Origin of the sequence: Erwinia endophytica, from assembly GCF_009295515.1 — a bacterium.
GTDB classification, from domain to species: Bacteria; Pseudomonadota; Gammaproteobacteria; order Enterobacterales; family Enterobacteriaceae; genus Erwinia; species Erwinia endophytica.
In genome coordinates this window covers 230687-318363 of sequence record NZ_RQVV01000057.1, presented here as the reverse complement: position 1 = coordinate 318363, position 87677 = coordinate 230687, and the positions used below count along the sequence as shown (strand labels likewise).

The window sequence follows — 87677 nt, the reverse complement described above, 5'->3', positions numbered from 1 at the left end:
CCTATCTTTTATTTTAAGATACATCTACTGTCTGGTGTTTCTCGGGGCCGCCCCAGGGAATCTCTATTACAACGGCAAAAAAACATCGTTTATGTATGGCGCAGGTGTACAGATTAACCCAACAGAAAACTGGGCTGTTGATGTAGGCTATGAAGGGTCGAGTTTTGATGATAATGAAAAAAGGCGTTCCCTCAATGGCTTCAACATCGGTGTAGGTTACCGTTTCTGACCGCAATATTCGCCGGAGATGTCATTTTCTCTGGCAATGCCAGTGGCACGTAAAACTGAACAGGGCCGGAGAACCGGCCCTTTTTAATGTTGTTCACATCGGGATGTGTTAACCCGGTTAGGCATTGCCCCGCAGGACACCGGTTATTGAACTCTCACTTGCTTACGCACCCATGCCCAACTGGCAACCAGCACCAGCAACCAGCCGACACCAACATACAGCGATATGCGGGTATCCGGGAAGTAGCCAATCAAGCCGATAATAAAGCACAGGAACAGAATACCGACCAGAGCGGTAAAGGTGCCGCCAGGCATAGCAAACGTCAACGCCTTCGCCTGTTCTTTCGTCAAGGTGCGACGAAAGCCAATCTGAGCGAACAGGATCATAATCCACACCCAGACAGTGGCAAACGTCGCCAGTGAGGCTATCACCAGGAACACTTTCTCCGGCATCAGGTAATTCAGATAAACGGCTATCAGCATCGCGATCATCATCACTACCGTAGTAACCCACGGAATGCCACGGCGCGAAACCCGGGAGAAAACCGCGGGAGCATGCCCCTGCTCAGCCATACCGTGCAGCATACGACCAACACCAAACACATCGCTGTTAATCGCCGACAGTGAAGCGGTGATCACCACAAAATTGAGGATTGCTGCCGCAGCGGCAATCCCCATATGCTGGAAAGTCAAAACAAACGGACTACCGTGAGTACCAATCTGGTTCCATGGATAAATCGACATAATGACGAACAGCGTCCCGACATAAAACACCAGGATACGTAACGGCACGGTGTTAATCGCCCGAGGAATTGAGGTCTCCGGATTTTTCGCTTCACCGGCGGTAATACCGATAATTTCAATACCGCCATAAGCAAACATCACAATCTGCAATGACAGCACCATACCAATAATACCATGGGCAAAGAAACCGCCATGAGTCCACAGGTTGCTGATGCCGGTCGGTTGCCCTCCATTGCCTATACCCCAGAAGATAATGCCCAAACCGGCGACGATCATGATGATAATGGTGGCAACTTTAAACAGCGACAACCAGAACTCCACTTCGCCAAACACCTTGACCGTTGCCATGTTGATAGCGCCAATGATTAACACCACACTGAGCACCCATATCCAGTGCGGCACATCCGGGAACCAAACCCCCATATAGATGCCAAATGCGGTGACATCAGCAATAGCGACAATCAAAATTTCAAAGCAATAAGTCCAGCCAGTGATATATCCGGCCAGCGGGCCGAGATAGTCCTGGGCATAGCGTGAGAAAGAACTGGCCTGCGGGTTATTCACCGACATTTCGCCCAGCGCGCGCATAATAATATAAGCGATAGCCCCGCCAATCATATAGGCGAGGATCACGCTCGGTCCGGCCATTTTCATTGCATCTGCCGAGCCATAGAACAGACCGGTACCAATAGCCGACCCTAGCGCCATGAAACGAATATGACGGGTACTCAGTCCCTTTTTGAGCGTATTTTGGGTCATTTTCTTCCTGTCTTTATTCTCTTTACTGCGCCTGCTGGTAACAGCAGGCATCACTTTATTTACTGCTGATGGCGCTAACTTGTTGGCGACCCTGCATTCGGTCATAAATGACGCTCAACACCAGCATCGCCAGCGACGGTGGCAGCCAGGCCAGTCCCTGCTCAGCCAGCGGCAAATGAGCGACAAAGGCAGGCAGCGCCTCTTTCAATTCAGTCGTTTTAATCGCATCAACGATACCGAACAACAGGCTGACCACCATGGTTGGCGCGATGATACGACAGCTTTTCTTCCACCAGTTCAGGGTAAAACTCAGCAAAACCAGCACAATACACGGAGGATAAATCGCCGTCAGCACCGGGATCGAGAAGTGAATCAGTTGACTCAGTCCCAGATTAGATACCAGCATCGAGAACAGCCCGAGGATAAACACTAACTGGCGATAGCTCAGCGGCAGATATTGCGCAAAAAACTCTGCACAGGCGCAGGTCAGGCCCACCGCGGTCACCATACAGGCAACGAAGATCAACGCTGCGAGGAAGAAACTCCCCATACCACCAAACGTCTGTTGTACGTAGGCATGCAGGATCGCCGCGCCATTGGCATTCTGAGCAACTATGGTCGCGCTGCCGGATCCCAGTTTGAACAGCGCCAGATACACCAGGGTCAGGCCAAGACCGGCTATCAGGCCTGCAATAATGGTGTAACGGGTTAACAACGAGGCCTCACTGACCCCCCGCGAGCGGGCGGCATTGACAATCACAATACCAAACACCAGTGCCCCCAGGGTATCCATGGTCAGATAGCCGTTCACGAAACCACTGGAGAAAGCAGCATGTTGATATGCTTCGGTTGCCGGTGCCATGCTGCCTGCAGGCCAGAGCATTGCCGCGATACCTAACGCCGCCAGCGCGACAATTTTCAACGGCGCCAGAACATGGCCTACGGTATCCAGTAACTTGCCCGGATACAGTGAAATAGCGATAACCAGCATGAAGTACACCAGGCTGTAGATAAGCAGTGGTCTCTCGCCCTCACCGGTCAGTGGGGCAATCCCCACTTCGAAGGAAACCGTCGCCGTACGTGGCGTCGCAAACAGCGGCCCCACGGCCAGATAGCAAACCACCGCGAGGACCAGCCCTGCCGCTTTACCAATCGGTGAGCTGAGGGCATCAATGCCGCCGCCAACGCGCGCCAGCGCAATAACTGTCGTGACCGGCAGACCAACAGCGGTGAGCAGGAAGCCAAGTGCAGCTACCCAGACATGTTCACCAGACTGAATACCCACCATTGGTGGGAAAATAATGTTGCCAGCCCCCACGAACAGGGCGAACGTCATAAAGCCCAACGCGAGGATGTCTTTGGAAGTTAAACGATTAGTCATAAGCAGAGGAGTGACCCGTTACTGGTGTTAATACAACCGTGATATCAGCTTTATCTCCCTGATGGCTCTAAAAACACCCTGTTTCCATATCGATACAGGAAAATGTCCTGAATCGATATCATTTCATGGCGAATTTGCGCTGATTATGATCTTTTTTACAGGGGGATAACGTAAAAAACGGCGCTAAGTAAACCGTTTATAGCGAAGAAAGGCAATACGAGATCGATAAAGCAGAGTGATATAGCGCAAAAAATAAAAATTCCAGTTCATCACTCCATGTTGTTGACTGAGATCCCTACATGATAGGTCTCTTTTTACTCGCTGTAGGGTTATTTTCTACCAAAAACAGTCTCAAAATAGACCAAAGGCGCGATTTCTCGCGCCTTTTACACCATCCGACACCGGCTTACCAGACGTCGTTAGCAATATCAACCACCAGACGCAACTTCGCCCACTGCTGCGCTTCAGTCAGGTTATTCCCCTCTTCCGTCGAGGCGAAACCACACTGTGGGCTGAGGCAAATCTGATCGAGGCTGACAAATTTCGCCGCTTCCGCGATGCGTTTTTTCACCGTTTCCGGGTTTTCCAGCTCACCCGTTTTAGTGGTGATCAGGCCCAGTACGACTTGCTGTTTGCCTGGTTTAATAAAGCGTAACGGCTCGAAGCCGCCAGAACGTTCATTATCGTATTCCAGGAAGAAGGCATCAATATTGACGGTGCCAAACAGAATTTCGGCCACCGGCTCATAACCACCTTCGGAAATCCAGGTTGAGCGGAAATTCCCACGGCAAACATGCAGACCAATCGTCAGATCGTCTGGCTTACCTTCAATGGCTTTATTTAGCACCTGTGCATAAGTGCGCGCCAGCTCTTCTGGATCTTCACCACGCTCGCGAATTTGCCTTTTCTGATCTTCAGAACACAGATAGGCCCATACGGTATCGTCCAGTTGCAGATAACGACAACCTGCATCGTAGAAGGCTTTGATCGCCTTACGATAGGTCAGCGCCAAATCGTCAAAATAGGTGTTCATATCAGGATAGACCGTGGCATCAATGGCCTTACGTCCACCACGGAAGTGCAACACACTCGGGCTTGGAATGGTCATTTTAGCTATCGCATCGCCACTAATACTTTGCAGATAACGGAAATCTTCCAGCATCGGATGGTTGCCAAAACCGAGCTTACCGATAATCCGGACAGCATGTGCTTTGGTCTGCACGCCGTTGAACTGAATACCCTGATCAGCTTCATAGCGCTCCACGCCCTCCAGCCCCTCAAAGAAATCGAAGTGCCACCAGGCACGGCGAAACTCACCGTCGGTGACCACTTTCAGACCACAGGAACGCTGATGTGCGACCACATCACGGATCGCTTCGTCTTCAATACGACGCAACGCAGCCGCGTCGATTTCACCGGCCTGAAACTGTTCACGAGCCTGTTTGATGACGGCCGGACGAAGGAAGCTGCCGACCACTTCGGCACGATACTGGGCTGAATCTCTTTGCATGTCTGGTCACTCCTGGACTGCGCGCATTGCGCATAATTTACCTGTGAAATAGTTTCGCTGAGTTACCCTTAGACTTCTGGATGTCTATATGGCTGATATGCAGAATGTCATGAGAAACTTTCAGCGGCAAACGAGGAAATTTCATCATACATGAAAAAAATTCAAGTTTTACTCACCCATCAGTTGTCACGACAACTTGACTGGCTGATCTGACAGCGGCCAATATTCTGCCGCAACGGCGAGGTTGAGAGAAAATCGCATTCAGTTGCGGCGCGTTCAATCCTGGAACAGGATTATCCTGAGGTACGAAATAACAACACCACCGTGAGAAATAACGTTTTCACCCACTTCCCCGTTTCAGTCAACGAACGGCACTCTGTGGCTATCCAGCGTTGACGACCAACCTGGACGGTAATAAGAAGCTAAAACAGGTCTCTGTGCCTGGCTGGCTGGTAATATCCAGTCGCGCATTATGATGACTCAACGCATGCTTAACGATAGCCAGCCCCAACCCGCTCCCACCGGTCTGCCGCGAACGGGCTTTGTCCACGCGATAAAAACGTTCCGTCAGACGCGGAATATGCTCTGCCGCAATACCGGGGCCATTATCCCTTACCCTGAACAGCGCCCCCTGCGGCGTTTTCAGCCAACTGATCTCAATGCGCGTTCCCGCTGGCGTATGATTAATTGCGTTATAGACCAGGTTCGAAATGGCACTGCGCAGTTGCTCATCATTGCCATACACCCGCAAGTTTGGATCGGTGTTAAACTGAATCTCATGACGGCCCTGACTCAGTGTTTCCGCCTCACGCTGTAACAGCTGCAGCATCATCGGCACATCAACCGTCTCCTGTAGATCCAGTGTGGATGCAGCTTCAATACGCGACAACGTGAGTAGCTGCTGTACCAGTCCATCCATCCGGCGGATCTGCTCCTGCATGGTATGCAGCGCTTTGTCGCGCTGTGCACCTTGCATTTCTGCCTCTTCCATCATTTCCAGATAACCTTGCAGCACCGTTAATGGGGTGCGCAGTTCGTGGCTGACGTTGGCAAAAAAGTTACGGCGGGCGCCTTCCAACTGGTGCATTTGTGTCACATCACGCGCCACCAGCAGCCACTGCCCTTCGGAATAAGGCATCACCCGGAATTCCAGATGACGGTGGTTATTCAGCACCAGGGTCAGGGGGCCGCTGAAATCACGCTGGCGAAGATAACGGGTAAACTCAGGATAGCGCAGTAGATTCAGGATGTTCTGACCATTGTCTTCCGGCCAACGCAGCCCCAACAGCTGTTGCGCCAGGCCATTACACCAGAAAATGATCCCTTCCTCGGTGGTCAGCACCACCGCATCCGGCAGTGATTCCGCACCACTGCGAAAGCGTTTAATCAGGCTCCCCAGTTCACGGCGACGCCGACGATTTCTCGCCTGCATCTGATAAAGACCATAAAAGAGGGGTTCCCAACTGCCACGCCCGGCAGGGGGAGTAATGCTACGGTCAATCCACAACCAGCGAGATAAACGCAATAAATTGACAAAATGCCAGACCAACACCGCCAGTACCGAACACAACAGCAGCCAGGGCAGGTAACCTGTCAGAAGCCCTAAAATTAACGCGGGCAGGCAGGCAAGCGCCAGTTCAAACAACAATAGCTTCCAGGAGAGGCGTTCCAACACGGTTAATGCTCCTGTGCGAACGGTCAGTAGCGTGCAGAGAAGCGGTAACCTGTTCCGCGAACCGTCTGCACCATACGATGGTACCCTGTCGTTTCCAGCGCTTTACGCAAACGACGGATATGTACGTCAACAGTACGATCTTCGACATACACGTTAGTGCCCCATACATGATTAAGCAACTGCTCGCGGCTGTAAACACGTTCCGGATGCGTCATAAAAAAGTGCAGCAGTTTATATTCCGTCGGCCCCATTTCCAGCGGCTGATTTTCAGACATCACTCGATGCGAAGAGGGATCGAGGCTCAGCCCCTGTATTTCGATAACCTCTTCAACCGCCATTGGCGAAATACGGCGTATTACCGCTTTAATCCGCGCCAGCAGCTCTTTCGGAGAGAACGGTTTGCTGATGTAGTCATCAGCCCCTACTTCCAGCCCACGCACACGATCTTCTTCTTCACCCCGCGCGGTTAACATCATTACCGGAATATCGCGGGTCATCGCTTCACGTTTCAGGTGTTTTATAAACTGAATGCCTGATCCTCCGGGCAGCATCCAGTCCAACAGTATCAAATCAGGCCAGGGTTCAATCAGCAAATTGACAGCACTGTCATAATCTTCGGCTTCAATCGGCTGATAGTCATTTTGCTCCAGAACGAAACATAACATCTCACGGATTGGGGCTTCATCTTCGACCACCAGAATGCGCTTAGCCATTATTGCTCCTGCTACGGTGACGGAATGTCACTGGATTTGCGGCGTCATTATGCGTCAGTTTTATGACATATTTATGAAAAAGTCTGGGAAAGCTTCTCGATTTATAACACTTTTATGAAAGAGTGATGGCCTTTCTCGCTGGGGTTTTCATCGATGCTGTTTATAATCGTCGGATTAGATTTCCGCACCGAAGGGATCCCATGCGCGTAATTCATACCGCTGACTGGCATCTGGGCCAGTTTTTCTACACTAAAAGCCGGGCAGCCGAGCATCAGGCTTTTCTTGACTGGCTGCTGACGCAGGTGGAAGAACATCAGGTTGACGCCATCATTGTGGCTGGTGATATTTTCGATAGCGGATCGCCGCCAAGCTATGCCCGCGAGCTGTACAATCGCTTTGTGGTCAGGTTGCAACAGACCGGCTGCCAGTTAGTGATCCTCGGCGGTAACCACGATTCAGTGGCTACGCTGAACGAATCGCGTGAGCTGCTGGCCTGTTTGAATACCCGGGTGATTGCCGCCGCCAGTGGCGATCCTCGCCAGCAGGTATTGTTGCTCAATCGTCGTGACGGTCAGCCCGGTGCACTGCTCTGCGCTATCCCCTACCTGCGCCCGCGCGATATCACCACCAGTCAGGCCGGTCAGTCGGGCCACGACAAACAGCAAACCCTGCTGGAGGCGATAACCCACTATTACCAGCAATGCTGGCAGGCAGCGCAGGCTCAACGAGAAGCGCTGAAACTGGCGCTACCGATCATTGCCACCGGGCATCTGACCACCATGGGTGTGACAAAAAGTGATGCTGTGCGGGATATTTACATCGGTACGCTGGATGCCTTCCCTGCCCAGTTCTTTCCGCCTGCGGACTACATCGCACTGGGACATATCCACCGCGCGCAACGCATCGCCAATACCGGGCATATCCGCTACAGCGGCTCGCCCATTCCGCTCAGTTTTGATGAGCTGGGGAAAGATAAAAGCGTCTTTCTGGTGGATTTCGCCAATGGCGAACTGAGCAGCGTAACCCCCTTGTACATTCCACGGTTCCAGCCGATGCAGATGATCAAAGGCTCACTGGCGGAAATCGAAAAACAACTGGCCGCGATCGCCCCCCCTGAAGAGGGCAAAACCGTCTGGCTGGATATCGAGATTGTCACCCAGGCCTGGTTGAATGACCTGCAACGCCAAATTCAGGAAATGACGCTGACCTTGCCGGTAGAAGTGCTGCTACTGCGCCGCAGTCGGGAACAGCGCGAGCAGGCCATTGACCGGCAGAATAATGAAACGCTCAGCGAACTGAGTGTCGGGGAGGTCTTTACCCGCCGTCTGGCGCTGGAAAAAGAGGAAGATCCGCAGCGACTGGCCCGTGCCACGCAGTTGTTCAACCAGACACTGGCAGAGATTGACGATGAGGTTCAACCATGAAGATCCTGACGCTACGGTTTAAAAACCTCAACTCGCTGAAAGGGGAATGGAAAATTGATTTCACCGCTGAGCCGTTTGCCAGCAATGGTCTGTTCGCCATCACCGGCCCAACCGGTGCCGGTAAAACCACCTTGCTGGATGCAATCTGCCTTGCGCTATACCACGAAACCTCACGGCTGGGAAAACTGTCGCAATCACAGAATGACCTGATGACCCGCGATACGTCAGAATGCCTGGCTGAAGTGGAGTTTGAAGTGAAAGGCGTGGCCTGGCGCGCCTTCTGGAGCCAGAACCGGGCGCGCGGTATGGCGGACGGCAACCTGCAGGCACCACGTGTTGAACTGGCACGCTGCGCGGATAATAAGATCGTTGCCGACAAGGTTAAAGACAAACTGGACATGCTGATCGCGCTGACCGGGCTGGATTTCGCCCGCTTTACCAAGTCGATGATGTTGTCACAAGGGCAGTTTGCCGCCTTCCTCAATGCCGATGCCAATAGTCGCGCCGAGCTGCTGGAAGAACTGACCGGCACGGAAATTTATGGCCGACTGTCGGCCAGTGTCTTCGAACGGCATAAAAACGTCCGCCAGGCGCTGGAGACACTAAAAGCCCAGGCAAATGGCATGGCATTGCTGGAGGATGAGCAGGTACAGTGCCTCACCCGCCTGCTGGAACAAAAGATAGCTGAGGAGCGGGCACTGACCTCGCAATATCAACGGCAACAATTTCAACTGCAATGGTATCAGCAATTTCAGGCGGCGAAACAGGCGGTTAGCCGCGCGAAAGCAGAGCATCAACAGGCTGAAGCCGCCTGGCAACAGGACAGCTCTCAGTTGCAACGGCTGGTGCAGGCCGAGCCGGCTGAAAAGCTGCGACCACGTTGGCAGCAGCGTAATCAGCAGCAGCAGGATTTGCAGCAACTACAACAACAGCATCAGCGCCTGAGCCAGCAATTACAACAGACTCAGCAACAGTTGGAAGAAGCAACCCGGCAACTGAAAGCGAGTGACGCACAGCGGTTACAGCATGAAGCATTGCGCCAACAGCAGGAAACGCTGATCAACGACAGTGTCCTGCCGCTGGATAACCGTATCGCCTCGCTGGAACAGCAAAACGCGCAACTGACAAAAGAGATCAGTGAGTACCAACATTCACGCCAGCGCCGCCAGGCTGCCTTGCAGCAAAATCAGCAAGTGCAAACGGAAAAACGGGCGCAACACCAGCAGAATCAGCAATGGCAGCAAGCGCATCCACACTTTGCCCACTGGGGCGAATCACTGCCATTGTGGCGCGCCCGCTTTGAACAACAGCACCAGAGTGAAGTGGCGCTAAACGCACAACAACAACGTCTGGCGGAACAGCATAAAAGCCTCGAACAACGCCAACAACAGCTTAACCAGTTGGAACAGCAGGCCAGGCCGCAGCAACAGTTGCTGAACGATGCACAGCAACAGTACGCAACGGCAGAAAAAAATCATCTGGCCTTGCAACACCAGCACCCTGAAAATACGCTACAGACCACACTGACCCGGCTCAACCAGCAACGCCCGTTGCGGCAAACACTGGCATTACTCTCGTCGCAATGGCAGCCACTGACGCAACGCCAGCAGCGGACTCTGGCCAGCCAGCAAGTCCTCCAACAACAACGGGAGGAAGCAGAGCAACAATTGCTCCTGCTGCGTAATGGCTGGAAGGAGAAGTATCAGCACCAGCAGGACCTGGAAAAACGTTGTGAGCTGGAACAGCGCATTGTCGACCTCGAACAACATCGCGCCCATCTGGAAGCGGACCAGCCTTGCCCGTTGTGCGGTTCCCGGCTGCATCCCGCCATCAATGAATATCAGGCATTGAAGCCGTCTGAAAACCAGCAGCGCCTGTTGCAACTCAGGGCTGAAGTCGAAAAACTGAAAGATCAGGGCATCGCCAAAAGCGAACAGATTAAAAATCTGCTGGCCCAGGCAGAAAAACTGCAACAGGAGCTGCTCGACGGCGAACGTGAAACCAGCAAGCTACGCAATCAATGGCAGGAAGTGGTAACAGAACTGGCGCTGAGCTTCACACCGGATGACCCGGCCCAGGTGGCGGAATGGTTGAGCACACAAGATAACCAGGAAACGGTGCTACAGGCCCAGTTAGCTGAGCTGCAACACAGCGCCCGAACCCTGCAACAGCAAAGAGATATCCTCAATCAGTGTCAGAACGAATGGGCTTCACTCCAGCAACAGCAACAGTTGACAAGTCAGCAACTGCTTACTCTCCGCCAGACCATCAGCGAGCATGAACAACAGTTGCAACAGCAGCAACAGACCGTGACGCAACAACGTGACGCGTTGCAGGCGTCGCTGCAAGCGTTCGCCCTGTCGTTACCGGCGCAGGGAGAACATGAAGTGTGGCTTGCCGCTCGTCAAAATGAATGGCAACAATGGCTTAAAACGGAGCAGGCGCTCACTGACCTGGTGCCGCAACTGACCACATTAGCCACGCAACAGCAGATACTGAACGAGGAGATAGCCAACGAGCAGCAACGGCTGGCTGCGCTAGAACAACGCCTGAAAACTGAACAGGATACGCTCCGTGAACTGCGGATACAGCGACAAAAACTGTTCGGCGATCAACTCACGACAGAAGTCCAGCAACAACTACGTGCGCAGTCGCAACACCACGCTGAGCGAGTCCAGACGCTGCAGCACCAATGGCAGCAACAGCAAAACCAGTTAAATACCCTGACTGGACAGCATAACTCACTTTCTGAGCAATCAGCCACGCTGACCCAACGACTGAGCGAAACCCAGACGGCCTTCGCCGCCGCGCTGGCAGCCAGCGATTTTACTGATGAAGCCCATTTCAGCGCCGCTCTGCTGGATGAAGCGCAATTCAGCCACCTGAAAGCCCTGCAAAAACAGCATGACCAGCGCCGCCAGCAAACCGCTGTATTGCTGGAACAGGCACAGAAAAATCTCGCCGCACATCAGCGACAGCAACCGGACGATTTTCCTGAAACCCCGGAAACACTGAATGAAACCGTCGCCGCGCTGGCGCTGGAACGACAGGAAAATGCCCGACAACAGGGCGAGGCCCGCCAGCAACTGGCCAGCGATGCAGCCCGTCGCACACAACAACAAAGTCTGCTGGCGCAGATAGCTGACCATGAGAAACAAGTAGAAGACTGGAGTTATCTCAACCAGTTGATTGGTTCAAAAGAAGGCGACAAATTCCGCAAGTTTGCCCAAGGGCTGACGCTGGAAAATCTGGTCTGGCTGGCGAATAAACAGCTCAACCGGCTACACGGACGCTATCTGTTACAACGCAAAGCCCAGGAGGCACTGGAACTGCAAGTAGTGGATACCTGGCAGGCGGATGCCCTGCGTGATACCCGCACCCTTTCCGGCGGCGAGAGTTTTCTGGTCAGTCTGGCGCTGGCGCTGGCTTTATCCGATCTGGTCAGTCACAAGACCCGTATTGAGTCGCTGTTTCTTGATGAAGGCTTTGGCACACTGGATGCTGAAACGCTGGACTGTGCGCTGGACGCTCTGGACGCGCTGAACGCCAGCGGCAAAACCATCGGGGTTATCAGCCACGTAGAAGCGATGAAAGAACGCATACCGGTACAGATAAAAGTAAGGAAAATTAATGGATTGGGTTACAGCAAGCTGGAGACGCCTACCGCCTGAAGAGCGATAATTCATCCATCAGAGTCGACTAACCCACAGACACGCCAGCCCAAACATACTGACGTCTATCCCCAGCCATACTGCAAACCGCAGGGACGCTGGCGACCTGAGCACCGGGCAAAAATGCCAGACATTTTTGTCCTGCAACTGGGCTATTTCTCTCCGCCCGATGTTAAGCACGGTTCATCACCGTACAATGATCGTCTGGATAACCCACGATGAATCATCGCCCCATCAGAAAGCTTTGCTGAGCGTTATTTCATCAAGACTTCAACAAATTTCGCCAGCCACTGTGGATGCGCAGGCCACGCTGGCGCAGTGATCAGATTACCATCAACACAGGCCTGATCGATGCCAATATCCGCGTAATCTCCGCCACTCAGGCGGATTTCTGGCGCACAGGCCGGATACGCACTACAGGTCCGGTTATTTAAAATACCGGCAGCGGCCAGCAGTTGCGGACCATGACATACCGCAGCAATAGGTTTACTCTGCTGATTAAAATCTTGCACCAGCTTAATGACATCAGGATTCAGTCGCAGATATTCCGGAGCCCGCCCACCGGGGATCACTAACGCATCATAATTTTCCACCCGGGCTTCAGCGAAATCGGCATTCAGGATGAAACGGTGTCCAGGTTTCTCACTGTACGTTTGCGCCCCATCAAAGTCATGAATGGCGGTCTGGACATAATCGCCTTTTCCTTTACCCGGGCAAACCGCATCGATACGATGACCCAGCATTTGCAATGCCTGGAAAGGCACCATGGCTTCATAATCCTCGACATAATCGCCGACCAACATGAGAATGTTCTTTTCCATAATTAATGCATCCTGCTAACAAGTAAGTGGAAGAAATACATAACCTCTTTTACCGAGGGTTCGTCAAGCATCCGTGTCAGCCCGTTAACACCTTTACAGAACGACAACGAGATTCCTGCTTTAATATAAGCAGACTTTCATCAATCGGGGGATAAATGGTATCAGGAAAGAACATAACCAAAAGCAACGCCGCAAGTTGGCTGGTGGGGATTTTACTGCTGAGCGGCTGCCAGTCGGGCCCGAAAAAAGGAGCCACGCCGAATAAACCGTTACCGCCGACACCGCAGGAAATGCAGCAGATGGCGGAAGCACAATGCCGTAACCCACACGGTGTGTCGCGGGATGACTGTCTCTACCTGGCTAAAATGCAGTTCGGCATCCAGCACAATTTTTATCCTGCGGCAGATTATAAAGGCCGTGAATGCACGGTGACGATAACATGGAAAAATGGCCGTTACAGTGTACTCAGTGCCACCGGCGATGAAATACTGTGCCTGAAGACCTGGAGCGTCATCAGCAGTGCAGAAAATTTACCGCCACCGCCGAAGCAAATGCCGCCCCAACTGGTTATCGATTTTAAACCGCGCTAACCGGCCATTTTATCCTGTCGCCACTGGCGTGGACTGATGCCAAACCAGCGACGGAACGCCCGGGAAAACGCGCTGACCTCTGAATAGCCCAGCAACAACGCCATTTCAGAAATCGGGAGCTGTTTTTGCTGCAGATAATACGTCGCCATCTCGCAACGCACCTTATCCACCAGCGCAGTGAAACTCAGGTTTTCTTCGCGCAGCCGCCGCTGTAGCGACCAACTGGACATCCCCATCTTATCCGCGACCTCTTCCAGTACCGGTTCGCCTTTCAGTAACACCAAATGCACCTGCGCTCGTACCTGATCAACGATATTTTGCTGTGGTACCGCACTGTTCAGACGCCGCATCGCATCCTGCATCACCATCAGTAACATCGGATCACTGTCTGGCATGGCGCGAGCCAGATCCCGTTTCGGGATCAGCAGTGAGTTGAAGGGTTGATCGAAGTAAACCGGCGCGTCGAAAACTTTGCAGTGTTCATGCCACTGAGCAGGGCGAGGATGTTCAAAATGGACTTCGCGCGGGGCCCAGTTTTTACCCGCCACATGACGGATCAGGTTCATAAACATCCCCAGCGTCAGTTCAGCATCCTGACGACGGCAAAGGATGGCGCCATGACGCACCTGGTAGTCCAGCCGCCAGCAGTCACCTTTGTCCACTAAACGGGTCAATGTATCGTGCTGATGCCATGGAAAAGCATTCACCACATTATGTAACGCCTGCTCCAGTGTGGCGGAGCAGAGACCGACATAACCTATCAGACCTAATGACTGTGGTTTAAACTGCTTGCCGTAGTGCAAACCGAAGTTATCAAAACCTGAATACCGCGCCGCTTCTTCCATTACCCGGCAATAGTTAATCAGCCCCAGGCTCAGTGTCGGACTGGTCAGTTGCTCTGGATCAATGCCGCTGACGCCAAAAATTCGATCGACATCACCGCCTTTATCGCAGATAAAATCGCTAAGCCCGCTGGCTGCGGCGGCCAGTACGCCACGATGACTGGCGTAGCTGGCGTTCAGAGCCGTTGCCATTTCAGGCTGTTTGATCAACCCCGTTTCCATCATCATCGCCTCTGCTACAGAAAACATCCCCTGACAGAAGCAATTATCATACCAACTCAGGCACCAACCGGCAGTTCATGCGTTTCCAGATAACGACGACACAGACGGACTGAATGGTCGGCCCACTGCGGCCCCAGACTGAGAGCCATCTCCGTCTGCGCATGGGATCCCACCCAGGCAAGCAGTTGAATGCGACGCTGGATTAACAAGGCGGGCACCATAGCCATTTCTGCGTCGCTGATATGCGCGACCTGCTCATAACCTTTAATCCAGTTCTCAACCCAGTCGGCTGCACGAGGATGGTGCTCCACAAAACTGATCGCTGCCGCAAGATCGTGCAAATACCACCCCATCCCGCAATCGTCAAAGTCGATCACTCGCGTTTCGCCTTGACACAATAACAGGTTGGTCAGGCGCAGATCGGCATGGATCAAGCCATAACGCGATGAATCTTTACCAAACGCCTGCAATTGGCTGCCCACTCTGGCAATGGCTTCTTCCACTACCGGATGATCTGACAAGCGCAGATTGGGTGCATCACGCCAGTCGCCCCAGTGGCTTTGTGGGCTGACCATGGTGTGATGATCCCAGATAATGCGCTGGAATCCTGTCGGCTTTTGCCAGCTTTTACTGTGCTGATGCAGGCGAGCAGTAATGTGCCCCAACTGCTGAAAAGCGCGAGGATCGACCTCTGTCGTCGGCATATCTCCGTCGATCCAGTGGAACAACACAGCATAGCGCACACTGCCATCATCCAGTTGCAGGCTCTGCACCGTTTGCCCGTCAACATCGGCTACTGCCTGCGGTACCACGATCCCCGTGTCACGCAACGCATCCAGCCAGTGCAATTCACTTTCAATATCCGCGCGCTGATGATAATTACCACGATGCAGACGCAGGGCATAACGCTTGCCACCCGCTTCCAGCAGGAAAGTGGCGTTTTCTGAGCGGCAAAGCAGGCTCAGCTTGCCCTGCCGGGCAAATGGATAGCGGCTAAGCGCGCGCTGAGCGAGTTGCAGCAGTACAGTGTTATCCAGGTCGTCATATTGTTTTGCTGTCATAGTCTGGCTCCAGATGGGTTGGCTGTTGATTCCCCGCCGTGTGTTACCAGCATGGCGTCGCCGGCAATGGCCCGCTTGACCACAGACGACCCTCTTTTGACTTTAGCGTGTATCTGGCACTTTTCTTGTGTCGGAGTTGACCGTAGAGCACAAAATTCATTACGCCGCCGTCAAGTTTCCCCCTGGCACCGGCTGCATTATCGACTGACAATAATATTCATGACGGGGATATCGGTATGACAAGCAAGCTAAAGCCCACCCTGGGCGCAATACATCTGTGGGGCATTGCGGTAGGTCTGGTAATTTCCGGTGAATACTTTGGCTGGAGTTACGGCTGGGGCGTGGCAGGAACGCTGGGATTCCTGCTGACCACCGCATTAATCGCCACCATGTATACCTGTTTTATTTTCAGTTTTACCGAGCTGACCACCGCTATCCCGCATGCTGGCGGCCCATTTGCCTACAGCCGTCGCGCCTTTGGTGAGACTGGCGGCCTGATTGCCGGTATGGCGACACTGATTGAATTCGTTTTTGCTCCACCGGCTATCGCTATGGCGATTGGCGCCTATCTTAATGTGCAGTATCCGCAGTTAAACCCTAAATACGCTGCGGTAGGTGCCTACATTGTCTTTATGACCCTGAATATCCTCGGCGTAAAACTGGCGGCGATGTTTGAACTGGTGGTCACCGTGCTGGCGGTGATGGAACTATTGGTGTTTATGGGAGTGGTCGCGCCTGGTTTTAGTATTGCTAATTTTGTCGCTCACGGCTGGTCCGGTGGTGAACACTTCGGCATGCCGGCTGTATCCGGTATTTTCGCGGCTATCCCATTTGCGATCTGGTTCTTCCTGGCTATCGAAGGTGCGGCTATGGCTGCTGAAGAAGCGAAGGATCCCAAACGTACCATTCCCAAAGCCTATATCACCGGCATTCTGACGCTGGTTATCCTGGCGATTGGCGTCATGCTCATGGCGGGTGGCGCTGGTGACTGGCGCAAGCTGTCGAATATCAACGATCCGCTGCCGCAGGCGATGAAAATGATCGTCGGCGAACACTCCAACTGGATGCATATGCTGGTGTGGATCGGTTTGTTCGGTCTGATTGCCAGCTTCCACGGCATTATTCTTGGCTATTCACGTCAGTTCTTCGCCCTGTCCCGCGCCGGTTACCTGCCTGCGGGACTGGCTAAACTGTCCCGCTTTCAGACCCCGCACCGGGCGATCATTGCTGGCGGCATCATCGGCATTGCCGCTATCTTCAGCGACAGTTGGATTAACCTGCAAGGGATGACGCTGACCGCGGCAATGATAACCATGGCGGTGTTTGGGGCTATCGTGATGTATCTGATGAGTATGCTGAGTCTGTTTCGCCTGCGCCGCATCGCACCAGAACTGGAACGCACTTTCCGCGCGCCGGGCTACCCGATTGTGCCTGCTATTGCACTGGTGCTGGCGTTTGTGTGCCTGATTGCGATGCTGTGGTTTAATCCGGTGATTGGCGGCCTGTTCATGGCCTTTATGCTGGTAGGATATTTCTACTTCCTGATGACCAAAAACCAGCGAGACAGCGCCCCGCGCGATGCCATGCTCTGGGGTGAATAACAGCTGAAGAGTGGCTGCAAGGCCGGATTCAAACGTGGCACCGCAACACCATAACTATTGATTGAGCGAGTTATTCGGCCATAACCCAGCGGTGCCTCTCACGCCGCTGGGGATCGCCATGCCCGGCTTGATGAATGGGCGTTTCGCATTCACCGCCCATCTCCCGTTGAGAGCACCATCAGATCTCTTTTAGTACCACCTCAATCGATACCGATACGCACTTGTTATTCCTCAGCATTTCCCCCTTCGTTTGTTACCTTAGAAGGCCTCAGGCGGAAAGGCAATGAAACCCTGCCGCCGATTCGTTATCATGCGCGCTGACTTTGAATTAGCGCGACTCAAGCGCCCGGAGAGGGAAGGCATAATGCTGTGGTTTAAAAATTTGATGATATATCGTCTGAATCGTGAGATTCCACTGGCGGCAGACGAGATGGAAAAACAACTTGATGCATTCACTTTCGCTCCTTGCGGCAGCCAGGACATGGCTAAAACTGGCTGGGTATCGCCAATGGGGCCACACGGCACCACACTGACTCACGTGAATAATGGCCAGATCCTGCTCTGCGCCCGTAAAGAAGAAAAAATCCTGCCTTCTCCGGTGATCAAACAGGCACTGGAAGCTAAAATCGGCAAACTGGAAGCAGAGCAACAACGTAAGCTGAAAAAAACCGAAAAAGATTCGCTGAAAGATGAAGTACTGCACAGCCTGCTACCGCGCGCTTTCAGTCGCTTCAGCCAGACTTTCCTGTGGATTGATACCGTCAACAACCTGATCATGGTTGACTGTGCCAGCGCCAAAAAAGCGGAAGACACTCTGGCGCTGCTGCGTAAAAGCCTGGGATCACTGCCAGTGGTTCCCCTGACGCTGGAAAGCCCTATCGAACTGACCATGACCGAATGGGTCCGTTCAGGCACAACGCCTGCCGGGTTTGCACTGATGGATGAAGCCGAACTGAAAGCACTGCTGGAAGACGGCGGGGTTATCCGCTGTAAAAAGCAGGAACTGGTCTGCGATGAGATAGCCAACCATATTGAAGCCGGGAAACTGGTCACTAAGCTGGCGCTGGACTGGCAGGAACGCGTGCAGTTAGTGTTAGCTGACGATGGTTCACTGAAACGCCTGAAATTTGCCGATACCCTGCGCGATCAGAATGACGATATCGATCGGGAAGACGTCGCGGCGCGCTTTGATGCCGACTTCATCCTGATGACCAGCGAGCTTAGCGCCCTGATTAACAATACCGTCGAAGCCCTCGGCGGTGAAGCTCAACGTTAAGCGTTAGCGGGCCGGAAACGGCCCACTTGCACATCAGTCTTTCAGGTAACGGCACAGATAAGAGGAAGCCTCTGCCACCTGCAAGTGAAATTCGCTGTGACCCGGCACGTTGAAGATCTCACCCGGCCCATAATGTTTCCACTCGGTTTCGCCTGGCAGCAACACGTTTAGTGAACCACTGACCACAGTCATTTCTTCCGGCTGACCGGTGCCAAAAGTATATTCTCCCGCCGCCATCACGCCCACGCTGGCACGTCCACTACTGGCGCTGTCAAAACCAATTGATTTTACTTTTCCGTCGAAGTACTCACTGACGTTGAGCATATAAATATCCTTAGCCGCATAAACAAAGATAAAAGAGCCGTGTAAAGGTAGCGAGATTCTTTCGTTTATACCAGCAAATCTGCCGCCAGCCTGGCAATCAGCACGTTAGACAGCAACACTGGGATCCCCATCAGCTTTTGTAAAAAATCCCGATGTCGCTGATGATAACCAAGACAATCCAACACCACGACATCCGCGCCCTGTTCCTGTAACCACAGCGCCGCATCAATCAGGTCATCCTCATTGCTCTTCCAGGGATTGGCCACCGCAAAATGCGGCTTTGAGGCCAGCTCGCGCCATTTGTATACCTGCTCATCGAGATATTCCTCGCGCGCCACCATGATCCCCACCTGATGCCCACTGGTTATAGCATTAACCAACGGCGGCAAAATGCGGTAAGGTTCGATCAGAACCGCGCTTTCCGTGACAAGGTTTTTATACTCACCGCTACATAACATCAGGATCGTTTCAAAACCCTGATATTCCAGTTTTTTTATCAATTCCTGTAGGGCATTTTCCACTCTGGCTGCCGACAGCACCACATATGACCCGTCTTCAATGTGTGCCATCACGACTTTTTCTCCCGCTATCGGGCCGTAACGTTGTGCAATGTCAGCAACAGAAAGACCATCCAGCAGACCAAAATGCGCAATTTGCTCTTCCGGCAGATATTCCAGCAACAAAGGATGAAGATCGCCACGAGACGCAATCCCCAGAGTTAAGGTTGCCAGTGCTTGTTTCATCGTTTTACTTTCCGCAAAATCACTGAGGTGAGTCCAGTTACAGGGCGTTTACCGAGGGCATAAATGGGCATAACGGATAGAGAAAGCATAGCATCCTCCCCTGAATTGATCGGGGATTCAGCAAAGGAAAAACCTGTCGATGGTTTTGCCTGGGAGGAGGATATCAACGGAAGATAGCTGAGGCATCCTTGCCACCCGGAATGATTCTTTCTTCTGATCTTCATCACGCGATCCCGCGTCAACCGCTTCCTGTTCCATGTTATGTTTACTGATCAGCGTATCAATTCTAAAACGGCGGATTTTAGCTCAGGTATTGAACCGCTCAGCTGGCGCTGGCGAGTGCCAAAATATTGATAATATCTTCCACTACGCTATCAGGATGCTGCATCGCATTGACAACGTGGTGCGACGCATCATGATACAATGCATCACGCGCAGCCAGCACTTCAATCATTTCTTCAGCAATTGGGCGGCCCGTCAGCGTAGGCCGTTGATCCTGTTCAGGGTAAGCAGCCAGACGCGCAGCCAGTACGCTGGCTTCAGCGTTCAAATAAACCACCTGGCCGTGCTCACGCATATGCTGACGGTTGGCCGCCGCCAGAACCATCCCTCCACCGGTAGCAATCACGGTGGCTGGCGCAGTAACGGCCTGCAATGCCAGTGATTCGCGCTGACGAAACCCATCCCAGCCTTCTGCTGCCACAATATCCGCGACAGTACGTCTTGTCGTTTGCTGAAGGTGATGATCAGTGTCACGAAAGGCATAGCCCAGCGCGGAAGCCAGCGCCTGGCCTACGGTGGTTTTACCACAGCCACGCGCACCGACCAGATAAATGGGTAACGCCATAACAGCTACTTCCTCAACCTGATTGCCCCTGTCCATGCTCACGACGAAAGGCAGATAATGATTAACTTTGCGTCGCATCATACCGATTATTCTTCCCTATCACCAGCAGTCACCTTTTCTTTACACCTAAAAATTAAAGAAAATAAACTATCCATATGTTTTTAAACAAAAACTCGGGTGTATCTTATTGTTTACACCCCTTCTTTTGTCACCCTGACTGGCAACATTTACTTACCCGAAGCCCGTTTACTTTCCCCTGTTCTGCCCCAAAATAGAGATCATCGCCCGTTTTGGAGGATTACCTATGCAGAGCGAAGAACAACAGTTAATTGTGAACCTGTTTGGTCGGTTAAAACAGGCAGAGACCCAGTCCGGCCCACGAGACGCCGCCGCGGAAAAGCTGATCCAACAGTATTTGCAGCAACAACCAGGCGCACCGTATTACATGGCGCAGGCGATCCTGATTCAGGAAGCGGCAATGAAGCAGTTGAATAACCGCGTCAGCGAACTGGAAGCAAAACTGTCTCAGGCTCAACAACCTCAACAAAACAGCGGCAGTTTCCTGTCCGGCTTGTTTGGCGGTGGTCAGCGCCAGCAACCCCAGCAATCCCCACCGTCACAGCAATCTTCGCCATGGGGGAGTAATGCACCAGCGCCAGCGCAACAGCAACCTGCCTATACGGCGTCCCCTGCTGCCGCGCCTTCCGCGACCCGTGGTTTTTTAGGCGGAGCTTTGCAAACGGCAGTGGGGGTGGCTGGCGGGGTGGTGATGGCGGATATGTTAACCAACATGTTCCATCACTCTCAGCCGGAAGAGATTGTAAACATTATCAATGAACCAGCGCTACCGCAGGAGAACTTCGATAATAATCTCGATACCTTTAACTACGGTAACGATAGCCAGTTCCTGAATCAGGACGCCGGCTTACAGCAGGAATACACCAACAACGGCTTGGGTGATTTCGGCAATGATGACTTTGATAATGACGATTTTAGCGATGACGACAACTTCGCCTAAATCTGTAGTGCAAAGTTAACTGAGATGACCGGGCCGAATACCCGGTCATTTCAGTTTTACTGTCGGCCTTTTTTGTTCCTGTAGCCACTTATCCAGTTGGTTGGCAAACTGCTGACGATCACGCTGATTAAGTGCGGGTGGCCCACCGGTTTGTACACCGCTGGCCCGCAGCGTATCCATAAAATCACGCATGGTCAGTCGCTCCCGGATGGTCGCTTCACTGTAACGCTCCCCACGCGGATTAAGCGCGATAGCTCCCTTTGCCATCACTTCTGCCGCCAGAGGAATATCGGCCGTTATCACCAGATCCCCCGCTTCCGCCCGCTGCACAATTTCATTGTCGGCGACATCAAAACCCGCTGGCACTCGCAGGGTGCGCAAAAAACGCGATGATGGTACGCTCAGTGATTGGTTCGCCACCAGCGTCACCAGCGTTTGTTCTCGCTCCGCTGCGCGGTACAGTACTTCTTTAATCACTTTCGGGCACGCATCGGCATCAACCCAGATTGGCATCGTCATTTCCTTTGTACATTGAGATGGGAACAGACGTTATCTTGCCGCTCTTTTCCCGAATGGCAAATTTAATCTGCTCCCATGACAGAAAATTAACCAGACGCCCTGGCGATATTGCTTCCATTATTAACATCTTATTGTTGCCTGAACACGACCGACGCTGGAATAAGATCAGGAATCACGTAAGCTAGACACCAATGAAAAACGGCATGAAACAGGGAGTATTAGGATGAACAAAAAAATCGGCTTTATTGGCTGCGGCAATATGTCAAAGGCGATCATCGGCGGTCTGGTGTCAGCCGGCCAGGTGAAAGCAGACGATATCTGGGTCTATGACCACAAACCAGCCACTAACCAGGCGATGCAGGAACAATATGGCATCACCCCCGCATCCAGCGCAGAGGACGTGGCGAAGCAGGTCGATATTCTGTTCGGCGCGGTAAAACCTAACGTCATTCTGAACGTACTGAAAGACATTTCTGGCAGTCTGAACAAAGACACCGTCGTGGTATCTATCGCCGCTGGCGTTACGCTGGACACACTGGCCAATGTGCTGGGCCATGACCGTAAGCTGGTTCGGGTCATGCCCAATACGCCTGCGCTGGTAAATGAAGGTATGACCTCCGTCACCCCCAACGTATTGGTGACTAAAGAAGAAGCCGATGAGATTGTCAAAATCTTCAACGGTTTCGGCCACGCTGAGTTGGTGCCGGAATATCTTATTCACGCGGTGGTCGGCGCCAGTGGTTCAGCACCAGCGTATGTCTTTATGTTCATTGAAGCGATGGCCGATGCCGCCGTGCTGGGCGGTATGCCACGGACGCAAGCCTACCGATTTGCCGCACAGGCAGTTAAAGGTTCAGCACAAATGGTGCTGGAAACCGGCAAGCATCCTGGCGAGCTGAAGGATATGGTGTGTTCACCGGGCGGCACCACGATCGAAGCGGTAAAAGTACTGGAAGAAAAAGGATTCCGCGCGGCGGTGATTGAGGCGATGCAACAATGCATGGCTAAATCAGAAAAGATGAGCCAGGAATAGCTCTGTCGGCCAGAAAGCAGGAAGAAATAACCGTTAACTGACTAAAAGTTTTAATCTTTTAAATAACGGTAAGCGGGCCCTTACGGGCCCGGAGAGGAAAGCACAGACTTAACTTTTCTTCAGACAACTGCTCATAAAGGTTTTACGTGCCGCACCTTTGAGGGATTGCTCACTGGCCTGAGCATTACAGGTTTTCATTTTAACCTGCTGAGGCGTCAATTTTTTGCCCGTACTGCTGTCTTTTTTCAGGCAACTACTCATGAAGGTTTTACGCTCATCCCCCTTCAAAGACTTCTGCCCTGCCTGCTGATTACACAGGGTCATCTTCTGCTGTTGCGCGGTTTTTTCGGCAGCCCCCGTATACCCGCTGACCAGTACGGTCAGTGCCAACGCTGACATTAACATTTTCATCTTCATTTATTGCCATCCCAAATTGGTTAAAAAGCCAGTTAAGTCTGCCATAGAATCAGCAACCTGGGGGATATGTTGGCTAAAAGAATCGGCTGAAATGGAAAAAATAAGAAAATTCATCCCACAGACACATAGTCTGTCAGTGTCCCTTCGGGCAGTAAAAAAGCTAAGTACGGGGATGGGTCAACAGGCGCTGAACATGATTGTTCAACAGAGTAGGAGCTTTCGTATTAGTCAGGTAAAAATCTGAGGAGCATTTTACTGAGACAAGCACGGCCTTCGCAATTACATGCCAGGAGAGATCCCCCTGGCATGCTCATTTTAGCGCCCCGGCCCTGCTGAGAATCCGCCGTGAGGACCGCCATCGCCACCACCACCACCGCCGCCGCCACCACCCGGTGGTGGAAACAGGCAGCCACTTAAAGCTGTTACCAGCGCAATCACACTCGCAACTTTGATTACTCGACTCATCGTTATTTCCTCATGGTAACGTTGCTGCCGATATTAAACGTCCGCCAGCAAGGCCACAATGCAAAAAACTCCGCTTCAGAACCATTTTTACCGTGGGTAACCACGCTTAACAATTTCCTTGCGAAAAATAATAACAATACAACCCAAAGTACGCGTCTCCCAGATAACGCGACGACATCTTGACGACAAGACCTCGTCTTTCAATCTGCTTCTCCCCTAAACCCAGACACTTTATTTGCAATCACTACGGCGATAAATCATCATCAATTGAATGGTATTCACCAACACCACCATTGCTGTCGCGGCAAATACCCAACGGAAGCCGCCGATAGCGGAAACACCTGCTCCAATCAGCGGCCCCACTACGTTACCTAAATACATAAACGACTGATTATAACCAAAGATCCGCCCGGTTATCTGATCGCTGGAATTACGCAGCAACAAGGTTTGCACCGCCGGCATCATCGCCCCATCGGCAAAACCCAGTAAAAAACGCAACGCTCCAAGCTGAACAGCGCTGCTCACCCAGGACATAGCAATAAACAACAAGATAGTCAGGATAAGCGCGCTAAAAAGGATGCGCTCAGCACCAATCCTGTCACCCAGCTTACCCAGTCGCGGAGCGGAAAACAGCGCAGAAACACCGGGGATCGCCGCAACCGCCCCACTGATAAAGGCAATATTCTGTACATCAGGCTCAAGCTGGCGAACAAACAACGTCAGGATCGGACTAATCGAGCCGTTACACAACTGGATAACCAGTGTGGTGATAAACAGGCTAACAATCAACCCTGGGCGGGCCAGCGAACCAAACACCCTTCTGCCACTGAGCTTGTCTTCTTTTTTCACTGAGCGGTAACCGGTCTCTTTGATGAGAAACAGCGTGATCAGAAAACTGGTCAGTAATAGCGCGGATGTGATCAAAAAAACGGCCCGCAGTCCCACCCAGTCAGCGAGAAAGCCTCCCATCAGCGGCCCCATAATCACCCCGCAGATCTGTGCGGTAGTCACCATACTCAACGCCCAGCCGCTCCTGTCACGAGGTACCTGAGTCGCCACCAGCGCCATGGCATTAGGAATATAACCAGAGGTCAGCCCCATCAACGCGCGCAACAGCAACAGTTGCCAGACGTGAGTAACAAAGGCCTGCAACAGGATAACGCCCCCCATGCCTAACGACGCGCGCAGCAACATCAACTTGCGGCCTTTGCGATCGGCAAGGCTTCCCCACATTGGCGCCACAATGGCCGAAACCATAAAAGTAATGCTGAAGATTAACCCGGACCAAAGCGTCAGTTTACTGGGGTCGGTAACACCTAATTGCTCAATATAGAGCGGCAGAAAAGGGATAATCTGGCTGATGGCAAGGCCGGTAAACAAACAACCAAACCAGACTGAAATGAGGTTAACCTTCCAGGATTCCATCGTGCTGTGCAAAAATCCTTATAGCAGAAGTATGAGTACAGAGTGTAACAGGGGTATTTTAGCCATGAGGAACAAATAAGGTGATAACTCTCACTTTGAAATTTCCATCTACTGCCAGCCAGCTTCCGGACAATAATTAACGGCTACAACAGCTTATACTGCCAGTCATGCAGATTTTCCTTCTAAAACAGGCTGACGGGCCGGGGCGTCATGTTGCACCCACTGAATAACAGATACAAAAAAACCCGCCATCAGCGGGTTTTTTTTATTTTCACCGTTAACTGCCGGAGCAATTAACAATGAAGGTTCTCAATCTTACAGCGCGGTTACGTTAGCAGCAGCTGGGCCTTTCTGGCCATTTTCGATAGAGAACTCAACTTTCTGACCTTCTTCCAGCGTCTTGAAACCGCCATTCTGAATTGCAGAGAAGTGTACGAAAACGTCTTTGCTGCCGTCGGTAGGAGAAATAAAACCGAAACCTTTCTCAGCATTGAACCATTTTACTAAACCAGTCATTTTGTTAGACATTTGTCTTTCCTTCAATAAGTATTAAGCCGCAATGGCCAGAGGGTTTGTCAACAGGGAGGACTTATGAGGCACTTAAGAAGGAAGTCAGGAAGAAGTGATATCGAGGATAACGCTTTAACTGAAAACTGCTTTACTAAAATTGCTCGCATACGTTGTCTGTTTCAAAACCGACAGTGCATTAACGCATAACGAAGAGCCCAGTACAAGCATTATATGCTACGCCCCAAAGAAATGAACATTAACACATTGATTTAAATAGAAAATTATTTAATCTTACTTGAGGTGCATTGAATTTAACGTCTAATTAACAGTAAAATTCTTTCTCTACTTCGCTACGGAGCGGAATCAACGACCCGGAAACTCCCGGTCAGCAGCCTACGAAATCATCATGGGATTGGGTACCAGGAACCTTACCTCTTATTTATTTGTTAACAAGGAAGACACATGCTCGAACTTTTCAAAGCCATTGGCTTGGGTCTGGTGGTGCTACTGCCACTGGCAAACCCATTAACGACCGTCGCACTGTTCTTAGGCCTTGCCAGTGACATGAATTACGCCGAACGTAATCGCCAGTCATTGCAAGCATCGATATATGTCTTTTTCATCATGTCCGTCGCGTTTTACGCCGGTAATGCAGTGATGAATACCTTCGGTATTTCCATTCCAGGATTGCGAATGGCGGGAGGGCTGATTGTAGCATTTATCGGCTTTCGTATGCTCTTCCCACAGCAACAGGCAGGGGACACGGTAGAAGCCGCTCACAAACTGGATGAGCTCAGCGAACATCGGGTAGTGAACATTGCTTTTGTTCCTTTGGCTATGCCCAGTACAGCTGGCCCCGGTACCATAGCGATGATCATTAGTGCCGCTTCAACCATTCGCAGCAGTACTCAGTTTCCACACTGGGTTCTTACCGTCGCGCCAGTACTGACTTTTCTTTTGGTCAGCATTATTTTGTGGATTTCCTTGCGCAGTTCGGGAGCGATAATGCGCCTGGTGGGCAAAGGAGGCATTGAGGCTATCTCACGCCTGATGGGCTTTTTGCTGGTTTGCATGGGCGTACAGTTCATTATCAACGGTGTATCGGAAGTCATCACCACCTGGCCCGCTCACTGATTATCCAGCAAGCAGAATAAAAAATATTTCTGCTTGCTATTGGACTTCCTGGTACACCCATCTAGAGTAATAAAAATCTCCGCCTGTTTTTCAGACTAAATAGCGGTTCACCATTCCGGTGAATCGGATCGAATCTCATATTTTATTTCCCTGATCTCATCGGTTCGCCGCCGGGCGATCGATAGCGCTTTTCCGGAGGTTTATCATGGAACATTATTCAGTGGGTGCAGGCCGCGCCATTACCGATTATTTTAACAGTCCCGCTTTTCACGCGCCGAAAGAGAGTGAACTTCTGGCGGCAATTCTCACCGAGCTAATGCGCAGAGGCAGACCCACCACCAATAAAGTGATTATTGCCAGCGTGATTGCAAAACTGGAGGGTGAAGTGGATGAAGCGCTACTGCAAGGCTATCGTAACTTACTGACTCAGTTGCTGGATGGAAAAGATCCCTGAGACAACGTATTAAAACTGCCAATATCGAACCATGTGGCTTCATGTACCAGGGAATCAAGCGCTCAATAAAGGCCGAGGTCGCCGCCAGTCAGTCTAAAACACCATCGCGCTGGTAGCATAAACGACCGTAAGGTGATAACGCTGAGCCTCCAGTATTAATCCGCCGAGCGATTGCTCTCGTTCCCCTTCTTGTGTTTTATCATTATCTATTTGGCATCCGCCGCCCGACGGGCGAAAGGCTTATCGACGCTTTTATCCGCATCATGCTATCTCCCGTGACGATAAAAGACTCCGTCATAACGACCACGTAAATACCCGCGTTAGCCAGTCAACATCCCTGAATAATATCAGGGGCCGAATCGCCACTCTTGTTAACCCGGTCAATGACTGTTGTCGCGTCGCTCTCATGTCATGGGCAGAACGACTTTTTCTGATATTACGAATGTTTACATGCCAAATGATTGTCCGTTGAAATTATCCCGTTATCATAAACGCGAGCCCGTGTCAGTCCCTGGAAATCGCCATGGAAGCGTACGGTTTCTGTTAATCCATCACCCCATAAGCCCCGACTGTTTTAACAACAGCAAAAGGAAGTGCTGAATGAAAAAATTACTGATGACTCTGCTGCCAACCTCTTATCCCCTTTTAGCGACCTCTCCCCTCCCGTCAGATATCCGGTTGACTGTGTTGTTTGCCCCTCTCTTAATGTTGTTCCGTAACGAAAACCGTTCACTTCCTGACGCGAAAAATTCACCGCTCTCTCAGCTTAACGGCTGCGATAGCAACAACGTTCACGGTAAACCATTGCTCCCGGAACTGAGAAATGGAGGCACTGCGTGTACATTCATTAACGTTCTGCAGGAGCGAGCTAACCGTGGCGATGTTTAAACCGATACTACGGAATATACTGCTGCTGGGCATACTCATAATCGCACTATCCTCGGTATCAGATGTTTTTCGTGTCCCACAGTTAACTGAAGGTTTCGCTGATCAACGGTTGCATACCATTGATGGCAGAGAACTCACTCTGGCGGAGCTCAGCGCCAAAAAACCGCTACTGGTTTATTTCTGGAGCCGTTGGTGCAATCTCTGTCACCACACCCTGCCTACCGTACTGGCACTGAGTAATGACGGTATCAACGTGCTGACCGTCGCCCTGCGATCCGGCGATGACATTAGCGTGGTGCGTTACCTACACGGCAAGCATCTGACTATGCCGGTGGTGAACGATCCTCAAGGGGAAATAGCCACCCGCTGGAATGTTAGCGTCACCCCAACCTGGTTAATTATTTCAGACGGGAAAGTGGTACTGGGCACCACCGGATGGAGCAGTCCCTGGGGGATCCAGCTCCGGCTGTGGTGGGTACAGAAATGGTATCAATAACAGTAAACCTGTACGTTATTGCGCGCACAGGCCCTGTATCAAACCGATGGCCTGCTTAACCACAGTAAACACGGCTAATTTTTCCCTGACTGTCACCCATAAAATTCAGGCGGTTGAGATTGAAATCCATCGATACAGATGCATCGTAAGGCACGGCCCTTGCCGGATGCTCAAAGCGAATATCATCAATGGAAGACAGGGGTTGGCCCACGTACTGCTGATATTCGGAAGCACCGCAACGATCCATATCTGGATCAACCTGCACGCTGGTATCTTTTTTTGTCGCGACGGACTGGCAGCCCGCCAATGCAAACAATGCCACCATCATGGTGTCCCTCAGTTTCATCATCTCTCCTGTACATCTTTCAACACATTCATGCCAAGGCTAGCAGATTCTGCCGGTGAAAGAAAAACGCGCTATACACCAAAAAGCGAGCCTGTTCAGGCAAAGATAAGACATTTGTCACCTTTTTTTTCATCAACCATCACTACTATGATTAGGAATAGTCTCAAGAAAAGGAAGATTCCATGGAACTGGCCATTTTTATTCTGTTTGCCGTAGTCATGACTCTGGTCGCGCTGAAAGCCCGATAAAATACAAGCCCTCCTCCAGTGTCACTCTCCGTCATACCGCAGGAGAATTAGCCCTACACTCAACGGGGTCATCATGATTCGTTGTCACGTGATGACCTTTTCGCTGGCGGTGGTGGTGCTATGCCTGACTGAGGTTCTCCGCCTATGTTGCATAATGTCGCCGCTGTTACGTCTGGGCTCTGGCTGACGCTGGACCGACAATATTTATAACCAATAACGCCTTTTTATAACCATTTAATATATAGATAGCGAATAATCTACTATTTATCTGACTGCCAGGTAATCTACACTCGCGCTCAGAGAGGGTTGTGTATTCAATGTGATGATTGGAATTACGATGCATAATGCTCACGCTCGATAAACGTACCAATGATCCTGTCATGCATTTCAGCTGATTTTGAGTACCCCAGTGTCTTGCGGTTCAGTCATTTTAGTCTGTTACGAAGGTTCAGGTTTTCACGCTCAATTCGTGGTGTGTAAAGCTTACCCGTGATGTGCTTTTCATTCGGTAACACGTCATAAGCACTGAAATTATCTGTACACCAGAAGGCCACATTAAAACCTGAAAGCCCCCCAGTAACGTGCGTAGTGTTTTCTTGCTCCGGCGACCAAAAGCATGGGCAACAATCCGTTTTAGACGAGGCTCCCATGCGTACCACAGCCAGCGTTGCTTCTTTTTATTGCCGACAAATGACCACATTTCATCCACTTCGCAAATGCGCTGAATGTGCTGATTATCCAGTGGAAGAGAGGTGACGTTTTTCGGCGAGAGTTTTTTAGTGTGTGCGCAACGGCATTAATGCTGATAGGCAATGCTCGTGCAGTGTCGCGAATGCCAGCATTATTCATGGCAAGATCAATGATCTGATCCTTCATGCCCTGCTGGCAGGCACGGTATTTATATTCACGTTGAACGCTTCGGCAGCATGCCTGACAGCGATAACGTTGATGCCCGGCACTCCCCCTGTCCATGCTTTTTTACTGGGTCTGCTTGCTTACAAAATGGACATTTTACATCAACCTTAGCCATCAGAATCCCTTTGATAAAAACGGGGAATTTATATGATATTCAACGGATTGAATACATGACCCAGTAAATAATCTGTCCCCGACGGGGAGATAACGGGACTGTCCCGGACGCGTCTTTGCTGTCATGTCCGGTACGGGCGACAAAACCGCCCGTTAATCCATCAGGAAAATGCAGAGTCCGCCGCGTGCCTGTTTTTATCTGCTTCAAAGTGCGCTTTGAACTGCTCGTAAATTGAGATCATATTTGAGGCATCGCCCTGCAGCGGACTCAGCTTACCGGCACGAACCAGTTCAATCACCAATTGCAGCGCAGCTTGTTTTGGACTGCTGGACGGGTGGGAAATTTCAGATGTCATAGCGGCTTCCGTGAAAAAAGCATAAAAAATTAATTTTAACAACTTTCACCACTACAGATCACCTTTTTCTACGCGTCCTTCATTGTTTATGTCGCACTATTTTTTCCGTTGTTTCAGCCAGTTCTGCATCTGGTCAATTTCCGGCTGCTGCGCCTTGATGATGGCCTGTGCCAACGCCCGCATCTCTGGATCGTTGCCATATTTCAGCTCAGTTTTGGCCATATCAATCGCGCCCTGATGATGTGCTATCATGCCTTTCGCGAAAGCGATATCCGGATCGCGTTCTTCCATACCAGCCATCATCTGATGGTGCATTTTATCCATCCCCTGTTGATAGCTCTGCTGCGCGGGAGTCTCGTCGAGTCCCTCATTCATCGGCATCGACATCTTTTCCGCCGCCTGAACAGAAATGGATAACATCAGGGGGATAATCATGCAGGAAAGTCGCTTATTCATTGTGGCTTCTCTCATCGGTAAACGGATGTGTATCTCCCCATCCTGAACCTTCCAGCAAGGGGAAAGTCAAGTAGATATCGCCACATTGCCCACGGTCTTTATCCTGAAAAAATCACAATTTATATCGGAATAGCCTGGCCGACAGACGCTAACTTTTTCATGTCAGTCATTTCCCTCGCTTAAGTCTGGCGGTGACAAACAAAGATTAATGTCATTCATTAACAGGGAGCCACGCCTTTCAAAGCACCGATATAATGTATCACCGTCAAGTCACGGCAATGAAATGTCCCTCTCCGGCCACAATCTGCGCTTTTTTCTTGCCCGACGATACGTCAGGACAACGGAATATGATACCTTTAGCCCACTGACGATAATCTGGCTGGCCACGTCAGAGCATGATAATGGCAAGGACTCAGGTGTTGAAAACGATCAATCTTAAGCTGCTCACGGTGGCGGCAACATTTTTGGTGATTCTGCTGCATACGGCAGCGATCCCTTTCAGCTATTTCCATCTGGCATGGTCAGTTTCGGTCATGTACGAGGTATTGGGACGTACTGCATTTCCGTTGTTTTTGTTGATTGCCGGCTACGCCTCATTAAATAAAAACGAGTCGCTACTCAGTACGCTAAGAGTCCGCGTGCTGAACTTAGTTATTCCGCTGATTGTCTGGTCGGTTATTTATCTGGTTTATAATGAGTACGTCAATGAAAACAAAGCCCCCATCAGCATTTTGGCATTGCTCAGCACCCCAGCCTATCCACATCTGTGGTTTATTTACACCATGATATTGCTGTACCTGGTCACCCCACTCCTGAACACCTTCATTCAGAATGGCAGCCGCCAACGAGTCAATTATACGCTGACCGTATGGTTTGTTCTGGCCTCGTTTTATATGCTGTTGGATAACGTTAAGATCAACTTGCTGGAAGGCCATCACATCCCAACCCCAAGCAATATTGATATGGTGGTGTACCTGTCAGGTTTCTACATTCTCGGTGGTGTGATCAGACGCTTTAAGGTGAATCCGAAGGTGACCATCTCAACGATTGTTTTCATCCTCTCGGCAATATTAACCGCAGTGATGACCTATTCATTGTCGATCAGTACCTTTTCTCCAAACAAAGTCTTCCTGTTCTATTCGGCGCCAACACTGGTCGTGGTATCGCTGGCTGGCTTCTTTATGCTGCTCAATGCCCGATTTTCTTACAGTCAATGGGTGTTAAACCTGATCCGGACGTTGTCACGACTGAGCCTGGGGATTTTCTTCGTGCATATTATGGTACTGGAGACACTCCTGCGGGAATTGAGCATCAACTTCGAAGGATACAACTCCACCCTGACCATCCCATTAGTGTCAGTGGCTTGTTTTATCATCTCAGCCGCTATCGTCTGGCTACTACGACAGGTTCCATGGCTGCGACGGATTACCTGAGCAGAAACAAGAACGGCCACTCAGTCATGAGTGGCCGTTCTTCCGGCAGACCGTCGGGTTGCCCCCTGCCGTTAAAATGCAGCTGAGGCAAATCGATGTGGCGGGTTGATTGCCTTACGGGCAATCCAGTAAAGCAGAATTCTTTCTTCATCATGGTCCTGATCCGCCATCACCAGCAACTTCAAAGCCAGTGTGGTCTTGCTGACTGGTTGTCCCGTGATGCTCAGTTCAACCACCGCTTTGCCAATAATCTTGCAAACTTCGTCCTCGCTTGAGGTCGGTAATTCAGTGTCAGTGCTCATTATCTCCTCCTGTTGTGGATAACAATAAGCCTGGCAGACCCACCGAAGATTGCCATCTAAACGTCATGCTCCGGTCATATTACGGCACCAGTACGAGGGTTCTGCGGCAAATTATCGAGCGAGTGACAACGATAAACCCACGCAGGGGGAAGATTGCAAAGTACCCGCGTACGATTCCAGGCAAAGTAGCCAGAGAGCAGCGGTTCGGAAAGCGAGGTGTACTGAAACTGTACAAACACCCCTTCAGCACTGAGCTGAGCTGCGGCACGCTCCAGAATGGCGTGCCGGACAGAGTGCGGTAAAGACAGCAACGGCAGACCGGAGAAGATGGCGTCATATTCTCCATTCAACGTTTCAGCAGAAGCTTCCGTTACCCGCAGGCGTGGATCGCTAATCACCGCCAGTTTAGGATGAAAACGGGGATTAGTTTCAAACGCCAGGAGCTCCGCATCTGGCCGCATCCGCCGCAACAGATGGCGAGTTAATACACCATCTCCAGCCCCCAGTTCAGCGATGCGCTCGCAGCGGTCCCAGTCCACCGCGTCGGACATGGCCTTGCACAGCGCCGTGGAAGATGGCGCGATGGTCCCTGTTTTCCGTGGATTAGAAATGAATTCCTGCAAATAATCGGTCTTAGCTTTGATATAAGAGAACGTGGATAACAACATAGGTATAGGCAACCTCTGGCAAAATAGAGTCCTTCTAATAGGCCACAAGAAACTTAACGAGTTCTTAAAACCGGCTGCACAACCTCAAAACTAAGATTAATCGTAGCCGCCAGAGGTGTTTTATTTCGATTCATTCACATCCGGTAAAATTTTAAAATATGACAACATCGAGACGGGCAGAACAGGCTGGAAAATCCACTGAATCTCTGCCGCGACGTGCTTTGCGTGACGGCGGTATAAGCTGCAACACGTCTTCCCGCAATGGCGTGTAAGAAACGGGCGCGTCCCCCCAGCTTGCCCGGCGTCCTGGACTAGTTTCACCGCATCATCCGTACGCAATGCGCCAGTACATCAACCTCTCCCCTGGCATTACAGGGAGTAAGGGGAAAAGCTGAAAGTCCACGAAAATACATCAGTTGCTCTCCATAAATCACCGCCGTCTCACACTTGACCTATACTTAACATTGGTCTGGTATGTCAATGGAGTGGACTATGTTGATTGGTTTCGTATTACTCGTCAGCGCCTGTGGTCACGATGCCTGTGATGCCTTGCCAGTATCTGAACATATTTTTCCCACTCGCGTAGCTTGCCAACGTACCGCTGATCGTATCCATGAACGACGTCCCAACGCAGTACTAATCTGTGGTGAGGTTTACCGTAGCCATGGCAGCGAAAATACCAGGGTAAATTAACCCTCAGACAACCGTTAGCATGGGTTGAAGCACTCTGGGCCACAATACATGGCAAATAAACCGATGTACTGCGTATAAAACACGCATATTTATTTGTTATTACGATTTAACTTTTTTTATCGCATTGTTTTGCTCAAAATAGCCCGTTGTTTTCACAATCTGGTGTATCAACATCAGTCACGGGAGGCTCATGCAATCAGAATTTTTGCTCGGAATCGATGGCGGCGGCACACATTGTCGCACCCGACTCACAGCCGTTGACGGCACAGTACTGGCTGAATGTAAAGGCGGCGCCGCGAACGTTTACTCCGACTTTGACGGTGCATTGAAGACACTTAACTTATTGATTGAAAAAACCTTCCTGACTGCCGGATTACCATTATCCGCCCAAAAAAGAACCGTAGCCGTACTGGGACTGGCGGGAGCAAACGTTCCTTCGGCCAGTGCTCGCCTGCATCTTTCTCGCTTTCCTTTTGCGCGGATCCAGCTCCTTTCTGATGTGGATATTGCCTGTATCGGGGCACATCGCGCTGAACCCGGCGCGGTTTTGATCATCGGTACCGGCAGCCAGGGGGCCGCCTGGGATGGCGAGAACTTTCACCGCATAGGCGGCTGGGGCTTTATGCTGTCCGATCAGGGATCAGGGGCAATACTCGGTCAACGACTACTGCGCAAATCGCTACTGGCGCATGAAGAACTGTTCCCTACCACCGCACTCACCAGGCGAGTAATGAACCATTTCAGCCACTCGCCTGACACCCTGCTTAACTGGAGCAAAAGTGCAACACCGGGCGACTGGGGACAGTTTTCACCCTGGGTTTTCGAGGCCGCACGTGAGGGCGATTCACTTGCCGAAACACTGATCGCCGAAAACGCCGCTGAGGTAGTACTGATGGCCAACGCGCTACGCCAGCGCAATCATGGTCCACTGGCTCTGATGGGCGGCCTGGCCACGCCGCTCCTTCCCTGGTTACCACAACCTCTTAGGGAAAAAATCGTCCCTGGCCACGAAGATGCGTTATCAGGCGCATTAAGACTGGCTCGCCTCGGGTGATGTTCACCTGCGCTAACACGACGCTATCGTATTTCCGGGCGGTGAATGTTCATCACCCCCTTTTCGTTGAGATCCCTCCCCCGTCATAATAGTTCCAAATATTACCGGCAGATATAGTGAGATAAATCTAAAAATATTTCTGCAATGCGTGCTATCTGCCACACTCCGTATCATTTTATTTAAACATCAATTAGTTAATTAAAAATTTGCATCCATTGAGTGCTTATTCATGATAACTATCCCCACACCAGGCACTGAGTGAACATTTCACCAAACAAAATGGAACAGGCCTCTCCAGCCAGACAGGCATTAAATGTTAATTTTCAATACATTAAATAAAATCGAACAGGCGGTTAGCCCTCTTCTAAAAAACACGGTTGACTGGCGAAATGACGGTTTTGAACTAGATTTATCCAGCCCACATCCTTTAGCAATGAAACGGGTACATATTAATTTGACTTATTATCACTAGAAAAACGGAGCGGTTAATCCGTCATGGATAAAACACATTTTTATCAGAGACTGATGCGCTGGCAGCACCTGCACTTTAATGATGTCGTGCTACGTGAGCATCCAGGTACGCCAGCGTGGAACAACATGTATGAAATTTACATTCAGGATAACTCATGCCTGTCTGCACAACTGTATATCCGCACCACTCAGCCTGGGGAAAATACCACTCAGGTGCTGGAACAGTACCTGGCATGGCTACATGAGTACAACACTCATGCGACTGAGCGAACGCTAACGTTCAAACAGGGAACCCATGCCGCACAATCAACACAGTCTGAGAGCTATCAACGATCACCCGCCAGAAAAATACCGGCCTGGGGCAACGCCGTTTCCCAGCGAATGCGAGATGTGCAAAGGTAATAACTCACTGCCGGAACACGCTCCGGCAGTCTCTTTTCCCCACTCAGTCCCGCCGATTCACTCGACATTGGAATTTAATTTCGTGTTTTTCCTACTAAAATGGTCAATGTTAATTAAATTAAGTAAGGAATGTGACTTTGATCACTCAATGACCACAATAATACGTTAGCCAGGGAGTTACTTGTGACTAATACATCGAACATCGGTACAGCCAGTACGACGCCAACCTTGTCGCCGCCGACCGAACCACTGGTAAAAGTAATTGCGTTTATTGCTACATTGGGGGGGTTACTGTTTGGTTATGATACCGGGGTCATTGCCGGTGCCCTGCTTTTCATGAAGCAGGATTTGCATCTGACCTCGCTGACCACCGGTATGGTGACCAGTTTTCTACTTCTCGGTTCCGCTCTCGGTGCCGTCTGTGCCGGGCGCGTTTCTGACCGTTTTGGCCGAAAAAAAATCATTCTCGTCATGGCGATAATCTTTATGCTCGGCTCACTCGGCTGCGCCATGGCCCCCAACGTCATTACCATGATTATGTTCCGTTTCATCCTGGGCCTGGCTGTGGGAGGTGCCGCCGCAATCGTACCAATCTATATTGCCGAAATCGTTCCAGCTAACCGCCGTTGGCAATTTGTCACGCTCCAGGAACTGATGATTGTTTCCGGTCAATTAATTGCCTATACCAGTAATGCCGCCATCAATGAAGTCTGGGGAGGCGAAACGACCTGGCGCTGGATGCTGGGTGTGGCCTGCATCCCGGCAGTCGTTTTGTGGGTGGGAATGCTATTCTTGCCTGATACGCCGCGCTGGTACGCCATGCATGGGCGCTATAGTGAAGCACGTGACGTACTGGAGCGTACCCACCACTCACGCATGGTTGAACGAGAGATGGCCGCCATCCGCAAATCAATGGATTCCAAAAGTCAGAAACATGCCCGCCGTCAGAAAACCATTTCAGTATGGATGAAACGTTTGGTGCTGCTGGGCATCGGTATCGCCATGTTGCAACAGCTCTCAGGCGTTAATACCATCATGTTTTACGCGCCGACCATGTTAAAAGCGACCGGACTCGGTACCCACGCATCATTACTGGCCACCATCGCCAACGGTGTCATCTCGGTTATCATGACCTTTGTCGGTATTATGCTGCTCAGCCGTTTTGGGCGACGTCCACTCCTGTTGATTGGTCAGATTGGCTGTACCTGCACGCTGCTGACTATCAGCATGCTGACCTGGCTGATGCCAGAAACGATCAACGGTCATCCCGACCTACTGCGTAGTTATCTGGTACTGATGGGCATGCTGGTGTTTCTATGCTTCCAGCAAGGCGCGCTGTCGCCGGTGACCTGGCTGCTGCTGTCGGAGATGTTTCCAATGCGCATTCGCAGCATGGCTAATGGCCTGTCGGTCTTTGCCATGCAGATGACTAACTTCTCAATCGCCTTTATGTTTCCCATGTTGCTGGAAGGCATTGGCCTGACAATGACCTTCTTCTTATTCGCGTTAATTGGCATCGCTGGGGGGATTTTCGCGGTGTTCTTTGCCCCGGAAACTCAGGGGAAAACGCTGGAACAGATCGAAAAACACTTCAAAAAGCATTTTCAGGATGAGCCACTGCCGCAACCCAACAACTGAAGACACAGCATGCCAGGGATGGCGCGACTCGCCCTTTTTTAATCATCATGGCGGAAATGTTGTTCTGAGCGCCTCAAGAACGAAGCAGCCTGGCGGCTGCAAATCGATGTATGGCAAAATGGTGACGTTCTGAAACGACTCAACCGCAGGTAAGCGCAGTGTCCCATTCCCCCGAACATCAGCAAATTCATACAAAAATGGTTAAGCAGGCACTAAAAGACGTCGCCCGCCAAAACCAATATCCTTATCAAACTGTTTTTAAAGAATTTGTTGATGGCAATAACCCTTCCTGTACCCAGTGCTTCTGGGAAACCTTTTACCGCCTGTTCCCCCGTTCTTCCTACCATTTCGTCGCCTTCTGCCATGACTGCCGCCAATTCGACCTCTATGAAACCGAAGCCGCGATGCATGCCGATGGCCCGGTCTGGTGACAGCGGCTTTCAACCGAGGCCCATGAAGGCGTTGTTCCAGCGCAACGGTGCCTGGGCCGACATCATGGCCAGCCATCCAGTACGGCCGGTCGAAGTCGAGGTCATTACCAAAATGCTGGCTTGCGGTACACCACTGATGGGTTCCCGCGAATTTCATTGCAGTAACGCTGATTGCACACACCACCAGTTTGTTCACCAGAGCTGCAACGGCCGCAGATGCCCGACATGCGGGAAAAAGGCCACTGACCTGTGGATTGCCACCATGATGGCACGTCTGCCGGATACGCCGTGCCAGCACGGGACTTTCACCCTGCCCGACACCTTGTGGCCGCTGTTTGAAGCCAACCGCTGGCTCCTTGGTGCCCTGGCCGCCGACAACCTGCTGTAACAGTGCGTCCAGAAGATATGTTTTCTGTCCATCTGAGCAGTCATGATGGCTAATGATTTATCCATCAGGCGTTAGGTGACGCCATTCCCCTCTTTTGCGGTGTTCGGGCCATCGACGAAAAGTTAAAGGAATTGTGGCCAGCGATCCAATTTCGCTGGCAACGAATATTTTGCTATTTGAAGGTTAAAGCTAGTTGGGCATGATTATAAAAGGCAGCATAATCTCCACTCTTATATGTCAAAGCGATGCTCTTTTCTAAATATGCCAACATATCATCAAACACAGAGTTACCGAGACTAAACCGGTTAACCCCAGCCGATTGAAGATCTTTTACATTGTCTATGTGAGGCAAATTTAGAATATTCAATGGTAGATAGATATGACTGGATATTTCATAAATTGATTGAAGTTCGCTTAACCCAGGAACAAACAAACAGTCCGCTCCTGCTTCGTGATAAATTGCAGCTCTTCTCAGGGTCTCAGCGATTTTTTCATTGCAAGATTCACTTAAATAAGTATCGGTTCTCGCATTGATGACAAAATCGGGAAAACCATTAGCCAATAAACCTGTTTTTATCGATGCAATTATTTTTGCAAATTGTTCAGAGGGTAACAGACCACCATGAACTAACGAATCTTCTATGTTTATTCCGGAACAACCAATATCGGCAAGTTTAACCACATTAGTGACAATATCAGCAGTATTTTGTGAATACCCTTTTTCTATATCAATGGAAAGTGGAATTGAAATTTGATAGAGTATCTTTTTAGCATTATCAAAAATAGTATCAAAGGAGATATTTTCACCATCCTTAACACCCTGCATAGAAGATAAAGCCCAACTAGATGTTCCTAATGCTTTATAACCTGCTTGCTCAAATATTCTTGCTGAAAGTGCATCCCAGCAATTACCTAAAATAAAAAATGATTCTTTTGAATGTAATTTTTTAAAAGTAGCGTTATTCATATAAACTCCTAAGAAGCAACAATATCAATCATGGCATTAAATACATGAGGCAACCCAACAGAGGATCCAAACCCATCACGAAAATATTTAGGGTGTGTCCCTTAACTTAACAACCGCTTTAAAAACAGCCTGACAGCTCCCAGTTTTAGCATACTCAGGTAGTTTCTTGCTGTTTTTTCTGAGCGTGTTGCAATACGACGATTTTCTTTTAGCATCGCAAAACAACGTTCCACGACATTGCGTTTTCTGTACAGCCGTTTGTCGAGTTTTCTTCGCCCGTCCTGACTGGCTTTTTCATTCGATTTAAAAGGAATAACCGCTTTTATTCCTTTTTCTTTCAAATAAATACGAAAATCCCTGCCTGAGTATCCTTTATCCGCCAGTACGGCTTTGGGACGGGATTTCAGGCATCCACTTTTACGAATAACACCGACCTGGCTGAGTAACGCTTTTGCATACCGACTTTCGTGGGCCTGTCCGCCGCTCAGGCTGAAACTCAGCGGCAATCCGGTACCATCTGTCGCCAGATGGATTTTGGCGCCAAAGCCGCCGCGAGAGCGACCCAACCCATGATCGTCGGGTTTATCTGGATGTTTTTTTTCGCCCCTGCGGCCGCTTTCAGGGCACGAATGTTGCTGCCATCAAGCGCTATGACATCCCAGTCAACCAGTGATTTTTCATCCAGAATCTGAAGTAATCTATTGAAAATACTGTTCATTACTCCGGATTTAGACCACCGGTTAAAACGGTTGTAAATTGTTTTCCAGTGACCATAGCGTTCAGGTAAATCTCGCCAGGGGGCGCCAGAACAGAGTACCCAGTATATGCCATTCATGACATGTCTGTGCGGTTACGGGACACACCCTAGTATCGAACGCCGGAGAGATAGCACGAATGCGTTACGTTGGTTGATGCAGGAAAGATCCGCCTGCATTCAGGAAATCCGTACAAAAAGCAACCTAACGTATTGAAAATCTATCACCTTTATGCCACCCTCCGGCAAATTATAAGGATTTTAGCCCCACAGTTGACGTTCCAGAGCGCCCTCTGGAAGTTTGAAATTCCTAGACGTCAAGCCGCGGAGCACTGCAGCATTTATAGTGCTAATCGCCGCGAAGACGGAGAAATTACCCTACCAGCACCGTCATCAACCAGAAGCCGGCAAAGGTCATCAGTAACGAGCCCACCACATGGGTGAATACCGAGATCATCGCCCAGAGATAATTGCCCGCCTGCATCAACGTGACAATCTCCAGCGAGAAAGTGGAAAAGGTGGTCATGCCACCACACAGTCCAGTGGTGATCAACAGCTTCCAGGCTGGATCGAGTTGCGGGTTACGCAGAAACCAGGCCATCGCCGCGCCAATAATAAAGCCGCCGACCAGGTTTACCAGCAGCGTGCCTGGTGGCAAATTCGGAAACAGTCCGTTTAGTCGGATGGCCAGCAACCAGCGGATCACACAACCAGCGGATCCACCAATAATAACGGCAATTAACGGTTTGAGCATGATGTCCACAGCCTTAACAGGCGGAAAAAAGAAGATGCGGCCTGATCTGATAGTTGCTTAGCGTAATCAGCCAGAGGGCTATTTACAACCCTTTAAAAAATCACGTATAAACATTCGACATTAAACGGGCTCTTTCCTCGGGTGTCGTGCCAGCATAATCACCCCCGGTTTAACCGCAGACCAAACAGCCCTGACACTGAAGAAAAAACCCGAAAAACAATAAAAAATTCAAATAGATGGAGTGATGATTACGCTGGGGTGCGTATGATGAATAAATCAGGTTTTTCTCTCTGAACTGGCAGCACTATTCTTCCACTTCGGGTGGTTTATTCTCTCTCTTATTGGGGAGTAACGACTTGATAAATCGACGTTGTAGTTCGTTCATCCGCCATCCTTCTAAACGATCCATCTCCTCCGAAGACATTTTTTTATCTTTATCCTCATGAGCATCAGTCATCCGTTCATCCCCCAGAGCACAATGAGCGACCAAAAAGTCAGACATCCCATAAACACAGCCAATAAGACCCATCCCCGAGTAGATATCCGCCATTTCATTGACAGTCCTTATAAGTTTTATCGTAAAAAATAGTATAAACCATCAAAAAAAGTGATCAACTTTCAGATTATGCTTAATGAAATTTTCTGGAAATTATACTTATCCATACCCTCTACCCGTCAGTACTCGCTGACCTGCTTACCGTGTCTCATGTCTGTGTGACGCTGTTTCTGACCCGACAGCAATGAAACCTGCCCCCCCATCAACACCGCAAAACGGTGCAGTCACGCTATTTTATGCACCACACTCTGTCACCCATTTCAGAAGACTCAACGTTATAAATTTGAAAAACACGACAGTGGTAGACAATATTAAATGTCTACTGGAACGGTGTAATAAACAGGCTAATATTGCTCATTAGTACCGAAATAACCTGTTGGAAATATGCCGATTTTATGTGCATACTGATATGACGCTAATGTATTGTTGGCGTGATCCAAACTGTTTACATTAGCTTTTTATATCAAGGAGTTAACATGTCTGGTTGGTTCGAATTGAGTAAAAGTAGCGATAATCAGTTCAGATTTGTCCTTAAAGCAGGAAACAGCGAAATCATCCTGACCAGTGAACTGTATACCACTAAAAGCGCAGCTGAGAATGGTATTGCATCGGTTCAGAAAAACAGCCCTTTGGATGAGCGCTACGAAAAGAAAGTGGCTGCAAACGGCAAATTCTTTTTCAATCTGAAAGCCGCAAACCATCAGGTTATTGGCACCAGCCAAATGTATGCCACAGAGCAATCCCGTGAAAAAGGTATCGCATCGGTGAAAAACAATGGCCACACCGACGCGATCAAAGACAAGACCTGATGACCTTATATCTCAGCCAGCTATACTGAATCGCCCCGCGTTTCCAGGGCGATTTCCCTCCCCAGCCGGAAGTGACTTCCCCCACTTGCCACGCATAAAAAAAGCGGGCTCCAGACCTGCCACCGCCATGAGAATCACTCCTCATAACCGTTCCAGATTCGGAACCCGCTGTTGCGGAGGCCAGCCCGTTATCAGGCGTAGCCGTAGTTCATCAGACGCTGGTAACGACGATCCAGCAGTTCCTCGGTACTGAGCACATCCAGATCAGCCAGGTCAGCCAGTAACTGCGCTTTCAATGATTCGCCAATCTCCAGTGGATTACGGTGCGCTCCCCCCAGAGGTTCAGGGATCACTGCATCGATCAGATTCAGCTCTTTCAGGCGCGGGGCAATGATCCCCATCGCGTCAGCCGCCAGTGGCGCTTTGTCGGCGCTTTTCCACAGGATCGACGCACAGCCCTCTGGTGAAATCACCGAATAAGTACTGTACTGCAGCATGTTCACTTTATCGCCCACGCCGATAGCCAGTGCGCCACCAGAGCCACCTTCACCGATAACAGTACAGATAATAGGCACTTTCAGACCCGACATCTCACGCAGGTTACGGGCAATAGCCTCAGACTGACCGCGCTCTTCCGCGCCCACGCCTGGGTACGCACCCGGTGTGTCGATGAAGGTAATGATCGGCATATTAAAACGCTCAGCCATTTCCATCAGGCGCAACGCTTTACGATAACCTTCCGGTGCCGGCATACCGAAGTTACGCCGAATCTTCTCTTTGGTCTCGCGGCCTTTCTGGTGACCAATGACCATCACCGGACGACCATCCAGACGAGCGATCCCCCCCACAATGGCTTTATCATCCGCATAGGCGCGATCACCCGCCAGCTCGTCAAAATCGGTAAAGACGTTGCGAACATAGTCCAGCGTGTATGGACGCAATGGATGTCGCGCCAGTTGTGCAATTTGCCACGCACCCAAATCGGAGAAGATTTTTCGGGTCAACTCAACGCTTTTCTCGCGCAGACGCTGCACTTCTTCATCCAGATTAATATCCAGTTTTTCATCCTGACGGCCAACCGACTTGAGCGAATCAATTTTCGCTTCAAGCTCAGCGATTGGCTGTTCGAAATCCAGGTAATTAAGACTCATAATATTCCTGTTTTAGTCAAACTCCAGTTCCACCTGCTCCGATCCCAGCAACAACCGCAGTTCGTTTAACAAACGATCGTTGGGCGACACACGCCATGCTGCGCCAAAGCGCAGTCTCGCCCGCGCATCCTCTCTCTGATAGTAGAGATGCACCGGAATAGTCCCCGAACGATAAGGGTCCAGGGATTGACGGAGACGGTTCAAAAGCTGGTCATCAATTTGCCTGTCCGTCAGCGATATAGCAAGCCCGCGTGCATATTTTTCACGGGCTTCATCAATGTCCATCACTTCGCGAGCGGTCATTTTAAGCCCCCCGCTGAAGTCATCGAAACTGACCTGTCCACTGACGAGCAAGATACGGTCTTTTTCCAGCAAATGCTGAAACTTGTCTAACGCATCGGTAAACAACATCACTTCCAGACGACCAGATCGATCGTCCAGGGTACAGATGCCAATCCGGTTACCACGTTTTGTTACCATTACGCGGGCCGCCACCACCAGACCTGCCGCCATAATCACTTCGCCGCGTCTGGTCGGGTGCATGTCTTTCAGGCGCATTCCCCCAACATAGCGCTCGATCTCTTTCAAATACTGATTGATCGGGTGCCCGGTCAGGTAAAGCCCTAATGTCTCTCTTTCACCATCTAGCTGCACCTGTTCCGGCCAACGGGGAACATCAGCATAGGATTTTTCAATCTGCTCCGGTGCTTCCGCCAACACACCAAACATATCAGCCTGACCAATCGCCTCAGCTTTAGCATGCTGATCTGCCGCTTTCAACGCATCACTCAACGCACTCATCAAGGCGGCACGATGTGGACCCAGGCGGTCAAACGCCCCGGACATAATCAGTTTTTCCAGCACACGGCGGTTTAGCTTTTTGGTATCCGTACGCGCGCAAAGGTCGAAAAGCTCACGGAAATAGCCGCCCTGATGACGCGCTTCCAGGATCGCTTCAATCGGGCCTTCACCCACACCTTTAATCGCCCCAATGCCGTAGACGATTTCACCCTCATCATTGACGTGGAACGGATAGAGGCCGGAATTGATATCAGGAGGCAGCACCTTCAACCCCATACGCCAGCATTCATCCACCAAACCAACCACCTTCTCGGTGTTGTCCATATCGGCAGTCATTACCGCCGCCATAAACTCGGCCGGATAGTGCGCTTTCAGCCACAACGTCTGGTAGGAAACCAGGGCATAGGCGGCAGAGTGCGATTTGTTGAAGCCATAACCGGCGAATTTCTCCACCAGGTCAAAGATCTTCATCGACAGTTCGCCATCGATGCCGATACTCTCCGCGCCTTCTTTAAACACTGAGCGCTGCTTGGCCATTTCTTCGGGTTTCTTTTTACCCATCGCACGGCGCAGCATATCCGCTCCACCCAGGCTATAGCCAGCCAGAACCTGGGCAATCTGCATCACCTGTTCCTGATACAGAATAATGCCATAAGTCGGCTCCAGTACCGGTTTCAGTGACTCATGCTGCCACTGGATATCCGGGTAGGAGATCGCTTCGCGCCCATGCTTACGGTCAATAAAGTTGTCCACCATCCCCGACTGCAAAGGCCCCGGACGGAACAGCGCCACCAGCGCTATCATATCTTCGAAGCAGTCCGGCTTCAGGCGCTTGATCAGATCTTTCATACCGCGCGATTCAAGCTGGAAAACCGCTGTCGTTTCCGAGCGCTGCAGCATATCGAAACTTTTCTTATCATCAAGCGGAATCGCCGCGATATCGATAGGCGGCTCGCCCTGCTTCGCACGACGGGCGTTGATCATCGACAGCGCCCAGTCAATGATGGTCAGCGTACGCAGCCCAAGGAAATCGAACTTCACCAGGCCGGCATATTCCACGTCGTTCTTATCAAACTGGGTCACCGGATGGTTACCGTTTTCGTCACAGTAAAGTGGCGCAAAATCGGTAATCTGCGTGGGTGCAATCACCACGCCGCCCGCGTGTTTACCGGCATTGCGCGTAACACCTTCCAGCTTGCGCGCCATGTCAATCAGCGCTTTAACTTCTTCATCCGCCTCATAAATCTCTGGCAATTGCGGTTCAGCCGCAAAGGCTTTTTCCAGCGTCATCCCCGGGTCTGGCGGGACTAATTTGGAGATACGATCAACAAACCCATACGGATGTCCCAGTACGCGTCCAACGTCACGGATGACCGCCTTGGCCGCCATCGTACCAAAAGTGATAATCTGTGATACCGCCTGACGACCATACATATCCGCCACATGCTCAATCACCAGGTCGCGTTTTTCCATGCAAAAGTCGACGTCAAAGTCAGGCATCGAAACACGTTCCGGGTTAAGGAAACGTTCGAACAGCAGGTCAAATTCCAGCGGGTCGAGGTCGGTAATTTTCAACGCATAGGCCACCAGCGAACCTGCGCCGGAACCACGCCCGGGTCCCACCGGCACGTTGTTATCCTTCGACCACTGGATAAACTCCATCACTATCAGGAAGTAGCCCGGAAAACCCATCTGATTAATCACATTCAGTTCAGTTTCCAGGCGCTGATCATACTCTGGTCTTCTCTGCGCACGGACTTCCGGGTCTGGAAACAGAAATTCCAGACGCGCTTCCAGACCTTCCCATGATTTCGTCACCAGGTAATCTTCTGTGGTCATCTCCCCGGTCGGGAATTGCGGCAGAAAATATTCTCCCAGGCGGATAGTCACGTTACAACGCTTAGCAATTTCTACGCTGTTTTCCAGTGCTTCGGGGATGTCGGAGAACAGCTCACACATCTCCTCTTCGGTGCGCATATATTGCTGAGGACTGTACAAACGCGGCCGTTTGGGATCATCCAGGGTGAAACCATCGTGAATAGCGACGCGGATTTCATGCGCGTCAAAGTCCTCTTCCTCAAGAAAACAGACTTCGTTAGTGGCAACCACTGGGATCCCTTCAGCTACCGCCAGTTCAACCGCCGCATGCAGCCAGGTCTCTTCATCTGGCCGCCCGGTACGGATCAGCTCCAGATAATAGCGATCCGGGAAATATTTCTGATAAAACGCCAGACATTCGGCAACCTGAGCCGTGTTACCACGCAGGTGCATCTTGCCGACATCACCACGACGACCACCAGAAAGCAGAATTAATCCTTCCTGATGCTCAATCAGCCAGTCCCGGTCAATAACCGGTCCCGCAGCGCCATAACCACGCAGGTAGGCACGCGAAATCAACAACGTCAGATTCTGATAACCGGTGTTGTTAGCGGCCAGTATGGTCAATTGTGACAACTCGTCACCCAGCGCTTCGCTGACTACGTTGAAATCAGCGCCAATTATCGGCTTGATGCCTTGTCCATGCGCCGCGCCGTAAAACCTCACCAAACCACAGAGGTTGGTAAAGTCGGTGATAGCAATGGCAGGCATACCCAGAGCCGCCGCTTTTTTCACCAGCGGCGCCGTCTTTGCCAGTCCATCTACCATGGAGTAGTCACTGTGTACGCGCAAATGAATAAAACGAGGTTCGGCCATCTCTGATCCCGCTTAAAACTGAAGAGTGAAAATTACAGTAGGGTCGTGACAGAAGCCGCGACATCGGCATCCAGCAAGGCGTTGCGCACTGGCGCAAAACTACGACGATGATGCGGCGTCGCGCCATGCAACGCCAGCTTTTCCCGATGGAGTGCGGTTGGATAGCCCTTATGCTGAGCGAATCCATATTCCGGAAACAACCGATCCAGCTCAACCATCTCACGGTCACGTGTGACTTTAGCGATGATCGAAGCAGCGCTAATTTCCGCTACCAGGCTGTCGCCCTTTACCACCGCCTGCGCAGGCATTGGCAATGCCGGGCAACGATTACCGTCGATCAACACAAAATCAGGGGTCATCGCCAGACCGGCCACGGCACGCTGCATCGCCAACATCGTGGCATGCAAGATATTAAGCTGGTCTATTTCTGCCGCCTCGGCACGTCCCAGACTCCAGCTTAACGCTTTTTCTTTGATCTCTTCAAACAGTGCTTCACGGCGCTTTTCCGACAATTTTTTTGAATCCGCCAACCCAATGATCGGCTTTTGCGGATCGAGAATAACTGCCGCCGTCACCACCGCCCCTACCAACGGCCCACGGCCCACTTCGTCCACCCCGGCAATGCAGGTGGCGACAGGATAAATAAAGGGACTCATTGACACAGCTCCAGTACAGCCGCCGCGGCCTGCTCATCGGCATTCCAGCGGATCTGGCGATGCAATTCAACAAAGGTAGCCAGCAATTGCTCTCGGGTTGCACTTTCAACCAGCAACGGTTCCAGCGCGGCGGCCAGACGCTCTGGTTGGCAGTCATCCTGCAGCAGTTCTTGCACCAACTCGCGACCTGCCAGCAAATTGGGCAGAGAAACGTAGTCAGTTTTCACCAAACGCTTCGCCAGCCAGAAGGTAAAGGGGTTCATACGGTAGCCAACCACCATCGGGCATTTCGCCAACATACACTCCAGCGCGGCGGTACCGGAGGCCAGCAATGCGGCATCGCTGGCAATCATTGCCTGACGACCTTTACCATCCAGCAAGTGCATCGGCAACTCAGGCGCCACTTGCGCTTTAATTTTTTCAAACTGCTCACGACGGTGCGGATTCACCAGCGGCACGACGATTTCCAGTCCGGGCCATTTTCGGCGCAACAGCGCAGCCGTTTTAAGGAAGTCAGCGCTGAGCATTTCCACTTCTGCGCTACGACTACCAGGCAACAAAGCCAGGCAAAGCGCGTCTTCGGCGATGCCCAACGCCAGACGTGCCGCCTGTTTGTCAGGCTCAATAGGCATCGCATCAGCCATGGTATGCCCAATAAAGCGACAGGGAACATTAAATCGATCGTAGAACGCTTTTTCGAAGGGCAGAAACGCCAGCACTAAATCGGTAGAGCGACCAATTTTAAACACACGCTTCTGGCGCCATGCCCAAACCGACGGACTAACGTAATGAATCGTACGGATACCATGCTGCCGGAGGCGGCCCTCAAGAGTAATATTGAAATCCGGCGCATCAATGCCGACAAACACATCGGGTTGCAGCTCAGTGAATCGTTCGGTGAGCACACGACGGATTTTCAGCAAACGAGGCAAGCGCCCCAGCACTTCAACCACGCCCATTACCGCCAGTTCTTCCATCTCATACCAGGCTTCACAGCCTTCGGCCTGCATCAGCGGCCCGGCAACACCGACAAAACGGGCGTCTGGATGTTTTTTCTTCAGGGCACGGATAAGACCAGCGCCAAGAATATCGCCGGATGTTTCTCCGGCGACCAGGGCAATGGTTAATGGATGCGGCTTATCCCCGATGACACGGGGACACTGGCCGGTATGGCTGGCTGATGACAACGACATGAGTTAACGAATCAGACCTCGCGTGGAACGAGCGAAGAAATCATAAAATGGTTGTACTTCAGGATGCTGGCGGGCAATGTCGGCAATTTCCGGCTTTGCTTCTTCCAACGTTTTACCACTGCGATACAACACTTTGTAAGCGTTGCGAATTGCATGCAGCGCTTCTTTACTGAACCCCCGACGCTGCAAACCAACCAGGTTAATACCAAATGGCGTGGCATGGTTGCCCTGCGCAATCACAAAGGGCGGCACATCCTGCGCAACGCCAGAACAACCTCCGACCATCACATGAGCGCCGATAATACAAAACTGATGAACTGCAGTCATTCCACCAATAATGGCAAAGTCATCCACACTGACGTGACCACCAAGGGTGGCGTTGTTGGCGAGGATACAGCGATCGCCAATCACGCAGTCGTGAGCAATATGCACATTCACCATCAGCAGGTTGTCGCTGCCAACTTTGGTCACACCTTCTGCCTGAACGGTACCACGGTGAATGGTGACACTTTCACGAATGCTGTTGCGGTCACCCACTTCAACACGTGTCGGCTCACCCGCATATTTCAGATCCTGGTTTGCTTCACCAATAGTCGCAAACGGATAAATGGTGTTGTCTTTGCCAATACGGGTGTGACCATTGACGACCACATGAGATTTCAGGACGGTGCCTTCACCAATCTCAACGTTAGCGCCAATGACACAGAAAGGCCCAATATTAACGCGAGCACCAATAATGGCCCCCTCTTCAATAATGGCACCTGGATGAATGACAGCAGTTTCATCAATCACGAATTATGCCTCCCGGCTGCGGGCACACATCATCGTTGCTTCGCAGACAATTTTACCGTCAACGGTCGCGACGCCTTTAAAGCGAGTCAAACCACGACGCGTTTTCTCGAAGTTGACTTCCATAATCATCTGATCGCCAGGCACAACCGGGCGCTTGAAACGCGCTTCGTCAATACCGGCAAAGTAGTACAACTCGCCAGGTTCAAGTTTGCCCACGCTTTTAAACGCCAGAATACCCGTTGCCTGCGCCATTGCTTCTAAAATTAGCACACCTGGGAAAATCGGTTTGCCAGGGAAATGGCCCTGGAAAAACGGTTCGTTGACCGACACGTTTTTTACTGCGCGAAGAAATTTATTCTCTTCAAACTCGATTACGCGATCGACCAGCAGAAATGGATAGCGGTGCGGCAGCAGTTCAATGATCTCTTCAATTTTCAGAGTATGAGTTTCAGTAGTCAAAATACTCTTCCTGTCCTAAAAATTCTGATGGCATCAATAACACGGCCTGCAAAGATCGCAAGATCATCCGCAGGCCGCAAATCAGTCTCTGTACGCAAGCTTTCCATGCGGCGGTTTATCCCCGCCAGCACGGGGAATACTGTTAACAATAATTAATTATTGTCACATGCTTAGCATTGTATTTATGAAAGCGAGCCATCACACTGGCAACAATCGCTCAGTCAGTCTTTACCAACCTTACGCTCGATGTTTTTTAAGCGTTTGCTCATTTCATCAATGTTCATTACCAGCGCGGCCGTTTTGCGCCAGGTTTTGTTGGGTTGTAGCGGAATCCCGGAAGAGTATACCCCAGGTTTAGTGATTGGTCGCATCACCATTCCCATTCCAGTCACCGTAACTTTGTCACAAATTTCCATGTGACCATTAATTACACTGGCGCCGCCAATCATGCAGTAGCGACCAATTTTCAGGCTACCGGCCATGATGACCCCTCCCGCGACAGCTGTATTGTCACCAATCACCACGTTGTGTGCGATCTGACACTGGTTGTCAATGATAACACCATTCCCAATCAGAGTGTTATCCAACGCACCGCGATCAATCGTCGTGCAGGCACCGATTTCCACACGATCACCAATCACCACCGTACCCAACTGCGGGATTTTCACCCAGTTACCACCATCGTTAGCATAACCAAAACCATCAGCGCCGATAACCGTACCGGACTGGATCAGGCAACACTCACCGATTTGAACTTCATGATAAACGGAAACATTGGCCCACAAGCGAGTGCCTGCGCCAATACGGGTGTTCTTACCGACGAAACAACCTGCGCCAATGATCACGTTATCGCCCAGCTCAACCCCCGCTTCGATCACCGCATTCGCCCCAACGGAAACGTTGTTACCCAGTTTCGCACTGGCATCGATAACTGCACTCGGTGCAATATCTTTGGCTGGCGGTGGCGTCGTATCGAGGATTTGCGCCATCCGCGCATAGGTAAGATAAGGATTCTTCACTACCAGGGCGGCACCCGGGCAGTATTCCAGATCCGCTGCCGTCAGCACCACGGCTGAAGCCAGGCAGGATGCGAGCTGCTCACGGTAACGGCTGTTAGAGAGAAACGTAATTTGTCCTGCCTGGGCGGATTGCATAGAAGCAACACCGGAGATGACCAATTCGCCATCTCCGTGCAAATCTGCATCCAACTGCTGGGCTAAATCAGCCAGTCGAATTGAAAACATTGATTATTTAACCTGTTTCAAAACATCAGCAGTGATGTCTTTGGATTTACCCGCATAAGCCACAGCATTCGCATCAATAACGACATCGTAGCCTTCATCACTGGCCACTTTACGCACTGCATCCTGAATACGGCTCAGAATTTTGTTACGTTCTTCAGCCTGGCGACGGCGGTTATCCTGCTCAAAAGCCTGAGCTTTCGTCGAGAAGGCTTCTCGCTGAGACATGATGTCTTTTTCCATGCGGCTACGTTCACTCGCCTTCATGGTCGACCCGTCACGCTGCAACTTCTGCATTTTCGCCTGCAAGTCGTTTTCCATACCCTGTAATTCAGTTGCACGGCCTTTAAACTCGTTTTCAAGCTGTTTCGCAACTGCCGCACGCGCCGGTAATTGTTGGAAAATGCTGGAAACGTTTACCACTGCAATTTTATCAGCAGCCTGAGCACCAGCGGAAACCGCCAGAGCGATAGAGAGGCCTGCGGCACACAACAACTTTTTCACTATAAACTCCTTACCATCAACATTTGTGTCTCAGACACAGGTATTGCGCGTTAAGACAACCCAGAGAGATTGCCAGTGAACGACGCGATACTTGCGATAAGCATCGCAAGCGATGGGGAAAAAAGGTCAACCTTCCTCCCCACATTCTGATTAAACCAGCTTACCAGGTATTACCAATGTTAAACTGGAACTGCTCGGCTTTATCTCCGTCATACTTTTTAACTGGCTGGCCATAAGAGAATACCAACGGCCCAAGAGGCGACATCCACTGCAACGCCACACCCGCAGACATACGAATATTGCCAGGATCACTGTAGTCCGGAATACCCGCTGCTCGCGTATCAGCGGTGTTTTGCCACTTGGTATCCCATACCGTACCCGCATCAACAAACAGAGAGGTGCGGACCGAATTGGAATATTTCTCACTCAGGAACGGTGTTGGGGTGATGAGCTCAGCACTGGCCGTCGCCATTGCGTTCCCCCCCACAGCATCATCAGAGTTACACAATGCATTCGACCCTGAACAGGTGGACGAGTTGTTATTGTAATATGCCGCTTTCGGACCAATGGTATTCGAACGGAAACCACGCACAGTACTGGAGCCACCGGCATAGAAGTTCTCGTAGAACGGCATTTCTTTACCACTCAGACCACTACCATAACCTATCTTACCGCGTCCCAACAGCACCCAGGTCCGGTCCTGATTCAGTGGAACATATTCCTGGGTATCGAGGGTTGCCTTGTAGAAGGCGTTATCCGATCCCGGAATGGTCACTTTACCATTCAGATTGGTACGGTTACCCGAGGTTGGGAAAAAGCCGCGGTCAAGGTTATTGTAGGTCCAGCCGTAATTGAACGTGAAGTCATCAGCAGAATACTCCGCGCGACCCGACAAATCTGGGTCCTGGCCCACGGAACGCAGATAACGGAACATCGCAATCTGCGGCTGCATATTGGACAGATCGTTATGTACGTAGCCCACGCCAACACGCAGCGTATTGTTCTCGTTAACCGGGAAGCCCAGCGTGCCATCTATACCATAGCTCTTGTTGGTATAGTCAGACAGGTCAGCGTCGTCTGCTTTAAAGTCGTTATAGAAGATGCGACCACCCAGGCTGACACCGTCGACCGTGAAGTACGGATCGGTCAGTGAGAATTCAGCATAGGTCTGGTAATCATTTTTGGTCCCGCTAATGCTTACGGTGTTACCGGTACCCAGCCAGTTATCCTGGGTCACCCCCACCTGGAAACTGACGCCGCTTTCCGTACCGTAACCAATACCAAAGTTAAAGGTACCGGTATTACGCTCTTTCACCTTGTACACCACGTCCACCTGATCCGGGGAACCAGGAACACGCTGCGTCTCAGTATCTACCGATTCAAAGTAGCCGGTACGGTTCAGACGCTCTTTACCCTGCTCAACCAAGTCGCTGCCTAACCATGCCCCTTCCATCTGACGCATTTCGCGACGCAGAACAGAATCTTTCGAGGTATCGTTGCCTTCGAAACGCACTTTACGCACGTAGTAACGGTTACCCGCATCCACATTGACGTGCAACGTCACGGTTTTATCCGCATCGTTAATTTCAGGCTGGGTCATCACTCGTGGATAGGCGTAGCCATAACGACCAAACATCTTCTTGATGTCGTCTTCCATTTGAGTGACTTTCGCACCGTTATACAGCTCTCCCGGCTTGATTTTGGTCAGCGCTTCCACTTCCGCAGAGTGACCGGCCATGTTGCCATTCACCACCACACCAGAAAGCTTGTACTGATCGCCTTCAGTAATGTTGATGGTGATGTAGATCCCCTTCTTGTCCGGCGTCAGACTGACCTGTGTGGAATCAATGTTGAAACGCGCATAACCACGGTCGAGGTAGAAGCTACGCAACGTTTCAAGATCCCCCGCCAGCTTCTGCTTCTGGTATTTACGATCGCCAACCAGGTTCCACCACGGCACTTCATCGCGCAGTTGGAAACGTGAGATCAATTCATCTGAGCTGAAGGCTTTATTACCGACCACGTTGATCTGCTGGATCTTGGCGGAAACCCCTTCGGTAAACACCAGTTTCAGATCGACACGGTTACGTGGCAATGGCGTTACCACCGCTTTCACGCTGGCACTGTATTTACCCACGCTGTAGTAAAAATCTTCGAGTCCTTTCTCAATCGAGGAGATAGTTGTACGGTCGAGAGCTTCCCCCACGCGCACACCAGAGGCTTCCAGATTTTGCTTCAGCATGTCATCTTTCACCGCTTTGTTGCCGGAGAAGGTGATGCTGGCAATAGTCGGACGCTCTTTAACCTGAACGATCATCGTGTTGCCGTCGCGCAACACCTGAACATCCTCAAAGTTCCCGGTTGCGAAAAGCGCGCGGATAGTATTACTGATATCTTCATCAGTAACCGTGTCTCCCACGCGAACAGGCATACTGAGCAATGCCGCCCCGACGGCGACTCGCTGTAGGCCTTCGAAATGAATATCCTTCACTACGAAGCCATCTGCCGCGTATACGGTAGCGCTGCTAAACAGCAGCGACGCTATGAGCAACTTTTTCATCGCCATCGTTGTTATGCATTCTTCCTAACTGGTTCTCGTCACGTAAAAAGAGGTACTGCAGCACATCAGCCATTCCGGGTTAAAACTCTGCTTAAAATGCGCATTTACCTGAATAAACTGCGATCTTCCACAAATTTCGCCTTTCTGGCCTCAGTTCGCTAATTTCTGAACCTCTTATAACCGCGAGAAATCATTGAATAGTGCAAGCCCCATTAACAGCACCAGCAAAATCGAGCCAATGCGATAACTGAAGTCCTGAACTCGCTCAGACACCGGCCCACCTTTGATCTTTTCGATCACCAGGAACAGCAAATGCCCACCATCTAACACCGGCAAGGGGAACAGATTGATAATCCCGAGATTCACGCTGATCAGAGCGAGAAACATCAGGTAATAAATCAAGCCATATTCCGCCGACATCCCAGCCCCCTGGGCGATTGAAATCGGCCCGCTGAGATTATTCAACTTTACTTCACCGACAATCAGTTTGCCCAGCATGTCCACTGTCAGCTTCATCAGTTGCCAGGTTTTGGCACTGGCTTCACCGATAGCCGCAAACGGTCCATACTGACGTACCGTTTTGTATTCATCCGGCAGCGGAATAACCTTAGGAACAACACCAGCAAACCCTTCAGCCTTACTGCCTGGTCTTATATCAGGCGTCAGCGTCAACTCAAGCTGATTCCCCTGACGCTCCACCTCTACCGCTAACGCTTTCCCGGGATTATCCCGAACAAAAGTGACAAAATTTTGCCATTGTTCTAACGGCTGACCATCGACTTTAACGATCCTGTCGCCCGGTTGCAAACCCGCCTTACTTGCCGCCGAGTCAGCCTGTACTTCAGCCAGCACGGTTTCAATCTGCGGTCCCCGGGGACGAATACCAAGTGCGGTCACCGGATCCTGCTTGTCGGGTTCGAACTGCCAGTGACGTAAATCAACACGCTTCTCACTGACTTGAGAGGAGCCAAAAGGCGCCACACTGAGTAGGGTTTGCTGGTCACCAATTTTCGCCACCAGCGCCATACGCACAGCATCCCAATCAGGCGTTTCGATACCGTCAACGGCTTTAAGTTCCATACCAGGAACAATTTGCGCCACGGCAGCAGGCGAATCGCTTACTATTTCACCAACAACCGGACGAATCCCAGGGATGCCGATGATGAAGACCAGCCAGTATGCGAAGATAGAGAAAATAAAATTAGCGATGGGGCCCGCACTGACGATAGCGGCACGCTGAAGGACGGTTTTATTGTTGAAGGCCTGATGACGCAGCTCCGGAGGCACGCTCTCGATGCGTTCGTCGACCATTTTGACATAGCCGCCCAACGGAATCATCGCGATAACAAACTCGGTGCCCTGACGGTCACTGTAACGCCACAACGCTTTACCAAAACCAATAGAAAAACGTTCGACTTTAACACCACAACGACGGGCCACCCAGAAGTGGCCAAATTCATGCACCGTAATCAACACGCCCAGCGCGACGATAAACGCCCCCAGGCTCCAGAGTATGCTCAGCATAGCGTCCCTTATAGCGTCCCGAAAACCAACAACAACAGGCAGGCGAATACTGGCACCGCCGCAGTCAGGCTATCAATGCGATCCAGAATACCGCCATGACCTGGGATCAGATGACCACTGTCTTTAATCCCAGCCTCACGCTTGAACATACTCTCGCTCAGATCGCCCAGTACCGAAGCCAATGCAGCAACCAAAGAACAGATCAGTAAAGTGCCGGTCGAAACCATCAGCGGCGCCCACAGGCTGAACAACCAGGCAATCAATGCAGAAGTCACCAGACCACCCAAAAATCCTTCCCACGTTTTCCCAGGGGAGACTTTCGGCGCCAACTTGTGCTTACCGAACAAGCGGCCAAATATATAAGCCCCTGAATCAGCGCCCCAAACGAGAAACATGACGTATAGCAGCCACCATGCGCCAGTGAAATGGTCAACATCGTAATGATACTGACGCAACGTCAGCATACCCCAGAAGAACGGTACAATGGTGAGTACGCCAAACACCAGGCGTATAACTCTGGAATCGCGCCACAACGCGGCTGAAACAGGATAGGACAGTACCAGTACCAACGCCACAATCCACCAGCCCAAAGCCGCCCAAAGCGAACCCGCGATTTGTGGCAGGTGAACAGAATATTGATAAGCGGGAAGAGTGAACATCATGAAGGCTAGCAACAATCCGCACAATACAGCCAGCCAGACACGTTGTGAACGTGAAACCAAACCAGCAAACTGCCCCCATTCCCAGGCGGCAAGCATGCAGATAACCATAGTAACCATGGCAAAACCGGGCGGCGGCAGCCAAAATAGCGCGGCTATCACCAACGGAATAAGTATAAACGAGGTAATCAGGCGAGACTTCAGCAAAGATTACCCCCTGTGCGCTCAGGCGCCGCCTGGCGCAGCGCCACCAAAGCGGCGCTCTCGTTGTGCAAACGCATTCAATGCACCTTCAAAAACTTGTTCATCAAAATCAGGCCAGAGAACATCGGTAAAAAAGAACTCTGCATAGGCGACCTGCCACAGCAAAAAGTTACTAATTCGATGCTCTCCCCCTGTCCTTATTACCAAATCCACTGGGGTCAGTTCATTGAGGCAAAGATGCTGGCAAAGTGTGCCTTCCTCAATCTGATCCGGACGAATCAGACCATCCTGCACCTGCTCAGCAATTTTCCTGACGCCATGAATAATATCCCAACGCCCGCCATAATTCGCGGCAATGTTGAGAGTGAGTCCATTATTTTGTTGAGTAAGTTCTTCAGCACGACGAATACGTTCCTGCAAACGGGCATTGAAACGAGTAACATCTCCGATAATCCGCAGACGAACATTGTTCTTGTGCAAATTTTTCACTTCGTTATCGAGAACCCAGACAAACAGTTCCATTAACGCCATCACTTCTTGCGGCGGTCGATTCCAGTTTTCACTGCTGAAAGCATACAACGTCAATGCATCCAGCTTGTGGCTCACGGCAAATTTTACCGCACGACGAACCGACTTCACGCCCGCTTTATGGCCCGAAATACGCAGTTTTCCCTGGTTCTTAGCCCAGCGGCCATTGCCATCCATAATGATGGCCACGTGGCGGGGATTTTCACCCCGCAGGTCATCGGTTTTTAATTGATTTTTGGACGACATAACGCGTAATTATTTCCTTTAATCAGAAATACGACGGTTGCTGAAATATCCACCCGCTCGACGCAAAAAAGCCGTGTTTCACACGGCCTGCAATACCGCTCAATGCAATCTCGTTCTCATTTAGCGGGCGAAGACTATATCATCTCCGCCTCCGCCTCACAAATGGCGGCATGTTACTGCGCTAAATCACCGGGAAATGCTGAAACGCGGCAAACACTTCATCGCGGCGGCTCGCGCCTGACGATCAATGTCCAGGACGGCTTCCACGCTGTCAGGTTCCGCACAATTCAACATTTCCAAAACGGTAGTATTCACGGCAGCGATATCGCTAAAGCGAATTTGCGTATCCAGAAAAGCAGCAACAGCTATCTCATTAGCTGCATTCAACGCCGTGGTAGCGGCCTGCCCAGTCTTGCAGGCATCAATCGCCAGTTTCAGGCAGGGATAGCGTACAAAATCCGGCTCAGCGAATGTCATCGCCCCCATCCGGGCGAAATCCAGCGGTAGCGCGCCAGACTGAACACGCTGCGGCCAGGCCATGACATGCGCAATCGGCGTACGCATATCCGGCGAACCTAACTGAGCCAACACGCTGCCATCACGGTAACGTACCATTGAGTGGATTACCGACTGTGGATGCAGGATGACTTCCATCTGGGCATCCGTCGCATTAAACAGCCAGCGGGCTTCGATATATTCCAGACCTTTATTCATCATAGTAGCCGAATCGACGGAAATTTTACGCCCCATCGACCAGTTCGGATGCGCACACGCCTGGTCAGGCGTCACAGAGGACAACTCGACCAGCGGCGAATCACGAAAAGGGCCACCTGACCCCGTGAGGATAATGCTATCAATACCATTATCCTCCAGAGAAGCGTATCCTAACTGCTGCTGGAGGGAAGCCGGTAAACTCTGAAAAATGGCGTTATGTTCGCTGTCAACGGGCAAAATCTGAGCTTTTGAGGCGCTAACCGCCTGTAAAAATAGCTGGCCGCAAGTAACAAGCGACTCCTTATTAGCCAGAAGAACCTGTTTTCCGGCCCGAATGGCGGCCAGAGTAGGCATTAATCCTGCCGCACCGACGATTGCCGCCATAACCTGATCCACATCATCAAGTGCCGCCAGTTCACAAGCCGCCTGCTCACCACTCAGCACCTCAGTCGCCACATTCAGACTTTTCAGATGATCTCGCAGCATCGCGGCGGAGTGTTCATCCGCCATCGCCGCATAGGCTGGCTGGAATTCGATACACTGCCCGGCCATCAGCTCAACATTATGGCCAGCAACCAGCGCTTTAACGGAAAACAGCTGCGGGTTCGCCCTGACCACAGCCAGCGTACTGGTTCCAATAGAACCGGTCGAACCCAGGATCGTCAATTGCTTCATGAGGGTACTCTGTATAATGACCGACAAAACGCTGCTGTTTCGTCAGATAAGAGATTAAATGCAAAACGCCGTAAGACTGACCACTCGAAAGAACGGCAATCTGTACGGCGTTTCAACACAACATGAAGGACTCAGAAGTCCATCAGCTCCGCTTCTTTTTCTGCCAATGCGGCATCGACTTTCTTAATGTAGAGATCGGTCATTTTCTGGATATCATCCTGAGCACGACGCTCTTCATCTTCGCTGATCTCTTTGTCTTTCAACAGCGCCTTCACTTTATCGTTGGCGTCACGACGAACATTACGCACCGACACCCGCCCTTGTTCTGCTTCATTGCGGACAATTTTGATCAGATCTTTACGACGTTCTTCCGTCAATGCTGGCAGTGGAACACGAATATCGCTGCCTGCTGAGCTTGGGTTCAGCCCCAGATCCGAGGTCATGATCGCTTTTTCAACCGCCGCGCTGATAGAACGATCAAATACATTGACCTTCAACGTACGTGAGTCTTCAACTGTCACACTGGCCAGTTGGCGCAGCGGCGTAGCGGCGCCGTAATATTCGACCATAATACCGTCAAGAATGCTTGGCGACGCACGACCTGTACGAATTTTGCTGATGTTGTTTTTGAATGCTTCGACACATTTATCCATGCGTGTTTCAGCATCTTTTCTGATTTCGTTAATCACGTTGGAACCCTTGGATTCTTGGTTGACCTGCCAGGCTCGGCAGCCAGAGCCCGTTTAACATAGCCGTATAATACTGAGTGCAGCGCATAACACGCTACAGAAGCAGAATATACCTTATTTTACGCGCTGACTGATATTATTGCGTAATCAAAGTGCCTTCTTTTTCACCCATGACCACACGGCGCAAAGCGCCTGGCTTATTCATATTGAACACACGGATGGGCAGCTTGTGATCACGGGCCAACGTAAAGGCGGCCAGGTCCATCACTTTCAGTTCTTTATCCAACACGTCGGCATAGCTAATCTGCTCGTAAAGCGTCGCGTCGGGGTTTTTTACCGGGTCAGCAGAATACACGCCGTCCACTTTGGTGGCTTTCAGCACCACATCAGCTTCGATTTCAATTCCGCGCAGACAAGCCGCAGAGTCCGTGGTAAAGAAAGGATTACCGGTACCGGCAGAGAAAATCACCACGCGGTTATTGCGCAACAGGCTGATAGCCTCAGCCCAACTGTAGTTATCACAAACACCATTCAATGGAATAGCGGACATCAGGCGGGCGTTCACATAAGCACGATGCAGGGCATCACGCATTGCCAGACCATTCATCACCGTTGCCAACATGCCCATGTGGTCGCCAACAACACGATTCATTCCTGCCTGCGCCAAACCCGCGCCACGGAACAGGTTCCCACCCCCGATAACCACACCTACCTGAATGCCCAGTTCTACCAGCTCTTTCACTTCCTGAGCCATACGATCCAGCACGCTGGCATCAATACCGAAGCCTTCGTCACCTTGCAGGGCTTCGCCACTCAGTTTCAGCAGGATACGTTGATATACAGGTTTTGCATTGGTCGCCATGGTGTTTTTTCCTGGAAGATATATGTCGATGTGAGGAGTTAAATCTGATCTATCATCCCCTTAGCATCACAGAAATGCTATTGGGATGAGACTGAAAATTGCGCTGCCGGAAGACGGGCAAAAAAGAACCGCCAGTTGGCGGTTCTTTCCGAACAATTAAGACTGCTTAGACATCGCCGCCACTTCTGCTGCGAAATCACTTTCAACTTTCTCGATACCTTCACCCACTTCGAAACGGATGAAGTTAACAACTTCAGCATTTTTCTCTTTCAGAACCTGACCCACCGTTTTGCCTGGATCGATAACGAAAGGCTGCCCCGTCAGAGACACTTCGCCGGTGAATTTCTTCATACGGCCTTCAACCATTTTCTCGGCGATTTCTTTTGGCTTACCAGACTGCATGGCGATGTCCAACTGAACCTGGTACTCTTTCTCTACCACGTCAGCAGACACATCTTCCGGCTTAACGAATTCTGGTTTGCTGGCAGCGATGTGCATCGCCACTTGTTTTACCAACTCGTCGTCAGCCGCTTTTGCAGAAACCAGCACGCCGATACGCGCGCCGTGCAGATAGGTTCCCAGCACATCGCCTTCCAGCGCAGCGACTCGACGGATATTGATATTTTCACCAATTTTAGCCACCAGCGCCACACGTTCTTCTTCGAACTGCGCTTTCAGTACGTCAACATCAGTGATTTTGCCAGCCGCCGCAGTATCCAGTACTTTGTCAGCAAAAGCCAGGAAACCACTATCTTTAGCCACGAAATCAGTCTGGCAGTTAACTTCCAGAATCACGCCGTAGTTGCCAACGATTTTGGTTTTGATAACGCCATCAGCCGCCACGTTGCCTGCTTTTTTAGCGGCTTTGATCGCGCCAGATTTACGCATATTTTCGATTGCCAGCTCAATGTCGCCATTGGCTTCGGTCAGCGCTTTTTTACAGTCCATCATGCCAGCGCCAGTGCGCTCGCGCAGTTCTTTTACCAGAGCAGCGGTAATATCAGCCATTCTCTAATCCTCGGTTAACTCGCATCTGCCCGCAGCGCCTTCAGACGACACGACAAATGCCTGGTATCGGGAGAAAAATTTCGCCCCGCCGGTGGTGACCAACGGCAAAGCAAAGTCGAAAAAATAAAGGGGCCAGTCAGGCCCCTTACAGATTTTAAATCTGATTGCTACCCAGCATCTTTAATGCTGCGATAAGGCGGCAGACGCACAATCCCCAGGATGACTCAAGTCAGTGACCGGGGAAACGTATGCAGTCAACATACTTACCGCATCAAGGATGAGGGTATAAGGGCTCTCTAAAGAGCAGTCCTTATTACTCAGCTTCCGCGAAGCTTTCTTCTGCCTGCAGCGCCAGGTCTTGAGAACGACCTTCACGTACGGTGGTCGCCACTGCGGTCAGGTACAGGCTAATAGCACGGATTGCGTCATCATTACCAGGAATAATAAAGTCAACGCCATCTGGATCAGAGTTAGTATCAACGATAGCAAACACCGGGATGCCCAGGTTGTTAGCTTCTTTGATAGCGATATGTTCGTGGTCAGCGTCAACCACAAACAGTGCGTCCGGCAGGCCGCCCATGTCTTTGATCCCGCCAAGGCTGTTTTCCAGCTTAGCCAGCTCACGATTGCGCATCAGCGCTTCTTTTTTGGTCAGTTTATCGAAGGTACCGTCCTGAGACTGAGTTTCCAGATCTTTCAGACGTTTGATGGACTGACGAACCGTTTTCCAGTTGGTCAGCATCCCACCTAACCAGCGGTGGTTAACGAAAAACTGATCACAGCTCAGCGCAGACTCTTTTACCGCTTCGCTTGCAGCACGCTTGGTACCAACAAACAGAATTTTACCTTTACGGGCAGCGATTTTGTTCAGCTCAGCCAGCGCGTCGTTGAACATAGGGACGGTTTTTTCAAGGTTGATGATGTGAACTTTGTTACGAGCGCCGAAGATGAATGGTTTCATTTTCGGATTCCAGTAACGGGTCTGGTGACCAAAGTGTACACCAGCCTTGAGCATGTCGCGCATGGAAACAGTTGCCATGATTACCTCTATAGAATGATTGGGGTTAAGCCTCCATGTATCCCTTACAACCGACCCCGCAAACTGCTCGCGCAGTGTTTGAGGCACCCCGGCGTAGGTGTCGATACATGTGTGTTGTTTACACATAATGAGATTTATGCGTTTCTCTGCAAAATATCCCACAGAGAATCGTCGGCGCGCTTTATATCACAAAGCGCCTGATGAAGCCAATGTTTGTTCACCGTTCCCCCTCTGCCAAAAACTGCAATTGGCAGCGGCAAGGGGGGCTGCTAACATTGCTGCACTTCCTCTATTATTGTCGAAAATATCGACAGCTGTGGACAAAATGAATGGCTATTACGATCAAAACCCCTGAAGAAATCGAAAAAATGCGTGTCGCCGGTCGCCTGGCGGCTGAAGTACTGGAAATGATTGAAGAACACGTTAAGCCCGGTATCAGTACCGGCGAGCTGGACCGTCTGTGCCACGATTACATTGTGAATACCCAGAAAGCGATTTCGGCGAGCCTGGGCTACCACGGCTTCCCGAAATCGGTCTGCATCTCAGTCAACGAAGTGGTCTGCCATGGTATCCCCAGTGATGACAAAATCCTGAAGGATGGCGATATCGTCAATATCGACGTGACAGTTATCAAAGATGGCTACCACGGCGATACCTCCAAAATGTACCTGGTCGGCAAACCCACCATCCAGGGCGAACGTCTGTGCCGCGTCACGCAGGAGAGCCTCTATCTCGCCCTGCGCATAGTGAAACCCGGTATTCGTCTGCGGACGATTGGCCGTGAGATCCAGAAGTTCGTTGAAGCTCAGGATTTCTCCGTGGTACGCGAATACTGCGGACATGGTATCGGTAAAGGTTTCCACGAAGAACCCCAGGTACTGCATTATGATGCGGATGACGGTGGCGTGGTCCTGCAAGCGGGCATGGCCTTTACCATTGAGCCGATGGTCAATGCCGGAGATTACCGTATTCGCAGTATGAAAGACGGCTGGACAGTGAAAACCAAAGATCGCAGTCTTTCCGCTCAGTACGAGCACACACTGGTGGTAACGGAAAACGGCTGTGAAATTATGACATTGCGTAAAGATGACACTATCCCGGCTATCCTGACGCATACAATGTAGTTTCTGCTCGTAGCGAAAAAACCGGTCTCCGCCGGTTTTTTTTGATCTCAACCTCATTCTGGCGCTATTGTCCTCTGAACTATCCAACTATTTTTACTGGCGGAACAAGCCGGGAGCACTGGCGTGAGTGATATGGTGAAAAATTGCGGGCTGGCGGACTCTCCCGCAAACTGGAATGACAGCGAACTGACACGCGAGGGGCTGAAACAGCATCTGGAGCGTTTCCAGCAGCAACTGGCCGACGCCTTTGATGCGGGTCAGCAAGTTGAAAGACTGGTCGAAGCCCGAACGCTGTTTATTGATCGTCTGCTGCGACGCCTGTGGCGTTTTTATGGTTTTCCGGAGCAGGAAAATATCGCACTGGTCGCTGTGGGCGGTTATGGCCGCGGCGAGTTACATCCGCTTTCCGATATTGATGTGTTGATCCTCAGTCGCTCTCCGCTCTCCGGACAAGACGCCCAGCGCACCAGTGAACTGCTGACGCTGATGTGGGACCTGAAACTGGAAGTGGGCCACAGCGTGAGAACGCTGGAAGAGTGTCTGCTTGAAGGCTTATCGGACCTGACCGTCGCCACTAACCTGATTGAATCCCGCCTGCTGGTCGGGGATGTCGCGCTATTCCTCGAATTGCAGAAAAACATCTTCAGCGACAGCTTCTGGCCTTCCGACCGTTTCTTCGCGGCTAAAATCGCCGAGCAACAGGAGCGCCACCTGCGCTATCACGGCACCAGTTACAACCTGGAGCCTGATATTAAAAGCAGCCCTGGGGGCCTGCGCGATATCCACACCTTGCTGTGGGTTGCCCGGCGCCATTTCGGCGCAACCTCGCTGGATGAAATGGTGGGCTTTGGTTTCCTGACCGAAGCCGAACGCAACGAGCTGAATGAGTGCCAAAGTTTCCTCTGGCGTATTCGCTTCGCGCTGCACCTTTCCCTGCCCCGCTACGACAATCGTCTGCTGTTTGATCGCCAGCTCAGCGTCGCCCAGCGCCTGAATTATCAGGGAGAAGGCAACGAACCGGTCGAGCGGATGATGAAGGACTTCTACCGCATGACGGGTCGTGTCAGCGAGCTGAATCAGATGCTGTTGCAACTGTTTGATGAAGCGATCCTTGCCTTAGGCGAAGATGAGAAACCTCGCGCTATCGATAACGAGTTCCAGTTGCGCGGTACGCTTATTGATCTGATTGATGAAAGCTTGTTTTCCCGTCAGCCCGAAGCGATTATGCGCATGTTCTGGGCCATGGTTCGCACACCAAACATTACCGGGATCTACTCAACAACATTACGCCAGTTGCGTCATGCCCGACGTCATCTGCAGCAACCACTGTGCCACATTCCAGAAGCGCGCCAGCTGTTCCTCGCTATTCTGCGCCACCCGGGCGCGGTCAGCCGGGCGCTGGTACCGATGCATCGCCACAGCGTACTGTGGGCCTATATGCCGCAGTGGGGCAATATTGTCGGACAAATGCAATTTGATCTGTTCCATGCCTACACCGTGGATGAACACACTATTCGCGTGCTGCAAAAACTCGAAAGTTTTGCCGATGAAGCCACCCGTCCACGCCACCCGCTTTGCGTGGGAATCTGGGCGAGGCTGCCACAACTTGAACTAATACTGATCGCCGCGCTGTTCCACGATATTGCCAAAGGGCGTGGCGGTGACCACTCCGTTCTTGGCGCCAGGGATGTGCTGGAATTTGCCGAGCTGCACGGACTGAACTCCCACGAGACACAACTGGTTGCCTGGCTGGTACGCCATCATTTGTTGATGTCGGTAACAGCGCAGCGGCGTGATATTCAGGACCCGGCAGAGATCCAGCAATTCGCCGAGGTCATGCAGGACGAAACACACCTGCGTTATCTGATTTGCCTGACGGTCGCGGACATCTGCGCAACCAATGAAAATCTGTGGAATAGCTGGAAGCAGAGCCTGCTGCGTGAGTTGTTCTTCGCCGCCGAGAAACAGTTACGTCGTGGTATGGAAAATAGTCCTGACCTGCGCGAACGTGTCCGTCATCACCGTCTGCAGGCGTTGGCGCTGCTACGGATGGACAATATCGACGAACAGGCACTACACGATATCTGGGGACGCTGCCGCGCGGATTATTTCCTGCGCCATACGCCGAATCAGTTGGCGTGGCATGCCCGCCACCTGATGGCTCATGACCTGACCAAACCGTTGGTGCTGCTCAGTCCGCAAGCGACTCGCGGTGGCACGGAAATTTTTATCTGGAGTCCGGATCGTCCCTATCTGTTCGCCACCGTCGCGGCTGAGCTGGACCGCCGTAACCTCAGCGTGCATGATGCGCAGATCTTTACCAGCCGTGACGGCATGGCGATGGATACCTTTATCGTGCTCGAACCGGATGGCAGCCCACTGGCCACCGACCGCCATGAGATTACCCGCCAGTCGCTGGAACAGGCTATCGCTCAGACTCGCTGGCAACCGCCAAGGGCTCGCCGCCAGTCAGCCCGCCTGAAGCATTTCAGCGTCGAGACCGAAACTATCTTCCTGCCAACCCACACTGACCGGCGAACGTATATGGAGTTAATCGCGCTGGATCAGCCGGGATTACTGGCCCGGGTGGGGGAAATCTTTGCCGATTTGGGCGTGTCGCTACACGGCGCACGCATCAGCACCATTGGCGAGCGGGTGGAAGATTTGTTTATTCTCGCCAACAGTGAACGACGTGAACTCAGTCCGGAATTGTGTGAAGTATTACAACAACGGTTGACAGACGCCCTTAATCCAAACGATAAAGAGTGACTCCGCCAGGTTTAATTTTTACCACGCTTTCCTGGGGCCAGGACGCCGGTAACGTTGCGAGAAACAGGCGGGCCATGAATGCCCCTGGAAACATGATTTGACACAGGAAACCAGAATTAATGCAACAATTACAAAGTGTTATTGAGAACGCCTTCGAGCGCCGTGCCGAAATTACCCCGGCCAATGCCGATACAATAACCCGTGAAGCCGTTAATCAGGTTATCAGCCTGCTGGATAGCGGTGCCCTGCGCGTGGCTGAAAAGATCGACGGCCAGTGGGTGACTCATCAGTGGTTGAAAAAAGCCGTGCTGCTCTCCTTTCGTCTCAATGACAATCAGGTGATCGACGGCGCTGAAAGTCGTTTTTATGACAAAGTTCCCATGAAATTCGCCGATTACGATGATGCGCGCTTCAAAAAAGAAGGTTTTCGCGTCGTGCCGCCCGCAGCCGTTCGTCAGGGCGCATTCATTGCCCGCAATACCGTACTGATGCCTTCTTACGTCAACATCGGCGCTTATGTTGATGAAGGGTCCATGGTTGATACCTGGGCCACGGTCGGTTCCTGCGCACAGATTGGTAAAAACGTTCACCTGTCCGGCGGTGTCGGGATCGGTGGCGTGCTTGAGCCGCTGCAAGCTAACCCGACTATCATTGAAGATAACTGTTTCATTGGCGCTCGTTCTGAAATTGTTGAAGGGGTTATCGTAGAAGAAGGCGCGGTGATTTCGATGGGCGTCTACATTGGTCAGAGCACCAAAATCTATGATCGCGAAACAGGCGAAGTCCATTATGGCCGGGTACCCGCTGGCTCTGTGGTCGTTTCCGGCAACCTGCCTTCTAAAGACGGCCGCTACAGTTTGTATTGCGCGGTCATCGTGAAGAAAGTTGACGCGAAAACGCGCGGTAAAGTGGGTATTAACGAATTACTGCGCACCATCGACTAAATCACTTTTCGGGCCGCCTCCTGCGGCCCGTAATCTTTTCTTTACATTCTTCAGGACGATAACCTGTTTCGCAACACAAAATAACGGGTGCTATTGCGCAATAATCAGGCGATAATTCGCGCCGTTGCAACAACCATTTCTCCCTGACGTACTCCGCGCAGTTACTTTTGCGACTACATTTATCTGGCGCAGGAGTCCGCAACGAGCGAGCTAAGTGAAAACCAGGCGTAAGCGCGCAGCCAACATAATGGGCTTGATGTCCATACATGGCGAGCACTGCATAACGCAGTATTCACCACGCGCAGCCGGAACGACATTAACTTCATTTAGGAATAAAAGCTATGTATGACAACTTGAAAGGTTTAGGTATCAGTAATCCTGATGATATTGACCGTTACAGTCTTCGTCAGGAAGCCAATAACGATATTCTGAAAATCTACTTCCGCAAAGATAAAGGCGAGTTTTTTGCCAAAAGCGTGAAATTCAAATACCCACGCCAGCGTAAAACCGTCGTGGCTGATAACGCCAGCCAGGGATATAAAGAAATTCAGGAAATCAGCCCGAACCTGCGTTACGTTATTGATGAGCTGGACCAGATTTGCCTGCGTGATCAGCTTGAAGTCGATCTAAAACGCAAAATTCTGGAAGATCTGCGTCATCTGGAAAACGTGGTATCCAATAAGATCAGTGAAATTGAAGCCGATCTGGAAAAATTGACCAACGGGCGATAATCGCCATGCCGTTGGCAATTCGCCCACGTTATTTCCAGTCTCTTTATATCCTCCAATAATTCGCCTGGCAGGACAAAAACGCAGGCGTTTTGAACCGCATCGACACTAGTTCCCAACGGGCGATAATCATACGCTTAGCAAACATTCCAGGAGCTTACTCAGGTAAGCGACTGGCGTATAAATTGGTTCAGCCAACGTATTTGTCGCCAGGAGGAAGAGCGGGTTATTACGGTTGTTCATCCAGTTGCAACGCCACATACAGTAGCAATCGGTCATCGAAATGACTCAAATTAAGTCCTGTCAGTTCCGAAATGCGGTTTAGCCGGTATTCAAGGGTATTACGATGGATATAGAGCGCTTTTGCCGTGGCCGAAGGTTGTACATTATGACTGAACCATGAAATCAGCGTGCGCTTCAGCAAGCCATTGCTGTCCATCGACTTCAGTTTTGCCAGTGGTCGTGAAAGTTCATTGGCCTGCCACCCTCCACGCAAACTGTCCAGCAGCACCGGTAGCACCAGGTCCTGGTAAAAGTAACTGCGTTGCTCTGGCATCCGCTGTTTACCCACCACCATCGTGGTATGCGCTGTGCGATAAGAGCGTGCGATACTGCCCGGCCCGGTAAAAAAGTTACCCAACGCAATCCTCATGCGTAAGTGTCCCCGTTCCTTCATCCGCGACAGCAACAACTCCACCCGCTTGCGATGATCTTCCGCATCGAAACGACCGTGAGTGTTAAAGGCCGGTTTCAGTACCACCATCTCGGTCAACGAGACAATGGCTATCAAGTTGTCCCGCTCCGGTGTGATCAGCATCGTCTGTAACTGCTGTAACTCCGACATGGCGCTATCCACTTCCAGTTGGCCGCTATCGACTTCCACCACCGCGACCACTCGCGGCAGTTCCAGATCAATACCTAAACGTTGCGCCCATTCCATCAATGCGGGTGAAAGCGTATCACTGCGGATCAAGTTAAGTACCAGTTCTTCACGCAGACGGCTATCCTGCGCCAGCATATGCAGCAATCTGGCCTGTTCCAGCATCATTTCCGCCGTCATACAAACCAGCTCGCCATAGTGGTGCAACGTTTCCGGTTCCCCAGTCAGACCAATGACGCCGACAATTTCCCCATCGATACGCATCGGCAGATTGACCCCTGGCCGCACACCGTGCAGATGTTTCGCTACCGCGTCGTCGATGTCTACCACCCGTGCCTGCGACAGCGCCAGCAGCGCCCCTTCGTGCATTTCACCAATTCGCTCGCTATCACCACTGCCGATAATCCGGCCACGCGCATCCATCACATTGACATTGCTGTCAATAATTTTCATTGTGCGGGCAACAATTTCCTGCGCCAGGCGAGCATCCAGATGATAAGTGGCCATTCATGACTCCTGAAAAGCATCATTTTTTCAGCATACTCGCAGGACCCTGCGAGCACATTGTTCATATGCACTAATCGTGATCTATGATGTAAAAATTTCAGGAGAATTCATCGTCACAACAACTTTTCAGCGAAATAAAAAAGGGGCCAGCCTTTAACGGCCAACCCCTTCAGTTTGATGTGTGTTAATGGGCGGTTAGAGTTATCCCTGGCCCCCCATTTCAACCACGGTTACTGCATCAACAGGTAGATGGTGGCATCACCACGTTGAATGTTCAGCGCCAGCACCGAAGGTTTAGCATCAAGAACCTTACGCAGTTCACCCAGGTTAGTGACCGCCTGCTGGTTAACGCCAAGGATGATATCGCCTTTCTTCAATCCAATACGATCCGCTGCTGAACCCGCTTTCACGCTGTCGACTTTCACGCCCTTGATGCCTTTCGCGTCATAATTGCTAAGATCAGCCCCTTCGATACCCGTATAGATATTGCCGGAATCAACTTTGGTTTGGGTGCTTTGCTGCAACTCAACATTTACCGTGATGTTTTTACCGTCACGGATCAGGCCCAACGTCATTTTGGTTCCCACTGGCAACGACCCCACCTGGGCACGCAGCGCAGCAAAACTGGAAACAGGTTTGCCGTTGATGGAGGTCACCACGTCACCCGCTTTAATCCCCGCTTTCGCCGCGGAAGAATTTGGCAGCACCTGACTGACGAAGGCTCCGCGCTGAGCATCAACTTTCATCGCTTTAGCCAACTCGGAGTTCAGCTCGGTTCCCATGATCCCCAGCTCGCCGCGTTTCACCTGACCATATTCAACCATCTGCGCGGTCAGGTTTTTGACCATGTTACTTGGGATAGCAAAGCCAATCCCAATGTTTCCGCCGTCTGGCGCGAGGATCGCGGTGTTAATACCGATCAGTTCACCATTCAGGTTCACCAACGCGCCGCCCGAGTTACCCCGGTTGATGGCGGCATCAGTCTGGATAAAGTTTTCGTAATTTTCGACGTTCAGACCACTACGTCCCAGTGCCGAGACGATACCGGAAGTCACCGTTTCGCCCAGGCCGTAAGGGTTACCAATGGCTACAGTGTAGTCGCCAACGCGCAGATCGTCTGAGTCAGCGATTTTAATCTCGGTCAGATTTTTTGCATCTTTCAGTTGGATCAGCGCAATATCCGAACGCGGATCTTTACCGATCACTTTCGCGTCATATTTACGGCCATCACTCAGCTGTACCTGGATTTTGGTCGCATTTTCGACCACATGATTATTAGTAACGACATAGCCTTTAGCGGCATTAATCACTACGCCAGACCCCAGCGCACGGAATTTTTCCTGCTGAGTATCGGTTCCACCTTGTCCCTGATCACCGCCCCCTTGACACATTGGCGATCCCTGGAAAGGCGAACCGTCCTGGCAGAACGGCGAGTTATTACCAAAGAACTGCTGGAACTGCTGCGGTAACCGCGGTGTGCGGACGGTTGTGCTTCCTTCTACATTAATACTCACCACTGAAGGCATCACTTTTTCTAACATCGGCGCCAGACTTGGCAATTGTGAGCTGGAGGAAGAAGCAGTTTCTGCTGCAGAGGCAGTATACGGGCCCATCGCCATTCCCAGGCCCAGAACCAACGCGCTAGCTAAAAGTGTTTTTTTCATGTGTCAGTTTCTCTAAATTACGTCCAATTATGCAACCATTTCTGTGGTCGTGGTCTGATGGTAAGAGTTAATTTTTAACGCTAAGTTCATGAGTAAGCTTCTACTAAAAGTAAAAATTTATTCTGCATCTTTACAAAACTTAGCCTTCCAGTGACATTATTCAACCGCCATCAAACGACGATACTCGTCCCACGCATACAAGTCCGTCATGCCGCTGACATAATCTTGCAGCAGACGAGCACGATAATAACGCTCCCACAATAAACGTTCAAAGCGATACTCTATTTTCAAGTTGCGCATATGCACAGAATACGCTTTGCGATGTTTTCCAGATAATTTATGAAATAGACGTGTTTCTATTGGGTAATGCTTATGAAAACCGTCATCTATCAGAATGTTAAAGTCAGTATAAGACATGGCCAGTAGCGGCTGGTATATATCCAGAAGACCTTTAATAACCCGATATCCCTGTAATTCAAGCTGCTCTACTTCAGCATGATTAAACACGTGCTTTCTGGCGACAGACTTAAATAATGCTAATAATTGACTTTCATCACCTTCATCTTCCAATAATGAATGATTAAAACTACCCTGATAAATAGCATCAATGTTATCAATAAAACGTTTAACCGCATGTCCCACCATCAGGGACTGAACACGAACCCGCAGCTTCATAAAAAAGGTATCGCTGCGACTGCGATAACGCTCTTTGCTTTGTGCCTCACTGTAAGCAAACTCCACTATCTTTACAAACAGATCATCTGAATTGACTTTTCTGTTCTTTTTCAAAGATGTCCACTCGTCTTGTAAATAGCCATACAATTGATCAACACTGAAGATTGCTTTTTCCACTGCATCATCAAGGTCGGCAATACAGTAGGAAATATCATCCGCTGCCTCCATAATATATGTCAGCGGGAACCGGTGATATTGTTTCGTTGCCGTTGCCCGTAGCAGCTCCGAAACGTATTTTTCCTCTGACAGGTAATAGCCTGGCTTTTTCATCAGCGTCTTGAACTGCTCAGGTTTTTCTCCCTGATACCAGGCGGGGGCAGTATATTTCAAAATACAGGCGACCTGAACGTAAGACAGATTGAGTTGCAAAAGTGTATGTACCAGGCGGATAGCCTGGGCGTTGCCTTCAAAATGGCAAAGATCCTGGCGAAGTTTCGCATTCATCGCGAGAAACTTTTCGCTCTGCTGATTATTTTCCACACCCGCCTCGGTCGGTTCAATCAACAAATCCGGCAGGTTCACATTAAACCAGTCATTAATTGCCGCCTCACCAAAATGGCCAAATGGCGGATTACCCACATCATGTAAAAGACAGGACATTTCCACCAGGCTTTCAAACGCGCCAGTGAAATCATTGAGGCCATATTGTTCCAGGCCACCTGGCTGCTCTCTCAACTGTTGGATAATTTCCTTGGCGATGTAGCGGCCCGTTTGCTGTACTTCCAGAGAGTGTGTCAGACGGGATCGGACCGCGGCATTTCTCTCCAGCGGGAAAACCTGCGTTTTCTGTTGCAGACGCCGGATCGCCGCAGAGTTAATGATCCTGCCCCGGTCACTTTCAAAATGGCGGGTAATGAGATATTCACCCTCTGGCACCTGGTGGTTATTAAAGGGTCTCTCAAAACTAAACTTCGTCCTGAAATCAATCGCTGACATAGTTGTCCCCTGGAACACTGACTGCTTCGGTGAGTTTAATCATGATAAACTATGCATCATATGTGACGAGTTATACTACAACATTAGCGAGTATCCCTATGAAAGCAGGCATTATTGGTGCAATGGAGCAGGAAGTGACCCTGCTACGTGACAAAATTGAAAACCGTCAGACAATAGCGCTGGCAGGCTGTGAAATTTATACCGGGACTCTAAATGGTGTGGATATTGCCCTGCTAAAATCGGGAATCGGTAAAGTCTCTGCCGCCATGGGTACCACACTGCTGCTACAGATATGCAAACCTGACATTATTATTAACACCGGTTCCGCTGGGGGGCTGGCTCCGACGCTAAACGTGGGGGATATCGTGGTCTCTGACCAGGTGCGTTACCACGACGCCGACGTGACCGCTTTCGGTTACGAACCCGGCCAGATGGCGGGCTGCCCTGCGGCCTTTGCCGCCGATGAGCGGCTCATTGCCGCAGCTGAAAGCTGCATCAAACAGCTCGGCCAGCATGCCGTGCGCGGCCTGGTGGTCAGTGGCGATGCCTTTATCAACGGTGCGGAACCACTGGCCCGTATCCGCTCCACCTTTCCACAGGCGGTCGCGGTAGAAATGGAAGCCACGGCGATTGCCCATGTCTGCCATCAGTTTGCCATCCCCTTCGTGGTCGTCCGCGCTATTTCTGACGTGGCCGACCAGCAATCTCATCTGAGCTTTGAAGAATTCCTCAGCGTCGCCGCTAAGCAATCTTCACTGTTGGTTGAAACGCTGCTGGCCCACCTGACCCACGTTTAACGCCGCCTTTTAGTGCTGTGGATAGGTTGCGGGCTGCAGTAACATCCCCGGCGGCGAAAACGCCGGGGTTTTATCAGATACTGAAGGAAGAACCACAGCCACACGTGGTTTTAGCATTCGGATTGGTCACCACAAAACGTGAACCTTCCAACCCTTCGGTATAATCAACCGACCCTCCCACCAGATACTGCAGGCTCATCGGGTCTACCACCAATGCCACGCCAGATTTCTCAATGGTCATATCACCATCGTTGACTTTATCATCAAAAGTAAAGCCATACTGGAAGCCACTACAGCCACCACCGGTGATATAGACGCGCAGTTTCAGATCCGGATTATCTTCTTCCGAAATCAGGCTTTTGACTTTACTGGCCGCTGCTTCAGTAAATTGCAGGGGCAGAGCTATATCGTCACTCATTTAACACTCCAGTATGCATACAGGCAGTTGCCTGACCGGTCATATTTCGACCATTATCAGGATCATTATCTTACTTATACCTTAAATAATTCAAGCTCGGGGATAGGTAGCTTGCTGTGCTGCTGCCTCATCCACCTGTTGTTGTTTCGCCAGCAAACGAGCCAACAACGCAGAGTATAATGGCTTACCGCCCAGGCATTGCGCCAGTAATGTTGCGCCAAGGCAGGTGATAATCATCGGTAAAATAAGTTGATAGTTGTCGGTCATTTCCAAAACCAGCACAATTCCGGTCAACGGCGCCCGGACTGAAGCGGCGAACAGCGCGCCCATTCCGGCAATGGCGAAAGTTCCGGCCTCAAGGTGGTATGCCGGAAACAGCGAAGCGCTGGCCATGCCAAACGCGGTCCCCAACAAAGTTCCCAGCGCCAACATCGGGGCGAAAATGCCGCCCGGCGCCCCCGAACCAAAGCACAGCAAGGTGGTCACCATCCGGGCAATAAAAATAAACAACAACATACCAATGGTGTAATTTCCTGCCACGGCAATCGGGATCAAAGTAAATCCGCCCCCCGTCGACTCAGGTTCAATCAGGCCCAGCACACCGCAAACACCGCCCAGAAGTGCGCCGATAATCAGTAGATTACGCAAATTGCCACCATGCATGCGCTGGAACATATCCTGTGTTTTGAATATCAGTACATTGAACGCCACGCCCACGACACCCACGACCATCCCCAGCAGCAGATATAGCCACAGGGTATTGACCGGGGATTCGCCCAGTTTACCGACCGCAATGACCGCATGCTCGCCATTAAAAAGGCGAAAAACGATACTCGACATAATGACGCCGATAAATACCGCCTTAATCGAGATCAGACTGTAGCGAAACTGAAAACGCATCTCTTCAATAATAAACAGAATCCCGGCTAGCGGCGCGTTGAAAGCGGCAGACAAACCCGCCGCCGCGCCAGTCGCCAGCAGTGAATGACGCGCTTCAGTACTTTTCATGCGGAAAATATCCAACACCATCCGGCCAATGTTACCCCCCAGTTGCACCGTGGGCCCTTCTCGTCCCAGCACCATACCGGCCCCCAGCGTCCCCATGCCACCGATAAATTTCACCGGGATCAGCCGCCACCAACGTACCGGTCTTAGTTCCTCCAGCGCACCTTCAATCTCTGGAATACCGGAACCGGATGCCTCAGGAGCAAAACGCTGGACGAGGTAATAGCCGATAACCGCCAGCAATGCGGAAAGAATAAAAGCCAGAGGAAAAAGTAGCAGCCAGTGGTTTTCAACCGTTGCCAGTATGGTCAATCGATAAGCGTTGACCGCGTTAACCGCTTTTTCAAATCCCACACCAACCAGCCCGGCCAGGATACCGACAATACCGGCCATGATCAGCACCATGACCGGGGTTTTATCACGCCGTAACAACAAGCGGAGGAAATCATTGCGTGGTGCGGGAGCCACGTTTAACGCATCGGTAGAAGAAGTTGGCTCAATCATATTCCATGATATTTTAGTCCAGGAGAGCCCACATTTTACCCGGTTGAACACAGATGTCTCGCAGGAAAATGTTCTCCTTTCGTGTCAAAAGCGCCACGGGCCTTTTAACCCGAATGAATGTTCCCTTAGAATGGCGGAGTTTTCTTAATGCATCCCCAGGAGCGGAACCATGAGTAAGTCTGAAAACCTGTATGCTCAGGCACAACAACTAATTCCCGGTGGCGTAAATTCGCCGGTGCGCGCCTTTACCGGCGTTGGCGGGGTACCGCTCTTTATCGAACGCGCCGACGGCGCTTATTTGTATGACGCCGACGGCAAAGCGTATATCGATTACGTCGGTTCCTGGGGACCGATGGTACTGGGCCATAATCACCCGGCCATCCGCAATGCGGTGATTGAAGCAGCAGAACGCGGTTTGAGTTTCGGTGCGCCAACCGAGATTGAAGTGAAAATGGCCCAGTTGGTGACCGAACTGGTGCCAACTATGGATATGGTGCGCATGGTTAACTCCGGTACCGAAGCTACCATGAGCGCTATCCGACTGGCGCGCGGCTTTACGCATCGTGACAAAATCATCAAATTCGAAGGTTGTTACCATGGTCATGCTGACTGCCTGCTGGTAAAAGCCGGTTCTGGCGCCCTCACCCTCGGTCAGCCCAACTCTCCGGGGGTACCGGCCGATTTTGCGCAGCATACCCTGACCTGCACCTATAACGATCTGGATTCAGTGCGCGCGGCCTTTGAGCAGTATCCACATGACATTGCCTGTATCATCGTTGAACCGGTGGCGGGCAATATGAACTGCATCCCTCCGCAACCCAATTTCCTACCAGGTTTGCGGGCATTGTGCGATGAGTTTGGGGCGTTGTTGATAATCGATGAAGTCATGACTGGTTTCCGCGTCGCATTGGCGGGCGCGCAGGATTACTATCACGTCGTGCCGGACTTGACCTGTCTGGGCAAAATCATCGGCGGCGGAATGCCGGTTGGCGCGTTTGGCGGCCGTCGGGAAATCATGGCAGCCCTGGCGCCAACCGGTCCGGTCTATCAGGCGGGTACGCTGTCGGGCAACCCGGTTGCCATGGCCGCCGGATTTGCCTGCCTGAGCGAAATCGCCAAACCGGGCACCCATACCACGCTGACCGAACTGACCACTCAGTTAGCTGATGGCCTGTTGGCCGCCGCGCAAGAAGAAGGTATTCCTCTGGTAGTGAACCACGTTGGTGGCATGTTCGGCCTGTTCTTTACCGATGCGCCAACCGTGACCTGCTACAAGGATGTGACGCACTGTGACACTGAACGCTTTAAGCGGTTCTTCCATCTGATGCTGGACGCTGGCGTTTATCTGGCCCCTTCGGCGTTTGAAGCGGGCTTTATGTCGCTGGCGCACAGTCAGCAAGATATCCAGCGTACCATCGATGCGGCACGTCGCTGCTTTGCTACGTTGGCGGGATAACCGAGTCAGGCCCATAAAATGCGATTCGGCGGACATTGAGCGCGATAAACGCATCCTCCATCCATGACCTGTCTGGCGCGAGCCAGACAGCAGCAGGATCAGGAGATGTTTTATACCTTTTACTATGGCGGTATCGCCTGCCACTTATCCCTTACGCAGTAAATACACAAAGTACGGCGCGCCAATAAAGCTCGCCAGCAACCCAGTCGGAATCTGTTGCGGAAACGCCACCATCCGACCACACCAGTCGGCTATCGCCATCAAACCGCCGCCCAATAATGCCGCCATCACCCATTGCGGGAGTGCGCGCCGGAAACCCAGCATTCTGGCGATATGCGGCGCCATCAGCCCAATGAAACTCAGCGGCCCAATAGTCAGAGTCGCAGCCGCGGTGAGCGCGGACGCCAACAACAACAGCGCCAGGCGGGAAAACGTCAGCGACAATCCAAGCGAACGCGCTGTCTCCCCCCCTAATGGTAACAGGGCCAGCCAGCGACGACAGCAGGGTGTCAATGCCAACAGCACCACGGCGACGATCACGGTACGCCAGGCCTGCGCGGCATCCACGGGGTAAGTCGAACCCGCGAGCCATGTCATCAGGGTCGCCATGCGCGGATCGCCACTGGCCAGCAGTAACAGCAGCAACGTAGCAAAAGCAGTGCTCAGCGCTACCCCTGCCAACAGCATACGCTCCGGAGAAAAACCGCTGCGCCCGGCAACAAAGGTGATAATCAGCAGGGTTACCGCCGCCCCCAGGCTGCCTGCGGGCAACAACCAGCCGAAGGCATCGCCCGGTACAAGGAACAACATCACTACCACGCCAACAGCCGCACCAGAGCTGATCCCCAGGACTTCCGGGCTGGCCATTGGGTTGCCGGTCAGGCGCTGAACAATACACCCCGCCGTCCCCAGCATTAGCCCACATCCCACTGCCGCCGCCAGCCGGGGCATACGCCACGGCAATAATTGTCGCCAAAGTTCGCCGCTCGCCCACTGCCAGCCATGCGCATCACGCCCCAAACTCAACGCGATCATGGCGAGGATCAGTAATATCACGCTCCCCAACCCGCCCCATATCAACAAATGCTGGCGCTCAACCGGGATGTTATCGCCCTGATTCATCGCCGGCATCGCCGCAGCGGTTTTCAGTCGCGGCAACAGCCACAGCAACAGGGGCGACCCCATGATCGCCGTCGCCGTCCCGGTCGGAACCTCCCGCCAGTGGGCAGCCAGCCAGATTACGCTTTGATCGGCCAGCCACAGCAGCAACATGCCAATCAACGGCGCCAATAGCAGTCGACTCAGCAACCGACGCGCACCAAGCATTTTCGCCAGCAACGGCGCAAACAGACCGATAAATCCGATGATCCCGGCAGCATTCACCAACTGCGCACTGAGTACAATCGCAAGGATCAGCACCGCCAGACGAGCCAGCGCCAGCGCCAGTCCCAGGTTTTTCGCCACACCATCATCCAGCCCCATCAGCGTCATCGGCCGCAGCAGCATCAGCGAAAGCAACAGACCGGTCAGCAGTTTCGGCCAGATAAAACTGACATGACTCCAGTCCATCTGGTTCAACGAGCCGGTGCTCCACAAAAAGATATTCTGCAGACTCTCATGGTTAAACAGCCCGATGAGCTGATTAACCGCGCCACAATACAATGCCATCACCAGTCCGGCGAGGATCAGCGTGACCGGAGAAAGTCGCTTTCCCCAGGCGATGCCAAATACGGCCAGTCCAACAATGATCGCGCCCCCCATCGCTGCCAGTTGCTGCGTCAACAGCCCGCCCGGCAATCCCCATAAGGTGGCAATCGTCAGCCCAAGCTGCGCCCCGCTAGCCACCCCCAACGTGGACGGTTCCGCCAGCGGATTACGTAGCGCCTGCTGGAACAACACCCCCACCATCCCCAGTCCGGCGCCGATCAGCAGTGATAACACCAGACGAGGCATCAAACTGTAATGGAACACCATCTGGGCGATATTGTCTGGATTAGCGGTACGGAGAGCACTGAACCATTGCGCGGGCGGCAACTGCTGGCTGAAATTATAAAATGTCAAGCCAGACGCCAACAGTAACGACAGCGCCAGCAGCACGACAGGAAAACCATATGCGCTCCTCATACCGCCCCCAGCACATTATCCAGCTCACGGCAGAAGCGCATCGCCGATAGCGTCCCACCATAGAACCACACTGGCGGCACACGCCGGAAACGCTGCTGTCGCACAAAAGGCATCGCACGCCAAAGCGGCGTGGAAGCCACCTGCTGTACCAGCGTCTCATTGCCGTGCTCAAAACAGATGGCATCCACATCCTGCATCGCGGCCAGACGCTCAATCCCCATGACCGCACTGCCCCAGAAGTTGGTTTCTCCCTGCCAGGCGTTAGCAATCCCCAGCGCATCCATCACCTCAAGGAACAGGCTGCCTTTGCCAAACACCAGCACATGACGCGGATCGAGGATCGACATCAGCAACAGCGGCCGTTTCACGCGCTGCGCGATCCGTCCCCTGGCAGCAGCGATAAAAGCGTCAAAATCGGCCAGGTGCTGCTGTGCCTGTGGCAGCCGGTCAAGCCGCTTCGCCAGTTGTATCAGAGAATGACGCGCCATGGTCAGTGGCTTGCCGCTGGCATCGCTGAAGGCGAATCCCATACCCGGCGCAATGCGCGCGAGCTTCTCTTGCGCCGGGCCATAGCCGGAAGAATAGAGCAGCAGCGAGGGCTTCATCTGGCTAATCAGTTCCAGATTAGGTTCAGTGCGTAACCCCACATCCACCGTGGTAGCCGGCAATGAGGGTTCCCCCACCCAACGTTTATATTGATAGATCTCAGCAACGCCCATTGGCATCACCCCCAGCGCCATCATCAGCTCGGTTGGCAACCATTCCAGCGCGATGATGCGCGAAAGATCGACTGACGGGGACGCCTGTGCACGCAGTACAGGCAACAGTGGAGAAACAGCCAGCGCCATTAACAGGCGGCGGCGGAGATAATCCGGCATGACAAACCCCATCCGTCAATAAACAAAACTCACCGGCATGCCGCCGTCAGGGTGAGGCAAAATCCCCATGGGAATACCATAGATACGGTTCAGCACCTCAGGTTGCATAATCTCTCCTGCATCGCCCTGAGCAATCAGCTCGCCATGACGCAACGCCACCAGATGGTCGCAGTAACGGGCCGCCATATTGATATCATGTAAGACCGCAATCACCGTCAGGCCGCGTTCACGGCTGAGACGCTGGATCAGCGCCAGTACCTCGACCTGATGGGCGATATCCAGTGCGGAAGTCGGCTCATCAAGCAGCAGGCAACGGCTGTTTTGCGTCACCAGCATGGCGATCCACGCCCGCTGGCGCTCTCCGCCGGAGAGGCTGTCCACCAGGCGCCCGGCAAACGACGTTAAACCAACGAGAGTTATGGCTTCTTCAACACGCTGACGGTCTTTCGCGCCAAAGCGTCCCAGCGCTCCATGCCAGGGATAACGCCCCATCGATACCAGTTCGCGTACCGTCATCCCTTCCGCTGGCGGCAATTGCTGTGGCAGGTAAGCCACCTCACGGGCAAAGTGTTTACCCGACCACGTCGCAACGGGAGTGCCATTCAACAATACCTGACCACAGCTTGCGGCATGGTGCCTGCCCAGCATCTTCAGTAGAGTGGATTTACCGGAGCCATTATGGCCAATCAATCCACAGACTTTAGCCGCCGGGAAAATCAGTGACAACGGTTGCAGCAGGGTTCTGCCGGGAACAGTAAAACCCGCCTGTTCAAGCGAGAAGGTGCTTGCGGTGGTGTGAGGAAGATGCATCGCGGTCTTCTGATTAGCGGGCACGGCGAACCGCGCCCGGTTTAACAATTAAAAACGGAAGGTAGCCGTACCCACCACCTGACGCTCAGCGCCCCAATAGCAAGCATACTCACGGTAGCAACTGGCGACGTAGTCACGATTGAAGAGGTTGGTGACATTCACCCCCACTGACGAGCCAGGCAGGCCCAAACGGCCCAGATCATATCTAACCAGTGCATCAACAGTGGTATAGCCCGCCACATCAAAGTTCTGGTTAACATTGGCCTTGTCATAACTACTGTACAGTCCTTTGCTGTCGCCGACATAGCGCACCCCCGCGCCCACGGTCAGACCGGACAACGCGGATTCGTGGAAGGTGTAATCCGCCCACAACGACGCCATGTTTTTAGGCACCTGTACCGGCGTCCTGCCTTCAAGCTGGGTATCGTGAGTATATTCCGCATCGGTGTAAGTATACGCCGCGGTCACGTTGATGTTAGCGGTGACCGCCGCTTTCGCTTCCAGCTCCACCCCACGTGAGCGAATTTCACCACTCTGAATGCTGTATAACAAATCGTCAGGATCAGCGGTGAGATTTTTGGTTTTGGTCAACTGATAAACCGCCCCGGTAATCACGATGGGCCGGTCTTTCGGTACATACTTCACCCCCGCTTCATACTGCTTAGCACGGGAAGGGTCGAAAGGCTTACCCTCTTTCGTGGTTCCTGAGGTCGGGATAAAGGATTCGCTGTAACTGAAGTAAGGCGCCACGCCATTATCGAAGACATAATTGAGCCCCCCACGCCAGGTAAACGCCTGATCATGGTTTTTCGTCAAGCTGTCAGCCCCACGCTGAAGGGCTGATGTCATCGCATAATCATAGCGGGCGCCAAGGGTCATCACCCAACGGTCCCATTCCAGTTGATCCTGGGTATACAGCCCAGTTTGTTCCTGTTTATTCAGATAGTTATACGGATAATTCAGGGTATAGCTGTCATCGCCATACTGTGGATTAAGCGCGTTTAATGGTGACGCAGTGCCAAAATTACTATCGATATCGTTACGGGTACGTTGATAATCTCCCCCCAACAACAAGGTGTGGTCCACCGCGCCAGTCGTAAATTTAGCCTGAAGCTGATTATCCACCGCGAACTGAGTAAGCTTTTCATCCGACAACGCCACGCCACGGATTATCGAATTATTGACATCATCAAATGTACTGCCATAGATGCTGCGATAATCGGTACGCAGATCGGCATAACGCAGGTTCTGGCGCACCGTCCAGGTATCATTAAAATCGTGCGAGAACGTGTAGCCGACCATTTTAGTATTACGGGAAATCTTGTTGCTGGCTTCACCTTCATCGAAGTCAGTCGGCAGTTTGTGTTGTTGGCCATTCGCATCAATGATCGGCACCACGGTTCCCTGCCGTGGCAACCAGCCGTAATAGCCGGTTTCCGGCTCGTTCTGGAAATAAGTCAATAAGGTGAAGTTGGTATGCGCATCGGGCTGCCAGCTAAATGAAGGCGCGATGGTGTAACGTTTTTCCTTTTGCATATCCTGTTGCGCGTCCTGACTGCGGGCCAGCCCCGTCAGACGATACGAATAAACGCCGGCATCATCCAGCGCACCGCTAAAGTCAAAACCGGTGGAGAACAGGTTGTCCGTTCCCATCTGGAATTGCACCTCACGCAACGTTTCCGTGGTGGGGCGCTTACTCACCAGCGAAACCACGCCGCCCGGATTGCTTTTGCCATACAGCACCGATACCGGCCCACGGATCAGTTCTGCCCGCTCAAGGAAATAAGGGTCGATGGCAAATTCAGAGTAGTTATCTCCCTGTAATTTCAAACCATCAAGATACTGGTTGGTATTGGTTTCACTAAAACCACGGATGGAAAGCGCATCAATAACCCCGGAGCTGCCACGGTTACCGGAGAAAACGCCAGGCGTATAATTGAACGCGCTTTTCACGCTATCCACATTATGCAGTTCCATCTCTTCACGCGTCACAACAGAGACCGACTGCGGATTCTTCTCTATCGGGGTATCGGTCTTCGTCCCGGTGGCGCTGTGTTTAGCCGCAATAGTGGGCGCAGGTCCCCAGGCACTTTCCTGCGGCGTGGCCGTATCGCTGGCTGTTACGATAAGGGTGCCTTCATCAGCGGCAAAGACGCTGGAAGAAGCAGCCATCACCACAAGAAGAGTCAGTCGACGAACAGAAGTATTCACTGGTAACGAAAAGCGGTGCAAAGCTAAAGTAGTCATTTAGCATTTCTCTGGATAAAAGTTTTTAGATAATAATGAAAACGAGAATAATTATTATAATGATTGAATAATATGCGAATGACCAGAACCGCGGCAAGAAAAAATCCACGGTCTTACGCCTGGTTGATAACGGAATAACCTGATATTTAGTAAGGAAAATAATGCGGCTACGTTGGGCGGCGTTTTTGTTACAGTTTCATCTGACATCCCCCGAAATCACGGGCAAAAAAAAGCCGGCGCATTCATCAACCGGCTTTTTTGTGGTGTCAGTTAGTGACTAAACATATTTTTGATCCAACCGGGCACACCGTTACTGTCTTTTTGCTCATCGGGTTGCTGTTGCTGCTGCTGAACTTGCTGTAACTGCTGACACAAGGCGTTAGCATCAGTAGTCCACACCGGCAACGTGCGCCAGCTGCTGCTCCCCGTCCCGCAGACAAAGTTACCGGCTGAATCTACGCTCATCGGCGCGATATCTTCCGGTGGCGTTAGCAGCAACGGCATCGGCGCCTGATTATCCAGATAGCGGCGATAGATCTGCATCGCGCCACTGGCACCATACAGTTTGGTCGACTGGTTGTTATCCCGACCAATCCAGGTAATCGCCACTTCTTTACCATCCACGCCAGCAAACCAACTGTCGATCTGGTTGTTGGTGGTGCCGGTTTTGGCGGCCAGATGCACTTGCGGATAACGCGCGCCCAGGGCATGAGCCGTCCCCTCCACGGCCACCTGTTGCATCGCATACAGCGTCAGATAAGCGGCCTGAGCCGGCACAGCACGCTCAGCCTGGGGAAAACTCTGATACAGCACGGTACCATCTTCAGCAATGACCGAACGCAACGCTGATAACGGGGCGCGATTCCCACCGCTGGCAATGGTCTGGAATGCCTGTGCCACTTCAATAGGGGTGAGATTAAGCGCGCCCAGCAGCATCGAAGGTACCGGCTGCAACTGTTCCTTCGGCGCACCCAGTTTGAGCCAGGTATCCACAACCTGCGGCAGCCCCAACGCCATACCAAGATTGACTGTCGGCACGTTCATCGAATGCGCCAGCGCATCCACCAACATCACCTGACCACTGAAGCGATGATCATCGTTTTGCGGTGTCCAGATCTGCCCGTTCGGCTGTTTCAGCGCAATCGGATTATCGGCAATCCATGTATTCAGACGGTATTTATCCGGCTGGCTCAGGGCGGTCAGATACGTCGCCGGCTTAGCCAGCGAACCGATGGAACGACGAGCCTGCAATGCACGGTTATACCCGGCAAATTGCGGGTCAGCCCCGCCCACCATGGCCCGAACTTCACCACTAAAGCGATCTACGATCACCATGGCCGTTTCCAGATCGTTCAGACCGCGTTGTTTACGTAAAACCGGAACCCCTTCTGAAACCGCTTTTTCCGCCGCATCCTGGGAAACGGGATCCAGAGTGGTGAAAATTTTCACCCCTGACAAGTCTTTGACCTTGTCGCCCAACTTCGCCTGCAGTTCATTACGCACCATCTGCATAAACGCTGGCTGAGGCGTAATCACCCCGCCCTTCGGCTGCACGCCAAGTGGACGGGCGCTGAGCATATCGTACAGTTCCTGGTCAATCACTTTCTGCTGCTGCAACAGGCGCAGCACCAGATTACGCCGTTCCAGCGCCAGTCTTGGATTGCGCCATGGGTTATACAGCGACGCTCCTTTCACCATCCCGACCAACAACGCCTGCTGATCAAGACTCAGCTCATCCACCGGGCGACCAAAGTAGTAAAGGCTGGCCAGCGGGAAGCCACGGATCTGATCGTCACCCGCCTGCCCCAGATAAACCTCATTCAGATACAGCTCAAGAATACGATCTTTGCTGTAGCGAGCATCCATGATCAGCGCCATATAAGCTTCATTGGCTTTACGCCATAGCGAACGCTTATTGGTCAGAAACAGGTTTTTCACCAGTTGCTGTGTCAGCGTACTGCCCCCCTGCACCGCCCGCCCCGCGGTGATATTGGCGACAAAAGCACGACCAATCGAGTATAAGCTGATGCCGTCATGCTGATAGAAGTGACGATCTTCGGTCGCCACCAGGGTATCCACCAGCAGATCCGGGAAACCGGATCGTGGCACGAACAGGCGCTGCTCGCCATTTGGCGACTGCAACATGGTTATCAATCGTGGATCGAGGCGGAAGAAGCCAAAGTCACGCCCACTGTCGAGATTTTTAATTTCACTCAGGGTATTATTGCTGAAGCTCAACCGGGCGCGAATCTGCCCTTCTTTGCCGTCAGGGAAGTCAAATGGCCGGCGGAGCATTTCAATGCTGTTGGCCTGCACAGTAAACTCGCCAGGACGTGTCATCCGCGTCACCTGACGATATTGTGTGCCTTCCAGCAAAGCGATCATCTCTTTCTTGTTATAAGACATGCCCGGCTCAAGGTTGACCATACGGCCATAAACTGCTGCCGGCAATTGCCAAACTTTGCCATCAATACGGCTGCGGATCAGTGAATCGAGGTAAACGCCGTATGCCGCCATCACCACGATAAAGATCAACAGCAGCTTAATGAACAGACTCAGCCAGCCTCTCTTCTTACGCGACGGACGTCCTTTCCCTTTACCTTTACGTGGCACCGGTTTTACCTCCTCATTGTTATGGTCATCATCCTGAACATCATCGTATTCATCATCATCCCTGTGGCGACCTCGGTCCACCACCTTAGGTGGCGCTTTGGGCTGTTTACCTTTACGCCCAATAGGTTCGCGATCGTCTGACATGTGTTTCTTTTCTCCAGAGGCCACCGTCGGCCAGGCCGACTACTTTGTTCTTACCTGTTCCGCTGCGGAACGGGAACCTTCCGAAATCAAATTCAGGATGGCGCAGAAAACTTTTTGCTACGGCGTGTTGGCGGCGTATTCGCCGGATCATCCGGCCAGAGATGTTTGGGATAACGTCCTTTCATCTCCTTCTGCACCTCACGATACGCCCCCTGCCAAAACGCGGCCAGATCGCGGGTTATCTGCAACGGACGCAACGCAGGAGAAAGCAGTTCCAGCACCAGAGCAACCCGCCCACCCGCTACACTGGGATTTCGTGCTTCGCCAAACATTTCCTGCAGGCGAACAGCCAGCGCGGGTGGCTTATCTTCATCATAATGAATCGGAAGCCGACTGCCGGTGGGCACAGTGTAATGAGTTGGCAGCAGACTATCCAGTTGTCGACGCAGGCCCCCTGTGAGCAATTGTAATAAAGCGCCCGCCGCGTCAATGTGCTTCAGGCCCTTCGCGTCACGCACGCCCCCCATGGCAGGCAACAACCATTCTTCCAGCCGGGCAAGCAAATCTGCCTCGCTGGCAGCGGGCCAGCTTTCTTCCGGCAGCCATTGCGCAGCACAGACCATGCGCCGCCGCAATTGTTCAGCCTGCGGCGTCCAGTTCAGTACCGACAATCCCTTGCGTCGGATCCAGCGCAACATCGCCAGATGCAGATCATTTTCATCCGGTTGGTTTAACGGCTGAGAAGTCAGCACCAGCTCGCCAATCTGCTCACGACGCCATGCGCGCAGTGTGCCACGCGAGTCATCCCACTCGACTTCCGTACGCTGTTCAACCAGCCAGGGACACTGCCGGGTCAGTCGATCAATCTCCAGCGGCATAGCCTGCAGGATCCGGGCATCCGGCTGAGCGCTACCCTGCAACAAAGCGGGAACGATCAGCCATTCATAACGCGTCAGCGCAGCGTCACTGTCCAGTACGGCTCCCATACCATTTGCCAGTTGATAGCGCCCTTCCGCACCGCGCCGACGAGCGATCCGGTCTGGGAAAGCACTGGCCAGCAACGACGTAAGGTGACTGCTGTCAACCGCGCCTGCCGCTACCTTCAGACGCTGTTGCAGCTGTTTTGCCCGCAGCCGCCAGTTTGGTTGACAGTGAAAAAAGCCATCCCGTAAATCGACGCTACCACGCGCAGGCTCTTCCAGCATGGCGACCAGCAGAGCGGCTGTCGCCGCTTTATCGCCATCGTCACCAGCCTCCACCAGCATGGCGGAAAAACGCGGCTCACTGCCCAACGCCGCCATGCTTCTTCCTTTAGGGGTCAACCTGTCTGCGCTATCAGTCGCCCCCAGTTGCCTCAGCAACTGCTGCGCCTGACGAAGATGACTGGCGGGCGGCACATCCAGCCACGTCAACTGGTTGACGTCGTGGCACCCCCAGTGCAGGACATCCAGCCATAATGACGCGAGGTCACTGTGGAGGATCTCCGCATCAGCGTGACTGGCCGCGCGTTCCGCCTGCTCTTTGGCGATAAGATGCAGGCACAATCCCGGCTCCAGACGCCCGGCTCGTCCGGCGCGTTGCGTCATGGAGGCCTGACTGCCCCGCTGCGTTTGCAGGCGGGTCAGCCCGGTACGCGGGTCAAACACCGC

78 protein-coding genes and 3 pseudogenes (1 of these 81 cut by a window edge) are annotated in these 87677 nt (G+C 51.7%); 26 read left to right on the top strand and 55 right to left on the bottom strand.

Features of this window, described 5'->3' with window-relative positions; genetic code table 11:
• Positions 1–229: Ail/Lom family outer membrane beta-barrel protein (locus tag EH228_RS18840; protein ID WP_152323145.1), on the top strand; the 229-nt coding region annotated here is incomplete at its 5' end.
• Between the two features lie 143 nt (positions 230–372).
• Here the strand turns inward: EH228_RS18840 and proY are convergent.
• The 5 genes from proY to phoB all read right to left on the bottom strand — a co-directional run bounded on the left by proY (position 373) and on the right by phoB (position 7010).
• Positions 373–1731, bottom strand: a complete 1359-nt coding sequence (gene proY / locus EH228_RS18835; protein ID WP_152323144.1) for a proline-specific permease ProY — start codon at positions 1729–1731, stop codon at positions 373–375.
• A 55-nt stretch (positions 1732–1786) separates the two neighbouring features.
• The gene (gene brnQ, locus EH228_RS18830; RefSeq protein ID WP_152323143.1) at positions 1787–3112 is read right to left on the bottom strand and encodes a branched-chain amino acid transport system II carrier protein; all 1326 of its coding nucleotides are present in this window, start codon (positions 3110–3112) and stop codon (positions 1787–1789) included.
• Positions 3113–3518: 406 nt separating this feature from the next.
• Positions 3519–4622, bottom strand: coding sequence for a cobalamin-independent methionine synthase II family protein (locus tag EH228_RS18825; RefSeq protein ID WP_152323142.1), 1104 nt, complete (start codon positions 4620–4622; stop codon positions 3519–3521).
• Positions 4623–5004: 382 nt separating this feature from the next.
• Positions 5005–6297, bottom strand: a complete 1293-nt coding sequence (gene phoR, locus EH228_RS18820) for a phosphate regulon sensor histidine kinase PhoR (RefSeq protein ID WP_152323141.1) — start codon at positions 6295–6297, stop codon at positions 5005–5007.
• 23 nt (positions 6298–6320) lie between these two features.
• Positions 6321–7010, bottom strand: coding sequence for a phosphate response regulator transcription factor PhoB (phoB, locus tag EH228_RS18815; protein WP_152323140.1), 690 nt, complete (start codon positions 7008–7010; stop codon positions 6321–6323).
• Positions 7011–7210: 200 nt separating this feature from the next.
• Between phoB and sbcD the strand changes: the two genes are divergently transcribed.
• Together sbcD and EH228_RS18805 are read left to right on the top strand one after the other, a co-directional pair.
• Complete coding sequence (gene sbcD, locus EH228_RS18810) at positions 7211–8434, top strand: exonuclease subunit SbcD (protein ID WP_152323139.1); 1224 nt, start codon at positions 7211–7213, stop codon at positions 8432–8434.
• Entirely contained in the window at positions 8431–12105 is a 3675-nt protein-coding gene (locus tag EH228_RS18805; protein ID WP_152323138.1) for an SbcC/MukB-like Walker B domain-containing protein, read from the top strand. The genes sbcD and EH228_RS18805 overlap by 4 nt, the downstream gene beginning before the upstream one ends.
• Before the next feature lie 254 nt (positions 12106–12359).
• Here EH228_RS18805 and EH228_RS18800 read toward each other — a convergent pair whose 3' ends face one another.
• The gene (locus EH228_RS18800; protein ID WP_152323137.1) at positions 12360–12926 is read right to left on the bottom strand and encodes a DJ-1/PfpI family protein; all 567 of its coding nucleotides are present in this window, start codon (positions 12924–12926) and stop codon (positions 12360–12362) included.
• A gap of 155 nt (positions 12927–13081) precedes the next feature.
• Between EH228_RS18800 and EH228_RS20605 the strand changes: the two genes are divergently transcribed.
• Positions 13082–13516: a cell envelope integrity TolA C-terminal domain-containing protein gene (locus EH228_RS20605; RefSeq protein WP_152323136.1), complete on the top strand. Its 435-nt coding sequence runs from the start codon at positions 13082–13084 to the stop codon at positions 13514–13516.
• On the opposite strand, the gene qhpR is transcribed toward EH228_RS20605, so the two are convergent.
• Both qhpR and EH228_RS18785 read right to left on the bottom strand, forming a co-directional pair.
• Complete coding sequence (gene qhpR / locus EH228_RS18790; protein ID WP_420841480.1) at positions 13513–14580, bottom strand: AraC-like transcriptional regulator QhpR; 1068 nt, start codon at positions 14578–14580, stop codon at positions 13513–13515. The two genes, EH228_RS20605 and qhpR, sit on opposite strands and share 4 nt — an antisense overlap.
• A 56-nt stretch (positions 14581–14636) precedes the next feature.
• On the bottom strand, positions 14637–15641 hold the full coding sequence (locus EH228_RS18785; protein WP_152323135.1) for a phosphotransferase enzyme family protein: 1005 nt from the start codon (positions 15639–15641) through the stop codon (positions 14637–14639).
• A 236-nt stretch (positions 15642–15877) separates the two neighbouring features.
• Here EH228_RS18785 and eat point away from each other — a divergent pair, with 236 nt between their 5' ends.
• On the top strand, positions 15878–17242 hold the full coding sequence (gene eat / locus EH228_RS18780) for an ethanolamine permease (RefSeq protein WP_152323134.1): 1365 nt from the start codon (positions 15878–15880) through the stop codon (positions 17240–17242).
• Between the two features lie 364 nt (positions 17243–17606).
• Positions 17607–18518, top strand: a complete 912-nt coding sequence (gene rdgC, locus EH228_RS18775) for a recombination-associated protein RdgC (protein WP_152323133.1) — start codon at positions 17607–17609, stop codon at positions 18516–18518.
• A 33-nt stretch (positions 18519–18551) separates the two neighbouring features.
• On the opposite strand, the gene ppnP is transcribed toward rdgC, so the two are convergent.
• The 3 genes from ppnP to aroL form a co-directional block, all read right to left on the bottom strand.
• Positions 18552–18842 carry a pyrimidine/purine nucleoside phosphorylase gene (gene ppnP, locus EH228_RS18770; RefSeq protein WP_152323132.1) on the bottom strand — a complete coding sequence of 97 codons (291 nt, stop codon included), beginning with the start codon at positions 18840–18842 and terminating at the stop codon, positions 18552–18554.
• A 65-nt stretch (positions 18843–18907) separates the two neighbouring features.
• Positions 18908–19585, bottom strand: coding sequence for an AroM family protein (locus EH228_RS18765; protein ID WP_152323131.1), 678 nt, complete (start codon positions 19583–19585; stop codon positions 18908–18910).
• A gap of 322 nt (positions 19586–19907) precedes the next feature.
• Complete coding sequence (gene aroL, locus EH228_RS18760; protein WP_152323162.1) at positions 19908–20432, bottom strand: shikimate kinase AroL; 525 nt, start codon at positions 20430–20432, stop codon at positions 19908–19910.
• Positions 20433–20736: 304 nt separating this feature from the next.
• On the opposite strand from aroL, the gene EH228_RS18755 reads away from it, so the two are divergent.
• Positions 20737–21450, top strand: a complete 714-nt coding sequence (locus EH228_RS18755; RefSeq protein ID WP_152323130.1) for a DUF2076 domain-containing protein — start codon at positions 20737–20739, stop codon at positions 21448–21450.
• A gap of 45 nt (positions 21451–21495) precedes the next feature.
• On the opposite strand, the gene EH228_RS18750 is transcribed toward EH228_RS18755, so the two are convergent.
• The gene (locus EH228_RS18750) at positions 21496–21963 is read right to left on the bottom strand and encodes a YaiI/YqxD family protein (RefSeq protein ID WP_152323129.1); all 468 of its coding nucleotides are present in this window, start codon (positions 21961–21963) and stop codon (positions 21496–21498) included.
• A gap of 229 nt (positions 21964–22192) precedes the next feature.
• On the opposite strand from EH228_RS18750, the gene proC reads away from it, so the two are divergent.
• Entirely contained in the window at positions 22193–23002 is an 810-nt protein-coding gene (gene proC, locus EH228_RS18745) for a pyrroline-5-carboxylate reductase (RefSeq protein WP_152323128.1), read from the top strand.
• A 108-nt stretch (positions 23003–23110) separates the two neighbouring features.
• On the opposite strand, the gene EH228_RS18740 is transcribed toward proC, so the two are convergent.
• From EH228_RS18740 to cspE, 5 genes are all read right to left on the bottom strand, one after another.
• On the bottom strand, positions 23111–23419 hold the full coding sequence (locus EH228_RS18740) for a PsiF family protein (RefSeq protein ID WP_152323127.1): 309 nt from the start codon (positions 23417–23419) through the stop codon (positions 23111–23113).
• Between the two features lie 315 nt (positions 23420–23734).
• A complete protein-coding gene (locus EH228_RS20295; RefSeq protein ID WP_193323386.1) occupies positions 23735–23884 on the bottom strand; it encodes a hypothetical protein in 150 nt (49 codons plus the stop codon).
• Between the two features lie 231 nt (positions 23885–24115).
• Positions 24116–25309 carry a multidrug efflux MFS transporter gene (locus EH228_RS18735; protein ID WP_193323385.1) on the bottom strand — a complete coding sequence of 398 codons (1194 nt, stop codon included), beginning with the start codon at positions 25307–25309 and terminating at the stop codon, positions 24116–24118.
• 165 nt (positions 25310–25474) lie between these two features.
• Entirely contained in the window at positions 25475–25609 is a 135-nt protein-coding gene (locus EH228_RS20680; RefSeq protein ID WP_275065369.1) for a hypothetical protein, read from the bottom strand.
• A 15-nt stretch (positions 25610–25624) separates the two neighbouring features.
• The gene (gene cspE / locus EH228_RS18730; RefSeq protein ID WP_013200976.1) at positions 25625–25837 is read right to left on the bottom strand and encodes a transcription antiterminator/RNA stability regulator CspE; all 213 of its coding nucleotides are present in this window, start codon (positions 25835–25837) and stop codon (positions 25625–25627) included.
• A gap of 444 nt (positions 25838–26281) precedes the next feature.
• Here cspE and EH228_RS18725 point away from each other — a divergent pair, with 444 nt between their 5' ends.
• The 4 genes from EH228_RS18725 (at position 26282) to EH228_RS18710 (ending at position 28791) form a co-directional block, all read left to right on the top strand.
• Complete coding sequence (locus EH228_RS18725) at positions 26282–26953, top strand: MarC family NAAT transporter (protein ID WP_152323125.1); 672 nt, start codon at positions 26282–26284, stop codon at positions 26951–26953.
• Positions 26954–27158: 205 nt separating this feature from the next.
• Positions 27159–27407 carry a biofilm development regulator YmgB/AriR family protein gene (locus EH228_RS18720; protein WP_152323124.1) on the top strand — a complete coding sequence of 83 codons (249 nt, stop codon included), beginning with the start codon at positions 27159–27161 and terminating at the stop codon, positions 27405–27407.
• A gap of 600 nt (positions 27408–28007) precedes the next feature.
• Positions 28008–28295 (top strand): hypothetical protein, encoded by a 288-nt coding sequence (locus EH228_RS18715; RefSeq protein ID WP_152323123.1) that lies wholly within the window; start codon positions 28008–28010, stop codon positions 28293–28295.
• The gene (locus EH228_RS18710; RefSeq protein ID WP_152323161.1) at positions 28288–28791 is read left to right on the top strand and encodes a protein disulfide oxidoreductase; all 504 of its coding nucleotides are present in this window, start codon (positions 28288–28290) and stop codon (positions 28789–28791) included. The genes EH228_RS18715 and EH228_RS18710 overlap by 8 nt, the downstream gene beginning before the upstream one ends.
• A 55-nt stretch (positions 28792–28846) precedes the next feature.
• Here EH228_RS18710 and EH228_RS18705 read toward each other — a convergent pair whose 3' ends face one another.
• The 4 genes and pseudogenes from EH228_RS18705 to copM all read right to left on the bottom strand — a co-directional run bounded on the left by EH228_RS18705 (position 28847) and on the right by copM (position 31226).
• Complete coding sequence (locus EH228_RS18705) at positions 28847–29137, bottom strand: I78 family peptidase inhibitor (RefSeq protein WP_420841478.1); 291 nt, start codon at positions 29135–29137, stop codon at positions 28847–28849.
• A 580-nt stretch (positions 29138–29717) separates the two neighbouring features.
• Positions 29718–30415, bottom strand: a pseudogene (locus EH228_RS18700) (IS1 family transposase).
• 160 nt (positions 30416–30575) lie between these two features.
• Complete coding sequence (locus EH228_RS18695) at positions 30576–30770, bottom strand: hypothetical protein (RefSeq protein WP_152323122.1); 195 nt, start codon at positions 30768–30770, stop codon at positions 30576–30578.
• A gap of 96 nt (positions 30771–30866) precedes the next feature.
• Complete coding sequence (gene copM / locus EH228_RS18690; protein ID WP_152323121.1) at positions 30867–31226, bottom strand: CopM family metallochaperone; 360 nt, start codon at positions 31224–31226, stop codon at positions 30867–30869.
• A gap of 401 nt (positions 31227–31627) precedes the next feature.
• Between copM and EH228_RS18685 the strand changes: the two genes are divergently transcribed.
• Complete coding sequence (locus EH228_RS18685; protein ID WP_240116326.1) at positions 31628–32659, top strand: acyltransferase; 1032 nt, start codon at positions 31628–31630, stop codon at positions 32657–32659.
• A gap of 71 nt (positions 32660–32730) precedes the next feature.
• On the opposite strand, the gene EH228_RS18680 is transcribed toward EH228_RS18685, so the two are convergent.
• Positions 32731–32961 (bottom strand): DUF2767 family protein, encoded by a 231-nt coding sequence (locus EH228_RS18680; RefSeq protein WP_152323120.1) that lies wholly within the window; start codon positions 32959–32961, stop codon positions 32731–32733.
• 74 nt (positions 32962–33035) lie between these two features.
• Entirely contained in the window at positions 33036–33629 is a 594-nt protein-coding gene (locus tag EH228_RS18675; RefSeq protein ID WP_193323384.1) for a class I SAM-dependent methyltransferase, read from the bottom strand.
• Between the two features lie 492 nt (positions 33630–34121).
• Here EH228_RS18675 and EH228_RS18670 point away from each other — a divergent pair, with 492 nt between their 5' ends.
• The 6 genes and pseudogenes from EH228_RS18670 (at position 34122) to EH228_RS18645 (ending at position 38706) form a co-directional block, all read left to right on the top strand.
• Positions 34122–34322, top strand: coding sequence for a hypothetical protein (locus tag EH228_RS18670; protein ID WP_152323119.1), 201 nt, complete (start codon positions 34122–34124; stop codon positions 34320–34322).
• 190 nt (positions 34323–34512) lie between these two features.
• The gene (locus tag EH228_RS18665; RefSeq protein WP_152323118.1) at positions 34513–35376 is read left to right on the top strand and encodes a glucosamine kinase nucleotide-binding domain-containing protein; all 864 of its coding nucleotides are present in this window, start codon (positions 34513–34515) and stop codon (positions 35374–35376) included.
• A gap of 495 nt (positions 35377–35871) precedes the next feature.
• A complete protein-coding gene (locus tag EH228_RS20290; protein ID WP_193323383.1) occupies positions 35872–36249 on the top strand; it encodes a hypothetical protein in 378 nt (125 codons plus the stop codon).
• 162 nt (positions 36250–36411) lie between these two features.
• Positions 36412–37887 (top strand): annotated as a pseudogene (locus EH228_RS18655) (sugar porter family MFS transporter); the annotation flags it as partial.
• Between the two features lie 197 nt (positions 37888–38084).
• Complete coding sequence (locus EH228_RS18650; RefSeq protein WP_152323157.1) at positions 38085–38318, top strand: hypothetical protein; 234 nt, start codon at positions 38085–38087, stop codon at positions 38316–38318.
• Positions 38319–38340: 22 nt separating this feature from the next.
• Positions 38341–38706 carry a transposase zinc-binding domain-containing protein gene (locus tag EH228_RS18645; protein WP_193323382.1) on the top strand — a complete coding sequence of 122 codons (366 nt, stop codon included), beginning with the start codon at positions 38341–38343 and terminating at the stop codon, positions 38704–38706.
• 172 nt (positions 38707–38878) lie between these two features.
• Here the strand turns inward: EH228_RS18645 and EH228_RS18640 are convergent, their stop codons facing one another.
• The 4 genes and pseudogenes from EH228_RS18640 to EH228_RS18625 all read right to left on the bottom strand — a co-directional run bounded on the left by EH228_RS18640 (position 38879) and on the right by EH228_RS18625 (position 41731).
• The gene (locus EH228_RS18640) at positions 38879–39673 is read right to left on the bottom strand and encodes an isocitrate lyase/PEP mutase family protein (protein WP_152323115.1); all 795 of its coding nucleotides are present in this window, start codon (positions 39671–39673) and stop codon (positions 38879–38881) included.
• A gap of 101 nt (positions 39674–39774) precedes the next feature.
• Positions 39775–40520 (bottom strand): annotated as a pseudogene (locus EH228_RS18635) (IS5 family transposase); the annotation flags it as partial.
• Between the two features lie 280 nt (positions 40521–40800).
• Positions 40801–41181, bottom strand: coding sequence for a fluoride efflux transporter CrcB (gene crcB, locus EH228_RS18630; protein ID WP_152323114.1), 381 nt, complete (start codon positions 41179–41181; stop codon positions 40801–40803).
• A 304-nt stretch (positions 41182–41485) separates the two neighbouring features.
• On the bottom strand, positions 41486–41731 hold the full coding sequence (locus EH228_RS18625; protein WP_152323113.1) for a hypothetical protein: 246 nt from the start codon (positions 41729–41731) through the stop codon (positions 41486–41488).
• A gap of 482 nt (positions 41732–42213) precedes the next feature.
• Between EH228_RS18625 and EH228_RS18620 the strand changes: the two genes are divergently transcribed.
• On the top strand, positions 42214–42546 hold the full coding sequence (locus EH228_RS18620) for a YegP family protein (RefSeq protein WP_152323112.1): 333 nt from the start codon (positions 42214–42216) through the stop codon (positions 42544–42546).
• A 191-nt stretch (positions 42547–42737) separates the two neighbouring features.
• On the opposite strand, the gene accA is transcribed toward EH228_RS18620, so the two are convergent.
• From accA to rpsB, 17 genes are all read right to left on the bottom strand, one after another.
• Positions 42738–43697 carry an acetyl-CoA carboxylase carboxyl transferase subunit alpha gene (gene accA, locus EH228_RS18615; RefSeq protein ID WP_152323111.1) on the bottom strand — a complete coding sequence of 320 codons (960 nt, stop codon included), beginning with the start codon at positions 43695–43697 and terminating at the stop codon, positions 42738–42740.
• A 12-nt stretch (positions 43698–43709) separates the two neighbouring features.
• Positions 43710–47192, bottom strand: coding sequence for a DNA polymerase III subunit alpha (gene dnaE, locus EH228_RS18610; protein ID WP_152323110.1), 3483 nt, complete (start codon positions 47190–47192; stop codon positions 43710–43712).
• 32 nt (positions 47193–47224) lie between these two features.
• Positions 47225–47848, bottom strand: coding sequence for a ribonuclease HII (gene rnhB / locus EH228_RS18605; protein WP_152323109.1), 624 nt, complete (start codon positions 47846–47848; stop codon positions 47225–47227).
• The gene (gene lpxB, locus EH228_RS18600; RefSeq protein ID WP_152323108.1) at positions 47845–49041 is read right to left on the bottom strand and encodes a lipid-A-disaccharide synthase; all 1197 of its coding nucleotides are present in this window, start codon (positions 49039–49041) and stop codon (positions 47845–47847) included. The genes rnhB and lpxB overlap by 4 nt, the downstream gene beginning before the upstream one ends.
• Before the next feature lie 3 nt (positions 49042–49044).
• Positions 49045–49833: an acyl-ACP--UDP-N-acetylglucosamine O-acyltransferase gene (gene lpxA, locus EH228_RS18595; protein ID WP_152323107.1), complete on the bottom strand. Its 789-nt coding sequence runs from the start codon at positions 49831–49833 to the stop codon at positions 49045–49047.
• A 3-nt stretch (positions 49834–49836) separates the two neighbouring features.
• Positions 49837–50292 (bottom strand): 3-hydroxyacyl-ACP dehydratase FabZ, encoded by a 456-nt coding sequence (gene fabZ / locus EH228_RS18590; protein WP_152323106.1) that lies wholly within the window; start codon positions 50290–50292, stop codon positions 49837–49839.
• Positions 50293–50513: 221 nt separating this feature from the next.
• Positions 50514–51536: a UDP-3-O-(3-hydroxymyristoyl)glucosamine N-acyltransferase gene (lpxD, locus tag EH228_RS18585; RefSeq protein ID WP_152323105.1), complete on the bottom strand. Its 1023-nt coding sequence runs from the start codon at positions 51534–51536 to the stop codon at positions 50514–50516.
• A gap of 3 nt (positions 51537–51539) precedes the next feature.
• Positions 51540–52037: a molecular chaperone Skp gene (gene skp / locus EH228_RS18580; RefSeq protein ID WP_152323104.1), complete on the bottom strand. Its 498-nt coding sequence runs from the start codon at positions 52035–52037 to the stop codon at positions 51540–51542.
• Between the two features lie 160 nt (positions 52038–52197).
• A complete protein-coding gene (bamA, locus tag EH228_RS18575; protein WP_152323103.1) occupies positions 52198–54603 on the bottom strand; it encodes an outer membrane protein assembly factor BamA in 2406 nt (801 codons plus the stop codon).
• 168 nt (positions 54604–54771) lie between these two features.
• Positions 54772–56121: a sigma E protease regulator RseP gene (rseP, locus tag EH228_RS18570; protein WP_152323102.1), complete on the bottom strand. Its 1350-nt coding sequence runs from the start codon at positions 56119–56121 to the stop codon at positions 54772–54774.
• A gap of 8 nt (positions 56122–56129) precedes the next feature.
• The gene (gene cdsA, locus EH228_RS18565) at positions 56130–56987 is read right to left on the bottom strand and encodes a phosphatidate cytidylyltransferase (RefSeq protein WP_152323101.1); all 858 of its coding nucleotides are present in this window, start codon (positions 56985–56987) and stop codon (positions 56130–56132) included.
• An 18-nt stretch (positions 56988–57005) separates the two neighbouring features.
• Positions 57006–57758 carry a (2E,6E)-farnesyl-diphosphate-specific ditrans,polycis-undecaprenyl-diphosphate synthase gene (gene ispU / locus EH228_RS18560; RefSeq protein WP_152323100.1) on the bottom strand — a complete coding sequence of 251 codons (753 nt, stop codon included), beginning with the start codon at positions 57756–57758 and terminating at the stop codon, positions 57006–57008.
• Between the two features lie 186 nt (positions 57759–57944).
• A complete protein-coding gene (gene ispC / locus EH228_RS18555; protein ID WP_152323099.1) occupies positions 57945–59147 on the bottom strand; it encodes a 1-deoxy-D-xylulose-5-phosphate reductoisomerase in 1203 nt (400 codons plus the stop codon).
• A 131-nt stretch (positions 59148–59278) separates the two neighbouring features.
• A complete protein-coding gene (frr, locus tag EH228_RS18550; RefSeq protein WP_152323098.1) occupies positions 59279–59836 on the bottom strand; it encodes a ribosome recycling factor in 558 nt (185 codons plus the stop codon).
• A 136-nt stretch (positions 59837–59972) separates the two neighbouring features.
• On the bottom strand, positions 59973–60698 hold the full coding sequence (pyrH, locus tag EH228_RS18545) for a UMP kinase (protein ID WP_152323097.1): 726 nt from the start codon (positions 60696–60698) through the stop codon (positions 59973–59975).
• A gap of 156 nt (positions 60699–60854) precedes the next feature.
• Entirely contained in the window at positions 60855–61706 is an 852-nt protein-coding gene (gene tsf / locus EH228_RS18540; RefSeq protein ID WP_152323096.1) for a translation elongation factor Ts, read from the bottom strand.
• A gap of 313 nt (positions 61707–62019) precedes the next feature.
• Complete coding sequence (gene rpsB, locus EH228_RS18535; protein WP_152323095.1) at positions 62020–62745, bottom strand: 30S ribosomal protein S2; 726 nt, start codon at positions 62743–62745, stop codon at positions 62020–62022.
• A gap of 329 nt (positions 62746–63074) precedes the next feature.
• Between rpsB and map the strand changes: the two genes are divergently transcribed.
• From map to EH228_RS18515, 4 genes are all read left to right on the top strand, one after another.
• Positions 63075–63869: a type I methionyl aminopeptidase gene (map, locus tag EH228_RS18530; protein WP_152323094.1), complete on the top strand. Its 795-nt coding sequence runs from the start codon at positions 63075–63077 to the stop codon at positions 63867–63869.
• Between the two features lie 132 nt (positions 63870–64001).
• Positions 64002–66638, top strand: a complete 2637-nt coding sequence (gene glnD, locus EH228_RS18525; RefSeq protein WP_152323156.1) for a bifunctional uridylyltransferase/uridylyl-removing protein GlnD — start codon at positions 64002–64004, stop codon at positions 66636–66638.
• Positions 66639–66757: 119 nt separating this feature from the next.
• Positions 66758–67582 carry a 2,3,4,5-tetrahydropyridine-2,6-dicarboxylate N-succinyltransferase gene (gene dapD / locus EH228_RS18520; RefSeq protein ID WP_152323093.1) on the top strand — a complete coding sequence of 275 codons (825 nt, stop codon included), beginning with the start codon at positions 66758–66760 and terminating at the stop codon, positions 67580–67582.
• A 341-nt stretch (positions 67583–67923) separates the two neighbouring features.
• Complete coding sequence (locus EH228_RS18515) at positions 67924–68313, top strand: DUF3461 family protein (RefSeq protein ID WP_152323092.1); 390 nt, start codon at positions 67924–67926, stop codon at positions 68311–68313.
• Positions 68314–68539: 226 nt separating this feature from the next.
• Here EH228_RS18515 and EH228_RS18510 read toward each other — a convergent pair whose 3' ends face one another.
• From EH228_RS18510 to dgt, 3 genes are all read right to left on the bottom strand, one after another.
• Positions 68540–69697 (bottom strand): CdaR family transcriptional regulator, encoded by a 1158-nt coding sequence (locus EH228_RS18510; protein WP_152323091.1) that lies wholly within the window; start codon positions 69695–69697, stop codon positions 68540–68542.
• Positions 69698–69927: 230 nt separating this feature from the next.
• On the bottom strand, positions 69928–71361 hold the full coding sequence (degP, locus tag EH228_RS18505) for a serine endoprotease DegP (RefSeq protein ID WP_152323090.1): 1434 nt from the start codon (positions 71359–71361) through the stop codon (positions 69928–69930).
• A gap of 156 nt (positions 71362–71517) precedes the next feature.
• Positions 71518–73032, bottom strand: a complete 1515-nt coding sequence (gene dgt / locus EH228_RS18500; protein WP_152323089.1) for a dGTPase — start codon at positions 73030–73032, stop codon at positions 71518–71520.
• Positions 73033–73130: 98 nt separating this feature from the next.
• On the opposite strand from dgt, the gene mtnN reads away from it, so the two are divergent.
• Positions 73131–73829, top strand: coding sequence for a 5'-methylthioadenosine/S-adenosylhomocysteine nucleosidase (gene mtnN / locus EH228_RS18495; protein WP_152323088.1), 699 nt, complete (start codon positions 73131–73133; stop codon positions 73827–73829).
• Positions 73830–73902: 73 nt separating this feature from the next.
• Here mtnN and erpA read toward each other — a convergent pair whose 3' ends face one another.
• Positions 73903–74247 (bottom strand): iron-sulfur cluster insertion protein ErpA, encoded by a 345-nt coding sequence (gene erpA / locus EH228_RS18490; protein WP_152323087.1) that lies wholly within the window; start codon positions 74245–74247, stop codon positions 73903–73905.
• 90 nt (positions 74248–74337) lie between these two features.
• A complete protein-coding gene (gene clcA, locus EH228_RS18485) occupies positions 74338–75756 on the bottom strand; it encodes a H(+)/Cl(-) exchange transporter ClcA (protein ID WP_152323086.1) in 1419 nt (472 codons plus the stop codon).
• A 169-nt stretch (positions 75757–75925) separates the two neighbouring features.
• Between clcA and hemL the strand changes: the two genes are divergently transcribed.
• Positions 75926–77212 (top strand): glutamate-1-semialdehyde 2,1-aminomutase, encoded by a 1287-nt coding sequence (hemL, locus tag EH228_RS18480; protein ID WP_152323085.1) that lies wholly within the window; start codon positions 75926–75928, stop codon positions 77210–77212.
• A gap of 144 nt (positions 77213–77356) precedes the next feature.
• Here the strand turns inward: hemL and fhuB are convergent, their stop codons facing one another.
• From fhuB to hrpB, 6 genes are all read right to left on the bottom strand, one after another.
• Positions 77357–79336, bottom strand: a complete 1980-nt coding sequence (gene fhuB, locus EH228_RS18475) for a Fe(3+)-hydroxamate ABC transporter permease FhuB (RefSeq protein WP_152323084.1) — start codon at positions 79334–79336, stop codon at positions 77357–77359.
• Positions 79333–80214: a Fe(3+)-hydroxamate ABC transporter substrate-binding protein FhuD gene (gene fhuD, locus EH228_RS18470; protein ID WP_152323083.1), complete on the bottom strand. Its 882-nt coding sequence runs from the start codon at positions 80212–80214 to the stop codon at positions 79333–79335. Before fhuD ends, fhuB begins: the two co-directional genes overlap by 4 nt.
• Positions 80215–80229: 15 nt before the next feature.
• Positions 80230–81024: a Fe3+-hydroxamate ABC transporter ATP-binding protein FhuC gene (fhuC, locus tag EH228_RS18465; RefSeq protein WP_152323082.1), complete on the bottom strand. Its 795-nt coding sequence runs from the start codon at positions 81022–81024 to the stop codon at positions 80230–80232.
• Between the two features lie 48 nt (positions 81025–81072).
• Positions 81073–83271, bottom strand: a complete 2199-nt coding sequence (gene fhuA, locus EH228_RS18460) for a ferrichrome porin FhuA (RefSeq protein ID WP_152323081.1) — start codon at positions 83269–83271, stop codon at positions 81073–81075.
• A gap of 270 nt (positions 83272–83541) precedes the next feature.
• Positions 83542–86028, bottom strand: coding sequence for a bifunctional glycosyl transferase/transpeptidase (gene mrcB, locus EH228_RS18455; protein WP_152323080.1), 2487 nt, complete (start codon positions 86026–86028; stop codon positions 83542–83544).
• Positions 86029–86120: 92 nt separating this feature from the next.
• Positions 86121–87677, bottom strand: partial view of an ATP-dependent helicase HrpB gene (hrpB, locus tag EH228_RS18450; RefSeq protein ID WP_152323079.1) — the 3' portion only. It continues 885 nt past the right edge of the window; only the last 1557 of its 2442 coding nucleotides appear in the window; its start codon lies beyond the right edge, outside the window; it ends in the stop codon at positions 86121–86123.

Excerpts from the sequence above, each read along its gene's own strand:
- proY (WP_152323144.1), bottom strand. The coding sequence starts at position 1,731 with ATGACCCAAAATACGCTCAAAAAGGGACTGAGTACCCGTCATATTCGT.
- brnQ (WP_152323143.1), bottom strand. The coding sequence starts at position 3,112 with ATGACTAATCGTTTAACTTCCAAAGACATCCTCGCGTTGGGCTTTATG.
- EH228_RS18825 (WP_152323142.1), bottom strand. The coding sequence starts at position 4,622 with ATGCAAAGAGATTCAGCCCAGTATCGTGCCGAAGTGGTCGGCAGCTTC.
- phoB (WP_152323140.1), bottom strand. The coding sequence starts at position 7,010 with ATGGCTAAGCGCATTCTGGTGGTCGAAGATGAAGCCCCAATCCGTGAG.
- sbcD (WP_152323139.1), top strand. The coding sequence starts at position 7,211 with ATGCGCGTAATTCATACCGCTGACTGGCATCTGGGCCAGTTTTTCTAC.
- EH228_RS18805 (WP_152323138.1), top strand. The coding sequence starts at position 8,431 with ATGAAGATCCTGACGCTACGGTTTAAAAACCTCAACTCGCTGAAAGGG.
- EH228_RS18800 (WP_152323137.1), bottom strand. The coding sequence starts at position 12,926 with ATGGAAAAGAACATTCTCATGTTGGTCGGCGATTATGTCGAGGATTAT.
- EH228_RS20605 (WP_152323136.1), top strand. The coding sequence starts at position 13,082 with ATGGTATCAGGAAAGAACATAACCAAAAGCAACGCCGCAAGTTGGCTG.
- qhpR (WP_420841480.1), bottom strand. The coding sequence starts at position 14,580 with ATGGAAACGGGGTTGATCAAACAGCCTGAAATGGCAACGGCTCTGAAC.
- EH228_RS18785 (WP_152323135.1), bottom strand. The coding sequence starts at position 15,641 with ATGACAGCAAAACAATATGACGACCTGGATAACACTGTACTGCTGCAA.
- eat (WP_152323134.1), top strand. The coding sequence starts at position 15,878 with ATGACAAGCAAGCTAAAGCCCACCCTGGGCGCAATACATCTGTGGGGC.
- rdgC (WP_152323133.1), top strand. The coding sequence starts at position 17,607 with ATGCTGTGGTTTAAAAATTTGATGATATATCGTCTGAATCGTGAGATT.
- ppnP (WP_152323132.1), bottom strand. The coding sequence starts at position 18,842 with ATGCTCAACGTCAGTGAGTACTTCGACGGAAAAGTAAAATCAATTGGT.
- EH228_RS18765 (WP_152323131.1), bottom strand. The coding sequence starts at position 19,585 with ATGAAACAAGCACTGGCAACCTTAACTCTGGGGATTGCGTCTCGTGGC.
- aroL (WP_152323162.1), bottom strand. The coding sequence starts at position 20,432 with ATGGCGTTACCCATTTATCTGGTCGGTGCGCGTGGCTGTGGTAAAACC.
- EH228_RS18755 (WP_152323130.1), top strand. The coding sequence starts at position 20,737 with ATGCAGAGCGAAGAACAACAGTTAATTGTGAACCTGTTTGGTCGGTTA.
- EH228_RS18750 (WP_152323129.1), bottom strand. The coding sequence starts at position 21,963 with ATGCCAATCTGGGTTGATGCCGATGCGTGCCCGAAAGTGATTAAAGAA.
- proC (WP_152323128.1), top strand. The coding sequence starts at position 22,193 with ATGAACAAAAAAATCGGCTTTATTGGCTGCGGCAATATGTCAAAGGCG.
- EH228_RS18740 (WP_152323127.1), bottom strand. The coding sequence starts at position 23,419 with ATGAAGATGAAAATGTTAATGTCAGCGTTGGCACTGACCGTACTGGTC.
- EH228_RS20295 (WP_193323386.1), bottom strand. The coding sequence starts at position 23,884 with ATGAGTCGAGTAATCAAAGTTGCGAGTGTGATTGCGCTGGTAACAGCT.
- EH228_RS18735 (WP_193323385.1), bottom strand. The coding sequence starts at position 25,309 with ATGGAATCCTGGAAGGTTAACCTCATTTCAGTCTGGTTTGGTTGTTTG.
- cspE (WP_013200976.1), bottom strand. The coding sequence starts at position 25,837 with ATGTCTAACAAAATGACTGGTTTAGTAAAATGGTTCAATGCTGAGAAA.
- EH228_RS18725 (WP_152323125.1), top strand. The coding sequence starts at position 26,282 with ATGCTCGAACTTTTCAAAGCCATTGGCTTGGGTCTGGTGGTGCTACTG.
- EH228_RS18720 (WP_152323124.1), top strand. The coding sequence starts at position 27,159 with ATGGAACATTATTCAGTGGGTGCAGGCCGCGCCATTACCGATTATTTT.
- EH228_RS18715 (WP_152323123.1), top strand. The coding sequence starts at position 28,008 with ATGAAAAAATTACTGATGACTCTGCTGCCAACCTCTTATCCCCTTTTA.
- EH228_RS18710 (WP_152323161.1), top strand. The coding sequence starts at position 28,288 with ATGTTTAAACCGATACTACGGAATATACTGCTGCTGGGCATACTCATA.
- EH228_RS18705 (WP_420841478.1), bottom strand. The coding sequence starts at position 29,137 with ATGAAACTGAGGGACACCATGATGGTGGCATTGTTTGCATTGGCGGGC.
- EH228_RS18695 (WP_152323122.1), bottom strand. The coding sequence starts at position 30,770 with ATGACATCTGAAATTTCCCACCCGTCCAGCAGTCCAAAACAAGCTGCG.
- copM (WP_152323121.1), bottom strand. The coding sequence starts at position 31,226 with ATGAATAAGCGACTTTCCTGCATGATTATCCCCCTGATGTTATCCATT.
- EH228_RS18685 (WP_240116326.1), top strand. The coding sequence starts at position 31,628 with ATGGCAAGGACTCAGGTGTTGAAAACGATCAATCTTAAGCTGCTCACG.
- EH228_RS18680 (WP_152323120.1), bottom strand. The coding sequence starts at position 32,961 with ATGAGCACTGACACTGAATTACCGACCTCAAGCGAGGACGAAGTTTGC.
- EH228_RS18675 (WP_193323384.1), bottom strand. The coding sequence starts at position 33,629 with ATGTTGTTATCCACGTTCTCTTATATCAAAGCTAAGACCGATTATTTG.
- EH228_RS18670 (WP_152323119.1), top strand. The coding sequence starts at position 34,122 with ATGTTGATTGGTTTCGTATTACTCGTCAGCGCCTGTGGTCACGATGCC.
- EH228_RS18665 (WP_152323118.1), top strand. The coding sequence starts at position 34,513 with ATGCAATCAGAATTTTTGCTCGGAATCGATGGCGGCGGCACACATTGT.
- EH228_RS20290 (WP_193323383.1), top strand. The coding sequence starts at position 35,872 with ATGGATAAAACACATTTTTATCAGAGACTGATGCGCTGGCAGCACCTG.
- EH228_RS18650 (WP_152323157.1), top strand. The coding sequence starts at position 38,085 with ATGGTTAAGCAGGCACTAAAAGACGTCGCCCGCCAAAACCAATATCCT.
- EH228_RS18645 (WP_193323382.1), top strand. The coding sequence starts at position 38,341 with ATGAAGGCGTTGTTCCAGCGCAACGGTGCCTGGGCCGACATCATGGCC.
- EH228_RS18640 (WP_152323115.1), bottom strand. The coding sequence starts at position 39,673 with ATGAATAACGCTACTTTTAAAAAATTACATTCAAAAGAATCATTTTTT.
- crcB (WP_152323114.1), bottom strand. The coding sequence starts at position 41,181 with ATGCTCAAACCGTTAATTGCCGTTATTATTGGTGGATCCGCTGGTTGT.
- EH228_RS18625 (WP_152323113.1), bottom strand. The coding sequence starts at position 41,731 with ATGGCGGATATCTACTCGGGGATGGGTCTTATTGGCTGTGTTTATGGG.
- EH228_RS18620 (WP_152323112.1), top strand. The coding sequence starts at position 42,214 with ATGTCTGGTTGGTTCGAATTGAGTAAAAGTAGCGATAATCAGTTCAGA.
- accA (WP_152323111.1), bottom strand. The coding sequence starts at position 43,697 with ATGAGTCTTAATTACCTGGATTTCGAACAGCCAATCGCTGAGCTTGAA.
- dnaE (WP_152323110.1), bottom strand. The coding sequence starts at position 47,192 with ATGGCCGAACCTCGTTTTATTCATTTGCGCGTACACAGTGACTACTCC.
- rnhB (WP_152323109.1), bottom strand. The coding sequence starts at position 47,848 with ATGAGTCCCTTTATTTATCCTGTCGCCACCTGCATTGCCGGGGTGGAC.
- lpxB (WP_152323108.1), bottom strand. The coding sequence starts at position 49,041 with ATGTCGTTGTCATCAGCCAGCCATACCGGCCAGTGTCCCCGTGTCATC.
- lpxD (WP_152323105.1), bottom strand. The coding sequence starts at position 51,536 with ATGTTTTCAATTCGACTGGCTGATTTAGCCCAGCAGTTGGATGCAGAT.
- bamA (WP_152323103.1), bottom strand. The coding sequence starts at position 54,603 with ATGGCGATGAAAAAGTTGCTCATAGCGTCGCTGCTGTTTAGCAGCGCT.
- rseP (WP_152323102.1), bottom strand. The coding sequence starts at position 56,121 with ATGCTGAGCATACTCTGGAGCCTGGGGGCGTTTATCGTCGCGCTGGGC.
- ispU (WP_152323100.1), bottom strand. The coding sequence starts at position 57,758 with ATGTCGTCCAAAAATCAATTAAAAACCGATGACCTGCGGGGTGAAAAT.
- ispC (WP_152323099.1), bottom strand. The coding sequence starts at position 59,147 with ATGAAGCAATTGACGATCCTGGGTTCGACCGGTTCTATTGGAACCAGT.
- pyrH (WP_152323097.1), bottom strand. The coding sequence starts at position 60,698 with ATGGCGACCAATGCAAAACCTGTATATCAACGTATCCTGCTGAAACTG.
- tsf (WP_152323096.1), bottom strand. The coding sequence starts at position 61,706 with ATGGCTGATATTACCGCTGCTCTGGTAAAAGAACTGCGCGAGCGCACT.
- rpsB (WP_152323095.1), bottom strand. The coding sequence starts at position 62,745 with ATGGCAACTGTTTCCATGCGCGACATGCTCAAGGCTGGTGTACACTTT.
- map (WP_152323094.1), top strand. The coding sequence starts at position 63,075 with ATGGCTATTACGATCAAAACCCCTGAAGAAATCGAAAAAATGCGTGTC.
- glnD (WP_152323156.1), top strand. The coding sequence starts at position 64,002 with ATGGTGAAAAATTGCGGGCTGGCGGACTCTCCCGCAAACTGGAATGAC.
- dapD (WP_152323093.1), top strand. The coding sequence starts at position 66,758 with ATGCAACAATTACAAAGTGTTATTGAGAACGCCTTCGAGCGCCGTGCC.
- EH228_RS18515 (WP_152323092.1), top strand. The coding sequence starts at position 67,924 with ATGTATGACAACTTGAAAGGTTTAGGTATCAGTAATCCTGATGATATT.
- EH228_RS18510 (WP_152323091.1), bottom strand. The coding sequence starts at position 69,697 with ATGGCCACTTATCATCTGGATGCTCGCCTGGCGCAGGAAATTGTTGCC.
- degP (WP_152323090.1), bottom strand. The coding sequence starts at position 71,361 with ATGAAAAAAACACTTTTAGCTAGCGCGTTGGTTCTGGGCCTGGGAATG.
- dgt (WP_152323089.1), bottom strand. The coding sequence starts at position 73,032 with ATGTCAGCGATTGATTTCAGGACGAAGTTTAGTTTTGAGAGACCCTTT.
- mtnN (WP_152323088.1), top strand. The coding sequence starts at position 73,131 with ATGAAAGCAGGCATTATTGGTGCAATGGAGCAGGAAGTGACCCTGCTA.
- erpA (WP_152323087.1), bottom strand. The coding sequence starts at position 74,247 with ATGAGTGACGATATAGCTCTGCCCCTGCAATTTACTGAAGCAGCGGCC.
- clcA (WP_152323086.1), bottom strand. The coding sequence starts at position 75,756 with ATGATTGAGCCAACTTCTTCTACCGATGCGTTAAACGTGGCTCCCGCA.
- hemL (WP_152323085.1), top strand. The coding sequence starts at position 75,926 with ATGAGTAAGTCTGAAAACCTGTATGCTCAGGCACAACAACTAATTCCC.
- fhuB (WP_152323084.1), bottom strand. The coding sequence starts at position 79,336 with ATGAGGAGCGCATATGGTTTTCCTGTCGTGCTGCTGGCGCTGTCGTTA.
- fhuD (WP_152323083.1), bottom strand. The coding sequence starts at position 80,214 with ATGCCGGATTATCTCCGCCGCCGCCTGTTAATGGCGCTGGCTGTTTCT.
- fhuC (WP_152323082.1), bottom strand. The coding sequence starts at position 81,024 with ATGCATCTTCCTCACACCACCGCAAGCACCTTCTCGCTTGAACAGGCG.
- fhuA (WP_152323081.1), bottom strand. The coding sequence starts at position 83,271 with ATGACTACTTTAGCTTTGCACCGCTTTTCGTTACCAGTGAATACTTCT.
- mrcB (WP_152323080.1), bottom strand. The coding sequence starts at position 86,028 with ATGTCAGACGATCGCGAACCTATTGGGCGTAAAGGTAAACAGCCCAAA.